This is a genomic window from Spirosoma soli (assembly GCF_042684525.1).
Lineage (GTDB): Bacteria > Bacteroidota > Bacteroidia > Cytophagales > Spirosomataceae > Spirosoma > Spirosoma soli.
The window spans coordinates 115,343-230,685 of sequence record NZ_JBHULN010000010.1 but is presented as its reverse complement, the minus strand read 5'-3'; the positions used below and the strand labels follow the sequence as shown (position 1 = coordinate 230,685).

At 47.4% G+C, this 115,343-nt stretch carries 103 protein-coding genes and 1 tRNA gene (2 of these 104 running past the window's edge); 68 read left to right on the top strand and 36 right to left on the bottom strand.

What is annotated here, in order from left to right; translation table 11 throughout:
- A protein-coding gene (gene prmA, locus ACFSUS_RS17590; protein ID WP_381524854.1) for a 50S ribosomal protein L11 methyltransferase crosses the window boundary here: on the bottom strand, nucleotides 1-139 show its beginning. The gene continues 731 nt to the left of window position 1, outside the view; the window shows 139 of its 870 coding nt (coding positions 1-139); its start codon is at nucleotides 137-139; the stop codon falls past the left edge of the window.
- Between the two features lie 185 nt (nucleotides 140-324).
- Between prmA and ACFSUS_RS17585 the strand changes: the two genes are divergently transcribed.
- The 6 genes from ACFSUS_RS17585 to ACFSUS_RS17560 are packed head-to-tail and all read left to right on the top strand — an operon-like array spanning nucleotide 325 to nucleotide 5,266.
- A complete protein-coding gene (locus ACFSUS_RS17585; RefSeq protein ID WP_381524852.1) occupies nucleotides 325-870 on the top strand; it encodes an RNA polymerase sigma factor in 546 nt (181 codons plus the stop codon).
- A complete protein-coding gene (locus ACFSUS_RS17580) occupies nucleotides 867-1,502 on the top strand; it encodes a hypothetical protein (protein WP_381524850.1) in 636 nt (211 codons plus the stop codon). The genes ACFSUS_RS17585 and ACFSUS_RS17580 overlap by 4 nt, the downstream gene beginning before the upstream one ends.
- A gap of 56 nt (nucleotides 1,503-1,558) precedes the next feature.
- Complete coding sequence (locus tag ACFSUS_RS17575) at nucleotides 1,559-2,452, top strand: DUF4097 family beta strand repeat-containing protein (protein WP_381524848.1); 894 nt, start codon at nucleotides 1,559-1,561, stop codon at nucleotides 2,450-2,452.
- Between the two features lie 13 nt (nucleotides 2,453-2,465).
- Nucleotides 2,466-3,764, top strand: a complete 1,299-nt coding sequence (locus ACFSUS_RS17570) for a hypothetical protein (protein ID WP_381524846.1) — start codon at nucleotides 2,466-2,468, stop codon at nucleotides 3,762-3,764.
- Between the two features lie 12 nt (nucleotides 3,765-3,776).
- A complete protein-coding gene (locus ACFSUS_RS17565; RefSeq protein ID WP_381524843.1) occupies nucleotides 3,777-4,946 on the top strand; it encodes a porin family protein in 1,170 nt (389 codons plus the stop codon).
- Between the two features lie 20 nt (nucleotides 4,947-4,966).
- Nucleotides 4,967-5,266: a hypothetical protein gene (locus ACFSUS_RS17560; protein ID WP_381524841.1), complete on the top strand. Its 300-nt coding sequence runs from the start codon at nucleotides 4,967-4,969 to the stop codon at nucleotides 5,264-5,266.
- A gap of 448 nt (nucleotides 5,267-5,714) precedes the next feature.
- On the opposite strand, the gene ACFSUS_RS17555 is transcribed toward ACFSUS_RS17560, so the two are convergent.
- Complete coding sequence (locus tag ACFSUS_RS17555; protein ID WP_381524838.1) at nucleotides 5,715-7,352, bottom strand: cryptochrome/deoxyribodipyrimidine photo-lyase family protein; 1,638 nt, start codon at nucleotides 7,350-7,352, stop codon at nucleotides 5,715-5,717.
- Between the two features lie 113 nt (nucleotides 7,353-7,465).
- Between ACFSUS_RS17555 and ACFSUS_RS17550 the strand changes: the two genes are divergently transcribed.
- Both ACFSUS_RS17550 and ACFSUS_RS17545 read left to right on the top strand, forming a co-directional pair.
- Complete coding sequence (locus ACFSUS_RS17550; protein WP_381524835.1) at nucleotides 7,466-8,251, top strand: cysteine hydrolase family protein; 786 nt, start codon at nucleotides 7,466-7,468, stop codon at nucleotides 8,249-8,251.
- Nucleotides 8,252-8,273: 22 nt separating this feature from the next.
- Nucleotides 8,274-8,903 carry an LON peptidase substrate-binding domain-containing protein gene (locus ACFSUS_RS17545; protein WP_381524833.1) on the top strand — a complete coding sequence of 210 codons (630 nt, stop codon included), beginning with the start codon at nucleotides 8,274-8,276 and terminating at the stop codon, nucleotides 8,901-8,903.
- 35 nt (nucleotides 8,904-8,938) lie between these two features.
- Here the strand turns inward: ACFSUS_RS17545 and ACFSUS_RS17540 are convergent, their stop codons facing one another.
- Nucleotides 8,939-10,090, bottom strand: a complete 1,152-nt coding sequence (locus tag ACFSUS_RS17540) for an AI-2E family transporter (RefSeq protein ID WP_381524831.1) — start codon at nucleotides 10,088-10,090, stop codon at nucleotides 8,939-8,941.
- Nucleotides 10,091-10,398: 308 nt separating this feature from the next.
- On the opposite strand from ACFSUS_RS17540, the gene ACFSUS_RS17535 reads away from it, so the two are divergent.
- Complete coding sequence (locus ACFSUS_RS17535; protein WP_381524828.1) at nucleotides 10,399-11,106, top strand: response regulator; 708 nt, start codon at nucleotides 10,399-10,401, stop codon at nucleotides 11,104-11,106.
- A gap of 89 nt (nucleotides 11,107-11,195) precedes the next feature.
- The gene (locus ACFSUS_RS17530) at nucleotides 11,196-12,230 is read left to right on the top strand and encodes a sensor histidine kinase (protein WP_381524826.1); all 1,035 of its coding nucleotides are present in this window, start codon (nucleotides 11,196-11,198) and stop codon (nucleotides 12,228-12,230) included.
- Nucleotides 12,231-12,250: 20 nt separating this feature from the next.
- Here the strand turns inward: ACFSUS_RS17530 and ACFSUS_RS17525 are convergent, their stop codons facing one another.
- A complete protein-coding gene (locus tag ACFSUS_RS17525) occupies nucleotides 12,251-13,513 on the bottom strand; it encodes an aspartyl protease family protein (RefSeq protein WP_381524824.1) in 1,263 nt (420 codons plus the stop codon).
- A gap of 237 nt (nucleotides 13,514-13,750) precedes the next feature.
- On the opposite strand from ACFSUS_RS17525, the gene tpiA reads away from it, so the two are divergent.
- Entirely contained in the window at nucleotides 13,751-14,515 is a 765-nt protein-coding gene (gene tpiA / locus ACFSUS_RS17520) for a triose-phosphate isomerase (RefSeq protein ID WP_381524821.1), read from the top strand.
- A gap of 79 nt (nucleotides 14,516-14,594) precedes the next feature.
- Complete coding sequence (locus tag ACFSUS_RS17515; RefSeq protein WP_381524819.1) at nucleotides 14,595-15,104, top strand: cupin domain-containing protein; 510 nt, start codon at nucleotides 14,595-14,597, stop codon at nucleotides 15,102-15,104.
- Here the strand turns inward: ACFSUS_RS17515 and ACFSUS_RS17510 are convergent.
- The 3 genes from ACFSUS_RS17510 to ACFSUS_RS17500 are packed head-to-tail and all read right to left on the bottom strand — an operon-like array spanning nucleotide 15,097 to nucleotide 17,374.
- Nucleotides 15,097-16,152 (bottom strand): hypothetical protein, encoded by a 1,056-nt coding sequence (locus tag ACFSUS_RS17510; RefSeq protein WP_381524817.1) that lies wholly within the window; start codon nucleotides 16,150-16,152, stop codon nucleotides 15,097-15,099. The genes ACFSUS_RS17515 and ACFSUS_RS17510 overlap by 8 nt on opposite strands.
- Nucleotides 16,136-16,741 carry a hypothetical protein gene (locus ACFSUS_RS17505; RefSeq protein WP_381524816.1) on the bottom strand — a complete coding sequence of 202 codons (606 nt, stop codon included), beginning with the start codon at nucleotides 16,739-16,741 and terminating at the stop codon, nucleotides 16,136-16,138. Before ACFSUS_RS17505 ends, ACFSUS_RS17510 begins: the two co-directional genes overlap by 17 nt.
- Before the next feature lie 12 nt (nucleotides 16,742-16,753).
- On the bottom strand, nucleotides 16,754-17,374 hold the full coding sequence (locus ACFSUS_RS17500) for an RNA polymerase sigma factor (RefSeq protein WP_381524815.1): 621 nt from the start codon (nucleotides 17,372-17,374) through the stop codon (nucleotides 16,754-16,756).
- Between the two features lie 180 nt (nucleotides 17,375-17,554).
- Between ACFSUS_RS17500 and ACFSUS_RS17495 the strand changes: the two genes are divergently transcribed.
- Nucleotides 17,555-17,995, top strand: coding sequence for a hypothetical protein (locus ACFSUS_RS17495; RefSeq protein WP_381524814.1), 441 nt, complete (start codon nucleotides 17,555-17,557; stop codon nucleotides 17,993-17,995).
- A 5-nt stretch (nucleotides 17,996-18,000) separates the two neighbouring features.
- On the opposite strand, the gene ACFSUS_RS17490 is transcribed toward ACFSUS_RS17495, so the two are convergent.
- On the bottom strand, nucleotides 18,001-18,567 hold the full coding sequence (locus tag ACFSUS_RS17490; RefSeq protein WP_381524812.1) for a Uma2 family endonuclease: 567 nt from the start codon (nucleotides 18,565-18,567) through the stop codon (nucleotides 18,001-18,003).
- 104 nt (nucleotides 18,568-18,671) lie between these two features.
- Between ACFSUS_RS17490 and ACFSUS_RS17485 the strand changes: the two genes are divergently transcribed.
- Together ACFSUS_RS17485 and ACFSUS_RS17480 are read left to right on the top strand one after the other, a co-directional pair.
- A complete protein-coding gene (locus ACFSUS_RS17485; protein WP_381524810.1) occupies nucleotides 18,672-20,966 on the top strand; it encodes an ATP-dependent helicase in 2,295 nt (764 codons plus the stop codon).
- 88 nt (nucleotides 20,967-21,054) lie between these two features.
- The gene (locus ACFSUS_RS17480) at nucleotides 21,055-22,668 is read left to right on the top strand and encodes an OmpA family protein (RefSeq protein ID WP_381524808.1); all 1,614 of its coding nucleotides are present in this window, start codon (nucleotides 21,055-21,057) and stop codon (nucleotides 22,666-22,668) included.
- A gap of 134 nt (nucleotides 22,669-22,802) precedes the next feature.
- Here the strand turns inward: ACFSUS_RS17480 and ACFSUS_RS17475 are convergent, their stop codons facing one another.
- Nucleotides 22,803-23,561 carry a hypothetical protein gene (locus ACFSUS_RS17475; protein ID WP_381524807.1) on the bottom strand — a complete coding sequence of 253 codons (759 nt, stop codon included), beginning with the start codon at nucleotides 23,559-23,561 and terminating at the stop codon, nucleotides 22,803-22,805.
- Between the two features lie 251 nt (nucleotides 23,562-23,812).
- On the opposite strand from ACFSUS_RS17475, the gene ACFSUS_RS17470 reads away from it, so the two are divergent.
- The 4 genes from ACFSUS_RS17470 to ACFSUS_RS17455 are packed head-to-tail and all read left to right on the top strand — an operon-like array spanning nucleotide 23,813 to nucleotide 27,004.
- Nucleotides 23,813-24,199 carry a DUF3887 domain-containing protein gene (locus ACFSUS_RS17470; RefSeq protein ID WP_381524805.1) on the top strand — a complete coding sequence of 129 codons (387 nt, stop codon included), beginning with the start codon at nucleotides 23,813-23,815 and terminating at the stop codon, nucleotides 24,197-24,199.
- Between the two features lie 13 nt (nucleotides 24,200-24,212).
- Nucleotides 24,213-25,643, top strand: a complete 1,431-nt coding sequence (locus ACFSUS_RS17465; protein WP_381524804.1) for a serine hydrolase — start codon at nucleotides 24,213-24,215, stop codon at nucleotides 25,641-25,643.
- A 52-nt stretch (nucleotides 25,644-25,695) separates the two neighbouring features.
- Nucleotides 25,696-26,550, top strand: coding sequence for a transglutaminase domain-containing protein (locus tag ACFSUS_RS17460; RefSeq protein ID WP_381524802.1), 855 nt, complete (start codon nucleotides 25,696-25,698; stop codon nucleotides 26,548-26,550).
- Nucleotides 26,551-26,563: 13 nt separating this feature from the next.
- Complete coding sequence (locus ACFSUS_RS17455) at nucleotides 26,564-27,004, top strand: hypothetical protein (RefSeq protein WP_381524801.1); 441 nt, start codon at nucleotides 26,564-26,566, stop codon at nucleotides 27,002-27,004.
- Between the two features lie 106 nt (nucleotides 27,005-27,110).
- Here the strand turns inward: ACFSUS_RS17455 and ACFSUS_RS17450 are convergent, their stop codons facing one another.
- Entirely contained in the window at nucleotides 27,111-28,055 is a 945-nt protein-coding gene (locus ACFSUS_RS17450; protein WP_381524799.1) for a hypothetical protein, read from the bottom strand.
- A gap of 384 nt (nucleotides 28,056-28,439) precedes the next feature.
- Between ACFSUS_RS17450 and ACFSUS_RS17445 the strand changes: the two genes are divergently transcribed.
- On the top strand, nucleotides 28,440-29,258 hold the full coding sequence (locus tag ACFSUS_RS17445; RefSeq protein WP_381524797.1) for an Fpg/Nei family DNA glycosylase: 819 nt from the start codon (nucleotides 28,440-28,442) through the stop codon (nucleotides 29,256-29,258).
- On the opposite strand, the gene ACFSUS_RS17440 is transcribed toward ACFSUS_RS17445, so the two are convergent.
- Nucleotides 29,253-30,518, bottom strand: coding sequence for a DNA polymerase Y family protein (locus ACFSUS_RS17440; protein WP_381524795.1), 1,266 nt, complete (start codon nucleotides 30,516-30,518; stop codon nucleotides 29,253-29,255). The genes ACFSUS_RS17445 and ACFSUS_RS17440 overlap by 6 nt on opposite strands.
- Before the next feature lie 121 nt (nucleotides 30,519-30,639).
- On the opposite strand from ACFSUS_RS17440, the gene ACFSUS_RS17435 reads away from it, so the two are divergent.
- Complete coding sequence (locus ACFSUS_RS17435; protein ID WP_381524793.1) at nucleotides 30,640-31,353, top strand: LexA family transcriptional regulator; 714 nt, start codon at nucleotides 30,640-30,642, stop codon at nucleotides 31,351-31,353.
- Between the two features lie 102 nt (nucleotides 31,354-31,455).
- Here the strand turns inward: ACFSUS_RS17435 and ACFSUS_RS17430 are convergent, their stop codons facing one another.
- Nucleotides 31,456-33,246, bottom strand: a complete 1,791-nt coding sequence (locus tag ACFSUS_RS17430; protein WP_381524791.1) for an ABC transporter ATP-binding protein — start codon at nucleotides 33,244-33,246, stop codon at nucleotides 31,456-31,458.
- A 383-nt stretch (nucleotides 33,247-33,629) separates the two neighbouring features.
- On the opposite strand from ACFSUS_RS17430, the gene fusA reads away from it, so the two are divergent.
- From fusA to ACFSUS_RS17395, 7 genes are all read left to right on the top strand, one after another.
- Complete coding sequence (gene fusA / locus ACFSUS_RS17425; RefSeq protein ID WP_381524790.1) at nucleotides 33,630-35,747, top strand: elongation factor G; 2,118 nt, start codon at nucleotides 33,630-33,632, stop codon at nucleotides 35,745-35,747.
- Nucleotides 35,748-35,860: 113 nt separating this feature from the next.
- The gene (gene rpsJ / locus ACFSUS_RS17420) at nucleotides 35,861-36,166 is read left to right on the top strand and encodes a 30S ribosomal protein S10 (RefSeq protein ID WP_381524787.1); all 306 of its coding nucleotides are present in this window, start codon (nucleotides 35,861-35,863) and stop codon (nucleotides 36,164-36,166) included.
- Between the two features lie 217 nt (nucleotides 36,167-36,383).
- Entirely contained in the window at nucleotides 36,384-38,414 is a 2,031-nt protein-coding gene (mutL, locus tag ACFSUS_RS17415; protein WP_381524880.1) for a DNA mismatch repair endonuclease MutL, read from the top strand.
- Nucleotides 38,415-38,449: 35 nt separating this feature from the next.
- Entirely contained in the window at nucleotides 38,450-39,229 is a 780-nt protein-coding gene (locus tag ACFSUS_RS17410; protein ID WP_381524784.1) for a rhomboid family intramembrane serine protease, read from the top strand.
- A 2-nt stretch (nucleotides 39,230-39,231) separates the two neighbouring features.
- Nucleotides 39,232-40,155: a rhomboid family intramembrane serine protease gene (locus ACFSUS_RS17405; RefSeq protein WP_381524782.1), complete on the top strand. Its 924-nt coding sequence runs from the start codon at nucleotides 39,232-39,234 to the stop codon at nucleotides 40,153-40,155.
- 225 nt (nucleotides 40,156-40,380) lie between these two features.
- Nucleotides 40,381-42,315: a 1-deoxy-D-xylulose-5-phosphate synthase gene (dxs, locus tag ACFSUS_RS17400; protein ID WP_381524780.1), complete on the top strand. Its 1,935-nt coding sequence runs from the start codon at nucleotides 40,381-40,383 to the stop codon at nucleotides 42,313-42,315.
- Between the two features lie 142 nt (nucleotides 42,316-42,457).
- On the top strand, nucleotides 42,458-43,699 hold the full coding sequence (locus ACFSUS_RS17395; protein WP_381524778.1) for an aspartate kinase: 1,242 nt from the start codon (nucleotides 42,458-42,460) through the stop codon (nucleotides 43,697-43,699).
- A gap of 62 nt (nucleotides 43,700-43,761) precedes the next feature.
- On the opposite strand, the gene ACFSUS_RS17390 is transcribed toward ACFSUS_RS17395, so the two are convergent.
- On the bottom strand, nucleotides 43,762-44,790 hold the full coding sequence (locus tag ACFSUS_RS17390; protein WP_381524776.1) for a PorP/SprF family type IX secretion system membrane protein: 1,029 nt from the start codon (nucleotides 44,788-44,790) through the stop codon (nucleotides 43,762-43,764).
- Nucleotides 44,791-44,957: 167 nt separating this feature from the next.
- Here ACFSUS_RS17390 and ACFSUS_RS17385 point away from each other — a divergent pair, with 167 nt between their 5' ends.
- Complete coding sequence (locus tag ACFSUS_RS17385) at nucleotides 44,958-48,233, top strand: PKD domain-containing protein (RefSeq protein ID WP_381524774.1); 3,276 nt, start codon at nucleotides 44,958-44,960, stop codon at nucleotides 48,231-48,233.
- Nucleotides 48,234-48,332: 99 nt separating this feature from the next.
- Nucleotides 48,333-49,361, top strand: a complete 1,029-nt coding sequence (gene ruvB, locus ACFSUS_RS17380; RefSeq protein WP_381524772.1) for a Holliday junction branch migration DNA helicase RuvB — start codon at nucleotides 48,333-48,335, stop codon at nucleotides 49,359-49,361.
- A gap of 84 nt (nucleotides 49,362-49,445) precedes the next feature.
- Here the strand turns inward: ruvB and ACFSUS_RS17375 are convergent, their stop codons facing one another.
- From ACFSUS_RS17375 to era, 4 genes are all read right to left on the bottom strand, one after another.
- Nucleotides 49,446-49,754 (bottom strand): ArsR/SmtB family transcription factor, encoded by a 309-nt coding sequence (locus ACFSUS_RS17375; protein WP_381524770.1) that lies wholly within the window; start codon nucleotides 49,752-49,754, stop codon nucleotides 49,446-49,448.
- 211 nt (nucleotides 49,755-49,965) lie between these two features.
- Complete coding sequence (locus ACFSUS_RS17370; protein WP_381524767.1) at nucleotides 49,966-50,898, bottom strand: DMT family transporter; 933 nt, start codon at nucleotides 50,896-50,898, stop codon at nucleotides 49,966-49,968.
- A gap of 80 nt (nucleotides 50,899-50,978) precedes the next feature.
- Nucleotides 50,979-52,286, bottom strand: coding sequence for a ribosome biogenesis GTPase Der (gene der / locus ACFSUS_RS17365; protein WP_381524765.1), 1,308 nt, complete (start codon nucleotides 52,284-52,286; stop codon nucleotides 50,979-50,981).
- A gap of 97 nt (nucleotides 52,287-52,383) precedes the next feature.
- Nucleotides 52,384-53,304, bottom strand: a complete 921-nt coding sequence (gene era, locus ACFSUS_RS17360; protein ID WP_381524762.1) for a GTPase Era — start codon at nucleotides 53,302-53,304, stop codon at nucleotides 52,384-52,386.
- Nucleotides 53,305-53,450: 146 nt separating this feature from the next.
- Here era and ACFSUS_RS17355 point away from each other — a divergent pair.
- A tRNA-Met gene (locus tag ACFSUS_RS17355) sits at nucleotides 53,451-53,523 on the top strand.
- A gap of 518 nt (nucleotides 53,524-54,041) precedes the next feature.
- On the opposite strand, the gene ACFSUS_RS17350 is transcribed toward ACFSUS_RS17355, so the two are convergent.
- From ACFSUS_RS17350 to ACFSUS_RS17340, 3 genes are all read right to left on the bottom strand, one after another.
- On the bottom strand, nucleotides 54,042-54,692 hold the full coding sequence (locus ACFSUS_RS17350; protein ID WP_381524760.1) for an HD domain-containing protein: 651 nt from the start codon (nucleotides 54,690-54,692) through the stop codon (nucleotides 54,042-54,044).
- Nucleotides 54,693-54,741: 49 nt separating this feature from the next.
- Nucleotides 54,742-55,230 (bottom strand): carboxymuconolactone decarboxylase family protein, encoded by a 489-nt coding sequence (locus tag ACFSUS_RS17345; RefSeq protein WP_381524758.1) that lies wholly within the window; start codon nucleotides 55,228-55,230, stop codon nucleotides 54,742-54,744.
- Between the two features lie 66 nt (nucleotides 55,231-55,296).
- Nucleotides 55,297-55,872 (bottom strand): Crp/Fnr family transcriptional regulator, encoded by a 576-nt coding sequence (locus ACFSUS_RS17340; RefSeq protein WP_381524756.1) that lies wholly within the window; start codon nucleotides 55,870-55,872, stop codon nucleotides 55,297-55,299.
- Nucleotides 55,873-56,491: 619 nt separating this feature from the next.
- On the opposite strand from ACFSUS_RS17340, the gene ACFSUS_RS17335 reads away from it, so the two are divergent.
- From ACFSUS_RS17335 to ACFSUS_RS17290, 10 genes are all read left to right on the top strand, one after another.
- Entirely contained in the window at nucleotides 56,492-56,809 is a 318-nt protein-coding gene (locus ACFSUS_RS17335; protein WP_381524754.1) for a hypothetical protein, read from the top strand.
- A gap of 155 nt (nucleotides 56,810-56,964) precedes the next feature.
- The gene (locus tag ACFSUS_RS17330) at nucleotides 56,965-57,705 is read left to right on the top strand and encodes a hypothetical protein (protein ID WP_381524751.1); all 741 of its coding nucleotides are present in this window, start codon (nucleotides 56,965-56,967) and stop codon (nucleotides 57,703-57,705) included.
- Complete coding sequence (locus ACFSUS_RS17325) at nucleotides 57,702-58,967, top strand: glycerophosphodiester phosphodiesterase (RefSeq protein WP_381524749.1); 1,266 nt, start codon at nucleotides 57,702-57,704, stop codon at nucleotides 58,965-58,967. The genes ACFSUS_RS17330 and ACFSUS_RS17325 overlap by 4 nt, the downstream gene beginning before the upstream one ends.
- Before the next feature lie 4 nt (nucleotides 58,968-58,971).
- Nucleotides 58,972-59,619, top strand: a complete 648-nt coding sequence (locus ACFSUS_RS17320; RefSeq protein WP_381524747.1) for a hypothetical protein — start codon at nucleotides 58,972-58,974, stop codon at nucleotides 59,617-59,619.
- Between the two features lie 101 nt (nucleotides 59,620-59,720).
- Nucleotides 59,721-60,596, top strand: a complete 876-nt coding sequence (locus ACFSUS_RS17315) for a metallophosphoesterase family protein (protein ID WP_381524744.1) — start codon at nucleotides 59,721-59,723, stop codon at nucleotides 60,594-60,596.
- Nucleotides 60,597-60,834: 238 nt separating this feature from the next.
- Nucleotides 60,835-61,167 (top strand): winged helix-turn-helix transcriptional regulator, encoded by a 333-nt coding sequence (locus ACFSUS_RS17310; RefSeq protein WP_381524742.1) that lies wholly within the window; start codon nucleotides 60,835-60,837, stop codon nucleotides 61,165-61,167.
- A 27-nt stretch (nucleotides 61,168-61,194) separates the two neighbouring features.
- On the top strand, nucleotides 61,195-62,340 hold the full coding sequence (locus ACFSUS_RS17305; RefSeq protein ID WP_381524738.1) for a fatty acid desaturase family protein: 1,146 nt from the start codon (nucleotides 61,195-61,197) through the stop codon (nucleotides 62,338-62,340).
- 35 nt (nucleotides 62,341-62,375) lie between these two features.
- Entirely contained in the window at nucleotides 62,376-63,278 is a 903-nt protein-coding gene (locus tag ACFSUS_RS17300; RefSeq protein ID WP_381524735.1) for a class I SAM-dependent methyltransferase, read from the top strand.
- Between the two features lie 30 nt (nucleotides 63,279-63,308).
- Complete coding sequence (locus ACFSUS_RS17295) at nucleotides 63,309-63,509, top strand: hypothetical protein (protein WP_381524734.1); 201 nt, start codon at nucleotides 63,309-63,311, stop codon at nucleotides 63,507-63,509.
- Entirely contained in the window at nucleotides 63,506-64,000 is a 495-nt protein-coding gene (locus ACFSUS_RS17290) for a hypothetical protein (protein ID WP_381524732.1), read from the top strand. Before ACFSUS_RS17295 ends, ACFSUS_RS17290 begins: the two co-directional genes overlap by 4 nt.
- A 17-nt stretch (nucleotides 64,001-64,017) precedes the next feature.
- Here the strand turns inward: ACFSUS_RS17290 and ACFSUS_RS17285 are convergent, their stop codons facing one another.
- Both ACFSUS_RS17285 and ACFSUS_RS17280 read right to left on the bottom strand, forming a co-directional pair.
- On the bottom strand, nucleotides 64,018-64,815 hold the full coding sequence (locus tag ACFSUS_RS17285) for a hypothetical protein (protein WP_381524730.1): 798 nt from the start codon (nucleotides 64,813-64,815) through the stop codon (nucleotides 64,018-64,020).
- A 56-nt stretch (nucleotides 64,816-64,871) separates the two neighbouring features.
- A complete protein-coding gene (locus ACFSUS_RS17280) occupies nucleotides 64,872-65,822 on the bottom strand; it encodes a hypothetical protein (RefSeq protein ID WP_381524728.1) in 951 nt (316 codons plus the stop codon).
- A gap of 170 nt (nucleotides 65,823-65,992) precedes the next feature.
- Between ACFSUS_RS17280 and ACFSUS_RS17275 the strand changes: the two genes are divergently transcribed.
- Nucleotides 65,993-67,612 carry an amidohydrolase family protein gene (locus ACFSUS_RS17275; RefSeq protein ID WP_381524726.1) on the top strand — a complete coding sequence of 540 codons (1,620 nt, stop codon included), beginning with the start codon at nucleotides 65,993-65,995 and terminating at the stop codon, nucleotides 67,610-67,612.
- 81 nt (nucleotides 67,613-67,693) lie between these two features.
- On the opposite strand, the gene ACFSUS_RS17270 is transcribed toward ACFSUS_RS17275, so the two are convergent.
- The 4 genes from ACFSUS_RS17270 to ACFSUS_RS17255 form a co-directional block, all read right to left on the bottom strand.
- Complete coding sequence (locus ACFSUS_RS17270) at nucleotides 67,694-71,059, bottom strand: UTP--glucose-1-phosphate uridylyltransferase (RefSeq protein ID WP_381524724.1); 3,366 nt, start codon at nucleotides 71,057-71,059, stop codon at nucleotides 67,694-67,696.
- 99 nt (nucleotides 71,060-71,158) lie between these two features.
- A complete protein-coding gene (locus ACFSUS_RS17265; protein ID WP_381524721.1) occupies nucleotides 71,159-72,118 on the bottom strand; it encodes a UTP--glucose-1-phosphate uridylyltransferase in 960 nt (319 codons plus the stop codon).
- 195 nt (nucleotides 72,119-72,313) lie between these two features.
- A complete protein-coding gene (locus tag ACFSUS_RS17260; RefSeq protein ID WP_381524719.1) occupies nucleotides 72,314-73,891 on the bottom strand; it encodes a M28 family peptidase in 1,578 nt (525 codons plus the stop codon).
- 121 nt (nucleotides 73,892-74,012) lie between these two features.
- Nucleotides 74,013-75,038, bottom strand: a complete 1,026-nt coding sequence (locus ACFSUS_RS17255) for a lysylphosphatidylglycerol synthase transmembrane domain-containing protein (protein WP_381524716.1) — start codon at nucleotides 75,036-75,038, stop codon at nucleotides 74,013-74,015.
- 132 nt (nucleotides 75,039-75,170) lie between these two features.
- Between ACFSUS_RS17255 and ACFSUS_RS17250 the strand changes: the two genes are divergently transcribed.
- From ACFSUS_RS17250 to ACFSUS_RS17235, 4 genes are all read left to right on the top strand, one after another.
- Entirely contained in the window at nucleotides 75,171-75,893 is a 723-nt protein-coding gene (locus ACFSUS_RS17250) for a glycosyltransferase family 2 protein (RefSeq protein ID WP_381524714.1), read from the top strand.
- Nucleotides 75,894-75,897: 4 nt separating this feature from the next.
- Nucleotides 75,898-76,299 (top strand): DUF2304 domain-containing protein, encoded by a 402-nt coding sequence (locus ACFSUS_RS17245; RefSeq protein WP_381524713.1) that lies wholly within the window; start codon nucleotides 75,898-75,900, stop codon nucleotides 76,297-76,299.
- Between the two features lie 85 nt (nucleotides 76,300-76,384).
- Complete coding sequence (locus ACFSUS_RS17240) at nucleotides 76,385-78,475, top strand: DUF7657 domain-containing protein (protein ID WP_381524711.1); 2,091 nt, start codon at nucleotides 76,385-76,387, stop codon at nucleotides 78,473-78,475.
- Between the two features lie 217 nt (nucleotides 78,476-78,692).
- Nucleotides 78,693-79,733 carry a glycosyltransferase family 2 protein gene (locus ACFSUS_RS17235; RefSeq protein WP_381524710.1) on the top strand — a complete coding sequence of 347 codons (1,041 nt, stop codon included), beginning with the start codon at nucleotides 78,693-78,695 and terminating at the stop codon, nucleotides 79,731-79,733.
- On the opposite strand, the gene ACFSUS_RS17230 is transcribed toward ACFSUS_RS17235, so the two are convergent.
- From ACFSUS_RS17230 to ACFSUS_RS17220, 3 genes are read right to left on the bottom strand one after another with little or no spacing between them, the layout of a single operon-like run.
- Nucleotides 79,734-80,438 (bottom strand): class I SAM-dependent methyltransferase, encoded by a 705-nt coding sequence (locus tag ACFSUS_RS17230; protein ID WP_381524708.1) that lies wholly within the window; start codon nucleotides 80,436-80,438, stop codon nucleotides 79,734-79,736.
- Nucleotides 80,435-81,190 (bottom strand): methyltransferase domain-containing protein, encoded by a 756-nt coding sequence (locus ACFSUS_RS17225; RefSeq protein ID WP_381524706.1) that lies wholly within the window; start codon nucleotides 81,188-81,190, stop codon nucleotides 80,435-80,437. Before ACFSUS_RS17225 ends, ACFSUS_RS17230 begins: the two co-directional genes overlap by 4 nt.
- 19 nt (nucleotides 81,191-81,209) lie before the next feature.
- Nucleotides 81,210-82,043: a glycosyltransferase family 2 protein gene (locus tag ACFSUS_RS17220; RefSeq protein ID WP_381524704.1), complete on the bottom strand. Its 834-nt coding sequence runs from the start codon at nucleotides 82,041-82,043 to the stop codon at nucleotides 81,210-81,212.
- A gap of 112 nt (nucleotides 82,044-82,155) precedes the next feature.
- Here ACFSUS_RS17220 and gcvP point away from each other — a divergent pair, with 112 nt between their 5' ends.
- The 3 genes from gcvP to ACFSUS_RS17205 all read left to right on the top strand — a co-directional run bounded on the left by gcvP (nucleotide 82,156) and on the right by ACFSUS_RS17205 (nucleotide 88,142).
- Complete coding sequence (gcvP, locus tag ACFSUS_RS17215; protein ID WP_381524702.1) at nucleotides 82,156-85,044, top strand: aminomethyl-transferring glycine dehydrogenase; 2,889 nt, start codon at nucleotides 82,156-82,158, stop codon at nucleotides 85,042-85,044.
- 196 nt (nucleotides 85,045-85,240) lie between these two features.
- Nucleotides 85,241-87,229, top strand: coding sequence for an OmpA family protein (locus tag ACFSUS_RS17210; RefSeq protein WP_381524700.1), 1,989 nt, complete (start codon nucleotides 85,241-85,243; stop codon nucleotides 87,227-87,229).
- Nucleotides 87,230-87,332: 103 nt separating this feature from the next.
- Complete coding sequence (locus tag ACFSUS_RS17205) at nucleotides 87,333-88,142, top strand: TspO/MBR family protein (RefSeq protein ID WP_381524697.1); 810 nt, start codon at nucleotides 87,333-87,335, stop codon at nucleotides 88,140-88,142.
- A gap of 55 nt (nucleotides 88,143-88,197) precedes the next feature.
- Here the strand turns inward: ACFSUS_RS17205 and ACFSUS_RS17200 are convergent, their stop codons facing one another.
- The gene (locus ACFSUS_RS17200; protein WP_381524695.1) at nucleotides 88,198-88,635 is read right to left on the bottom strand and encodes a peptidylprolyl isomerase; all 438 of its coding nucleotides are present in this window, start codon (nucleotides 88,633-88,635) and stop codon (nucleotides 88,198-88,200) included.
- 157 nt (nucleotides 88,636-88,792) lie between these two features.
- Here ACFSUS_RS17200 and ACFSUS_RS17195 point away from each other — a divergent pair, with 157 nt between their 5' ends.
- The 7 genes from ACFSUS_RS17195 to ACFSUS_RS17165 all read left to right on the top strand — a co-directional run bounded on the left by ACFSUS_RS17195 (nucleotide 88,793) and on the right by ACFSUS_RS17165 (nucleotide 97,923).
- On the top strand, nucleotides 88,793-89,743 hold the full coding sequence (locus tag ACFSUS_RS17195; RefSeq protein ID WP_381524693.1) for a helix-turn-helix domain-containing protein: 951 nt from the start codon (nucleotides 88,793-88,795) through the stop codon (nucleotides 89,741-89,743).
- 183 nt (nucleotides 89,744-89,926) lie between these two features.
- Nucleotides 89,927-93,136 (top strand): efflux RND transporter permease subunit, encoded by a 3,210-nt coding sequence (locus ACFSUS_RS17190; RefSeq protein ID WP_381524690.1) that lies wholly within the window; start codon nucleotides 89,927-89,929, stop codon nucleotides 93,134-93,136.
- 2 nt (nucleotides 93,137-93,138) lie between these two features.
- Entirely contained in the window at nucleotides 93,139-93,462 is a 324-nt protein-coding gene (locus ACFSUS_RS17185; RefSeq protein ID WP_381524688.1) for a DUF952 domain-containing protein, read from the top strand.
- 14 nt (nucleotides 93,463-93,476) lie between these two features.
- Entirely contained in the window at nucleotides 93,477-94,577 is a 1,101-nt protein-coding gene (locus tag ACFSUS_RS17180) for an efflux RND transporter periplasmic adaptor subunit (RefSeq protein ID WP_381524686.1), read from the top strand.
- Nucleotides 94,574-96,067 carry an efflux transporter outer membrane subunit gene (locus ACFSUS_RS17175; protein ID WP_381524684.1) on the top strand — a complete coding sequence of 498 codons (1,494 nt, stop codon included), beginning with the start codon at nucleotides 94,574-94,576 and terminating at the stop codon, nucleotides 96,065-96,067. Before ACFSUS_RS17180 ends, ACFSUS_RS17175 begins: the two co-directional genes overlap by 4 nt.
- Nucleotides 96,068-96,245: 178 nt before the next feature.
- Nucleotides 96,246-97,316, top strand: coding sequence for a mannose-1-phosphate guanylyltransferase (locus ACFSUS_RS17170; protein ID WP_381524682.1), 1,071 nt, complete (start codon nucleotides 96,246-96,248; stop codon nucleotides 97,314-97,316).
- Between the two features lie 109 nt (nucleotides 97,317-97,425).
- Nucleotides 97,426-97,923, top strand: coding sequence for a hypothetical protein (locus ACFSUS_RS17165; RefSeq protein ID WP_381524680.1), 498 nt, complete (start codon nucleotides 97,426-97,428; stop codon nucleotides 97,921-97,923).
- An 18-nt stretch (nucleotides 97,924-97,941) separates the two neighbouring features.
- On the opposite strand, the gene ACFSUS_RS17160 is transcribed toward ACFSUS_RS17165, so the two are convergent.
- From ACFSUS_RS17160 to ACFSUS_RS17150, 3 genes are all read right to left on the bottom strand, one after another.
- Nucleotides 97,942-98,430, bottom strand: coding sequence for a GtrA family protein (locus ACFSUS_RS17160; protein ID WP_381524677.1), 489 nt, complete (start codon nucleotides 98,428-98,430; stop codon nucleotides 97,942-97,944).
- Between the two features lie 96 nt (nucleotides 98,431-98,526).
- The gene (gene thiL, locus ACFSUS_RS17155) at nucleotides 98,527-99,558 is read right to left on the bottom strand and encodes a thiamine-phosphate kinase (protein ID WP_381524675.1); all 1,032 of its coding nucleotides are present in this window, start codon (nucleotides 99,556-99,558) and stop codon (nucleotides 98,527-98,529) included.
- 134 nt (nucleotides 99,559-99,692) lie between these two features.
- Nucleotides 99,693-100,139: a hypothetical protein gene (locus tag ACFSUS_RS17150; RefSeq protein WP_381524673.1), complete on the bottom strand. Its 447-nt coding sequence runs from the start codon at nucleotides 100,137-100,139 to the stop codon at nucleotides 99,693-99,695.
- Between the two features lie 104 nt (nucleotides 100,140-100,243).
- Between ACFSUS_RS17150 and ACFSUS_RS17145 the strand changes: the two genes are divergently transcribed.
- From ACFSUS_RS17145 to ACFSUS_RS17135, 3 genes are all read left to right on the top strand, one after another.
- The gene (locus tag ACFSUS_RS17145) at nucleotides 100,244-100,495 is read left to right on the top strand and encodes a cytochrome b5 domain-containing protein (protein WP_381524671.1); all 252 of its coding nucleotides are present in this window, start codon (nucleotides 100,244-100,246) and stop codon (nucleotides 100,493-100,495) included.
- Nucleotides 100,496-100,560: 65 nt separating this feature from the next.
- On the top strand, nucleotides 100,561-101,406 hold the full coding sequence (locus tag ACFSUS_RS17140) for an N-acetylglucosamine kinase (protein ID WP_381524670.1): 846 nt from the start codon (nucleotides 100,561-100,563) through the stop codon (nucleotides 101,404-101,406).
- Nucleotides 101,407-101,536: 130 nt separating this feature from the next.
- On the top strand, nucleotides 101,537-102,607 hold the full coding sequence (locus ACFSUS_RS17135; RefSeq protein ID WP_381524668.1) for a 2Fe-2S iron-sulfur cluster-binding protein: 1,071 nt from the start codon (nucleotides 101,537-101,539) through the stop codon (nucleotides 102,605-102,607).
- Between the two features lie 68 nt (nucleotides 102,608-102,675).
- Here the strand turns inward: ACFSUS_RS17135 and ACFSUS_RS17130 are convergent, their stop codons facing one another.
- Together ACFSUS_RS17130 and ACFSUS_RS17125 are read right to left on the bottom strand one after the other, a co-directional pair.
- The gene (locus ACFSUS_RS17130; protein WP_381524666.1) at nucleotides 102,676-104,919 is read right to left on the bottom strand and encodes a M56 family metallopeptidase; all 2,244 of its coding nucleotides are present in this window, start codon (nucleotides 104,917-104,919) and stop codon (nucleotides 102,676-102,678) included.
- The gene (locus ACFSUS_RS17125) at nucleotides 104,894-105,283 is read right to left on the bottom strand and encodes a BlaI/MecI/CopY family transcriptional regulator (RefSeq protein ID WP_381524663.1); all 390 of its coding nucleotides are present in this window, start codon (nucleotides 105,281-105,283) and stop codon (nucleotides 104,894-104,896) included. The genes ACFSUS_RS17130 and ACFSUS_RS17125 overlap by 26 nt, the downstream gene beginning before the upstream one ends.
- Nucleotides 105,284-105,461: 178 nt before the next feature.
- Here ACFSUS_RS17125 and ACFSUS_RS17120 point away from each other — a divergent pair, with 178 nt between their 5' ends.
- The 8 genes from ACFSUS_RS17120 (at nucleotide 105,462) to ACFSUS_RS17085 (ending at nucleotide 114,472) form a co-directional block, all read left to right on the top strand.
- Entirely contained in the window at nucleotides 105,462-107,213 is a 1,752-nt protein-coding gene (locus tag ACFSUS_RS17120; protein ID WP_381524878.1) for a M3 family oligoendopeptidase, read from the top strand.
- A 77-nt stretch (nucleotides 107,214-107,290) separates the two neighbouring features.
- Nucleotides 107,291-107,569 carry a hypothetical protein gene (locus tag ACFSUS_RS17115; protein WP_381524660.1) on the top strand — a complete coding sequence of 93 codons (279 nt, stop codon included), beginning with the start codon at nucleotides 107,291-107,293 and terminating at the stop codon, nucleotides 107,567-107,569.
- Nucleotides 107,570-107,759: 190 nt separating this feature from the next.
- Nucleotides 107,760-108,833, top strand: a complete 1,074-nt coding sequence (locus tag ACFSUS_RS17110; protein ID WP_381524657.1) for an NAD-dependent epimerase/dehydratase family protein — start codon at nucleotides 107,760-107,762, stop codon at nucleotides 108,831-108,833.
- Between the two features lie 74 nt (nucleotides 108,834-108,907).
- A complete protein-coding gene (locus tag ACFSUS_RS17105) occupies nucleotides 108,908-110,614 on the top strand; it encodes a hypothetical protein (protein WP_381524655.1) in 1,707 nt (568 codons plus the stop codon).
- A gap of 12 nt (nucleotides 110,615-110,626) precedes the next feature.
- Entirely contained in the window at nucleotides 110,627-111,580 is a 954-nt protein-coding gene (locus ACFSUS_RS17100; RefSeq protein WP_381524653.1) for a glycoside hydrolase family protein, read from the top strand.
- 145 nt (nucleotides 111,581-111,725) lie between these two features.
- On the top strand, nucleotides 111,726-112,550 hold the full coding sequence (locus tag ACFSUS_RS17095) for a hypothetical protein (protein WP_381524650.1): 825 nt from the start codon (nucleotides 111,726-111,728) through the stop codon (nucleotides 112,548-112,550).
- 115 nt (nucleotides 112,551-112,665) lie between these two features.
- Entirely contained in the window at nucleotides 112,666-113,622 is a 957-nt protein-coding gene (locus ACFSUS_RS17090; RefSeq protein WP_381524649.1) for a glycosyltransferase family 2 protein, read from the top strand.
- Nucleotides 113,623-113,701: 79 nt separating this feature from the next.
- Nucleotides 113,702-114,472 (top strand): glycosyltransferase family 2 protein, encoded by a 771-nt coding sequence (locus tag ACFSUS_RS17085; protein ID WP_381524646.1) that lies wholly within the window; start codon nucleotides 113,702-113,704, stop codon nucleotides 114,470-114,472.
- A gap of 15 nt (nucleotides 114,473-114,487) precedes the next feature.
- Here ACFSUS_RS17085 and ACFSUS_RS17080 read toward each other — a convergent pair whose 3' ends face one another.
- Complete coding sequence (locus tag ACFSUS_RS17080) at nucleotides 114,488-114,934, bottom strand: hypothetical protein (RefSeq protein WP_381524645.1); 447 nt, start codon at nucleotides 114,932-114,934, stop codon at nucleotides 114,488-114,490.
- A gap of 53 nt (nucleotides 114,935-114,987) precedes the next feature.
- Between ACFSUS_RS17080 and ACFSUS_RS17075 the strand changes: the two genes are divergently transcribed.
- On the top strand, nucleotides 114,988-115,343 hold the 5' end (the start) of the coding sequence (locus ACFSUS_RS17075) for a YheT family hydrolase (RefSeq protein ID WP_381524643.1). The gene runs 610 nt beyond the window's last position; the window shows 356 of its 966 coding nt (coding positions 1-356); the start codon lies at nucleotides 114,988-114,990; its stop codon lies off the right edge, out of view.

The window sequence follows — 115,343 nt, the reverse complement described above, 5'->3', positions numbered from 1 at the left end:
TGAAATCGGGTTCGGTGATATACGCGTTTAAGCCCTCGTCGGTCTCTATAAATGATTCATATCCAAGCTCGCCTAATTCGGCGGTAAGGATGTCGGTATAGTCGGGCGATAAGCGCAGTTGCAGTTCAATGTAATTCATACCTCAAAGTAACGAAAAACAGCAGGGCTATGCTCTTTTTAACAGGTGCTAACTGTCTTGAATTACCTGATTAATTCTAAACCCGCCCATTAAGGGAACGAAGTAAAACTTCTGTATTATTTTTCACTTCGTTCCAACCTTTGGGTTTGCTCGTTGCCCTTTAGTCCGAAGCATTAGCAAACCTCATGTTCCGCTTGGCAACACCACCCGACATATCCGAACGCGACCTGGTCGAACGCTGTCAGCAAAACGACCAACCAGCGCTCAAGCGGCAATCGCAGCGGTTGTTATATGAGCGCTATAAACGGGCCATGTTTTCGACTGCGTTTCGGATTCTCAATGATTACGACAACGCTAACGATGCCCTGCAGGATGCCTTTGTAGAAGTATTCCGACATCTGGATCAGTTTGCCTTTCGATCTACGCTCGGCGCCTGGATCAAAACAATTGTGGTTCGACAGGCAGTGCGTAAACAACAATTGGAAGGACGCTTCCAGACGCTCGATGAGGCTGTGCACGATCAACCCGCGCCGTTACGCGATACGGTAACTGGAGCTGAACTGGATGCTGCCATTCGCACACTGCCCGACGGCGCCCGAACCATTTTTCTGCTGGTTGAAGTGGAAGGGTATATGCACAGAGAGGTTGCCGAGATGCTTGGTATCTCCGAGGGTACCTCAAAGTCACAGGTGAGCTATGCCAAAAAATTACTAAGACAGCGACTATCATGACTCCTCTTTTTTCGAAACTACCCGAGTATGACCCTCACCCGGACCTTTGGAACCGGATTGAAGCCGATTTGGACGCTGATGAGCATATCGGCCGGGTGGTTGGTGACCTCCCTCAGCATGAACCTAAAGCTGATTTATGGACCTTCATCGAGGCTGAGTTAAATAACCTGGCTGGTAATCTGAAACAGGGGGAAGAACCCACCATTGTTCGGCCGCTCTGGTCACAACCAGCAGTGCGCCGAATGTGGGCAGGAGTAGCCGCGGCTGCCATTGTCGTGCTAGTCGCCACTTGGTTGATGTTGAAACCGACAGCTACGGAACAGGTACGGGTGGAATATGCCGTTGAAACAGCACCAATTGATAAGCAAAAAACAAGTGCGGGCTCGTCAACCGCTGACCAACGTGCTGAAGATTTCATTATTCGTCAGTGCGCCGAACAGCAACTGGCTTGCCAGCGCCCCGAAGTGCACGAACTACGTAATCAATTAACCGAACTGAACCTTGAAAAAGCTCGCATCGAACAAGAGCTTAACACCTTCGGTAACGATCCAAATCTGGTGCGGGCGCAGGTGAAGGTTGAAAACCAGCGCGCCGATATAACGAAAGAACTTATTACGCTGCTGCGGTCATGAAACGCAATACTTTACAACCGGAGCAACATAGGAGAGTTAGACTTTCTTGGTCCATTTTGTGGACAGCTCTACTGATTCTGTGTTCAAACGTCTTCTCGCTGGCTCAAACGCCCCTGCAAGTTGTTACGAAAGTTGTCGAAAAAGACCTTACTTATACGGATGGTCAGCCTATTCGGATAAATGCCCAAAAAGCAGACGTAACGCTCAGGGGCTGGAGTCGATCTACCGTTGCCGTTACACTTCGGCTCATCGCCAAACACCCAGATCGTGTGGTTGCCGAACGCGAAGTGGGGTATCACCAATACGTATTGCAAGCCAACGGGGGCCAACTTGACTTATCGAATCGGTTTGTGATTCCGCAACGAGCGGGGAAACTGCAAAGTCAACTGAAGGCGATCTATGAAGTAAATGTGCCAGCGAAAGCGCTAATAAACCTTACTAATTCATTCGGCGACGTTCGGCTCAGCGGTTTATCGGGCGACGTAACACTTAAGTTTGAGTTTGGGAAGCTGTCACTCGATGACATCAGCGGTAAACTAGCCATCACGTCTGACTACGGCGATATCGACGGGCGTAATATCGATGCTACGCTCACCTGCAAGGCCGAGAAAGCCGATATCATGCTGCGCGACCTGGGGGGAAAGGTAAATCTGCAAAGCCGCTACGGTAAACTAACCTTATTACCCTCTTCAACGCTCGACGGCTTGAAAGTAGAAGCTGCTCGCACCGAAATCGTGGTAGCGACCAAACGTCTTTCTGATTTCAGCTTTGATGTCATCGCGTCGTTCGCCGAGATCCGTGTGCCCGATGCGGTCGCCAGCCAGTTGGGGCGATACGGCAGTAAACAAACCTTTACGTATCAGTCTGCTGCCCGTAAGCCCGAAATATCCATCCAAAACAGCTACAGCAACATCATCATCCAGGGCGAAAAGCCGCTGGTTGATCGGTAAAGACTCTAATTCCATGAAAAATCTATCTAAGAGTAACCTGCTTGCATGTTGCATCCTCATTATGGCTAGCTACGCTCAAGCACAGGAATGGTCGTTCGGGCCAAAAGCGTACTTAGGGTTGAGTGCCCGTCGCGGCCTGGCCGAAACCAGTATTGGAGCTGTTAACGTATTCAGTTCTGTAATGGGTGACGTTAGCGGTGGAGGTATAGGTGCCTTCGCACGTTACGACCGCCCACGTTGGTATGGACAGATCGAAGTCGCACAGGGTAAGTACAACCTGGGGGGCGCTTCTGTGAGTACAACAGGACAAGCTAGTAGCCTCTTTATTAACCGGCGCCGATATGACCTTCGATTAATTGGAGGATATAAACCCTTACCCTGGCTTCGGCTTCATGGTGGTTTAGTAGGGGTAGCTAATACTAGTTTGCCAGTAAGTGGTTATGAAAGCACAATTGCTTTTTTAAAAGAGCGCGTTGCGAATGAAACTAACCCCGATTTTTTAAATCGATACCAACAGGACCTAGCGTTTAATCAGGTTAGTCAGGCTGTAACCCAAGCCTACGAGAAGTACAATCTGGAAGGCCAACTCGGTTTAGGTGTTGACATTGGTGGGCTAACGGTGGATCTGGTGTTTTCGCAAAGCCTGACGCCTAATGTGAATGGGATTCAGTTAGACGGCATAACCTATCCTTTTCGACAAAGCTACAGCTACACAGCGCTGAACCTTGGCTATAAGTTGTTCCCCTTAAAGAGTTATCTACTGGCTCTAGGTAAGAATAATCGGGCTTATCAGCGTATCAAACAGGATATCCCGTTTTACCGTAATGAAGTACAGGTAGCCGCGGGGCTCTTAACCGAAGACATTGGTAGCGCATCTGTTTACGAAAATAGGTATACCCGCTACGTCAGTCGGCGGGTTGGTTTAACCGCTAGCGTTGGTCTGATGCGGTCCTTTCAAGGCCCTGGTCGTTACTTACCTGAAGCTACTAACATAATTATGGCTTCAGCTTCCTTTCGGCTGCTGGCTCTGTACAGCCGACGCCACACGATTGGCTTATCGCCCGGCTTAAATTTTATGTCTTATCAGGGCTTTCGGACCAATAGCGGCCGGGTCGATGGGCAAAACGTTACTTCTGTCAGCATCAACCCGCAAAATTACCGTAACGAAAATGGGGTTGGCTGGCAGGTGACGGGTGACTATACCTTCGCCCTTACCGATCGTATTCCGATTGGCGTCTGGTTACGTATCGCCGATAATTCGGCCCATGGTTCATTTGGGCAAGCTGGCTTACAGCTTGGGTACCGCTTTTAATTGCTACGCATCATGAAAAGTCATCTCTTTTATATCGCTTTAATTGTAGCGGGTAGTTCCTGCACACTACACGCACAAACACCCGAATCAAGGCGTTTCGAGGTTGAAACAGGCGCCTATACGCTTCGGCTCCCCTCACCAGACAACAATGGTTGGACCATTCGCCAGCAGGTTACGGGGTACCTTGGCCCTCGCTTGGGTATTGCTTTTGGGTTAGCCTGGGGAGCATCAGCCAATGCTGACCCGCTTAAGTCTGGTCAGAATCCTTCTTACTTTGCCGACCCCAATCGATTAACAGAATTTTACCGCCGTAATCAGCAGATGGTTGATTTGTCGTTGGTTGCGCTGCCGATTCTGAGCCGTAGGCATCAACTAAAGGTGCAAGCCGGACTATCCATCTTTCGGCGTCGTGAAATTGGGATCGATAGCCTTGTTGAATACGCGCCCGGTAATATTTATGCTGTACTTCGTTACACAGATACACGGCGTGTTGTTCCGATGGCGGGTGCAGGCTATGACTTCCGGCTGTCTCCTCGTTGGGCCGTGGGCGTTAACGGAACAGCCTACTTCTCCGACGAGGGCAAGCCCACAACAACGCTGGGCGTCCGGGCGACGTATCGGTTTGGCCTGTCGGCTGATTCACTCGGTATGAAGCCAATTCCCTGGGACGACTTACGCGTAGGTGTCCGACTTGGTGCTAATGTGATCGGTAGAAATGGTCGTGGGCCGGGTGATCGCTATCGGACAAAGCTTGTTGGGGGCTTGTGGGCCGAAATGCCTCTTTCACTCACATGGGCCGTACGGGGTGAGATAAACTACGCCCAGCGTGGTTACCGTATTGACGAAGTCAAACAAGGGAATACCCGTTACTTGGCGGCCTCGGCTAATCTAAACTATTTGGAAACACCTTTATTATTCCGGCACGAAGTTGCTTATCGCTGGTATTTATACGGTGGGCCGTACCTGGCGTTTTTCCTTAACGGAAGCTCCGAAACAGAAGGAAAGCCTAACCCCGCTGTGCAGCCTCACACAACCAGTGGACTTATGCTAGGGGCTAGTTACAACCTAACCAGTAAACTAGTTGCCGATATACGGTACCAGCGAGATCTGATCCAGATTTCAACTACGCCTTATGGCGGCTTTCACTCATTTCAAGCGACCCTGGGATGGGCGTTTCGTTAGGTCTTAACTTTTCTACTCCCATGAAATCAATTCACTTTTACCTGTTCCTTGGTTATCTTTCTATTAGCCTCATTAATGCAGAGGCTCAGACAGATTCTGTCAGGACCGAATACAGAACCGAAGACGAGAAAGTATCAAAAGAGGAAATCAAACGGCTAATACGCTATATCACCCGTGCCAATGTTGAGGAGAAAACGCTTATTAAATTTGGTGGAATACTTACTTCGGCTACGTTTTCGCGAATAGGCGGAAAATTCTCGGCAGGTCTTAATACAGAGTTAACTATTGAGCGAAAATTGAGTCCATCAACTAGGACTTGATAATCAAACGGATATCTTGTTACTTGATCCCCAGACGGTACCAAGTAGTGGCCCGTCAGCCTCTACATTCTGGGGCGTAGAACGTAGTTTGATTTTATCAACGTCCGCTAAGGCTGCGGTTCGTTATTACTACGCTATGTCTCGCCGAATTAAAAACGGTAAATCAGCTAATAATTTTTCTGGGTCTTACGTAGCTATACAAGCCCGCCGTTCTGTATATTATTACATCCGCAATAAAGAATACAACTTATCAACACTGGATACCCGGTATACTACTCAGACCTCTAAGCTAGGTCTTCTTAATACACCTTCGTTAGCCATCCAATGGGGAGTCCAGCAACGCTTAGGTCGAAGGGGATATATAGATATCAATGGAGGACCAGAAGCGACATTATATGACAGGAGCAATGTATACAGCTATTATTATAGTTCGAGGTTAGATTTATCACTACGGATTAGCGTGATCATTGGTCTGGGATGGTGAAGCCACCTTTTGCTTTTTGTTAGACGCACTATGCGGAATTGCGTGTTTCTTCAAAATACGTTCCTGCTCTTTCTTGCCTGTTTCGGTTTGGCGGGGCTGGTGGAGCTTAATCCGGGCTTCCCGCGCCGTTAACGTAATGTCAACAATAGGGGTGGGGTAGTCAGTGCCGACGTGGAAGTTCAACATGTCCTGTTCCAACGGTGGCATTGTCCAGGGTTCATGAATGTAAGCTGTCGGGCAGTTGACTAGTTCGGGAACCCATTGTCTAATAAAAACGCCCTCTGGGTCGTGGTCCTGCGATTGCTTCACAGGATTATAAATACGTACGGTATTGGTGCCGGTCATACCGGATTGCATTTGAATTTGAGCGTAGTGAATGCCCGGTTCAAAATCAGTATATATGCGAGCCATGTGCAATGCGCCCTCTTTCCAGTGCTGGAGCAAATGATGACTCAAAAACGACATAAGCATTGCCCGCATTCGAAAGTTGATGTAGCCTGTAGCCGTTAAGCAGCGCATGCAGGCATCGACCATCGGGTAACCCGTGTTTCCATCGCGCCAGGCGACGTATTGGGCATTGTTAATGTTCTTTTGCAGCTCGTCGAAAGCACGGTTGATATTCTCAAATTCCATCCGGTCTTCATTCTCAAACTTCTGAATGAAATGGCAGTGCCAACGCAGCCGCGATGCAAACGCACTAAACTGCTGCCCTAAGCCAGGTAAGGGTGGGTGCTTGGCCGCCTGCATCTGCGCCTGATACACCTGGCGTATGCTTAAGCAGCCCCACGCTATATACGGTGATAAGCGACTGCAGCCACGTCGACTTTCGAGCGGTTTAGAGATTGATTTGGCATAGAGTGCAATGCGCTCAGTCAGAAAGCTGTGCATGTACCGGTGGGCGTTATGCTCACCACCTGGCTGAAATTGAGGATTCGGAGTTGACCATTCAATGGGCAATGCTTCGCCTTTGTGGTGTTTATACCAGTCAGTATCGAGAGCAGCCGGTTGCCAGCGGGCCAGATCGGGGTGTTCCTGCGAAGCCCGCATCGTACGTTGCCAATCGTCGGGCCAGGTGTCCCGGTTCTTTAATCGTCGAATCACGCCATTTGTCTGAAACTCCTGCCACTTAATGCTGTTTTTCTGACAGAAAGCGGTAACGGCTTTGTCGCGGTCATACGTAACGCGCAGGCCCGTTTCTTCGTACGAGAAAATGGTATCGATAGCAAAATACTCATGCAAGGCGCTAAATATATCAATAACTTCTCGATGGAATACCCAAACCGCTGGCTGGCCGCCAGAATCGAGTAGTGCAGGTTCGTCATCAAAAGTAAATGGAAGCCACTCATAGATAAAAGAATTTGGCTGAACTACTTTAGCTTGTTCTTTAAAAGCTGGTAATTGCTGGTTTAGGTCGGCCAGGCATTCGGTTACAAACCGCCAGTGGCGTAGGTCGTAGTTTGGATCAGCTAAAACAGATGGTTCAAAGCAATACAGTAACAATAGTGGCTTGCCTGAGTCAATGGCGGCTCGTAAGGGCGCATGATCGCGAAGGCGCAGGTCCCGCTTAAACCAAAGAATGTTGATGGCCGTTCGCGATTTCATCTATGAATTATTAAGACTGGATAAGAGAAAGCCCTTGTGCCTTACATTTGTTTTTTAATTTTCAACCCGCTATTTCTAGTGCCGTTGACCGTCTATTTAAGAACGAACAACTCGTGAAAAACGCTTTTCTGATCATTGACACCCAATACGATTTTTGCGATCCCGATGGTGCCCTGTTTGTGCCGGGTGCTGAGCAGGACGTCGAACGAATGGCTGGTCTGATCCGTCATCATGCCGATCAGATTGATCATATTGTCGTGACGCTCGATACGCACCATATGCTCGATATAGCTCATCCGTTATTCTGGCAGGATGCCGATGGCGACCACCCGGCTCCCTTCACCCAAATTACGGCCGAAGACGTAACCACTGGCCGCTGGACAGCCCGCTTTGAGACTGAAAAAGCACAGCAATACGTTCGTGATCTGGAAGCCGATGGGCAATTTCAGCATTTCATTTGGCCCGAGCACTGCCTGATCGGCTCGCGGGGGGCGGCTCTGCACGATACCTTGCTTGATGCGCTCAAAGACTGGTCGCGGCAGCGCGAACTGGATTATGTAGCTGTGCCTAAAGGCTTGCACCCCTTGTCGGAGCACTTCGGTATCTTTCGGGCACAGGTGGCAGACCCAGATGTATCGGAGACGCAACTTAATACCTCACTAATTGCTGACTTAGAGCGCTTCGATACCGTTTATCTGATGGGCGAAGCTAAGTCGCATTGCGTGGCAAACAGTTTAAAACAGATCCTGGACTTTGCACCCGGGTTGGTGCCCAAGGTAGTTGTCGTAACGGATTGTACGTCGGATGTAACGGGCCTAGGTCATCTCGCAGACTCAATTTATGCCGAAGCACGAGCGAAAAATGTGCGTTTCATGGAATCAAAGGCGGTTTTCAGCTAAAAAGCTGTACCTTTTCAGCCGTATGGAAAAGACGCTACCCCTATTCCCGCTAAACCTTATAGTCTATCCTGGCGAGGATCTGAACCTACATATTTTTGAACCCCGATATCGTCAGCTCATTAGTGAATGCATCGAAGAGGAAAGAACCTTTGGCATCCCGGCGTTCATCAATAACAAACTGCCCGGCTACGGTACCGAAATGCACGTAACAACGCTGCATAAACGCTACGACGACGGGCGAATGGACATTAAATCGAAAGGGCTGACTGTTTTTAGGCTGGTTAATTTCGAGAATCCGGTGCCGGGTAAGCTCTATGCGGGTGGCGAGGTCGAGCTGGTCGAACCAGGTGATAGCTTTAGCGCACACGCAGCCGCACTGGTTGAACGACTGGAGCGGCTTTACGATCTGCTGCAAATTGAAACCGATTATGAACCATCGGCCGAGAATTTTTCATATCGAGTGGCGCACAAAGTTGGCTTATCGGTCGAGCAGGAGTACGAACTACTGACACTAGATACTGAAGCGGAACGACAGCTTTTCCTAATTCAACATCTTAACAACGTACTGCCGGTTGTGTCGGACATGGAGCGCACGAAGCAACGCATTCGAATGAATGGTCACTTCAAAAACCTTGACCCGCTAAATTTCTAACCACAAAGAAGGCTGTTCAATTAACAGCACGCCTTCTAACTTTTTTCGTCTACATCACCGATCTTCTTAGCCCGTTTTGGCAACTGTTCGGCTAGCTCATGCAGATTTTTAATTGGTGGGCGGGGCTTTTCGGCTTCACCAAGCAGAAAGCCGTAAGGTTTTAACGAGTCTACCGAGTCAAAAATCACCTTAATAATAGCCGTCATAGGTAGTGCCAGTACTAGCCCGGCCAGCCCCCATACGTTTTCCCATAGAATTAAGACAATGATAGCCGCAAGCGGGTTAATACTAACTTTTGATCCGACAATGTAGGGGGTAATGAAATTGCCTTCCAGAGTTTGCACAAACAGAAAAACCCCAATTACGCCCAGCGCTTTGAGTGGGTTGTCTTCGGTAACAAGCGCATAAGCGGCTGGCAATAACGATCCCATTGAGATACCGAAGTACGGAATCAGAACCAGGCACGCGCCAAAAAAACCAAAGAATACGGCGTAATCAATGCCTAGAATAAGCAGGCCAACCGTCATCAGAGTGCCAATGATCAGAATGACCAGAAACAATCCTGCCAGGTAATCCTTCACCACCATATAAATACCCTGTAGGACGGTATCTATTTTAGATCGACGCGTATCGTTGAAAACTCGGTAGAAGAAAGACCGGAAAAAATCGCGGTAGAGTAAAAAAAAGAAGATAAATAATAAGACCAGAAAAACGTCAGTTAATGTGCTGGTTGTGGCTAATAAGGTAGATGTAAGAATGGCCCCGCCTTCCGATAAAGCCTGATTAAGGTACTTTCGGACCTCCGCTACTTGCCTTTTCCGATCGATGTTTAAGTGCTCATCGGCATAAGTTTGTATTTGGTTGAGATAATCATTGCCCCGCTCAACTAATTGAGGAAGTACCTGAGCGAAGCTGCTGATCTGCATGGAAACGGCATAGAGAATTCCAACAATAACCGTTAGGGTTAGAATCAGACAAATGATGATGGCTAGAATGCGGGGTACATGCCACTTTTCGAGCCGACTGGCTAGTGGGAAGAGCAATACAGCAAACAAAATAGCAAAAACAAGTGGAATAAGTAATCCCTGAAGTGTATGTAAGCCATACACGATTATTACTATAGAAAGCAGTATGCAAACAAGCTTAGCGTAGGGGGGGAGTTGAATCTCCGGTGAGCGAGTGTCCATGATACGTGGTAAACATCATTAATGACCATATCGTTATCTGAGTGAACGGTCAAAGCAAATGTACCCTAGATGCACCGGATGTTTGTCGCCCAGCTAATCATTTTTTAATAGACCCTAATTAAACAGAGAATAGGCAACATTACAATGTCAAATGACTTGTAATGAGTACCAAAGCAGCGAACAAAATAGCCCCGTTGCTGTTAAATTTTTGTTAAGGATGCAATACTTTATCGTAACGTTGCGGATAAGCCGCGTAACTTCGGGCAACCTGTCGAAATGGCAGACTGTTCTCACCAATCTTGCTTCGTATGAGTGCTGCCAAAGCCGCTCAACCTCTGCACCGCATCTTAGTCGTGGATGACGACGCTGACATCGTCGAGATGCTCGAATACAATCTCACTAAAGAAGGCTACGACGTTCGTACGGCCACCGACGGTCGTAAAGCGATTGAAGTAGCTCGAACGTATCTGCCCGAGCTGGTCGTGCTGGATATCATGATGCCGCATCTGGACGGCATTGAGGCCGGCCGACAGCTGCGCGATATTCCTGAGCTGCGCCAGACGTATATCTTATACCTGACTGCTCGTTCGGAAGAATACTCTGAAGTAGCCGCCTTTGACGTTGGGGCTGACGATTACATCACTAAGCCAATTAAGCCCCGTGCGTTGATGAGCCGGATTAATGCACTGTTTCGTCGTGAAGCGCAAAAAGCTGATCCCGGCGAACAGATCACGATTGCCGATCTTAGCATAAACCGTAAAAACTACTCCGTAAGTCAGGGCGACAAGTCGGTAATTTTACCCAAAAAAGAATTTGAACTGCTGTTCTTCCTCGCTCAGCATCCCAACAAAGTGTTTAGTCGCGAAGAGTTGCTTCAGAAAATTTGGGGAGCCGACATCTACGTTCTCGAACGAACGGTTGACGTCCACATTCGTAAACTGCGCGAAAAAATTGGCGATACCCACATCCGTACGCTGAAAGGCGTCGGCTATATGTTTACTGATCAGCCGGAATAAGTAGAAGAGCGAAAGAGTGAAAGAGCGAAAGTAGCCCAAGTGGTAAAACTTTCGCTCTTTCACTCTTTCGCTCTTTTTATCTTTGTCTTATGTCCTTAAGTCCCCGCTTCATTGCGCTGTTGCTGGCCTGTCTGATCTCAGCCCTGACACTGGCGTTTTTAACGTTTGTGGATGGTGTCACGAACAATATGTTGTTCGTGGTGGGTGTTTCGTCGTTTGTCATCTCATTTTTCCTGGTCTTGTACGCTATCGAACTGCTCGTATTTCGGGAAGTCAATAAAATGTACAAGACTATTCATAAGCTTAAGATTCGTGATTTCACGATCTCCCGTAAGTCGATCATCAAGAATACCAATCCGTTTAAAAAGCTCAATGATGAGATATTCGTGTATGTCGCCAAGAAGCAAAAGGAAATCGACGAATTGAAGCGGCTGGAACAGTTTCGGAGGGAGTTTCTGGCCGACGTATCGCATGAATTGAAAACGCCCATCTTTGCGGCTCAGGGCTTTATTCATACCCTCATTGATGGGGCAATTGACGACGAACACGTGCGGGACAAATTCTTGTCTAAAGCGGCTAAAAGCTTGGATGGTCTCGATGCACTCGTAAAAGACCTGGTGGCGCTTTCGCAACTGGAAACGGGCGAAGTCAAAATGAATTTTGGTCGCGTTGATCTAGCCCAGGTAACGCACGAGATTTTTGAGCAACTAGAAAAAATTACCCATGCCAAACACACCTCGCTCCGAATGAAAACACCACACCCAGGTCCAGTCTGGGTAAAGGCAGATCCTCAGCGCATTATGCAGGTGATGACTAACCTGATTGAGAACGCCGTGAAATATGGCAATGAGAACGGCCGGGTACTTGTCAGTTTGGAGGAAGAAAAGAAGCACATCTTGGTGTCAGTTAAGGACGATGGTCCCGGAATTCCTCCTGAACACTTAAGCCGTATTTTCGAGCGGTTTTACCGAATCGAAAAAAGCCGCTCTAAAGATCGGGGGGGGACTGGCCTAGGACTCGCCATTGTGAAGCACATTCTGAAGTCTCATAACACCAAGATTACTGTGATGAGTAAGCTTGAAAAAGGCACCACTTTTCGCTTTAAGCTCGATAAGATGGACTAAGTGTAGCCTGATTAGCTACATTAGATGAGTCGCTTCAGCACAAAGGCGGTTATGATGATCTGGCCGTTCCGCCGAACTAGTACCGAAACTTCTTTGCCTTCACCTTTCTGCAGGATTTTATAGATATCACTGATACTTAGTTCGTTGGTAGAACTATTATTTACAAACAAGACTTCGTCGCCCTCTTGCAGGCCTGCCATGTCGGCTGGAGAGCCCTCCACGATCTTATCTACGTAATAATTACGGAAGCGTTCCCCTCGGGCTTTGAGCTCTAATCCGCTCATATCGTGCTCAAACGTTTCGCGCATGAGCCGTTTAATCGGCTTCAGGACGACATACCGATCGGGATAGTTGAACGTAACGTTAAACCGACGTAGTAATTCGCAGCCAACATTACCCTGCCGCTCAGGCATGTCTATTAACTTCATGCCAAATGCCATACTATCAGGAAAAGAAGCCAGGATGTTATCCAACTCGTACCGGCCGAACCGTATCTTTTGAATCCGTCCCATACTGCCGTGAATAATGCCATTCAGCCCTCGGCCCAGCTGCGCCCGAATGCTTTTTTCGGGAAGTGGCATAGTGGCCGTACTTCGCGATCGGTCAAGTAGTAGCGCATGTCCGGCACCAGTATCTAACACTACGCGTAATGGCAGCGACTTTTCACCGTCGAACACCGATAGGGCGTCGGTGTAGGCTTTCGTATCCTGAATGGTAATGGGGTAGCGATCGCCTTTCCGCTTGCGATAATGATACTTTTTCGGCTGCATCAAGGTAATCTCGCGACGCTGAAAGTCGACATTCACAACGAAATTGGCAAAGATCTCATAGCCGAAAATGCCGTGTACTGGAGTGCCAACGTATTCAGAGAGGTGTAAAATATCTTCGTCCAGAATAACAAGGTTGTGGTGCGATGCCCGCAGCCCCCCCATGGTTAAATGATTGTCGATGGCAACCGAGGCCGTTAAACTTCCGCCCTCACCGGCACCCGTGAGCTTAACTTTGCGAGTCAAGGTTAAGGGGCGCTTTTTAAAAGCACTAGGGTCGGTAATGATGGTATTGCTAACACCCGTATCGAGAATGAAGTGTAACGTGTCGGAATCGTTAACCTTTACCGGCACAATGATAAGATTGGAGTGAAGCTGAAATGGAATGCGGGTCCATGTACGGTTGCCAGCAATGAAAAAGCCATAGCGATCCTTGTCAGGCGTACGCTTGTGGTCGTCCCCTCGCGCAGCCAAACAGATGCCTATCAGCCCAATTACCAACACCAGCGTTTTCATGTAGAGTGTTTATGACATTGAAATTACGTATTTTTTACTAGAATAACACAAAAATTAAACAATCGGTTTAGCCCATAAATAAACGGTTTCTCGAACTGATCATCAGCCAGTTAAAATTTAGCATTACGTCGGTTAAGCTGTTCAGCCGAAAAGCTCTAATTTCGCCCGTGATTGACCAACAAGTAGTTCGCTTGTTTGATTCAAAGAAACTGGTTCTGAACACATTATTAATTTATTATGCGTAAAAAAATCGTTGCCGGAAACTGGAAAATGAATAAAACTGCCGAAGAAGCAAAAGCGTTGCTGTCTGAAGTGGTAAATATGATTAAGGATGAGATCACCGGAGAGGTTGAGGTTGTACTCTGCCCACCGGCTCTGTACCTGACTACGTTCCGGCAGTATGTGCCAACGGGAGGCAAGATTTCGCTTGGTGCTCAGAACTGCCATGAGAAAGCATCGGGTGCGTATACGGGCGAGATTTCAGCTCCGATGCTCCAGTCCATTGGCGTCGAGTATGTTATTCTGGGCCATAGCGAACGGCGCCAATATTTCGGCGAAACCAACGCGCAACTGGCTGAGAAAGTCAATATCGTTTTAGAACATGGACTTAAGCCGATCTTTTGCTGCGGAGAGTCGCGTGATCTCCGCGAAAACGGCGATTACCTGGGCTTTGTAAAAGACCAAATTACGGAGAGCTTATTTCATTTATCGGCCGAGCAGTTTGCCAACGTCGTGATTGCTTACGAACCTATCTGGGCAATCGGTACAGGGCTGACGGCTACCTCAGGTCAGGCGCAGGACATGCACTTTGAGCTACGGCAGCACATTGCGGGTCAATACGGTGATACGGTGGCGCAGGATACTACCATCCTCTACGGCGGGAGCGCTAATGAGAAGAACGCAGCTGAACTCTTTGCGCAACCCGACGTTGACGGTGGATTGATCGGTGGCGCTTCACTAAAGTCGCGGGAGTTTACGAACGTAGTAAAAGCCCGTCAGTAAAGACATATTGTAATTGAGTGAATACGTGATGGAGAAACTCTGATTAATCCACTCCATCACGTATTCACTCAGCCAGGCCATGAAAGATGCCGCTTATTATGTAAAGACCCTCAACATGCAGCCTCATCCGGAGGGAGGGTATTTTGCCGAGATGTACCGGTCCGCCGAAATGATACCTGCTGAGGCCCTACCTGACCGTTTTACTGGAGACCGCTCGTTTGGAACGGCCATCTATTTTTTGCTCGAAAGCCATCACATCTCAGCCTTACACCGTATCCAATCCGACGAGGTCTGGCATTTTTACGCTGGCAAACCACTGGATGTGTTTGTAATCAAGCCTGACGCGACACTATCAGTAATCCGATTAGGCAATAATCTTGATCGGGGCGAGGTATTTCAGGCTGTTGTTCCGGCGGGCTGTTGGTTTGGATCTAAGCCCGCCGAAGTTACTGACGGGCCGGCCTTTGCGCTCGTTGGTTGTACGGTTGCCCCTGGGTTCGACTTTGCTGATTTCGAGTTGGCCGATCGAACCACACTACTCCCTGAATTTCCTCAACATCAGGCAGTGATAGAACTATTGACTACCTAAAATTCACACTGCCAAAAGATGATACAACCCGAATTTTGGGTCCAGTGCCGTCGCCAAACTTACCCGAATACTGTTTTTTGGTACGTACCTTAACTGGGTCGTTATTGTTGTCGGGTTGCGATCTAAACTGGAGCGTATTTGACCGCGGATAGTTGAATCCGCCGTAACTGACCGTTACGTTAAAGTCGCAGTCACTCGCTTCAGCGATCGGCAAAGCTACTGACGAATAGGAAGCGATAATATCTACCGCATCGGCGGTCTTGGCTAGCTGATCAATACGAAACCCGCCTGAAAAGTCGAGGTTTACCCGTGCTGATTCTCGTAGGGTGCCAATTTTGGCACCTGAGTAGTTGATGTCGGCATTAAGCTTACCAACATCGCCGATGTTCATTTTACCAAATTTATTGCTCAGTGTGAGCATATTCGCCTTTTCTAGCTCAAGGGTGGCATAGGCAATGTCCAGCTTTCCCTGGTTGAGGCTGCGGATGGTAGCTTTGCCATAGGCAACATCAATATCGTTTTGTGCGCCCGTCAGCTCATCGGCGTTGAAGTTTCCATAGCGGTTGTGAACCGTTAAGGCAGCATGAAACGTAGGAATGCTGATGTTACCAAGTTTATTCCGCACACTCAAGGCGTTTTGCTTGGGCATTGTGACCTCATAATTGATTTTGACGAAGTTACGCTCACTGTCATTCTTCCAGCTGTTGACGTTCCAGTTTGATGAGGTGCTCTGGCTAAAGTGTGTACGGATAAGAATTTGATTGCCGGTACGCTTCTCTTCGATCGAAACGGCGTCTAAAAACCGTTGTACCCGCTCATCAGAATCAGAATTGGCCGCAATCGTTATTTTAACACGTATTTCGTTTTTATCCCACAAGTTTACTAGTACTTGCCCAAACTGATTATCCACGACCAGATTGTCTTTAGCGTCTACGTCGAACATCTTGATAATCGTCTTCTTTCGTTCAATCATGCCGAATTCAGTCGGCTCCTCTGCCCATGCGAACATAGGCAACAGGCAGAGCAAAAAGCTACACAGGGTTTTCATTAGTTTGTTGTTTAATGCGCTGAATAACGCGCAACTGTTCATTGAGCAGGTTAATCTGAATTTGCAGATTTTGAATCATAGCTTGAATCAACATCTCCTGATTCGGATTTTTAGGCAGGTCAGCTTTCAAGGATTGATAAGAGCGCTCAAGTCGATTTAAGTCCGTCGCAAACTCCTGATAGAGCTCTGGGTTGTCTTCAGTCATTTGCTTCAACTCGGCCCGCTTATCGTCAATGAGCCGGGTGTACTGCACGACCTCCTTAGCATAGCTCGGACTTGCTGCCACAACTTCGGGCTGACGCGTGACGCCATATTGGTAGTTCGTATACAGAAAGCCTCCGGCTAGCAGTAGTACAGCAATGGAAGCGGCTACTCGCCAGTCGAGTGCTGGCCAGCCAATTTGCCTACTGCGTTGAGAAGGATTTTTATAAACTTGCTTAAACGGCGATGCTTTGTCCAGTCCATTCTGGTCAGGCTGCTGTTTATCAAGTCCGGCTTCTATTCTCTGCCACAAGTTGCCGGGTGGCTCTTTGTCGTCAAAGTCTTCGCGATTGTCTCGTACGAAGCGTTCTAAATTATCTTTTCTCATTGGTTTTGTTGTTTATTTAAGTAATTCCATCAATCGTTTCTTTCCCCTCAAATACTGCGTCCTTGATGTGGTTTCACTAATATTTAAAACGTTACCAATTTCTTCATGATCATATCCTTCAAACAAATACAGCGATAGCACTACCCGATAGCCTTCTGGTAACTGCTGCATCGCTTGTCGGACCCGCGCTACTTCCAGCTGAACACTTTCTTCGTCGTAAGGCTCGGGATCGGCAAAGTCGGGGCCGTCGTCTTCCCCCAAGCGGTGCGAGTCTATATCGACCAGCTCCAGCCGTCGACTACGCAGGTGATTGATGGCTCGGTTAACAACAATCTGCTTCAACCACGCACCAAACGTGCTTTGCCCCCGGAACGAGTTGATGTGATTGAAGGCGTCCATAAAAGCCTCTTGCAATACGTCTTCAGCTTCGGCCTCGTGATTTAAAATCCGTAGGCAGACGTTATACATGGCTTTCACGTACTGCTGATAAAGTTCATACTGCGCCCGTCGCTCGCCCTGTTGGCAGCGTTTGACCAATTCAGCATGACGGTCTGGATAAGGCGGTCCGACCGGCCGGAAGGACGTACCCTCGCCGTCCTGTCCCGGACGGGTGCTATTTCGGTTCGAGTCCAACAGGTTCAGCGGTCCAGTGGTTTAGGTTGTAATCAGGAGAAAGACAGACCCCAAATAAGAACGTTGCATTAACAACGAAAAAAATCTGTTTTATTCGGCTCACATTTATACAAGTGTATGAAATAAATTCGTTGTCAATGGTTTAGACACTATCTTAGGGTGTAATGATAGGGCTTTATCATGTATGATTTGAGCTATAATGCGCCGTTTCAGGTGCAGGACGATGGTACGAACTCACCTTTTGATCATCAACGTGTGATTAGTAAGCTCACTATGGAGCTAGGAATATTATACTATCGTGAAAAATCAATAACGGTAGAGCCGCTCCCTGAAACCCCATTAAACGAAGGGCCTGGTCATGCTGTGCCGGACTTATTATTATACGATAAAATAGCTGAGGAAACGAAGATTATTATTGAGATATGCCAGACAAACGGGCAACGAAATGATCTGAGAAAAGCAATCTATCTTATTGAAGAGAATGACTACGGCATCCTCGAAGGCTTCGTCTATAATTACAAAACCCGCGAGTGGCTGCGTTACCGGAAAGGCGATGGGGGCGTAGCAACAGCCTCGTCGTTTTCGGAGGTGATGGGCGTTGATATGGGGCTGATGCTGTAATGCAATTATGCAAACAAATTACCCACGGTAAACTGGAAATCCGGTACGACCGGCGCGGCTGAAATAACGTCGGTTCCTTTATAAGCTTTCGACTCGTCGGGTGAGGTATACACGTAAATCTTTTTGCTTTCTGGAATTACATACCAAACCAGCTCGGCTCCTCCGTCGAAGTAGTCCTGAACTTTATCAATTACATCTTGATACGACTCAGAGTCGGACAGGATTTCAATAGCAAAGCGGGTTCTCTGGCGAATACCTTTGCCTGTCTCCTGAATTTGAGACAACGAAAAGTAAGCTAAATCGGGTCGGCGTTTTCGTGTCTCATCCACGTAAGAGTCCATTTCTGGTGTTAATTCATCCCCTCTTTCATAAGCAGCTGTCTTAGCAAATAAGCGTGTCAGGAACTTTAAAATCAGATATTCAGCTTGCTTCATTTCCTTCTTCTCGATGATTCGCCCCCTAACAAACTCGTAGCTACCCTCATGGATGTGCTGCCGCTGCCACTGCTCAAATTCATCCACATTCTGCAGATTAGCCGGTAACGGTAAGGACGGTGTTGATGTGGCAATCATAGAGTTAAACAGACTGGTTTCTGTTCAAAGATACCCTTTTTTAGGACGACCCCGACCAAATTTTTTCGTAGTTTTGGTTGTTATAGAGGGATAGAAGCGAGCTAATGGTTGATTACATTTCTGGATTGAATGAACCCCAGCGGGAGGCCGTTATGCACGGCGATGGACCGCTGATGATTATAGCGGGAGCCGGTTCGGGCAAAACCCGTGTGCTGACCTACCGCATTGCCTACTTGATCGAAAACGGCGTTGATCCTTTCCGGATTCTGTCGCTGACGTTTACCAATAAGGCCGCCGGTGAAATGCGCCACCGGATCGAAAAAGTTGTGGGTACTGAGGCCCGTAATATCTGGATGGGTACCTTCCACTCGGTATTTGCGAAGATTTTGCGTATTGAAGCGAAAGCGATTGGCTACACAAGTAACTTCTCGATTTACGACACTGACGATTCAAAGTCACTGCTCCGAAGCATCATTAAGGAGATGGGACTGGACGATAAAGTGTACCGCGCTAACAACGTGTTCGGTCGGATTTCGGGGGCAAAGAACCGGCTTATCGGCCCGGATGATTACATTAATAATTCGGTTATTCAGGCCGATGATGATGCCGCCCGAATGCCCCACATTGGCCGGATTTATAAGCAGTACGCGTTACGGTGCTTCGCGGCCAACGCCATGGACTTCGACGATCTGCTATTCAATACCAACGTGTTATTCCGCGATCATCTGGACATCTTACACAAATACCAGCATAAGTTTCAGCATGTTATGGTCGATGAGTTTCAGGATACCAACGTATCACAGTACCTCATCACCCGCAAATTGGCCGCAGTTCATCAGAATATTTGCGTCGTGGGCGACGATGCGCAGAGTATTTACGCCTTCCGTGGCGCTGACATCACCAACATTCTGAATTTTCAGCGTGACTACGGCAAAGAGAACGTTAAGATTGTGAAGCTGGAGCAGAACTACCGCTCCACTGATACCATCGTACAGGCAGCTAACTCGATTATTGCTCGTAACAAGAACCAACTTGAGAAGCACGTCTTTACGGCCAACGAAGCAGGCCCGTTGATTGACGTAATCAAAGCGTCATCCGATAATGAAGAGGGCCGTTTGGTTGCTTCAGCCATCTTTGAAACGAAGATGAACGAGTCGCTGACAAACAACGACTTTGCGATTCTTTATCGGACTAACGCGCAGTCGCGGGCCTTTGAAGAAGCCCTGCGTAAGATGAGCATCAAATACCGTATCATTGGCGGTTTATCATTCTATCAGCGAAAAGAAATCAAAGACCTGATTGCGTACCTGCGCTTTACGGTCAACCAGCAGGATGAAGAAGCGTTCAAACGGATCATCAACCTGCCTAAGCGTGGTATTGGTGATACTACGGTAGCTAAAATCAGTGTCATTGCGGCCGAGAAAGAGGATTCTGTTTGGGAGATAGTTGCTGAAATTAGCAAGCACGTAGCTGGACGGGCGGCCATTGCTATTGAGGGTTTTGCTGACCTGATTAAAAGCTTTAAACTACTGCTCGATCAGAAAGACGCTTTTGAAGTGGCTTCGCACATTGCCAAAGCATCGGGTTTGTTAAAGGAACTCTACGACGATAAAACCGTTGAAGGCCTTGCCCGCTACGAGAACGTACAGGAATTGCTCAACGCTATTAAGGAGTACGTCGATAACCCTGATAACGAAGACAAAAGTCTTGGCTCATTCCTGCAATCGGTATCGCTGCTGACTACGGCCGACGAAAAGGAGGACGATGGAGATAACGACAAGGTAACCCTAATGACTATCCACGCGGCAAAAGGGCTGGAGTTTAAGAATGTTCATATTGTTGGCTTGGAAGAAGACTTATTTCCAAGTCAGATGATGCTCGAAAGCCGGAATGACCTGGAAGAAGAGCGCCGTCTGTTCTATGTGGCCATCACCCGCGCCGAGAAACGCCTGACTATGTCGTATGCTGAGACGCGCTATCATTACGGCCGTCTGAAAATGTGCGAGCCAAGCCGGTTTTTGATGGAAATTGATCAGCGCTACCTGAAAATGTCGAAGCTACGCTCTGCTCCAAGCCGAATGGATTTCGATCGACCCGAGCGCGACCGTAGCGAAACAACATCAACTGGGTCAATGGCCTTTGTACGATCGTTGGCACAGAAAACGGCACAACGGCAGGCACCTCAACCGACCGTTACGCATACGCCCTCGGCAGATTTTGCACCAACCAGCACTGCCGACTTAGCTGCTGGTCAGCGCGTTGAGCACGCTAAGTTTGGCTTTGGAACGGTTAAAAGTGTAGATGTGAACGGCACCGAGCGCAAAGCAACGATTCAGTTCGAGAAAGCAGGAGAGAAGGTGTTGTTGCTGAGTTTTGCGAAGCTGCGGGTGGTTACTTAATGAGATCACGAAGGCATAAACCTTATACAAAACTCGCTGTATCTGTCGTTTAGACACCGAGTACCCCACTATCCCTTTGCCTAACATCATGAATGCTAACGGTACCATTACCGCCAGCTTGCTCTTTCTACTATTGTCTGTCTGCAGCTACGGCCAGACAGGTAAGGATTCGTCTAGAGTCGAGAATCTAGGGAATCAGGTCAATTCGGAATACAACGAAATCAATCCGATGATTACGCCCGATGGCCGAACGCTTTACTTTGCCCGCATTAGTCATCCTAATAACACGCACGGCGCCAAGGGAAGCCAGGACATCTGGTACTCCGAACTCGATGCCGCCAGCGGTAAATGGGGCCCGGCCCGACGGATGGGCTTTCCGCTGAATAAAGATGAGTACAACTGCGCCTACAGCATTACGCCTGACGGCAATACGATGCTCGTGAAAGGGTCGTATACAAACGGCAATTATGAAACACGTGGCTTTTCGATCAGCAAACGGACGGCAAACGGCTGGTCCCCCCCGCAAAAAATGGACATTCCCGGCTATGTAAACATGAGTAAAGGGCAGTTCGACTGCGGGTTTATGTCGGCGGATGGAAAGGTGCTGTTGATGGCGTTCAGCGAGAAGAAAAATAGCAAGGAGGATGATATTTATGTGAGCTTCCGTCAGAAAGATGGCTCCTGGTCAAAACCAATGGATTTAGGACCGGAAGTAAACACGAAGTTCACGGAGACAACTCCATTTCTAGCTCCCGATGGCGCTACACTCTACTTCTCCAGTGACCGGGATGGCGGCCTGGGCAATAATGATATCTATGTTTGCAAGCGTGTTGACAAAACCTGGAAGCACTGGTCAAAACCAGTAAATCTTGGGCCGAACGTAAATACTGATGGGTATGACGCCTATTACACCCTCGCAGCTTCGGGCGATTACGCATACCTGACAACGTTCAAGAATACCCTCGGTAAAGGGGATATTGTGCGTGTTAAGCTCACGGACGACCGGCCCGGTAATCAACCTGGTAAAGTGGGTGGTGGAGGTGATTTGGCGAGCGCTCCGAGTACTCGTCCAGATCCTGTTGCTTTGATAAGCGGGAAAGTGATTGACCAAACCACCGGTAAACCTGTTGAGGCTCGCATCGTTTACCAGACCTTGTCAGACGGCGCTGAAGTAGGCGAGGCAACATCCGATCCAATTACGGGTGAATACAAAATTGTGCTTCCTTACGGTCAAAAATACAGCATGCGCGCTATTGCTAAAGATTTTATTGCAGAAGGTGATAACGTAGACCTAACCCAAGCAAAAGGCTTTCAGGAGATTAAAGGCAAAGAATTAAAGATGGTGCCGATTAAAGAAGGGGGCGTAGTACGCTTAAACAATATTTTCTTTGACACGGGTAAATCGGAGCTACGTCCGGAATCGGGCCCTGAACTCGACCGGTTAGTGACGACGCTAAATGAAGCGCCAAAAATGGTTATCGAAGTACGTGGTCATACGGATAACACGGGCTCCAACGAAATCAATGCCAAGCTTTCGCAGGACCGTGCCGATGCCGTTCGCGAGTATTTTATCAGCAAAGGCATCGAACCCGATCGAGTGGGCAGTAAAGGGTTTGGCGAATCAAAACCGGTCGCTACAAATGATACCGACGAAGGACGCCAGCAAAACCGGCGTGTAGAATTCGTTATTGTGAAGAAGTAGTTTCGGTTTACGCTTTACAGTATTCGGCTTACGGCAGTCCGTCGCTATAGTGATCCACAGACAAACTTAGATGTACGCGTCAGCCACCATAGCGACAGACCGACGAAACCGAATATCATAAAGCACAAACCGAATTAATCTAATCCCGGCCGTTGGAAGGCTCGGGCTTCTGGAAATAACGCTTCAAGCTCACGACGAAGGCGACTCAGTAAGGATAGCATGTCGAGGAGGTCATCTGTTTTCTCTGGGTAATGCTGTATCATCGTTTGCCAGGCCATAAACGAGCGGTCTATGCTTACAAGTACCAGCTTGGCTTTGCCAAGGTGATAATTCATCAGATGGACATCAGCGCTGGGCTCCGACAACGCGCGTAAGGCTGACTGCGTCTTAACGGGGATCAGCGTCCGGTACCATCGAATCATTTCCCAGGCATCTTTCAACGCGTTGAGCAACGGCATTGCTTCTTCCTGAGTTTTCAGGCCAAGCTCAACTTCACGAAGTTGCTGTTGGCCCGCTTGCTCGAGCAGGCCTTTCTCTTCTTTCGACCAGATGCCGCTCAGGCGCATGTATTCGTTCGCTAGCTCCGAGATCAGGTGCCGTCGAGCCGACTCTCGCCGAATGGCTTTTTCTTCGAGCGCCTGGGTTTGCTGCTCGGTTAATTCATTAAGTCCGGAATTTTCCTGAGACCGAGTTAAGTTCTCAATGTATTGCTTGGTGAGATTTAACGCTTCGGTCAACTGCTGAACTAAATTTCCTTCTGTATCCAGCGCTTTAGTTAAACCCGTTTCAGACTGAATCTGAAAGCTACGGCAGCGGCTGGTAAACAGACAACGCTCACACCAGGTGTCACAATAATTATAAATGCCAGTAATCAAGTCAGGTTGTGTATTCATTGCCTTAATAGGCTTAACTTATGTAGTATGTTCTGTAAATATAAATAAAAACAAAATAAAATGTAGGTAAGTGCCTCGTATGTTGTTAGTGTAAATGTTAAAATGTAAATGGTTACAATAACGGGCCTAGTTAAAACCATTTATCTGGCTGATAAGCCGCTAAAAAAGATATATAGCAAGCCTTCCTATTTAAATGCTAGGTTAAAGCAAAGAATTTACCTTTGGCTGAACCAACCTCATACCAAAATTATATGAAACGCCTTACGCTTGTTGTTACCTGTGTTCTGGTTTCGCTACTGGCTTCAGCACAGACAACATCTGATTCTAGCTCTGTAAATACTGCCAAGCTGGATTCGTTGGCTAAGCTGGCTCAACGCTTTATCAATAACAATCAGCCTGATTCACTATACGCCTTAATGGGCACTGCCTTTAAAGAACAGATTTCGTTGGACAAGACCAAGGAAATAACGGGGCAGTTTGCTGGTCAGCTTGGCAAATGGGTATCTATCGAATCGCGCGGCATTAAAGAGGGGGTAGCTCGCTACAAAGCTACGTTTGCGCTATCAGCATTGGACTTTTATATAAGTCAGGATAAGCAAGGTAAGATTGAAACATTTTTGTTTAAGCCGCTTGAATAACCCTGACAATATTATGGTACGTTTATTAGCGGTGATGTGCTGGTTGGTTTCATGTGCCACCTTAGCACAGAAGCCGCCCATAGATCGGTCGTTAGATTCGACCGAAACGCTTGTTCGGAACGCTTACAACGCCAACCAGCCCGAGACGCTGTATGCTTTGACGAATGACCTGTTTCAAAAACAGATTTCAGAAGCTCAGTTCCGGTCGTTTATTTCAGGAGCAGTCGCCAGTTTAGGCAAATGGAAATCGTCTGACAGACCTGTGCTGATTGGGGGTACGTTTCATTTTAAAGCGTTGTTTGAGAAGGCGACCATGGACTTTTTGTTAAACCTGGATCAGCAAAAGAAGATCGCTTTGTTTGCCCTTCAGCCATTTCGCGAAACAGCCGTTGCTCGGTCAGCGAAGGTGTTAACGAACAACCCGCTTAAGACCAGCCTCGACCGTCAAGTTGACGAAGCCCTACAGAATTACGTAACCAATGCTACCACCGTTGGAATAAGTGTGGGTATTCTACGAAATGATAGCTTGTTCACGTACGGTTACGGGGAAACAGCTAAGGGAACCGGACGTATTCCGGATAGAACAACGGTATTTGAGATTGGCTCAGTTAGTAAAACCTTTACGGCGACTTTATTAGCTGATGCCGTCCGACGCGGCCTTGTAAAGCTTGAGGATCCGGTTAGTAAGTACTTACCTGATTCTATTCCGCTTCTAAAACATGAAGGCGTTGTTGTTACGTTGAAAATGCTGGCTAATCATACGTCGGGTTTGCCACGAATGGCAGGAAACTGGAGCGCAGGAAACGGATTTGATAGCCAAAATCCATATGCTGTTTATACTGAGCCACTTCTGTTCACCTACCTACAAAAGCCCAAATTCAACTATCGTCCTGGCACAACTTACGAGTATTCGAACTTAGCCATGGGCGTGTTAGGGACCATTATAGCCCGCAAATCTGGTCAGTCGTATGAGCAGTTGTTGAATCAAGTGATCAATAAGCCACTTGGCTTACAACAAACGAATATTACGCTAGCCCCGGACGATACCACTAACTTAGCTACGGGCTATAACGAAAGTGGTTTAGTAGCCCCTAGTTGGGCATTCCAGGCTTTAGCGGGTGCGGGGGCCATTCGGTCAACAACCGCTGATTTGCTACGCTACCTTCAGGCTAACTTAGGAGCAGCACCACCTGAGCTGGCAAAAGATTTTGAATTTACGCACCGGCAGACGTTCAGCGGTGCCAACCCGGTCGAGACAGTCGGGTTAGGATGGCATATCATCAACCGAACGGGCTGGCTGTGGCATAACGGTGGAACAGGCGGTTTCCGCAGCTTCGTAGGGTTCAACCCTGCTCATAAGACAGGAATAGTCATATTAGTTAATTCTGTATCAGCACCATTAGACGGTCTGGATTGGAAGATAATTAAAGCGGCTTCACTTTGAACAAAATAGAACAGCCAAGCATTAAGTAGAAAAACCATTCGCCACATACACCATGCAACTCAACGCTGGCTGCGAACTCTCGTTTGACGCCCAGGAACCAACACCATTAGTACTAATGCTACGCCCTCGTTCGGGAGCGGGGCAGTGGATCATTCGCGAAGAATACCAGATTACGCCGGCAGTCAATGTCACTGAATTTACCGACATGTATGGTAATCTCTGCCAGCGGCTTGTGGCGCCTGAAGGGCCATTTTCTATTCACTTTTCGGCAACGGTTCAAACTGCCGATGAAAGTGACGTAGCGCCGGGGGCTCCCTACACACCCGTTGAGGAGCTACCAGATAGCGTATTGCATTACACACTACCCAGCCGCTATTGCCAGTCAGACCAGCTGGGCGACCTGGCTACTCAAATTACCGATGGCGTAGAACCTGGCTATGACCAGGCAGAAGCTATTCGTCAGTGGATTCATAAAAACGTTACGTATCAATATGGCACAAGTGATGCCAGTACATCGGCAGTTGATACGGCTGATAAACGCATCGGTGTATGCCGCGATTTCACGCACTTAGGCATTTCGCTGTGCCGGGCTCTTAACATTCCAGCTCGCATGGTTGTAGGTTATCTCTATCAACTGGATCCGATGGATCTCCACGCCTGGTTTGAAGCGTATGTAGATGGTCGTTGGTTTACATTCGACGCTACCCAGGAGCAACCACGTGGTAATCGCATTACGGTTGCCTATGGCCGTGATGCGGCTGATGTGGCCTTCACGACGCAGTTTGGGCCAATGACGCTGAATGACATGAAGGTATGGGTAGACGCGGATGAGCCGACGGCCGACGTTAATGAAAAAAAATCTGAATCGATTCCAACCTTTTCTACATCAATTGGATCTTCTACTTAATTGGCAACAGACGATGAATAAACGACTGCTTTTCTGCGCTTTGTTAGGCTCGTTAACCGCCTGTCAGCAGGACAATGACGTCCAGCCTAATTCGTCGTCATTAGCGGCTGAAGTGGCCGGTAAGTATCAAACTAATTTTTTTCTTGATCCTTCCTGCGTTGCTGTTCCTGCCGACAAAATGCCCTTTGCTGAATTGAGAACTGAGTCAGACAGTACTGTAACACTGGTTTATACCCGGTTGTATCCGAATAAAGATATTCGGCAGATTCCAAATGTTGTACTGAGTCGCCAGACGGAGGCCATTCAATTGAGGGTTGCTGATTCGAGCATCGGTACATTACAGGCGGACCGGATCTTTACCGATAGTGGTATGGAAAAGCAGGGTAAACTGCTCAGGATTTCTGTGCAATCGAATAATCCTCAAAACACTTTGTATTTCTCAGGATACAAATAGTAGGAGTTTAGTTACGCTCTTTTCAAATGGTTAGTATAAATGCGTTAAGTAAAAAGCGCGGCACCGTTGGGAGCCGCGCTTTTTTGTAATATAGTAAGACTGTTGATTACCGGACTGCGAACTCACCAGCTCCGATACGGAAACCTTCAGAATACAACTCAACGGTGTATTTACCTGGTTTGTAAGGAATGCCACGAGTATAAAGCAACTCTACATTCTGACCGTTGCTAGTGTAGTTAACGGTTTGCTTAGTGGTATAGATCGTCTCATTGCCGTCGACCTGGAACGTTCCGGATCCGTTAGCCATATCTGACACAACAGCTCCGGTAGGATCAAGCACGCGGACATAAACGTCCTTAGGCTCTTCCTTCGTTAGCGGGTTATCCAGCAATGTGTAAACCAGCTTAATCTTATCGAGACGCTTTGCTTTGTAAGCATCATCTTCTTTCACCTTGCCTTTGGCATTAACCGCAAACACTTTCACGTTCTGTGCTTTTAAGGCGGCAGCCCGCGTTACTTTTGTACTGAGTTCCTGGTTCTGGGCCACTACGTTCGTAACTGAGTCTGTAAGCCGTTGCTTTTCAGTTTTGAGCCCCGTATTTTCCTCGTCCAACACTTTGACGTTGGTAGCCAGAGTAACATTTTCGCGCTGAAGATTAGCAATAAGCGTGTCCTTTTCTACCAGGAATGCTTCATACTGCTTAATCTTTCCTTCGTATTTGGCTAGTGAAATGGCCGAGACCCGATTGCCACGACGCAGGGCCGCTTTGTCTTGCTCTAATTGGGTTCTTACTTTTTCTAACTCTGTAATATCACCCCCTAGTTTTTGTACTTCGGCAATCTTAGCGTCCAACGCCGTTGAGATAGAATCTAACTTAACGCGGGTTGTTGACAGTTCTTCTACGCGTTCAGAGATTGTCACCTCCTGATTTTCCGATACTTTCTTCTGATCGAAGTACAAATAACTCGATACCCCAGCCAAGCCTGTCATGATAATAAGGGCTGCCAGCAGGGCACCGTTGGTCCTAGGTTTTTGCGGGTTGTTCTCCATAGCAATTTTCAGTTTAACAGTTGAACATGCACATACTTGAAAAAGCCGCTCTCGCGGTTATGTAAAAGTTGTTACATCTGCCTATGTAGTAATGGTAAAAAAAGTAAAGTTTTGCTATGGGGCTTCTCAATTAAAAAAGTGAAAACATATTGACGGAACGTTGCTTTATACCAACGTATTGTGGACGTTAACCGATTGCCGTCTAAAAAAGTTTTCGGTCAAGTGGCTGAATCATAGTGAAGTACGTACTGATAAACAAGGAGATAAGCCGAATAATAAATACATTATCTTGATATAATGATGTGGTTTGTTCACCCGCAAGATCATTGTTGGGTTTTGTAACGATCTAACATCATGAACAATTGTCTGCTAAATCTATAAATAATGCCTGAGTTACCCGAAGTTGAAATCCGACGCCAATACCTGGAAACATCGGCGCTCTACCAGCCTATCAGCCATATTGAAGTAGAGGATAAAAAATTACTAACGACTGATTATAGCTTGTTAATGAATACACTGGCTGGGCGGTCGTTTACGGCAACCCGACGAGTGGGTAAAAATTTATTTGTATTAACTGACGTCCCTGGTGCAATTGTTCATATGCACTTCGGAATGACCGGCGATTTAGAGTACTACCACGCGTCTCTCGATCGACCAAGGTTTGCTCGCATTGTGTTTGAATTCAGCAGCGGGTTTAACCTTGGTTTTCTTTGCCCCCGTAAGTTTGAGCGGGTCGGCCTTATTAATAACATTGATGAGTTTTTACAGCGTAAGAAGATTGGAAAAGATGGCTTAGACATCTCTCTGTCTGAGCTCGCCGAGCGTATTCGTCGCAAAAAAGCCTTAATCAAACCCGTCTTGCTCGATCAGAGCGTAGTGGCTGGATTGGGCAACTGGATTGTCGACGAAGTGCTTTTTCAGGCGTTTATTCATCCCGAACAACGTGCCGATACGCTGACTGACGCACAAATGGCTCAGCTCCACAATGCTATTCGACTAGTTCTTGAAACCGCTATCCGATACGAGGCTACCTACCGAGATTTCCCGAACAGCTTTCTTATCCACGTGCGGGAGTGGGACGATTCACCCTACGATGATGTTGAGGCCCATAAATTTTGCCCGCGTTGTGCCACGCGCATTGAGCGTTCGGTCGTTGGCGGGCGCACTACGTTCTTCTGTCCTAAGGATCAAGTAAAGCTATAGGTCCTTTATGTTGCCAAACCCGATCACATCCCGGTACACAGGATTGTCTCGGAGCTCGGTGGCCCGCATAAGTTTATCAGTGCCAAACTTGGCTTTAATATCGTACAGAGTCTGCCTGAGCTTGTCTTTACGTACATTTTTGTCAAACAAACTCAGGGGTACAACGTCGGTAGGAATGAACCGAAAGATGGTTACCGACATGCTACGTAAATGTTCATTTAATACCGGCTCGCAGCGGTGTGCTTGCTGAAATTTTTCTAAACGCTGGCAAATGATTTGGTATAATTCAGGTCCGTCTTGCTTTGGATCGGAAAAGCGTACTTCGTAATTGTAGGTCTTACCGTTGTGGTATCGGCACGAGAAAGACATTTCCTGGCAGAACACACCCTGACGTACCATCCGCCGTTCGAGTGTTAAGCAAAGCGATTGCAGGAGTTCGTCAAGCTGTTCATACGAACTTCGCTGATCGGCAGAGATCGTACGCATAGCCGACATACTTTTATACTCAGTATTGGCGGCTAAATCGACCTCGCCCCCGAAGTTGAGCCGCAAGTGCCAATGCCAGCCGACGATACTTTTGCAAACGGCCTGTAAGTGCTGGGGCGAAGCATACCGTAGATCCAAAGGCGTAAGAATACCCTGTTCCTGCAGGCGAGCTGCCATACGGCGGCCAATACCCGGCAAATCAAGCAAGGTTAGTGAGCTTAGGACATCATCAATCGTTTCGGGAGTAATGACAACCAGTCCGTCTGGCTTCTGAACATCCGATGCTAGTTTGGCCAGGAATACATTGGGAGCGATACCAATTGAACATCGCAGCCATTCGCCCACGTTTTTACGAATAGCCGCTTTGATGTCATGAGCTACCTGCCGCATGTCTTTATAAGCCAGTTGATAATTCGTCAGATCAACTACAGCTTCATCAATACTCTTTGGTACGACGTCGTCCGAAAACTGCCGTAGCACGTTAACGACGTCGGTATGAAACTTACGATAACGATCCGGGTGCGTTTCGATTGGTACCAAATCTGGGCACAATACGATGGCTTCGTCTAGCCGCATCCCTGTCTTGATTCCGCGCTGCTTAGCTTCTATAGAAGGCGAAATTATGCAACTATGCTTGCTCGTATACACGCATACACCTACTGGTCGGCCTCGAAGCCAGTAGTTGGCCTGTTGCTCGCAGGAGGCAAAGAAGCTATTCATATCGATAAATAGCACCGTAGGTAACGTATGCGTGGAAAGTCGGTTCCGGTTCATTAATTTTCCGATAATAAAGTTGCAGACAGTGCTATCATACGTCTGTATTTGTAGTATGTTTGTTGTAATACAAGCGCAATATATTTTACTTGTATTATAGTAGCAATATATCCATACTACAATGGGTGAAAAATGTTCAGAAAAAATTAACGATACAGTGAGCATACAAGATCGTCTGAAGCAGGTTTTCGATGCATTAGGCATTACTATCTACCAGATAGCTAAAGAGTTGGGAGAGAACCCATCTAAATTTTATAACATCCTAAATGGCCGGGCCAAACCGTCGTATGATACAATCATGAGCCTGTTAGCCTGTTACCCACAAATCAGTGCCGATTTTCTGATTCGTGGGCATCTTCCGATTCTAAATGCCCCCGAAACGAATGCTACGTTAATCCCTGCTTCCGATGATACGGTAGAGGTGCCGTTTGTGCCTGTTCGGTTTTACGCCAGTTTTGTAGAAAGTTTTGCCGACGGGTCTAACGCTACTGAAGCGGAGACGTTTTTGGTTCGGGCCTCCGTCACAAAAGGTCACAAGCGTGCCGTGGTCATTGAGATTTCGGGGAATAGCATGAGCCCTCAACTGGCCCATGGCGCAAAAGTATTGGCAGTACCTATTAGCGAAAGCGACTGGGAATATCAGTCAGGAGGAGTGTACGCCGTTATGTACCGCGACTATTTCGTGGTTAAACGGATTCGAGACAACGAGCTCTTAACCCGCAAGTACCTTACCCTACATTCAGATAATCCGAACGGTGGCAACGTAACGGTTCCGCTACAGGACATTCGGGGGCTGTGGAAGATCGTAACGATCGTTGAAGCTCCGGTTGAGTAAGTTAAAAGAATTGTTAAGCAGGTGGTCAGCAGTGGTCAGGTATTGTCAAAAGTTGTGGGAAGTAAGACTATTGGCAATACCTGACCACTGCTGACTACTTATTTAGGCTGCCACTCGCTCCTCGGTTTGCATGGCTTCTTTCTGATGAGCCCACATTTCCTGAAAAACAGCGCTGTTTTGTCGGAGGTCTACAAAGCTACCTTCATCCACAATTCGACCGCTGCGTAAGATGTATATATAGTCGAACATTGGGAGTAGATGCAACCGGTGCAGCGTTGACACGACAGCCTTGTCCGAAAACTGATGCAGCATTTTGTGGTAGATCTCAAACTCCGCTTTAGGATCTACGCTACTGGTTGGCTCATCCAGAAGAATGATGTCGCTGGTACGTGCGGCCAACACACCTCGTGCTAACGCTAACCGTTGCCGCTGACCACCCGACAGGTTTAGTCCCTTCTCCTGAATGCTCGTTTCTAACCCATTAGGTAAGTGCTTTACGATCTCGGCGAAATGCGCGGTCTGGCAAACATCCATCACTTCGGCATCATCAAAGGGCAGGCCAAGCGTAATATTATAGCCAATGGTGTTTTCAAAAATTTCAGGCTCCTGCGGAAACAAAGTCACCGTGTTTGCCAATATCTTCATATCAGAATAGCCTTGACCATCAACCTGTATCGACAAGCCCGGCTCCGTCGAGTAAAGGCCCCGCAGTAAGGTGAGTAAGGTACTCTTACCCGAACCGCTTTCACCGATAAACGCCACCCGCTTGCCTCGGCTGAGTTGAATGCTTACATCGCGCAATGCAGGTACATCACGCTTGGTAGCCCCGAAACTACTGTGCGAAAAATTCAGATTGGATAACGTAATAGTTTGCCACTGTTGGGGTAACGATGCTTGAGGATCTAATCGCTCATGTTCAGCATAGGCTTCACCAATCCCCCGTGCCGTCTGCACATCCGTATTATATTGCACGATCTGCGTATACTGATACGCTACGTCATTAAAAACGCTCGTAAACTGGTTAACATAACCCAGCAGCGTTACCAGGCCTCCGATATAAAATACCTGTCCCGGAATGTAATGCTGGTAGACATAGCCTGATGCAATAACAACATAAATCAATGCCACCAGCATACTGGCTACAAACCACTTCCATTCGTTAATTTTTACCTGACGCATAAACGGCGGAAAGATGGCTGCAATCTTGCCGTTGAAGCTTTCTTCAATGCGTTTCTCTAGTCGAAGTGTGATAACCGTAACAATATTTGATAAGCTATCAAACAAGGTTGATGACGCAACGTGTTCGCGCTCGTTGGTCTCATCGAGGGCCTTGATAAATGGCCGGTCGAAGCGAAGGATAACGTACACCGTCAAGGCTCCTAATGCCACGCCAATCAGGCCGAAGGCGGGGGAGAAGTACAGCATAGCTCCAAACGAGAACAAAAACTTAGAGAGGGCATGCAGATACATAAAGCCATTTTGAAAGAACGATTTCAAGGCATCATAAGCTTTCCGGATACGGTTGATGGTTGAGCCACTATGGTGATCTTTATGCCAGCTAACAGGCAAGTGCAATGTCTGATGATAGAGCTCATCGAGGAAGTTACGGCTAAGGTTAAAAGCCAGCCGACGTTCGAGCACACGGGCTGGGCCATGAAACGCCCATTCTACTACTTTTAAGGTCATGAAACCGATAGCATATAGGTAGACGATGTTCATAACATCAGTGCCTTTACGCTGAACAGATTCAACAAACCAACCAAAGAGAAGGGGATGTAAAGCGGCTACAATGTTAGCTAGCACGAACAAAACGTATATAAGTATATACTGCTTTTTTTCCTGCCGTGCATACTGCCAGGCCGTGCGGAGTAAGGCCAGGTAGGGGTTTTGCATGATCTTAAGTTACGGTAATGATTCCAGCCCGGAATCGTGTTACAAATTTGTACAAAAACCTAGAAAGTAAGGTTCTTCTATCGACTAAATTTTTATTCTACATTGACGGATTTAACATTTCTTTAATGAGCTACCCAGGGTGTGTTCATTTAGTGATGCCCTGTGCATTCATATAAGCATGCCAAGCGGAGATATTGCGCCCGTGTCTTCTCTTAAGCGGCTGTGTATACTAGCAAGTAAGCCTTCATATTTCATGATCTTCCTTTTGTTTTCTAGTTGGCTTTCAGTAATTTTGCGACCTGATTCGTAAAAGGTGCCGTTGGACGAACTGATTGGCCCCTTCCCGCTGTTTAGAATTAAATAACTCTCAGTATAACAAGCTAATGGCTCGCGATTTAAATTTCACGAGAAACATCGGTATCGCTGCCCACATTGATGCGGGTAAGACGACCACAACCGAACGCATTCTCTATTACGCCGGGGTAAGCCACAAGATCGGTGAGGTTCACGACGGTGCCGCCACGATGGACTGGATGGAACAAGAGCAGGAGCGGGGGATTACGATCACCTCAGCTGCTACGACTGTTGACTGGACCTATCGGGACAAAAAATACCACATCAACATCATTGATACACCGGGTCACGTTGATTTTACCGTTGAAGTTAACCGCTCTTTGCGCGTACTCGATGGTCTGGTGTTCCTGTTCAGTGCTGTTGATGGTGTTGAGCCTCAGTCAGAAACCAACTGGCGTCTGGCTAACAATTACAACGTGGCTCGTTTGGGCTTCGTAAACAAAATGGACCGGTCTGGTGCCGACTTCCTGAACGTGTGTAAGCAGGTGAAGGAAATGTTGGGCAGCTATGCTGTTCCCCTTCAGTTGCCAATTGGCGAAGAAGACAACTTTAAAGGAGTTGTTGACCTCGTTAACTTCCGGGGTATCGTGTGGAACGAATCTGACAAAGGCATGACCTTTGAGGTTGTCCCCATCCCGGACGATATGATTGACGAAGCCACCGAATGGCGCGAAAAACTGCTCGAGGCAGTAGCCGAATTCGATGACTCGTTAATGGAAAAATATTTCGAAGACCCTGAGTCGATCTCGGAGGATGAAATCCTGGCTGCTTTGCGTAAAGCAACGATCGCCATGAAAATCGTGCCGATGCTTTGCGGATCGTCGTTCAAGAACAAGGGCGTTCAAACCATGCTCGACTACGTAATGGCTCTATTGCCATCGCCGTTGGACAAGGAGAGCATTAAAGGAACCAACCCGAACACAGGCGAAGAAATTTCTCGGAAACCATCTTCAACTGAGCCGTTCTCGGCACTGGCGTTCAAGATTGCTACTGACCCTTACGTAGGTCGTTTGTGCTTCGTTCGTTCGTATTCAGGTGTGCTGGAGTCGGGTTCTTATATCCTGAACAACCGTTCGGGCAATAAGGAGCGGATCTCTCGTATCTTCCAGATGCACGCTAATAAGCAGAACCAGATCGAGCGTCTGGAAGCTGGTGATATCGGCGCTGTGGTTGGATTTAAAGATATCAAAACGGGTGATACGTTATCGGATGAAAAGAACCCAATCGTTCTTGAGTCGATGGTATTCCCGGATCCCGTTATTGGTTACGCGATCGAGCCGAAGAAATCAGCTGACCAGGATAACTTTTCGAAAGCTATTGGTAAACTGATCGAAGAAGACCCAACCCTTAAAGTTGAGTCGAACGAAGAAACCGGCCAAACCATCATTCGTGGTATGGGTGAGCTTCACCTCGAAATCATCATCGACCGTATGCGTCGTGAATTTAAGGTAGAAGTGAATCAGGGAGCTCCACAGGTGGCTTATAAAGAGAAGCTGACTAAGAACGTTGAACACCGTGAAGTGTACAAGAAGCAAACGGGTGGCCGTGGTAAATTTGCCGATATCGTGTTTGAACTTGGACCTCGTGGCGAAGACGAAACGGGTGTAGTGCAGCCAGGCTTGGAGTTTGTAAACGGTATTGTAGGTGGTGTGATTCCTCGCGAATTCATTCCTGCCGTACAGAAAGGCTTCGACGAATCGCTGAAAAACGGTCCGTTGGCTGGCTTCCCGCTCGAAAGCATGAAGGTTCGACTATTCCATGGTTCATACCATGACGTTGACTCCGACTCGCTCTCGTTCGAAATGGCAGCTCGTCTGGGCTTCCGTGAAGCGGCTCGCCAGGCCGGTCCAAAACTGCTCGAACCGATTATGGCGGTTGAAGTTTTGACACCGGAAGAATATACCGGTCCAATCACTGGTGACCTTAACCGTCGTCGGGGTGTGATGAAAGGTATGGACACTAAGGCTGGTTCACAAGTGATCAAAGCCGATGTGCCTCTATCGGAGCTGTTCGGTTACGTAACAGACCTGCGCACGATGTCTTCAGGACGTGCTACCGCTAACCTGACGTTTTCGCACTATGAAGTTGTGCCACAGAACATCTCAGATACGGTTGTTGCTAAAGAAAAAGGAACGGTGAAGGCGTAAGCCTTTTAGATATTGGGCAGTGATTTATACGAGTCATTGCCCATTTTTTGTGCTGTCGGAGTAAATGGTTCTTTCGGCGGTACTCATTTTAACACATAACGAACCACAACACAATGAGCCAAAAAATTCGTATTAAGCTGAAGTCATTCGACCACATGCTGGTTGACAAGTCAGCTGAGAAGATCGTAAAGGCCGTGAAGTCGACAGGTGCTGTCGTGAGCGGGCCGATTCCGTTACCAACGGATAAGGAAATTTACACCGTATTACGGTCGCCACACGTCAACAAAAAGGCGCGGGAGCAGTTTCAACTCTGCACCTATAAGCGGCTAGTCGATATTTATAGCACCAGTGCTAAAACTGTAGACGCGCTGATGAAGCTCGAATTACCAAGTGGGGTTGATGTAGAGATCAAAGTCTAACAATTTACACATGTAACGGCTTAAAGCATGCCGCAAGTGCGAGACAACAGCGTTTCGAGCTTGCGGCATTGCTGCTTTCACCGCTTGTTTGCTTGTACGTTTATGGTTGGAAAGGTTAAAAAAGGATATGTTTTATTTGAATTATAAGACTCCTTACCTAGTTTCTTGTTATATTGTACATCACGGCAAATAGCCGCGTTAATGAGAGTTCATGGCCATGTTAAATGTAATTCAGCTACTACCCGACTCAATTGCTAACCAGATTGCGGCTGGAGAGGTAGTGCAACGGCCAGCGTCAGTCGTGAAAGAGTTGCTCGAAAATTCAGTAGACGCTAAGGCTAAATCAGTACAAGTTATTATTCGTGAAGCAGGAAGGAATTTAATTCAGATAGTAGACGACGGCGTAGGTATGACCGAGACGGACGCCCGTATGAGCTTCGAACGGCACGCTACCTCCAAAATCCGTTCGTCTGACGATCTGTTTCGTATTCGCACCATGGGTTTTCGCGGGGAAGCGCTGGCCTCAATTGCTGCTGTGGCGCAGATCGAGATGCGCACACGTCGGGCCGAAGATGAACTTGGGACGCTCATCCGGATTGAAGGCTCTGACATTAAAGCACAGGAGTCAATTTCGTGTTTACCAGGTACGAACCTGTTGATCAAAAATCTGTTCTTCAACGTTCCGGCCAGACGCAACTTCTTGAAGTCTAACTCAGTCGAGATGCGGCATATTATCGACGAGTTCCAACGTATAGCGCTTGCCAACCCTGAAGTGGGCTTTTCGCTCTTTCACAACGATCAGGAAATTTATAATCTCCCCGCTGGCAAGCTCAGCCGTCGCATTATCGATATGTTTGGAAAGAGCTATCGGGAGCAACTGAATTTTTGCGAAGAGCAAACGCCTTACGTAACAGTACGCGGTTACATTGGTAAGCCTGAGTCGGCCAAAAAAGCCCGGAATGAGCAATTTTTCTTTGTCAACAACCGATACGTTAAGCATAACTACTTGCACCATGCCGTAGTGGGGGCTTATGAAGGCACCCTGCCCGAAGGAAGTCATCCGTTCTATGTGCTGTTTATTGATATTGACCCGTCGCACATTGATATTAACATTCACCCTACCAAAACAGAAATAAAATTCGACGATGAGCGGTCTGTGTATGCCATTATGATGGCGGCCGTTCGGAAGGCAGTGGGTGTGTATAATTTAGCACCCTCGCTGGACTTCGAATCCGACGTTAATTTTTTGTCTGGGGGGCGTTCTGGAGGAGTTGTTAAGCCTGCTTCTACAGAAGCAAAATCAGATACGCCAAAGCCTATAACTACCTCATGGTCTGTAAGTACGCCAAGTGAGGACAACGGCACCAATTCAACTTCTAAAGCGGTGTCTGAGCGTAGCTCATCTCGGAATAGCTCGTTAGATAAAGCAGCGGGCAGCAGTTTCGATATGCCTGGCAGGCCTAATCCTCGTCCGTCAGTCAATAACTGGCAAGCGTTGTATGAAGGGGTGGTGGGAGTCGAGAATCCAGACCGCTCTACTGTAGAGCCCGGTGATTGGTTAGGACCGGCTAAGCAAGAGCCTTCGGAGAAAGAGTCCAACGAAAGTGAACATGTCACGCTCGGCAGCCGGGCTAATCAATTACAGGTTATCGAGACAAGGCAAGAAGAAACGCTACCAGCGGTTGATGATGAAAACATTGTTCAGTTGCAGAATCGCTATTTATTAGCACCTGTTAAATCAGGAATGCTGCTAATCGATCAGCGTCGCGCTTACGAACGAATTTTATACGATCAATTTCATGCCGCTTTAACTAAGCGAACCGGCTCTTCTCAGCAACTCTTGTTCCCTAAAACAGTTACCTTAACACCCGTAGATTTTCAGTTAGCGCTCGAACTACGCGAAGATCTCATAAATTTGGGTTTCGAATTTGATGAGCTCGGGCAAAATACGTTTGTTATTCGTGGTGTACCAGCCCTGACAACCGGTGAAAATGAAGAAGAACTCTTCGCAAATCTGTTGGCTCAACTGCGGGCTGATACCGGGCGACTGAAGTTAGATCGAGCTGAATCGCTGGCCCGGTCATTAGCCCGGCGTTCGGCAGCGAAGCATGTTACGCGTTTAGGGCCGGCTGAATGCAAGGCTTTGGTAAATCAGCTATTTGCTTCCGATAACCCAAGCTACACACCAAATGGCGAGCCTGTGACGGTGATGTTAACGTTAGATAAGATTGCGGGACTTTTTCGCTGACATTTGGGTTATTCAGGGTAAATTGTCAAAATAAGATGTTTGCTCTTACCCCCGTAGTCCGTGCGTTATTGGTTATAAACGTACTGGTTTTTTTTGTTACGAACGAAAATATCATTCAGCAGTTTGGCCTACACTCGTTTCTTTCCGACGAGTTTAATCCCATCCAGCTATTAACACACATGTTTCTGCATGGTGGTTTGAGCCACATTTTTAGTAACATGATTGGCTTGGCTGTATTTGGCCCAATGTTAGAGCGCTACTGGGGACCTAAGCGGTTTACGTTCTTTTATTTCTTTTGTGGCTTTGGAGCTGCGCTACTCTTTTCAGGAGTAAACTATTTTGAAATACGTGACGTATATGAAGCGGTTCGTGATTATCGGGCCAACCCAACGCCGGATGCTTTTTTGGCATTTATCGACAACCAGGCACCGTCGTTGTATGATCGGATTATCACTTTAGTTGAACAATTTCAGCGAAACCCTGGCGACCCTACCACGCAGGAATACACGCTAAAATTAGTCAATCGAATTTACGCTGATCAGGTTAACGAGCCCATGGTTGGCGCATCAGGTGCGATTTTTGGCGTGATAATGGGTTTTGGCCTGCTGTTTCCAAACACTGAATTATTTTTATTGTTTCTACCTATACCGATCAAAGCTAAGTATCTCGTTATTTTCTACGGAGCTTATGAGGTTTATTCGGGCGTTTATCGTGCACAAGCTGACAACGTAGCTCATTTTGCCCATATTGGCGGCATGTTGTTTGCATTTATATTGATAAAATACTGGGGTTCACAACGGAAAACGTTTTATTAGTAATGAGCGGGTTGTTAGATGATTTTCGAAGCGAATTCAATAAGCCCAACAATACGTTGGTGCAATTGATCTTAATTAATACTGTTGTGTTTTTGGTGCTGTTGCTGACTAAGATAAGTCTGACAATGGCTAGAGAAGACGGCGTTTACTGGTTAATCCGGGAACAAATCATGATTCCTGGTACCATCGGTGCCTTCTTGCATAAACCGTGGACTCTATTTACGTACTTTTTTGCACACGACGAGATCTTTCATATTCTTTACAATATGTTGTTTTTGTACTGGTTTGGTCGCCTGATTGACGAGTATCTGGGTAATCGTCGGCTGATCGGTCTGTACATTATGGGGGGCTTAGCAGGCGGCTTATTGTACTTGTTTATGTACAATCTGGTCCCATACTTCCAGGACCAGGCTGATACCGCCCGCATGTTGGGCGCGTCGGCGGCTGCCTTTTCGGTAGCGGTTGGAGCGGCTACATTGCTGCCAAACTACACTTTTCATCTGTTGTTCTTTGGACCAGTACGTATTAAATACATTGTTTTCTTCTTCATTGTCCTGTCGATTGCCCAATCGGCTGGTATGAACGCTGGAGGGAACCTGGCTCACTTAGGAGGAGCGCTGATGGGCTTTGCTTATGTTAAGTTGTTGCAGAATGGTACAGACTTAGGTCGTCCAATTTATTGGGTGGCTGATGGTTGGAGCAATCTGCTCAAGCCTAAGCCAGCCGTGAAAGTATCGTATCGCCAGCGGAGCAACGCGAATACGCAGGCTAGTTCATACGTACCAGCGGGCGGGGCATCATCATCGATCTCAACGCCCGATCAAGACGAAGTCGATACTATTTTGGACAAGATTTCTCGTTCTGGCTATGAAAGTCTCACCCGCGAGGAGAAACAAAAACTATTTCGAGCCAGCCAACGTAATTAAGTTACGAATTGCGCTTTACGATGTACGATTTGCTATCACAAAGCCCTTCGATCGAAGGGCTTTGTTCGTTTGATACATCTGACGGCCTTGCATTAGGTTAAATGTTAGCGGTAAATCGTAAATCAATTCGTACTTTCGCTGCTTAAATTTATGGGACAACCACCGAAGGAAACATTGTATTCTGTACGTTTGTTGTTGTAAGACAGACGCTTTTCTGCTACCACCATGCTGATTACCCCCGGCAGTCTTCTGGCCACTATCAACACGCCCGACGAACTTCGTAAACTCGATAAATCTCTTTTGCCTCAGGTTGCCGACGAACTTCGCCAGTTCATTATTGACGATGTCTCGGTTTACGGTGGCCATTTCGGCGCTAGCCTTGGCGTTGTTGAATTAACGGTTGCTCTGCATTACGTATTCAACACGCCCGACGATCAACTTATATGGGACGTAGGCCATCAGGCTTATGGACACAAAATTCTGACGGGCCGACGTGACCGGTTTCACACACAGCGCTTTTATAAGGGACTGTCGGGATTTCCGAAACGAAAAGAGAGCGTTTATGACTCGTTTGGCGTAGGGCATTCCTCTACGTCGATCTCAGCGGCTCTGGGAATGGCTGTAGCCTCGCAGCTCCAGGGAAATACCCAGCGTAATCATATCGCTGTTATTGGCGACGGCGCCCTGACCGCTGGTGAGGCCTTTGAGGGGATGAATCACGCCGGTGCTACAGACAGTAATCTGCTGATTGTTCTGAATGACAACTGCATGAGCATCGACCCCAATGTTGGTGCGCTACGCGAGTATTTAACGGATATCACAACTTCACACACCTATAACAAGGTAAAAGATGAGGTCTGGAATTTATTAGGCAAAATGAATAAACTGGGCAAAACAGCCCAGGAGTTAGTTTCTCAGGTGCAGTCGGGTATAAAATCATCGCTGCTTGAACAAAGCAATTTGTTCGAGTCGTTGCACTTACGATATTTTGGCCCAATTGATGGTCATGATATCGACCATCTGGTGAGCGTTCTCGACGATCTAAAAAACATACCGGGTCCTAAGCTGCTTCATGTTCTTACCGTGAAAGGGAAGGGATATGCGCCCGCCGAGAAAGATCAGACCAAATGGCACGCGCCAGGGCTGTTCGATAAAGTGACTGGCGTTATCAAGAAAAAAGTTTACGACTCCCCACAACCTCCGAAATATCAAGACGTATTCGGTAATACGTTAGTTGAATTGGCTGAACAAAATGCCCGGATTGTGGGCGTTACACCAGCGATGCCGTCAGGGTCTTCAATGAACATAATGATGAAGGCTATGCCAACCCGGGCTTTCGATGTAGGAATTGCTGAGCAGCATGCTGTTACCTTCTCAGCGGGTATGGCCACGCAGGGCGAAGTCGTATTCTGTAATATCTACTCAACTTTCATGCAGCGGGCCTATGACCAGGTCATTCACGATGTGTGTATCCAGGAACTGCCCGTTATATTCTGTCTTGACCGAGCTGGCTTTGCTGGCGCTGACGGCCCAACGCACCACGGCGCTTATGATTTGGCGTACATGCGTTGTGTTCCTAATATGATTGTGGCGGCCCCTATGAACGAGCAGGAGCTGCGTAACATGATGTTCACAGCGCAATACGATGAGGTGCAGCAAGGCAAGCGGGCTTTTACAATTCGTTATCCTAGAGGAGAAGGTGTTATGCCAAACTGGCGTACTCCTTTTGAAAAGCAAGTAATTGGTAAAGGCCGGATGATTGCGGATGGGAAAGACGTAGCCATATTAACTATTGGTCATATTGGTAATTACGCTGTTGAGGCTGCACAAATGTTGGCCAAAGAAGGTATCGAGCCAGCCCATTTCGATATGCGTTACGTAAAGCCGCTGGATGAAGAGCTTCTGCACCAGATTTTTAGCCGCTTTAACCGTGTAGTTACTGTTGAAGATGGCTGCGTTATGGGTGGCTTTGGCAGTGCCATATTGGAGTTCATGGCAAACCATGGTTATATGGCACGAGTAAAGCGGTTAGGTATTCCAGATGCCGTAATTGAGCACGGTGAGCAACTCGAATTGCATCACGAGTGCGGCTTTGATCCGCAAGGCATTGCAGAAGCGGTTCGAGAGCTACTTTTTGCGGGTCAGCCGGTAGCAGTTTAACACTAACATAGAACCGCGCTGTCGGCCCGGACGGACCACACGGATTATACAGATCGACACGGTAACCTTGAAATAAGACCAGTGTTGATCCGTATAATCTGCGTGGTCCATCCGGGCCGACAGTGCGGTTCTATTATTTTCTATGAAAGTTTTCAAATTTGGAGGAGCTTCGGTAAAAGATGCGGCTGGTGTTCGTAACCTGGCTAATATTGTTCAGACACAAGGCCAGAATACCGTTGTAGTTGTTTCAGCAATGGGAAAAACGACAAATGCGCTAGAAGCATTGGTTCGTGCCTATGTAAGTCAGCAGAGAAATTTGATTGATACCCATTTGCAGGATATACAGACATATCATACCAATATCATTAGCGAGCTGTCTGGTGATTTCTCCAAAGTTGATACAACTTTTGCAGGTTTAGAAACTTACCTACGTAAGCCACCGATTGGCTCTTATGATGAGATTTACGATCAGATTGTTTCGTTAGGCGAAGTAATATCTACTCAGATCGTAGCGGCTTACCTGACAGAGACTGGCTTGTCCGCCCGTTGGGCGGATGCTCGACAGCTCATCTGCACTGATGCCACCTTTCGTGAAGGACGTGTCGATTGGGAAACAACCAATCAGCGAATTAAGCAAGCTGTAAGTCAAAACAACACTACCATAACGCAAGGATTCATCGGGCAGACTTCTGATGGACGCACAACTACCCTTGGGCGAGAGGGCTCAGACTACACAGCCGCCATTTTCGCGTATTGCCTGGATGCCGAGAGCGTTACTATCTGGAAAGACGTACCAGGTGTGTTAAACGCTGATCCAAAGTGGTTTGATGAAACGGTTCTGTTAGAAAAAATAACGTATCAGGATGCTATTGAACTGGCTTATTATGGCGCTACTGTAATTCATCCTAAAACCATTAAGCCGCTGCAGAACAAGAGTATCCCCTTGTTTGTCCGGTCGTTTATGGAGCCAGAAAAGCCGGGGACGGTCATTGGTGCTTTCGAACAACACTTATCAATTCCGTCGTTTATTTTTAAAGTGAATCAAGTATTGATATCACTGCACCCTAACGACTTCTCGTTTATTGCCGAAGACAACCTAAGCCGAATATTCGGGCAGTTTGCCGATGCCGGAGTGAAAATCAATCTGATGCAGAATACGGCCATCAGCTTCTCAGTAGTTGTCGATAACAATCCAGACCGGGTACCTAATCTGTTAGCCCAGCTAAAGCAAAATTTTAGAGTAACCTACAATGACGGTTTGGAGCTTATCACAATCCGTTATTATGACCAAAGCACGATTGATCGCGTCTTGGTTAATAAGAAGCTTCTCCTAGAGCAAAAAAGCCGTTACACCGTGCAGTTAGTGGTACGAGATTTGGGATAGTAGCTCATATAGCTCAGGTAAACCGTTTTTGCCGTTGTGGTGTTGGGGCTACTTGAATCGTATCAGAATTTGGGGCAGGGCAGCTTCTTGTCTCGTTTGCGAACACCAGACCGGCGCCCTTCTGGCTTCTCGAAGATGTATGAGAGTGATAGTTCATGCGAACCTCCACTGTTGCCCAGCGTTGATACCGTAACGTCGTAGCTGTACCCAATCGAGAACTTGTCCATACGATAACCAGCCAGCAGAGCAACAGCGTCGTGGTTATTGATCGTCTGATTATACTTTTTGAACGGAATACCGCGGTAATACGCTCCAACGGTCAGCGGAGCGTACGTTAAGTAAGCGCCCAAATCTAACTGGTCATATTTCCCCTGGAATTTGTACAGGATCACTGGCGAAAAGCTGATTTCACGATCCATTTCATCGACTAAGCCGGTAAACCCTCCCAACGGAATGCGTAAACCTGCCTGAAAGCTACCTTTGATGGGTAACCTGTTCTGATTATTGACAAAGAAATCCTGGTTCGGGCGATTGATGTGATGCGCTGCTGCCCCGATCCAGAACCAATCGGAGTAAAACAAGCCACCCGTGGAGAAGTCGAGGTACTGGTTTTTGGGCGACGAATTAAAGATCGGGTCGCCCGATACGCTGCCCGTTATAAAGCCCCGGTCGGTAAACTGATCGCCGGTTGTTAAACCAAAGTAGTTAATATTTCGGTTTACATATGACCCCTGTAGCCCTAGTCGTATAAACGACGTTTCACTCACCTGAAATTGGTAGGAGTATTGCAACCCTATCTCCGTTGATTGAATCCTTCCTTGACCTTGGTTGTCATTTTGAATCAACAACCCAACCCCACTATTGACTTTGTCGAAATAGTGGTCGAGGCCAACCATCGTTGTAACGTAGTTCGTGATGGCCGGCCATTGGTTACGATAGTTAGCCGTAATGCGCGGAGCCAGCGCCGACCCTGCAAAAGCCGGGTTTAAGTAGAGGGGAGCCGCGTAGAATTGCGTAAACTGAGGGTCTTGCGCGAAGACCATTCGACTCAGCGTTAGCGTTAAAATCGTCAGTACATATTTCTTAATCATATGGGGTAATCGTGGCAAAGACTGGGCCAATTTCAATGTTGCAACGTTTTGAAATCAAACGAAGTATTTAGGAGCACAACAGTCTATAAAATTAGGTGAATTTTAAGCGCTTTCCTGATTGTCAGAGGATAAAATTTTAACAGAACAGCTTCGTTTATACTAACGTAATGCCCCCGTTGTTGTTATGTCGAGGGAGGAATTTGAGTGGCGGGCTTATTCAGCGTTTTTCCATGTTAACTTCTAGTAATCGAACACTACACTTACTTGGCCTTTGGGTGGTGCTTCTCCTGCTGGCAGGATTAGGCACAGCTCAGGCACAGACTGGATTTAAGTTCAAGAAACTTTGCGCGCCTGATCAAGAATGCAAGGCTGATTCAGCAACATTTACTGATAGCGTGCGAGCTGGTGTTACAACACGTATTTGGGATTTTGGTGATGGTAGCAGTCCTGTTACCGTACAAAGCGATTCTGTAGTTAGACACGTATTTCAGACTGCTGGTCAATACTCCGTTCGACTAACTCGGACGATCAACGGTGTTCCGCAGACTATTACAAGAACTGTCCAAGTATATAATCGCCCTCAACCTTTCGCTAACTGGCGAACAGACACTACAATCTGTAAAGGTGAAACAATCACGTTGGATCCGTACGCTAGTGGACCTCCTCCTTCAGGCTATAAGTTCCTCTGGTACCCCAAAGGCGATACCACCCAAAGCATTCAAGTTGATAGTTCAGGTTGTTACTCGGTTGAAGCAATTGATCCTAATACTGGCTGCTCTTATCAAGATCGGATCAATGTTGACGTTTGTGGTGAACAGAAAGAATCACAGGGAGTAAAATGGTATTTTGGGCAAAACGCAGGTCTTGACTTTAGCGGTGGCGGAACGCCTAAGCCGATTGACGATGGGAAGCTGAGTACAATCGAAGGGTCTTCCTCTATTGCTAATACAAAAGGTATTTTGCTGTTTTATACCGACGGGATTACGATTTTCGATAAGGATGGGAAGCCGCTGAAATCGCTTGATCCGCGCGATTCAGCAGCAACGGCAACCCCTATACCATTGGGGGGAAATCAAAAATCAACGCAGTCGGCCTTGATTGTCCCGAAGCCAACGTGCCGAGGGTGCGAATACCTCTACTACGTTTACACCACATCCGAAATTCGGGGGCAGAAGACCCTAACGTACAGTATCGTTGATATGCGGCAGAACGGTGGTAAAGGAGCCATTGTCGAAAAAAACATTCCTGTTACAAACCGGGGTACCGAGCAGTCGGCATCAGTACAAAACGAACGGGATTCAACCTATTGGGTGATTACCCGTATTTATGGCACCAATCAATTTGAAGTTCGCCACTTAACCCGAAGTGAAGATACCAGCCCTAAAACGTACACAGGTGGTCAGGTGATCGACTCGTTGACCAATGCCGAAGGCTATATAAAAATTGGCCCTGCCGACACAACTGGTGGTAAAGAAGGAAATCGCCCAATGGCGGTTGTTATTCCGGGACCGCCCAAAAACTCCGTTGATTTGTATACGTTCAACGATTCGACGGGTGTGCTCACCTTTAATCGAACGCTTGACTTAGGGCCAGCGCCCCCCAAAGCGTACGGGGTCGAGTTTTCGCCCGACGGCAAAAATTTGTACGTAACAATGCTGGCTGATACCAATGCGGATGGTAGTCAGAAGGGCTCGTCGTATCTTCTTAAGTATGATTTAAATCAAAAAGACACCTTGCTTGCGCTATCCCGAACGGTCGTGGATAGTAGTACCACCCGACAATACGGCTCCGTTCAGATTGGACCGGATGGGCGAATTTACGTAGCTATCAAAGGCAGTAACTCGCTCGGTACGATTGAAAACCCTAATGGTGGTTTATTAGACAGTTTGCAATTCAATCCGGGTGGGCAGTCGTTGGGGGGTAAGACCAGTCAGTTGGGTTTACCTAACCTGGTGGCTAACTTCAATGATAACTCCAGCGGTCCTGGCATAACGTATAGCGATACGTGTACCAATGCACCAACCGTGTTTCAGATTGGTCCCAACTGCCCTAAGCTAAAAGAAACGTATACTCTGGATTTTGGCGATGGCAGCCGACCTGTTTCAACGACCGCTACTAACCCAATCACACACCCATATCAGAATCCTGGGCAATACCCCATCAGCCTACGAATAGTTACCAGGACTAGCGCCGGTGGTATATGTAAAGACACGTTGATCAAGGATACGCTAACCATCTTACAAACTCCTCCGGATGTCAACTTAGGACCTGATACGGCCATTTGTAATAGAAGAGGTATTACGCTTGATCTTAAGATTCAGACTGAACGGTACGTCTGGGTGGTCAACGGAGTGGTGGCCAGTAGGCAAAAAACAATAACATTAACAAGACCAGGGTATTACATTGTGGTCGGGTATGCTTCCAATGGTGAGTGTTTTAAAAATGACACTATTGAAGTGCAGATTAAGCCAGCACCATCACTTGCTTTAGGGCCTGATACCGTTGTTTGTTATCGCTCATCTGTTAAGCTGACCGTGCCCCAACAAGTCTGGCGGGAGTTTCAGTGGAGCAATGGCGGAACAACGCGGGATATAACAGTTTCGCAACCCGGCAACTACTCGGTTACGGGGCGGTTCACTGACGCCGACGGGGCCGTTTGCGAGAACTCCGATACAATCAGAGTTACTGAATTGCCCAGAATAAATCTACGAGCGGCCATCACCGATCCAAGATCGTGTACATCAGCGGATGGGGCAATCGCGTTAACGCCAACCCCGGTTAGTAGATATGCGTATGTATGGAGTAACAGTACGGGAGGGTTGCTTGGCGATGCTAACGTACAGACGGCTATTCCACCCGGATCTTATTCTGTTACGGTCACCGATTCGGTGTACTTCTGCAAGGTTGATACGTCGTTTACCCTCAGGCAGCCTAATGCTCCTGTCTTTAACGTAACCAAAGACGCGTATATATGCGTTGGTGATGCTGGCAAGACCCAACTTGTGGCTAGCGGAGGAAATAGTCTAAGCTTCTTCTGGCCAGCGTTGAACGAAAATACGGGTGCTGTTACTGTCGGGCAGGTAGGAGAATACATTGTTAATGCTACAGACCCGCAGGGATGTACGGCTACCGCTACGGCCCGTGTTGTCAATCTGTGTGAGCCCAGGGTAAATGTTCCCGATGCCTTTACGCCCAATAACGACGGCCAAAATGATCTGCTGCAAGTCTTTGCTGCTTACATCACTGATTATGAACTCAAGATATATAATCGGTGGGGCGAAGTGATTTTTGTGAGCAATAATCCTGAGCAGAAATGGGACGGGACATACCGAGGTGCTACTTATCCACCTATGTTGTACCCGTATGTAGTTAGCTACAAAAGTGATTCATTTCCCGAGCGTGAAAGGGTCGTTAAACGGGGCTCAGTATTACTGGTTAGGTAGCGGATTTGTGCTGTTTTTTTTGTAAATTTGATGGAAACGACCTGGTTAAAATAACCGATTTTTAGTAGTTTTTCGGCCAGGTCTGTACCAATCAAAACCATGCGAAACGACTTTCTGAAGGGATCGAACGAAGGAATGACCGCCACCGATAAAGAGATCGAACGGGCGCTCCGACCGCTGTCGTTTGAAGACTTTACGGGACAGGCAAAAGTACTTGAAAACCTCGAAGTATTCGTGCGGGCAGCTATGCAACGGGGCGAAGCGCTCGACCACGTGCTGCTTCACGGACCTCCAGGCTTAGGAAAAACAACGCTGTCGCACATCATTGCTAACGAGCTCAATGCTAACATCAAAATGACCTCCGGTCCGGTGTTGGATAAGCCCAGCGATTTGGCAGGATTGCTGACGAATCTTCAGCCGAACGATGTCTTATTCATTGACGAGATCCATCGGCTTAACCCGATCGTTGAGGAATATCTGTACTCGGCAATGGAAGATTACAAGATTGACATCATGCTCGACTCGGGTCCGAATGCCCGAACGGTGCAGATCAAGCTTAATCCGTTTACACTCATTGGGGCCACAACGCGGGCTGGTATGCTAACGTCGCCGTTACGGGCACGCTTTGGCATCAGTTGCCGCCTTGAATACTATGACGCTCAACTGTTGACTACTATTGTACAGCGGTCGGCCGCTATCCTGGGAACGCCTATCGACGAAACTGGGGCCTATGAGATTGCTCGCCGAAGTCGGGGTACACCTCGTATTGCCAATAACCTGTTACGTCGGACCCGTGATTTTGCCCAGGTAAAGGGCAATGGCTACATCAACGTCGATATTGCAGAGATTGCTCTCAGTGCTCTCGAGGTTGATCAAAACGGCTTAGACGATATGGACAACCGGATTTTGATGACAATCATCGATAAGTTTAAGGGAGGACCGGTTGGCCTTACAACAATCGCCACCGCTTGCGGTGAGGAAGCCGAAACGATTGAGGAAGTATATGAGCCGTTTTTGATACAAGAAGGTTTTTTAAAGCGAACCTCGCGTGGCCGGGAAGCCACCGAAAAAGCCTACATGCATTTAGGTATTGTGCCGCATTATAAAACCGGCGAGCTATTCGGATAACAAAAAAGCCTTCTGATAGCAGAAGGCTTTTTTGTAAATGACTCCGGTCGGCCACACCAATCAGGTGTGGCTGATTTTGTTTTATTAATTCAAAATTTTGCTTTTGTATATACAGTCTATTACCTCTGCCACGGCTGTATCAACCAGAAAGTAATAAATATTTTTACCACTGCGTCGAATATCCAAAATACCCTTGTCACGCATATTGATCAGGTGATGAGATATGAGCGACTGTTCGGCGTTAAGGTTCTTGTAAATTGTGGAAACGTTCAGTTCCTTGTTATCATTCAACATCTGAATGATTTTTATGCGCAAAGGGTGTGCGACAGCCTTAAGTACATAAGCTGCTTTGTCGATGCGTTTTTCGTCGTCCATTACCTGTTCAGTAGCCATAATCATACTAGTAGCGTACGGGTGTATTTGGTGAAAGTTAGCTCAAAATTTCACATATATTTATTACTAACCAGCTGAACGTGAGCTTTTTTATTTAAAGGTTGTTTTTCCAATCCTATTATGAGATGTATACGTGTCAATTAGTAAAATGTAAGTTTATCTGTAGAGTAAAATAAACAGACAATAGGCGCCATCGAGCAAATAATAGGTATTAACTAGTTACAGACTTAGCCTGGCGGTTGCCTTTCCAGCCAATAAAAAATACACCGGTCAATACTAAAAGTGTTCCAATAATCTGGCCTGTACTAATGGTCTCATGCAGGACAACTGTTGATAACACAATGGTGAAAATCGGCCCGACGCTACCAATAATTGATGCATTTCCTGAACCAACTCGTTTGATACCTTCCGCAATCATGAACGTCGGGATGACAGTTACGAAAATTCCCATGCTCAAGCCGAGAATATAAACCGGCGTTGGGAAGCCGCCTAAATGCAGACCATTTTGTAACGCGCAGTGCAAAACAGTTGGAACGGTAGCCGCCATCATGGCATAACAGGTGAAACGTTGCGATCCGATGCGGCTGATCATACTATCACCACCCACTAAGTAAATGGCGTAAACAAATCCGCTCAATATTACCCAGAATGCTCCCAGCACTACGTCTTTTTGAGTCGAGCTTTCAATGTTGCCGATAAAGGCAATCAAGATACCGGCGTAGGTCAATAACAGAGCTATAACCTGGAGCAGGGTAACTCGCCTACCAAAGCCGAAGGCGTTCATTAGCAGTACGAAAGTTGGATAAGTGAAAAGCAGAATTCGCTCCAGGCTTGCCGTGATGTAAACTAATCCCAAAAAATTAAAGAAGCTAGCTAGGTAGTAACCAGTGATGCCAAGCATGGCTAAGGTAAGCCACTGCCGAAGAGTTAATTGTACAGGAGGAGATTTACGGGCTATGCTTAAAGCAATACCAACGTAGAATGGTAAAGCAAACAGCATCCTCAGGGTTAATAATGAAATCGAGTCGACTGGATACTGATACGCCAGTTTAATCAAAATGCCTTTAGTGGCAAAGCAAAAAGCGGCCAGAAATACCAGAAAGGCACCAATCCAGTAGCGAGTGGGGGAGGCTGATGGAGTCATTAATAGTCAATCAGTGGCCATCGGTAGCCATCCATCGAATTTTACGACAAATGACGATGAATGACCACTGATGACAAGGATTATTTCTGCCGGAAAAACACAGTAATTGGAACGCCCTCGAAATCGAAGTGCGCCCGTAGTTTGTTTTCTAAGAACCGCTGGTACGATTCCTGCACGTATTGGGGCAGGTTACAGAAAAACACAAACGTTGGCGAAGGTGTAGGCACCTGCAACATGTACTTGATTTTAACGTGCTTGCCCTTGAGTGACGGGGGGGGATATTTTTCTATCTCAGGCTGCATAAGCTCATTCAGCTTCGAGGTAGCGATCCGTTTGCTCTTGTTCTCATACACCTCCATCGCTTTCTCCATCACCTGGAAAATACGCTGTTTCTCATGCACCGACGCAAAGATGATCGGAAGGTAATCAATTGGCATCATGCGCTGAATCATCTCCTTGCGCAGTACGTCGGCCGTACGATGGTCTTTTTCGACAGCATCCCATTTATTAACCATGATAACCGCGCCTTTCTTGGCTTTAACCGCTTGACCAATAATGTTGAGGTCCTGAGCTTCAAGTCCACGGGTAGCGTCGAGCATAATAATACAAACGTCCGAGTCTTCCATAGCTTTGATGGACCGGAGAACCGAATAAAACTCAACATTGGAATCAATACGGGCTTTACGTCGGATACCGGCGGTATCAGTTAAAATAAAATCCTTACCGTAAGCTCTATAACGGGTGTCGATGGCGTCGCGGGTTGTACCGGCTATATCAGTAACAATACTACGTTCCTGCCCAGTAAGAACGTTCAGGAACGACGACTTTCCAACGTTAGGCCGCCCTAGAATCGCAATGCGCGGAATGCCAGCATCAGGATTTTCGACGCCTTCAGTTTGAAAATGCTTAATAACTTCGTCGAGTAAGTCCCCTGTACCCGTACCCGTTTGCGAGGAAATTGGGTAAGGGTCGCCTAGCCCTAAAGCGTAAAACTCGGCTGCACTTTGCGAGCGCTCGGCCGTTTCGGCTTTGTTGGCTACTACATAAACCGGCTTGCGGGTTCGGCGGAGAACATCGGCGAAATCCTGATCCAAACCAGTAATTCCGGTTTGGGTGTCGACCACAAACAGTAATACCGTCGATTCCTGAATGGCAATCTCAACCTGCTCCCGGATTGACTCTTCAAACACATCTTCGGAGCCAACCACGTAGCCCCCCGTGTCAATGACTGTAAAATATTTGTCGTTCCACTCGGCCGTGCCATAATGCCGGTCGCGTGTAACGCCACTTTGGTTATCCATAATGGCCTGCCGCTGCTCCGTCAATCGGTTAAACAGCGTGGATTTGCCCACATTGGGGCGGCCAACAATTGCAACAATATTTGCCATGATTATTTTTAGTGGTTACTGATGAGTGCTAAACCGCTATTACGGATAGCACCGGGCAAAAACGACTTTGTTTCTACCTTCGATTAATTACCAGCCACTATTCGTCGTATCCCAGGCGCTTAAGCATGCGATCCTTTTGGCGCCAATCGGGCTCTACTTTGACGAATTGTTCCAGATATACTTTCTTACCAAAGAAGCGTTCGAGCTCCTCACGGGCCATGATGCCCGTCTTTTTTATCATTTTACCCCCTTCGCCGAGCAGAATAGCGCGCTGGGTAGCCCGCTCCACCAGAATCTCAGCCTGGATAACAATGATGTCTTCCTTTTCTTTAAACCCAATGACAACCACTTCACTGCTATACGGCACCTCCTTTTTGTAATTCAGAAAAATCTTCTCCCGAATGATTTCTGACGCGAAGAATCGTTCCGGCTTATCGGTTAATTCATCCTTGGGAAAGTAAGGCGGGTGCTGGGGCAATCGACTGATGATACCTTCGAAAACACGGTCAATATTGAAACCGTTAAGGGCAGAAATCGGAATAATTTCCTGCGCCTTAAAATGTTCCTGCCAATACACAATCTTCTCCTCGACCTGTGCCTGCGTAGCCTGATCGATTTTATTTATGAGCAGAATGATCGGAACATCTGACTTCTGAAGGCGCTCAATAACGTCGTTTTCGTCGTGCTGCTCAAAGATGTCCGTCACAAACAACACTACGTCAGCATCTTCCAAAGAACCACGGACAAAGCTCATCATAGACTCGTGAAGCTTATACTGCGGCTTGATAATACCGGGTGTATCGGAATAAACGAGTTGAAACTGCTGACCGTTATGGGTTCCGTTAAGAATGCCCATAATGCGATGACGAGTAGTCTGAGCCTTGGAGGTGATGATCGATAGGCGCTCGCCAACGAGCTGATTCATCAACGTGGATTTGCCCACATTGGGCTTTCCAACAATACTTACAAAACCGGCTTTATGGTCAGCCGGAAAATTTTCAATAACTTCTGTATTCATACGTAGGTGATCCCGCTAACTGATTACCAGCGGCTTTTGAAAACAACCCCTGCATCGAAGAAAACGTTTCCGACCAGAGCTAAAACTTTTTTTGACAAAGGTAGTTGTTATTGTAGAAAGTATTCGTACTTTTGCACTCCCAACATCGCGGGATGGAGCAGTTGGTAGCTCGTTGGGCTCATAACCCAAAGGTCGCTGGTTCGAGTCCAGCTCCCGCTACTAAGAAACCCCTGATTAACTACAAAGAAGTTAATCAGGGGTTTTCCGTTATGGGTCAGTGTTTACCTTAGATAACACAGTTATAAATACACCGTCTTTTTATCATCAATTTATAATAACCAAAAAGCCTGACCGCAACGCAGTCAGGCTTTCCTCTTCTATCCACACCATATAGGGCGAGAGCCCTATTGATACTCAAAGATACTTATATTCATACGAACACACCCGTCAATGACAAAAAACTAGCGTAAGGGCGGTAACCCCTCCGCTCTGCACCACCGCTTACTACGTTGACAGTCAGTATAATCAAATAGCATATTGTTCAGGTAAAATGTTTACGACAAGTATTCATTTTAATTGTCATTTAGATTAAATAATTGTGACAATTCGCCAAGAATCAATATGGGAGATGAAAGCTGACATGAATTAGCGCACTACTGAACACGCCCCTTTTGACCAATAATGGCTACCCTTTGCTTAGGAGCTCTCGCAGTAGTTTCCACGCGCCGACGGTTTGGCTACTCGTCCCAAGGAGAATGCAAAATAGAGTCACAAAAATTCTTTCTTTGAAAGTTAGGAGTCATACAAGCACATATATCGGCATTGATCGTGCCATAGGTGGTATCAGGTTTATGTTTAAACCCTTCGAAAAACGTCGGAATAATCGTTTTCTTAAAATCAGTCCGCGGAAACTGTTGGATAATGGCTTGACGGTGCTTTTCCGATAAGTGATCATAGCCTCTGCCGACTACATCCAGAGCTACTCCGTAGTTGAGCAACGCTACTTCTGCTTCTTTATACTCGGCGATGCCGGTTGTGGTGTGGAAGGCGACGGTATCCCAAACCAACTGCAACGCTGACTGTGGAAGTCCATGGCTTTTCAGAAAATCACGGGCCGCATTGGCACCATCTACTTCAAACCGTTTATCTGGACTGCGGTACTGGGGCGTGAGGCCCAGGTCGTGAAAAACTGAACTAACATACAAGAGTTCGACGTCGTAAGGAATGGCTTGTCGCTTCGCGTGTAAAGAAGCAAATAAAAACGCCCGTAGAGAATGATTGTAAAGGAATTCGCTACCGTGTTCGAGTATTAATTCCGTGGCCTGATTGGCAATAGTGCTGTCGGGGATTAAAATGTCGGCAACGACATTAGGTTGGTTTCTTATCATGGTTCCAAGGTTTTTAATTGATTACAACACGACCAGGCACTCAGCCTAACTAGCCTAATTCAACCCGGCCGTTGGGCGTTGCTGGTGAGGGCGCGCGTTGTATGCTAAATCCCATAGTAGTACTGATCGCTATTCGATTCCAGGCATTAATCGTGGCGACGGCCATGATTAGTTGGGCGATATAGTTTTGATCAAACGCTTGTTCTGCCTTCTGGTAGGTTTCTTCCGACAACCCCTGATAATGGATAAAAGTGACTTCTTCGGTTATGGCCAAAACCACCTTTTCGTCGTCGGTAAACAAGTCTGTTTCTCGCCAGGCATCCAGTAAAAAAATACGTTGCGTGGTTTCCCCATTCTTAAGGGCATCTTTGGTATGCAGATCAATACAAAAGGCGCATCGATTGAGTTGAGACGCTCGGATTTTTACCAAATCTTTGTGTGTTTTACTCAACTGGGTGGCGGCTAAATACCCTTCCAGCGCATACATCGCTTTATAGGCTTGCGGTTCTGTCTGCTGAATGTTTACTCTGGTTTCCATGTTGACTACGTTGTTTTGTGATGGTACAAAGGTCAACCAGGAAAAAGGAGTAAAACTTAAACCAGTTTAAGAACGCCTTTTTTTTCTGATTTCACTCAGGTACTCTGGAGTGAAGCCTAAAAAAGAAGCGATTAACTGTTGTGGAACCCGCTGGACAAATTCCGGGAAATGGGAAGTGAGATGCTGATAGATCTCTTCTTTGGAAAAGTCATACAAATATTTTATCCGCATCTGAGAAGCGGCATACGCCCGCTGATACACGAACCGGAAATAGCGTTCCATTTTCGGGAAGGCAAGCAGCAATTTTTCCTGTGAAGCCTGGTCGATCCGTAAAACGTCGGACGGTTCCACCGCTTGAATGTAAAACTCGGTGGGTAGTCGACGTTCGTAAGCCATAAGATCGGTCATCCACCAATTTTCAATGGCAAAATCCGTAGTTTGCTCCATCCCTTTTTCGGTAACGAAATATTTTCTCAAACAACCACTTAACACAAAATAATGGTATTTACATACCTCCCCTTCGTTGAGTAAGTTGGCTTTCTTAGGCACGGCTTGTCGCTGAAAGAAAGCGGCAACATCGGAAAACTCTTCCTCGGTGATGGGGGTGAATCTTTCGATATGGTTCTTGAATAGTTCAGTCATGAATGTTGTCAGTATCGGTTCAAAAAATGCTGTTAACGGATTGCATTTCCTGGCAAACAGTGCTATTGAGCGCAGGCACTGTGCTAAGGACGAATTGGCGTTTTCAGCGACTTTATGTTTCTATCGAAAAAATAGTGCATTTTTCTACCTTTCGGAAAGGTAAGGCCACTCTGTTTTAGTGTAGGAATCGACAGGTTCAAAAGGAACAATGTTGAGACAACAGCAAATCTCTTTCAGGAAATGATCAATGAGTGTTTGCTTCATAAAACCATCTATAACCTATTAATGCTTTGCCTATTGGGTTAAAAGTTCCTGGGAAACTCCTTCGAGTTAGCAGATAAACAAGCTTCGTTGAGCCGCGCTGAAAATTCTCATGTAAGCATGGTATGTAGCGAGATAGACTGTATTCGTATGTTTTGTTTAGTAGTCTGGTAAATTAGTATCAATGAGGTATCTGCCTGCCTGTATGAGCAGGTTTCACCATTTAGATTTAGCTATCAAGGCACGGCAGAGAGTAACCTGTCGTGCTTTTTCTTTCTAGAGAAATAAATTCCGGGTTATTTACTAACCTTTGTCCTATAAAGTCATTGGTTGTGAGTGCAGCCGTAAATGTAGTAGCATGAGCCGCGAAAAACTGAAAGTTATCTTTTATGAACCCGCCACCGAAGGCAAAAAGAGTGTAGTTGTTGCCGATAGCTATTTCAGCTTTGCGCCAACGTTTAAAGAAGGCGACGCTATCAATATTACACTATCCAGGCGAAAGGATAGCAATGCCGTTGTTCAAAACCCGATTGGACACAAAACACACCGAATCTTGTCAACCGATTGGGTTGTGATGATCGATGACGTTTCTAAAGAAGCATTGGCTACCCTGATTGTGTCCGTTGTTAAGATAGAGTCGGTAGTTTCGGATTCGGCTACGGTCTCAAATGGGTAAGCATTCTGCCGACGCGTTATATTGTCTGGATAACATGTGTGAAAAATACGGGTAACAACGTTTACTCATCCTACTAAATGGAGCTGCCTACTTACAGCTTACAACATAAATCATCACACTACAGTTACTTCATCTAACTCCATCATTCAGGTTAGGTGAATACATCTATTATTAATGCGTTTAGGCTAGTCCTACTCGGTGTCTTGCTCCCAGCAGCAAGGTCAGTTGCTGTTGCCCAAACGAAAGACATAGCTGAGCAGCCAGGCATCTATTTTCCGCAGGCTCCTCGGCCGGGAGAATGGCGCCGATCGCTGGGAGTGGTCTTTACCTCAACCCCCCCCGAACTGACAGAGGAAGTTAGAATTAGCGTACCGGCCATTGATTTCGACTTACAACGGGGCTTGTCGAAGCACCTGTTTTTAAACGCGCGGGTTCAGTCGCAGTTTGTACAGAATAATCTCTCGTTAGGATTTCGCTGGGCAACGCCCTTAACAGAACGACTGTTTGTATCGGCGGGCTACGATGTGAGCGGGTGGCTGGGAGCTTTGCAGATTAAAGATGTCTTCAATAGCCAGGCCTATGGAATTCAACATTTCCCAAACGTATCAGCGGGTTACCGGCTAACTAAAGACCTCCAGCTAACGACACGGTTCGAGACTATTCTCGATTCATACTACCACTCCAATGTGGGTAGCCTGGCTATTGACGATAAGCAGTTGGCGCTGAATGGCTACGCCATTTCATTTATATTAGAGCAACCCTTCTTTAAGCAACAGCATGTATTGATCGGCTTCCGGGCTGCTTATTCTAACTTCAACTGGCAATTTTGGTCGCTTTACGATACGTTTGATCGGAACCTGCTTTATCCACAACTATTATTCGGATTTATCTGGTGAAAACGAGGTACTACATACTAGCTGGTCTGCTGAGTTTACTTTTTTTCGGTTGTCGGAAAGATTACGAAGCGCCAGTGCCTTATAAATTTATGAACACGCCTGGTGCTGGTCGATTTATAACATCTGTTCGGCAAACCATGGAAGGGGTGTATTCAGTCTCGGATGGGGCTGATCGTTTCGGCTCGCAGGTAGCTCTGAAATGGACTTATATACTCAGCGGGGCTGATACCACTCATTATCTATCAATCTTTACAGGTGTAGATGCTGGCTTTTTTAACCTTGAAGGAAAATTGCAGGTAGATAGCTTAGTCGTGACCGGGTTCTGGCGAAAACTAGTAAATACACAGACAGGTCTCACTGAGCTGGCTGTTCGGGTGAAACGGCAGGGGCTACTTCAACGCTTTGACGGTAGATTAGCGGATAACGATACGCTTGTTTTAGATGGGTTCTATGGTGAGAATGCCAACACGCCCTCTCGAAAACTAACGCTTACTTATCTCCGGCCACTCAACCCGAGACCATTCGCTATACTGGCGCACCGGAGTGGCGGGCGGACGTCCGATTTACTGCCTGCCTCCGAAAACTCCGTGGAGATTATTAAGCTGGCATCCCGCCTAGGCGCAACCGGCATTGAAATCGATGTTCGTTACACCAAAGATGGTATACCTATCCTGTATCACGACAATACGTTAAATCTGCGGTTGATCCAGAAAAATGGCCTTACGGGTTCAGTTGAAGATTACACGTACCAGCAGTTGAACGCGTTCGTTCGGCTGATAAATGGAGAAAAAATTCCGACGTTGGAAGAAGCGCTGGAAACGGTTGTCAATAATACATCCCTGAGCTTTGTCTGGCTTGATACTAAATACATTGGCCCAATGGATAAAGTACAGGCGCTTCAGCAAAAGTACCGGCAAAAAGCCATTGCAGCTGGACGGAATGTGCGGATCGTGATCGGCTTACCCACGACGGAAGCCGTCGACGCTTACCGGGCCTTAGCCGATAAGGCCAACACGCCCATTCTTTGTGAGCTTGATACGGCCATTACGCGCAGTCTGGATGCACGCATCTGGGCACCACGCTGGACCCTTGGCCCCCAAACGGACGAAGTCAAGACGATGCAAGCTGAAGGCCGCGCGGTGTTCGTCTGGACGCTCGATGAGCCCAAGTTCATTGAAGAGTTCATAAACCAGACTGAGTTCGACGGCATACTATCCAATTACTCGCCTGTTGTTGCTTACTATCACTACGTTAAACAGTAATCCGATGAGAACTTTTATACGTAGTGTAGGTTGGATGGGCGTTTTTCTAGGAGTGAGCTTTTTGGCTAAAGCACAGCTACAAGCTGATTCAGCAGCTGTTCGTAAACGAGACCCATATACCTTAGTAATAACCACTGGGGGCGGGCTATCGTATTACGCAACTCAGCTGGGCGTACCGGCTTCATTGGAACAGGCAAGGGCAATCCGGTTCGGCCTGCCAGGGTCGTTGCGCGTTATGTGGCATCCTGACCATCGGCTACGCGTTGGGCTAGAAACCGGCTGGACAACCTTGTATAGTTATCGGGGCCGAGTGGCTGGCGAACGAGCACAGGTGTATGTATCGGCGGTGCCGATACTGCTGGAATTTTCGATGCCATTAGCCTGGGTGAGTGGCACTGAGCGCAGTTTAGCCAGGCGCTTATCGCTAACGGCCGGAGCGGGTGTTTACTTAATCAATTCCCGGTTGAACTTTGCGGGCCGGGTTGACGATGGTACGGCGAGCACAGGTTGGATGGCCGCCGGAACATACACCTACCCTGTTGGTCGCCGTTTCAGGATAGCCGGTGAAGTAAAGTGGTTCGATGCTGTAGCTTCCGGCGACGCTGTTTTCATTGCCCAGCTCCAGCTTGTGTGGCGGGCTTTTTCGTGGTAAACAGATAAATGACTGCCATTGAGTGTTCATTCGTTGTTATATAGTTGATACGTATTGTAGTAGGCTCCGGTTAGTGAACCCTAATGATTAGTCATAGTCTAATGAGTCAAGTGGATAACCAATCTGATATTCTGTTTTTGAGTGATACGCAAGCGCCGATGTGGGTCGAGCGGCTCGTGTTACGTACCCATCAAAACACTAAAGCAACCACCACTATTTTTGCCGAAATCCTGCGGTTGAAGCCGCCCGTGCTCTACTGGTTAGGCGATATCGTATCGTTGGGGTTCCGGAATAACAAGTGGCCTATTATCGATAAATTTCTGGATGCTTGTCGACAAAGCGGTACGGCTGTGTACGCCATCATGGGCAACCACGATGTGATGGGCCGTCCTCGCAAAGGAGCCAGAAATTTTCAGCAGCGCTTTCCAGAACATAGCCATACAGGCTACGTGAAAACGACCAATGCAACCGCCGTGGTTATGCTGAATTCTAATTTCAGTACACTCTCGGCTGCCGATTTGGTGAAACAGCAAATCTGGTATGAACAAACCCTGCAGGAGCTAGACGCTGACCCTGCGGTAGAAGTTGTGATTGTTACCTGCCACCATGCGCCTTATTCGAACAGTAAACTGGTTGGCTCGTCGAAACTGGTGCAGCAACGGTTTGTACCACCCTATGTGAAGTCTCAAAAAGCCCGGCTGTTCATTACGGGACATTCGCACGCGTTTGAGCGGTACCAATTTGAGGGTAAAGAGTTTTTGGTTATTGGAGGAGGTGGGGGATTACGCCAACCGTTGAATACGTCCCCAAGCCGATTGCCTGATTTGGCAACTAGCTATAAACCGCTGTTTCATTATCTGGCTGTTCGGCGAGAGGGCAACGGTTTGCAGTTAACTTCTTACTGCCTGAAGAAAGACTTTTCAGGATTTGATGTAGGGTACGCCTATGAGATTGCGGCTGTAGAAACGAATGCATGATATAGCCACAGGCAAAGCTTATCCATACCTATCATAATTAAAAATGCATGGACATAGGTGGGTTCAATAATATCTGATTATATAAAACATTATTCATTTTGCTACGTTCTACTATAGTAAGTATCTTACGCTGCAGTAAGTATTGAGTCTACACTAGCCTTCGGGCCCCCGCCTATTTTACACTCACCGCCGACCGATTCGAGCGCTACTGCTTCGGTTTGTTTCACCAACATTTATTGTGGCAACAAACAAACCAGAAGCTATCGTCATTAATCCGGAGCAGCCATCTATTGATAAAGCTCTGGAAATAGTAAAAGGCAAATGGCGCTTATCCATCATTTTGTTGCTCGATCGTAATACGCTACGTTACGGCGAGCTTAGAGCTAAACTTCCCACCGTCAGCGAAAAAGTATTGTCAAGCGAGCTTAAAGCCCTGTTACTACTGGGCGTGCTGAATCGAAAGGTTTACGCAGAAGTACCGCCCCGAGTTGAGTACACTCTGAGCGAACGAGGACTGCTGGCCTTACCAGCGTTAATCCAACTAAAAGAGGTCGGAAGGATATTTCTTTAACCATCCGCCGGCATTGATAACCAGCTTATGAATTCAACCGTAAAATTCACAAATAAAGACCGCTCACAGTTTTTTTCGACTGTCCGAAAGCGGGTTGATGCCTACTTCGTAGATAATAACATTTCGGCCAATGCCAATGGAGCTATGTGGCGAAAAGCCATCTTCTTTCTTCTGGGTTATAGCCTGCTATACGGCTTAATCATATCGAATCAGTTCGGAGTATGGACCATGCTGGGTATGGCGTTGCTGCTTGGGTCATTTGCCGCTTTTATTGGCTTTAACGTATCACATGATGCTATGCATGGTGCATTTTCCAGCCAGAGTTGGGTAAACCGGTGGCTTGGTAATAGTTTTTATCTGCTGGGAGCCAGTCCTTATGTGTGGAAAATAACACATAACGTCGTTCACCATACGTACACAAATATTCCGGGCCACGACGAAGATATTGACGTTGCCCCTGGACTAATTCGCCTGGACCCAGCCGAAGAAAGTCATCCCTGGCAGCGGTATCAGCAGTTCTATGCGTTTCCGCTTTATGGCCTGGCGTCGCTGTCGTGGGTGTTGCGAAAGGATTACGTAAAGATTTTTAAGGAAAAGATTGGCCAGCATGACAATTCTACCCATGCAAAGCGCGAATACATTACCCTTTTTGCCACGAAACTGGCGTATTATGTCTTGTTTCTGGTAGTGCCTATGCTGGTGCTTGATCTGGCCTGGTGGCAGGTTCTGGTGGGATTTGTAGCGATGCATCTTATAGAAGGACTGATATTGGGGTTGGTTTTTCAGTTAGCCCACGTGGTAGAAGGGACGTCGTTTCCGGTGCCGGGTGACAACGGGACTATTGAAGAAGCCTGGGCCATTCACCAGATGCGGACGACGGCCAATTTTGCACCACGCAGTGCCATTGCTGCTTTCTTTTGTGGAGGACTAAATCGGCAGATTGAGCACCATCTGTTCCCCAAGGTTTGTCATATTCACTACCCAGCTATTACGTCTATCGTAAAACGCACGGCTGAGGAACATGGCTTGCCGTATCTTGAAAACGCTACTTTTTTCTCTGCGCTTCAGTCACATTACCGAATCCTGAAACAACTGGGAACAGCACCTGTGGCTTCTTCGCTATTAAAAAATCTTGTCCATCACCCAGTTGTCGAGGAGCCTACCCTTAACTAATATGTTTACTCATTATCCTTAAACCTTCCTCTCCTATGGCCTCCCAGAAAGATCTTGATTTCACGTATTCGACTATCGATAAAATTTTTCGGTTAAGCATGGGCGAGACCGGAGATTATAGTGGGGCGATGTATAATGGGGATTTTTCGATGACCCTGGAAGAAGCGCAGCGGCAAAAACACAAATTCATCGCCGATAGTCTGTTTATTGGTCCTGGATCAAAGGTACTTGATATGGGTTGCGGCTGGGGACCTTTTCTGACCTATGTAAAAAGCCGGGGAGCCGAAGGGCGGGGCGTTACGTTGTCGCAAGGACAAGCTGTTGCCTGCCGGAAAAACGGATTAGTCGTAGATGTAAAGGATTGCCGCACTGTTGTACCAGCAGACTATGGCATGTTCGATGCCATCAGTTGCATCGGTGGACTTGAACATTTCTGTTCAATTGAGCAATGGCAGGCGGGTCAGCAAGATGCTGTTTATGCCAACTTCTTTAAGACCTTGTCCGATCTGTTGCCAACAGGCGGTCGGTTTTATATGCAGACGATGGTGTTCAGTAAAAACATGCCGCCGTTCGAGGCAATTCGGCTGGACGCCGATCCCAGGTCGGATGCGTATTTCATGGCCCTGATGATTGCCCAGTTTCCGGGCTCCTGGTTACCCTATGGTGCAGAGCAGGTGATTCGGAATGCTGAACCACATTTTAAGCTCGTATCAAAAAGTAGCGGACGACTTGATTATATTGAAACGATTGGTCAATGGCGCAAGCGATTCCGGGCTTTCAATCTGGAGAAATATGCCACTTACGCATCGCTGTTACCCAAACTACTCACCAATCCGTCGTTTAGAGGCTTGATTGCTACGTTTCGCAAGAGCCCAAACCGGGTCTGTTTTCAACGGGAATTAATGGATCATTATCGGCTAGTTTTTGAAAAACAGTAGACTACATAATTAATTGACTATCTTACGCCAATGAAGACAATCAGAGAGTTAATCAGTTCGCTTGTATTTCGGGCGACGAACATTGGCGCCTATTTTGCTCCGCTGTTTCGCCCCATGGTAACGGAGGATAGTCGGCTACGGCCTATCCGTGTTAGACCCGATGTTAGTGAGGCCGACAAGCGGCAAATAGTGATCAGCCGTTCGTCATATAAAGGGCCTACAAGCTTATGAGTATGCCCCTGGATACACAACGCCAACCCCGGCTAAACCGCTTACACCAAATACTCGAGTCGGACGTATTTAGTCCCAACCGTTCCAGCCACGCCACGCCTAGTTACGAGCAGGCTTTTGCGGAAGTGATACAACTACTCGATGACGTACTTCGGCAGTCAGACGAGTCGGGCCATCGTATTGATTTTATCAACGAAGTGGGTGTACGCGGTAAAATTATGGATGTTACCTCGCTGGTAGGCAGTATGCGCCGGGCGATTCGGTTGCAAACGGGCGCTGTTGCTTCTTTTGAAGCTAATCAGTTCAATTGCTACTTCAATGCTGGAACTGGCTACTTCGCCAATGGTTCCTTCTTTGACGCCGACCACGACGATGAAGTTACGTTTTTTGTAAACGACGAGCGTATTTATCTAAATCGTCACATCAAACGAGCCCTGCAGGAAGCCGAGCTGGCCATAGTAAAAAGTTCGGCCCCTTCTACTAACCTATAAGTAGTAAGCACCACCGCCTACTGTTCTTCTACCGTTCCTACTCCTAATTCTGAAAACAAGGTTTGCCAGTATTGGGTAACAGCTGGATTATTCTCTTTAACCGACGCGTTGGGCTCAAAAGGTAAAATCAACGTAATCTCCGGGCTTCCCAGCGTATAACGTTTAAGCGGTTCGGCATCAGTTTTTGCCCATTCTTCAGCTTGAGCGTTATCTTTAGGCGGTTTCACCTGGAAGTCCCGGCGACCGGCGCCTTTTACGCTTTCGATCATGTCGCTCAGGTAATAAACTTTCACCGTTGCCCCCGACTCGTTGGCTTTGGCAATAACGGGTAAGCTGGCCCAGATGTCTGTTTCTTGGTTCGATGCTCCGGAATTTTGAGCAACCAACTGTTGCAATACGCGTTGCCGTATTTGGGCTTTCTCGCGACCGAGTGCCAGGCTAAACTCGGTTTCGGCGGCTTCGCGGTCGGTAGGGCTGGCTGCACTGACGTCTTCCATCTCTGTACGAGCCGTAACGTTTAAGGCGCGAGCTTTTGACGTGTTCTCATGAATGAAATAAACGTCCAGCCTATCGCCTTTCTGACGAATGTTCTGATCAACGATGTCCGCTATAGCCTGCTGGTATTTTTGGCCGACGAAGGCTTTGTTTACATTAACACTGCGGGTTTTGTCGATAAAGATGAGCGTGTAAGTTGGCTCGTCAGTTTGCGCAGGCTTCTCTTTTTCCGAGGAGCAGGAAAACAGATTATAACATAAACATGCGCAGAGGAGAACAAGGATAAAGGGAGCCCTGGCTCGTCGACTTCGCTCCTGCATGTTTCTCCGTGTATCTTTGTTTATCTCCTTGTATCTCTGTGGTATAATATACTTTATCATTGCTTCATCAGCTCTGTCCGTAACGTACTGTCGGCGGGAGCGTTATGGTTCCAGTAATCAGATTGAATGGTTTTCTTTAAAACGGCACGCGAGGTCAGAAGGTTATCGTTACTGTTATAGGTTTCTTCCCAACCAACAATTTTGTGAGGAAATTGACCCTCAAAGACGATAATTAAGGTCCGGTCATCGGTAGGGTATTGAACCGTGTACGACTTGAGGAATTTACCGGGATAGAGAACACCTTCGTAGTCGTCTAATTTTGTCTTAGCCAGGAGCGGTTCCAGGCGCTTATGTCGTAGCCGAGCCGCCATTGTACCCGGAATCATTTGGACATCGCCAACGGGTAGTTGAGCTGGATTAAGCCGAATTCGGTTCCAAAGCTCATCTTCCAGCATGGCTTTTCCAACCGTATATTCTTCCTCCGCTTCGTTTTCAAAGTAAGACTTGCCATCAATCTGGTAGCCATTATTGCGGTAGTTCAATTGCAGATAGCTATGCCCGCACCATTCTTGCCCCGACGTACTAACCTTCAGGGTGTTCGGAAACACCATATTGTTGATGGGTGTGAACACCGACGTAAATAGCGAGTAGTCGTAAACCCCTGTCACGAATTTCTTCGAGATATTTGTTTTCAAGATTGGTATCGACTTGTCGCGGCTGGCGGGTGTTTCCGACTTTACCTGTTTATCGGTCCGAAAATCTTCGGTGACGAAAACCAACACAGCCTCGCCGGGGTTAAGCGCGCCGTATTGAGCCTGTTCGAGTCGGTAACTATTTAATTCTGCTTTACCACTGAACCAGTAGCTGGCAAACTCAGGTGGAGTCGTGGCGGATGGCACAGGGGTAGCCGTAGGATTCTGAAAGACGGTTGCTTTCATGGCAAAGGCAAACACAACGGCGAGCGCTAAGACAATAAGCAAAAAGTTTTTAGTGATCGTCTGTTTCATGTCAGTAAGTTGGCCGAGTTAGCGCACTGTTGGTGTATCAGCTGTTACGTTGGGTGAGCTGTGAGGCTTGCTAAGCGGCTTGACGGACGTGTAGTTGTCTGGTCTAACGATGCAAAAGTCTGCTAGTTTCCCTTATCTTACAACTATTTACCAAACCGATGTTCCTACTCATGCCTGTACGATTACTTTACCTTTGTTTATTATTCACAGCGTATTGTCAATTCACAGCGGCTCAGGTCGAAAAGGCGCCCGCTCGCCACGAAGGAGATGGACCGTTTGGGCGGCTGATCATTCGAGGGGTTACACTCGTGAATAGCACGGGGGCACCGCCGGTCGGCCCTGTTGACATTGTAGTTGAGAGAAACCGAATTGCTCAAATTAAGCAAGTGGGCTATCCAGGTGTTCCTGTTGACCCGAAAAGCCGACCGCAGGCAAGACCTGGCGATAAAGAACTGAATTGTGAAGGCATGTACCTGATGCCTGGGTTTGTAGATATGCACGGGCACATTGGCGGGAAAGCCCAGGGCGCTAATGCTGAATACGTTTTTAAGCTTTGGTTAGGCCATGGTATAACAACCATCCGCGACCCATCGTGTAGTAATGGTTTGGATTGGGTGCTCGAACATCGGGCGAAAAGCGATCGGAACGAGATTACGGCTCCGCGTATCAAAGCGTATACCGTGTTTGGGCAGGGAGCCAAAGAGCCAATCAATACGCCCGAACAGGCCCGTGTTTGGGTGCAGCAAAATGCCAAGCGTGGTGCCGACGGTATTAAATTTTTCGGAGCTGAGCCGGCCGTTTTTCGGGCGGCTTTGGATGAGAATAAAAAGCTAGGATTGCGCTCAGCCTGCCACCATGCCCAGTTGGAGGTGGCAAGGATGAATGCACTGGCTACTGCTAAAGCCGGACTAACGAGCATGGAGCATTGGTATGGTTTACCCGAGAGCTTGTTTGAGGATAAAACAATACAGAACTATCCCGCTGATTACAATTACAACAACGAGCAGAACCGCTTTGAGGAAGCGGGGAACCTCTGGCAGCAGGCCGCAAAGCCAGGGACAGACCGCTGGAATAAAGTCATCGACGAACTCATCGCACTCGATTTCACTCTTGACCCAACCTTTAATATTTACGAGGCTAACCGCGAGTTGATGCTTGCCCGCCGGGCCGAATGGCATGATGATTATACTATGCCTAGTCTATGGCGTTTTTATGGCCCGAGCCGCATTTCGCACGGCTCGTACTGGCATTCGTGGGGAACCGAGCAGGAGGTCGCCTGGAAGAAAAACTATCAGCTTTGGATGGCTTTCGTTAATGAGTATAAAAACCGGGGTGGGCGCGTCACGACTGGCTCTGATTCGGGGTTTATCTATCAGCTGTACGGGTTCGCTTACATCCGTGAATTGGAGCTTCTGCGCGAGGCCGGTTTCCACCCGCTCGAAGTCATTCGTGCTGCTACGCTGAAAGGAGCCGAGGCCCTCGGAATGGCCGACCAGATTGGCTCGGTTGAGGTGGGTAAACTAGCCGACTTTGTCATTATAGATCAAAACCCGCTGGCCAACTTAAAGGTGCTGTATGGCACCGGAGCTATCCATCTAAATGATAAGAACGAGGTAGAGCGTGTTGGGGGTGTTACTTATACGGTGAAAGACGGTGTTGTTTACGACGCTAAAAAGCTACTCGCCGACGTCCGGAAGATGGTTGCTGATGCTAAGCAGAAAGAAAATTACGAGATTACTCAACCCGGCGTTGCCCCAAAGACAGGTAAGGTGTCAGGAGGAAAGCAATAATTTTTTATACGATTTACCCCCAACTCCTCTCTTTAACTGGAGGAGATTGGGGGTAAAAAACGTAAATACAAATCTGTATTTCTATATCGCTATTACCGGATCAGGGCTAACAGCAGTAAATGTGCATAAAGAAGCTACGTACTCTTTGCTACCGTCGGTAACCCACGAGTCCAGCTGAGCCGGGTCTTTCAGCTGCTGCCCTCTGAATCGAGGCACCTCTATATAGCCGCACTTAACATCAGATAGCGCCGACATGTCGCTCCACAGCTTCTCAATTTGGGCAACCGGATAAATATCTTCCTGGCCGTGACCCCAGCGGTATTTTACATCTTTGATGGTCACGTAGGTCGGAATTCTATGCGCAACGCTACGTACTGCTTTCGCCAGTTGGGCCTCATCGCCGGTTTGTAAATCGGCGCGAGTTAGTCCGAACAGTTGGAGTAATGGGTCAATCTGAATCCAGGTTGTGTTTGAGTTGTAGTAACTCAGATTTAGCTCGTCTTCTTCGCGGGGTTGCGCCAATCCTTCCAGTAAACGAATCGTACCATTTACCCGGGCCAATCCACCCCCTCTATCTTCGATGCGACGGGCCACGACTTCAAACGTGAGCACGTTTCCCGATTCAAGATGATGACCCAGGGCAACCGGATCGACATCGGCACCGAGCGTGTCGATGTTGTGGAGCATGATCGTTTCTATCTGCGGGTACTCAGCCAGTAGTTGAGCCAACGTGCCATTACGTAATAGGTTAGATACTTCGTACCAGTGACCCAGGGGCGAAAACCGTTGGGCGGCAATGTTGTCGACGTAGTCAGTGCCTTCACCTTTTGACTTAGCCCAGGCAATCATCGACTGACGGACCGCATCCCGAACTTTTTGTTTGTTTTCGTCGAGCGTTTCCTGCGGCATTTCTTCCCACATGAACCGTAAATCTCGTTCCATGGGAACAAACCGCTGTCCAATAGAGCGGCCCGGTGACAGAAGGGCTGGTCCTTGATAGCCAAAATTGTTTGTCTGCGCCAGCTTTTTTCGGATAGGCTCGTGGGTTAGGTAACTAGTTGCAACCAAGTGCGGAATGGCAGTGCCATAGGTCTCGGCTACTTTCCGGGTTTTGGCCAGATGAATTTCGAGGAAACTCCGGTGTACACCTTCTATTTCCACAAATGGATTAATAGCTTTAATGACACCGGCCCCTTTAGTCCAACGGCTCCCTACGCCCGCAGCCAGACTCATCACAGCAACTTTGCCCGTCCGAATCGCTTCCTCTCCAATCTCCGCCGAAGCAGTTAACGTTTCGAGTTGAGTAATCTCGTTTGGCTGAACGTCTTCGATGGTTGTTTCGGCTGGCAGTCGATTCCGCGACAATCCGATGCGCCCTTTCTGGATCTCCTCGCGAATCTCTTCGTGCTGGATGTAGTCGAACCCGTTTTCTTTTTTGATTCGGTCGGCCTTTTCGTTTTCGGCGCTTCGGTTGCCTTGTGAGGTTGGGTCCGATACCTTGAACAGATTACTGACTATGGTTCGCAGCAGCGGGTAGGCCAGGTTGTTCTGCTCACAATACGTAGTGAAGTAGTCAATTTCAGCCCGACGCACATACGGAATCGAGTTAGGGTCTTTTCGTACCAGCTCCGAAACGTGGATGCCGTAATACTGCTCTGGCATCAGTGCTTGGTTGCCTTCGTGCAGAGTTGCCCAGGTGCCTCTGGGGTTAATGCTCCAGTTGTACACGACCGGCTCCATAGCAAATGGTAACGAGTCGGATAGCTCCTTTTTGGTTTTGCCAAGGATATCCAGCACCTGCATTTTATAATCTTCGTAATGCGCTGGATTCACAAACATACCCATACCCCCGCCTGACATACCGCCAAGCATCAGGAAACCGTAGTAGTCGTCGCCGAACTGCTTTTTGGCTTTGGCAATGATTTGTTCAGTGAAATATGTAGAGGCCCAGGGAATGATCGTTTTGATTGGTCCTTCCCAGTTCCGGGCCGTATTGGCACCCAGTTGTTTGATATCGCCTTCTTTAATCGCGCCCAGGATATTGTCGAAGATCTGATTCGTTTGCTGGCGGGCGGCCCATTCCTTTTCGCCCCGGAGCAGGTACTTCTCCGTAACCATTTCCAGAATCGGACCCACGTTGGAGGCCATACCGCCGTGCATAAGCACCAGCGAGTTCATGATTTTCTCCTGAATATTGGGGTGAACCTCCTCTCCCTGCAAAACCCGATGCCGGGGTAAGAGGGTACCCCGGCTGATGCCGGATTCGGGATCGCCTTCCTGAGCAAACGTACCCTGAATCGCTTTAATACCTGGCCAGACGCCACCCGAGTCCTGCCAGCCACCGCCCGAACCGCCGATCCACTCGCCCAAGATGGCCCGCGAGGCCACTAGTCGCCGTTCGCTTTCGTTCAGGCCACCTTCTAAATTCTTGGTTTGGCCGGTCGCCCGCATGAGCAAACTGATGATGGAGCCTAGCAGGTTGGTGGAAACCGCAAACCGGGAGCCTTTGGGAATGTCGTTTACTTTGGTGACCAACTCAATCCCCATGCCGGGAGCCACAATACGGGCTAGAATCTCGGCTAAAGATTGATTTGTGCCTTCAAACGAGGGAGGAATCAGGCCAGAAGCAATGACCCCAGCCTTAACCAGACTCAGGTAATCATTACCAAAGTTAAACAGGTCGGCCAGGTCATGAACGTCTTTGGTGGTGTTGAGGTCAACACTGGTCAATCGTAACACCGGTTCCGAAATAACCCGTACGTAAGCCTGCAAAGGCGGCCGAATATCTTTGTCGCGACCGAAAACGCCGAGGTCAATAGAGATGTTAATGACCCGTGCTCCTTCTGGATAATCCATCCCCAGGAAAAAGATGTCCGACCAACCACTGTGGGTCAAGTCCATTCGCACCGACGTTTGCTCGTGCAGAATGGGGTAAAAAAGCGAGTTGTCTGACCGTTGCAACAACTTAGGATGAATGCGAATAGGGTGTTCAGACTGATGCCCAACGCGGAACATCCACTGATTGCCTTTGCTGGAACGAACACTCTTGCGAACCTGATCGGCCAGAATCTGGAAGGATAAATGGTGATAACTATCGGCTAAAGCGCTGAACAAAGTAGCGTTAGGCCCGTGTTTGTCCAGATCGTGTAAGAACGTGGCAATAGCTTGCTCAAACCGTCTGGCCAGTAAATCCTCAAAACCCGCGTAAGGAATTTTACCAATGGCTGGTATATCCTTGGCCTCCATCAGGAAAAAGCGGAACCCAGCGTATAAGAACAGAATTGCCCTAACTTTATCGTATAAATTCGGCGTGGACTTTCTAAACTCATCTAGTTCACGCAGTGACTTTAAAAGATTGTGGGTTGAGAGATTTCGGCTCAGCTCAAAAAAGGATCGGTTACGCGCAGCGGGATCAGCAGAAGTGATGGTTTCTATAAATACGTTCATAGTGTTCGGGGCTGTCTGGACTAAGCTGAAGCTCGGTCCGCCTATATTCGGTTAACGGCCAAGCTGGAACGGTCCGCCGTAGCGGCTTGGCTCAGACATTTACTGAACCAGCTGAGATTGCCGCGTATTCGCTTCGGCCAGGAGTTCAACCATTGATGTCAACGTTTCGTCGTGTGCTACACCGGCCAGACCCAGAGCCATTTGCGCCCGTAAGAGACCATGCCGGCCGCTTAAGTCATAGCGGTTTCCTTTTACTTCCAGCGCGAGGTATTTTTCAGTGTTGGCCAACCCCTGTAACGTAGGCGTCAGTGGCGTGTTGTTGCTTCCCTGAGCCAGGTGTTTCTGAAGGATTTCAAACACAGTAGGCGTTAATACGTGCATACCGAAAAAGCACAGGTAGTAGCCGACCCGCAGACCAGGTGTTTGTAGCTCAAGCTCGGCGACGCTTAACGATGGCTTTTCAATCAGCTTCTCGATTTGATACACCCCAGCCATATTGGGTACGTGTTTGCCGGTCAGGGTACCATATCGACCGATCTGATGCTCGATGGTGGGGTTAACGGCCGATACTGAACAGTTCTCCTGCGTAGCTAGCTCGATTAATTGAGAAGCACACCGTTTGCTGGTGAGGTTCGATACGTACAGGTAATCACCTAACAGCAGCAAGAAAGGCTCATTGTTTACAAAGTCTTTGGCGCAGTAAACGGCGTGGCCGTAGCCTAGTGGCTCTTTTTGTTCGGTAAACTGTACCCGACTAATGAGGTGGTCAATTTTTTCGGCTTCCTCTCGGGCCCAGTCAACGCTTTTGTAAGATTTAATCAGGTTATCGCGTAAAGACGTAAACGCATTAATGTACCGTTCACCGTCGCCGGGCGCACAAACAACGCAGATTTCCTCAATGCCACTCAGAAAAGCCTCTTCGGCGATGGCCTGAATGACGGGTTTGTGCAAGCCATCGATGTCAATAACCGGAAGCATAGCTTTCTGGATCGTGTCAGCTACCGGGTATAATCGTTCTCCGCGTGCGGCTGCGGTAATTACTGCTTTTCTTATTTTCATTTTTTCAGGGAGATTCAATTGCCGAAGATAACGGAGCATAATTGGTTTAACCAAACCGTTGAATCGTATGCGGCCAGATTACAGCGTTACGTTGATGATCTACTCTTTATCTTTTACTAGTCTATTCTGGATGAGTGCAGTTAATCTATCCATATAAAAAGTCCGGCCTAAGTAAGGGGCCGGACTTTCTAATGATTACTGTTTATTACTGTCGACTATTAGTCGCTGATCGCGGTTTGCAACCTCCCAGGCAGTGTAAAATACCAGTCGGGCGCTACGTTCGGCTAGTTTGAAATCTATCTTCTCAACGTCATCAGTCGGCTTATGGTAGTCGGCATGGAGGCCGTTGAAATAGAACACAATGGGAATTTTGTGCTTAGCGAAGTTGTAGTGGTCAGAGCGGTAATAAATCTTTTGCGGGTCCTGCGGATCATTGTACTTATAATCCAGATCCATCTTAATATACTTCTGGTTGGCATCTTCGCTGATTTTATGCAATTCTGACGAAAGCTTGTCCGAGCCAATCACATAGATGTAATTATCTGACTTGCCCTGATGCAAATCATCGACCCGGCCAACCATGTCAACGTTTAAGTCACAAACCGTATTGGCGAGCGGAAGCACAGGATCAATGTCAGCATAATATTCAGAACCTAACAAGCCTTTCTCTTCGCCGGTTACGGTCAGAAACAAAATTGACCGGCGTGGTCCCTGACCGGCCGCCTTAGCTCGGGCAAACGCCTGAGCAATCTCCAGTACAGATACTGTTCCCGATCCATCGTCGTTGGCGCCGTTGTTGATCTGACCATCGGGGCTAACGCCAATGTGGTCGTAGTGGGCCGAGATAATCATCACCTCGTCTTTTTTGTCGGTACCTTCAATAAAGCCTAATACGTTAGAGGACTCGGTTTTTTCGTCGATGCGCTCGGCTTTCACGCTTACCTTACCCGACAGAGTAGACGACGCAGGTTTGGGGGCTTCTGCCAGTTGACTTGCGATTTGCTTGATCTTGTCAGCGGTTGTGTTCAGCAACGTGGCCCCCGTTTCAGATGAAATCATGAAGACGCCTACTGAACCGATGTTCTCTGCTCCTGGCTTCAAGCCAAGCCGGTTGAACCGGGTCTGCAACGCTCCCCGTTCGGTCAGCAGCTGCCGAAACGCGTCGGCAGATTCCGCCGAGATAATGAAGACCTGAGCCGCTCCTTTTTCTTTGGCTAGCAATGATTTCGCCCGCCAGCCATTAGGGCCGCTCCACTTCGACGATCCGCCCGAGCTGCTGATGGCTTTCGGTTCGCCTTCCAGCATAACAACTGCTTTACCTTTCACGTCAACATTGGCGTAATCATCGTAGCTAGTATCACCGATGCCATAACCCACAAAAACGGTTTCGTAAGCGGTTTCTGTTGGAACACTTAGCAGTCCGTTGGTAATAAAATCTTTGAGGTACGTAAAGCGTTTACCGCCGGCGCTAACATAAAACTCACCCCAAGTTTTTTTATAGAGCGTAAATGGCTGTTGAAAACTGGTTTTACCATCAGCGGTTTTGACAATGGGCTTTAAACCATTAGCTGCGAATTGACTAACAATGTATTCAGCCGCTTTACGCTGACCAGGCGTACCGGTCTCGCGGCCCTGCATATCGTCAGCGGCTAAAATGCGGAGGTGTTTTTCGAGGTCGGCGGCTGTAATTGTTTCGGCAAACTTCTGTTGCGCGTGGCTCAGGAGTGGTAGGCTAATCAGGCTGGCCAGGCTGATTATTTTTGATACTCTCATTCAGTTTGTTTGTTGGGTATTTACTATGCGTTTTCAATAAACTTGTACGTTGGCTTAAAGATAAGATCGTGCCTATACAATAACGATAAAGACGTATTATTTCGTGAAATGCCGTATTGGATTAGGGCGATAAAGTGGGTACTTTATCTCGTTTCTTTCTGGCTGCAACAAGCAAAGGAACCGTAATGAAACTGAGGCTACTCAATAACAAGGCAAAACCGGTTTGAACGGCATGTAAAAATGTAGCAATTACTACGCCTTCAACCTCATTCATGCCGTAGAGCATAAGTACCCGACTTACCAAAAAATGATAGGTTCCTAAGCCTCCCTGTGTAGGTACAGCCAATCCTCCCAGTGAGCTAACGGTTAAGATAGTTAAAGCAGCAGTCGGTGGAAGCGATACGGTTTGAGACGATGCAAAAAACAAAATGTAGGTAGTCAGAAACGATAAAAGATAACTTCCCAACGTTAAAGCGACAAACAATACAGGGCGTTTAAGCTGGCGGATGCTGAGAAACCCCTCGCCGATGTTACGTCCAACAGTTGTAGCTCTCACAATCCACCGGTGTTGGCGGAAGGCTTCTTGTCTTAACAACCAGTACAGAAGACCTATAGCTCCACCGATTATTAACAGGGCGCATGCTAAAAGAAAAAGGCCATTACCATTAGGTGCGATTCGGCTTGCCAGGGGCTTAAGAAGGCTCGCAATGTATTGGCCAACGCGCTTGAATTCGAGCAGGAAGGTTAGAGCGACCAGCACGCCTAACATCAGCAGATCAATGACTCGTTCTGCAACAACGGAGCCGAGGCTTTTGGACAAGGGAATGCTGTCTGTACGTTGCAAGGTGCCGCATCGAGTCAGTTCACCGGCTCCCGGCACAATCATACTCGCCATTGACCCGGCTAATAGGGCAATAGTCGTACGAAAGAGTGAAGGCTGATAATGAAGCGCTTGTAGGGTTAGCTGCCAGCGTGCTGCCCGAGCTATGTAATACAGACCTATGATGCAACCGACAACAAACAGCCATAGGTAATTAGCCTGACGAAACTGTTTCCCAACATCATTAATCGACGTATCCTTTAACGCGTATAACAGAAGAGCTACTGCCAGTCCAACAGGAAGAACGCGTCTTAAAAGTCGCTTCATAAGTCAAGAAACCAAATTGATGCAAGATAAATAAAGCAGACGAGAGATTATGGTATAGAATTTGGAGCAAAGTTGCCGTAGCCTTAAATTTGATAACTAAGATTCAGCACTGGTTGCTTTGTTACTTAATGTATGAACGCTGCTCCGAGTATATTAGTCGTTGTGCCTTGCTTCAATGAAGAAGAAGCCATTGCGGGCGTGGTCTCGGACATCCATCGTGTACGTGGTCAATACGGTCTAAATCTCGATGTGTTGATTGTAAATGACTGTTCCACCGATGGTACGCTGTCGGTCATTAAAAGGTTAAACTGTTCTTATTTGGATTTGCCAGTTAATCTGGGAATTGGTGGTGCCATGCAAGCTGGGTATCGCTACGCATTTCGGAAAAAGTACGATATAGCTGTGCAAATGGATGGTGATGGGCAGCATCCCGCTGTTGAGTTGCCCAAAGTCATACACCCAATTGCCGAAGGTCAGGCGGATGTTGTGATTGGTTCACGCTTTTTGGAGCGAATGGGGTTTCAATCTTCATTTAGTCGACGCATTGGCATTAAGTACTTTCGTTGGTTAAACCAATTACTTATTGGCAAAACTATACATGATAGTACATCTGGCTTTCGTGCTTTTAATCATAAAACCATTGCAATCGTTAATCAATACTATCCTGATGAGTACCCTGAGCCAGAAGCTATTGTTCAATTCGGACTTAATAAGCTACGAATTCTGGAGGTGCCAGTAGTCATGCGTGAGCGGCAAGGAGGAACTTCATCTATTACGTTTATCCGGTCTTTGTACTACATGTTTAAAGTAACCATGGGTACGTTATTTGTCTATATCCGCCTGAATAAACAATGACACTATGGAATCCTTGCCAATAACTATTCAGCTCTTGAGCCTGGTCGGGGCATTAATTTTCATGGCGTTCATTGCCCGGCTTATTGTTAAAGGGCGATTACGGGAAGAGTATTCTTTTGTGTGGATTGCCTGTACTACTGTCCTAATTGTCTTTTCGGTATGGCGAAACGGTTTAACCGAGATATCGCTACTACTTGGTGTATATTATCCTCCCTCCCTTATTTTTTTGGTAGGTCTTTTTGCTGTTATCAGCTTTCTAGTTCACCTCTCGGTCGTTGTTTCTAAGATGCAAAAGTCTATCAAAGATTTAACTCATGAGGTGGCGTTTCTGAAAAAAGAGCTAGACGAAGCAAATCAAAAGAAGGAATACATAATGAGCCCGAATCCTGAACATCTGACTTCTTAGCAGTAGCGCATCATAGCAACACGTTAGGGAAAATTATTTACTGTCTCTCCACGATTCTCGTTCTTTTACAACTATTACCCTTCCCATGTCTAAAAAGAAAAAAGCTGGAGTTGTTAACCAATCGGCTCCTGCCCAAGTGGCTGCAGCACAACCCCGACCTTCTGCCACCAGTAAGATACCCGTATCTAAAACCAGTTCTCCGCCTGCTACGGTTGTTGCAGAAAGCGAACGAGGCTTTGAGTTGATTCGCTTTGATAGACGGGTAAAGTGGTTTGTTGGTATTTGTATAGGCTTATTTGTGATACTGACGGTACTGAAAATTAATTATTCCTCTGTTGCCATGTGGAACACAGTAATTCCAGATGGTTCAGATGCTCGGCGTGGTATCATAGCAGGAACGCCTAAATCAATACGGATGGATGAATGGGCAGTCTCTACTCCAGCCATTCTATCACAGTACTATAACGATTTTCCGTTGGAGAACCCGGCAATAGGTGGGCAAAAACCTGCCCTTGTTGGTTATCTCCCAGTACACCACTTCATAAGCGTATTTCGACCTGACTATTGGGGGTTCTTTCTATTAAGTTTAGAAATGGGCTTCGCTTGGTGGTGGCAGTTTAAGGTGATTGGCTCCGTAGTAGCTCTTACACTGTTATTTCTGTTACTTACTCAAAACAACTTTTGGTTATCGGTTTTCGGAGCTGTTTGGCTAGTTTTCTCCCCTGGTATCGCCTGGTGGTCTTATTATTTATTACCGACGCTATTTCCAGGGGTAATACTACTGATCGCATCAATTTATATATTTTATGCTCGCAGCTTACGTACTCTATTAATTGCCGGGCCTCTATTTGTCTGGTCGATGGTTAGTTTTGCATTAGCTTTATATCCTCCTTATCAAGTTCCGTTAGGGTATTTATTAATTGCTTTATTAATTGGCTTCTTGGCCAGAGAATTTCACAAAGAATGGCTGTTTGACAAGATTTGGATGAAGGCGGCTACCTTTGCTATCGCCTTTGGAGTGTTAGGTACTATATTATACTTATACTACTCAGATGCTAAATCAACCATCGACGCAATGTCCAGCACGGTTTATCCTGGAAAGCGTAGTGAGGTTGGAGGTACAGGATTCATTGCCAACTGGTTTTCTGAATACTATAGCTGGTTAGTAAGTAACACAAGCTTTCCTAAAGAGTGGCTAAATATCTGCGAGCTTTCTCACTTCATTACATTCGCTCCCATAATAATTCCATCACTGTTGCTAATTTTTGTTTATACAAAAAAGATTGATCCATTATTAGTCAGTATTTCCATATTTGTGCTTGTGTTATTGGCTTGGATTCAGATTGGCTTTCCTGATTGGCTAGCTAAGATTTCCTTATTGAACGTTAGTCCAACACGTCGTACGCAGATTCCATTCGGTGTTGGAAACGTATTTTTAACCGTTCTTTATGTAGATTACTTAAAGAGACGGTCTGTTAAAGTTAGTGGACTTGTTACAGCGTTAAGTATTGTGGCCGTAATCGCTTTTATGGTTTATGCAGCTGTAGTAAACTTGGATGACTCAAATGGATTTTTTAAAGTACATCAAATATTTCTTCCTACTTTACTCTTCATCGCTTTAGCTATACTATTATTACCCTTTGTTCAGATTCAATATAGGAATCTTGTTTTCTGTATTGGTGTCCTATTTTTTTTGCTACCAGGATTAAAGGCGAATCCTATAGCAGTCGGATTGTCTCCAATTACCGATAATGCGTTATACAAGACTGTTCGGGAGCTACACTTACAGGACCCTAAAGCTCGCTGGGTCGTGATGGGGAGTCAATACATCACCTATCTTGTGACCGCAACAGGAGTTAATCAGTTAAGTGGAGTTAAAAACCAACCAGATTTTAAAACTATGCGCGTACTTGATCCTACGGCAAAACGAGATTCTGCTTACAACAGGTACGCTCATACGGTTTATAACTCGTTCATTGATGGTAAGGACTCGGTATTCATACAAAATAACTTCGAGGATGCTTATACTGTGGGTGTAGACCCATGTTCACCTAAGTTGAAGAAGCTCAATGTCAAATACTTTATATTTGATCGACACCCTCAAGCGGTCGAGACTCGTTGCCTTCGTCAAGTGCGAACATTAGGTAGCCTTGAGATTTATCGGGTTAATGAATGATTGTTTCTTCATCTTGATCAATGGCATCAATAGATATGCTACACTACATAAAGCTATGAGGTGTTTTTATGTTGTGTAGTATTAAGGAAACCTTTATAATAAGTAAAGCAAGGTATGTCTATTTGCCAAGCATCTGTTAAGTCAATCCGAGTTAGCTAAAACTACTAGTTGAAATGATATTTTAAAGTACTTGCCTATTTACTTTTGGCCTTTACGAATGCTACATACGCAACTCATAATAGTTACTTACAATCATATTCATTACCTGCCATCTTTGTTTGATTCACTCCAGCAAATTCAACATGATAATTATCGTGTACTGGTTATTGATAATGGGTCAAGTGATGGAACTCAAGATTACTTATTAACGCAAACTAACTTTGCTGAGATAATCTTAAATCAAGAGAATACGGGATTTTGTGGGGCCAACAATCAGGGAATGGAGCGAGCCTTTAACAATGGGGCCGATGTATGCGTATTACTTAATCCCGATACTGTGGTAACGTCTTACTTCCTAAAATATTTAGAAGAGAGTTACCTAAGTCAGCGCAATTCTGGAGTAAAAATAGGCCTCCTTCAGCCAGTTATTTTGTTAAAGCAGCAGCCAAATCGTATAAATACAGATGGCAACGCAATTCATTATTTAGGCTTTGGCTGGTGTAAAAATAACCGGGTTCTTAAGCCAGACTATAAAAATGACTTCACAATTACTGGGGTAAGTGGCGCTTGTCTTTATGTTTCCAAACCTTATTATAAAGCTATTGGAGCATTTAATGAATCGTTTTTTGCGTATTCGGAAGATCAGGACTTAAGTTGGAGAGGCCTGCTGCAAAACTATAAACACGTTTGTAGCCATGAAGCTATAATTTACCATGATTATAGCTTTTCTAAAAGCAACACAAAGTGGTATCATGTAGAAAAAAATCGGTTAATATTACTATTTCAGAATTATAGTGTTCGAACACTGTTACTTCTTTCCTTGCCATTAATCAGCTTGGAATTGGCTATATTAGCATATGCTGTACTCAAAGGTTTTTTCTTAGAGAAGTGGAAAGGTTATCAGTTTATTTGGAAAAATTGGACCGTAATCAAAACAAACCGTAAACACATTGAAGTGACAAGGCTTGTAACTGATCGAGACCTGTGGCCGCAATTAGATAAAGCATTTAATTTCTCTGAAATTCAGCACCCGTTATTGACTTGGCTTATAAATCCTCTACTTCGGTTATATGCAGGGTTAATATATCGGGTATTATAATTATCGTTTTAGAAAAATGCACTCATAATTCATTGTAAACTCTCGTTTATTATCTAAAAAGTCAAGTAAGAAAAACAACAGTGCAGTTAAAAAATTTAGCGGATAAAATAAAGTTACTCCAATCAAAAAACCGATCTTTCCAAACCTGTTACGTAACAGCGTTGGGATGCTCCAGGCCAAGAAAAAACCTATAACTAAAAAGCGACCACCTTGCGGCTTAATTTCAACGACTTCAAATTGATAGTCTTCCGCATAGGCCCGTAAAGCAAATTTTGTAAAACGGTGATAATCGTAAGGTTGCTCATGCTCTTCCCAGCTTTGTGGCACTGTCAGGAACAGCATGCCGCCTGGTTTTAGGATGCGGGAGATTTCATTAATAACGGCTTCTGGCTTTCGGACGTGCTCAAGTACTTGCGTGCAAAGCGCAAAATCAAAACTTTGATTCTCAAAAGGAAGGTTATCTGCTGGGCAGATATAGTCGATACCAGCCGAATACTGGTGATGGTCTAAGGTACCGCACCAATCTGTACTGACATAAGCCGCCTTGTCAAAAAATGGTTTGTACTGACATTCGCCGGCTCCAATGTCCACAATTGACTTCCCGGTGGTTACCATTGCAGAAGTTCGCCGGATATAACGCCGGAGCGACCACACTGCATAATTCATAATTGGGTTAAAAAAGGCAATACGGATGGCAGGATTCATGATCGGACTAGTACTCGTTTGACTGTAGGAGCTATCTTATGATAGAACGAGTGAAAGTTGTTATAAATGAATTGTTCTGTAGCGAAAAAAGCACGGTGCGAAAGGCTAGCGTATGTCTTATAGACAAGTTCGTGCATAACATAAAATTCTGGCGAAAAAAGAGGGAAAGCTTGAAATGACTGCTCATAAACCTCTTTACGGATTGCCAGAAACGTGTTTTGCCGATACCACCACGATACCTCGTTAAACGGCATCAGATGCCATCGTAGGCCATCAGCAAAGACAAATCCCTGCGCTTCAAATTTCTGGGCCCAGTAAGAAGGCCATTGTTCGTTAATATGCTGGAACCCACCTTGGTTGGGAATGGCTGCACTAAATACAATGATATCCGCTAACTGAGTCAGCGTTTGGATTATATTGTTATCAGAACCCGGATTTAAGTGTTCTGCTACTTCTAAACAAGTTACTAAGTCGAACCGGTCTTTGCTAACATAAAGCTGATTTAAGTCATATTCTTGAAAGCATTTTTGAGGAATTAATAACCGATTTTTATCCTGATGGCCGCCGTCAACTCCCCAGATTGTATTAACGCCCTGCCTTTGCCATTCGGATAGCCAAGTCCCTCGCCCACAACCAATGTCGGCTACTGACTTAGGGTTAAATAACCGAATAAGCATTTTAATGACTGTTTCTGCTGACCTCCGAGCACTCTCTTCGATTTCGGAATGATATGTTTGATTATATGTCGACATGGGGATGTCTCGTAATAGGTTAAACTGTCTTTTTAAAAATTGGATGAAAACGCAAAACCAACTTCTCAGGTAAGTAAGTGATACCAATAAATTGAGCGAGTACAACTAAACGCTGCATCAGCGACGGACGGGTTGGGCCATACTGAGCAACCTCTTTCCGAATCTGAAAATACTCATTAACTTTCTTTTTAATACCTGTTTGGGTTGAACTATCCCCTGAAACTCGATATGAAAGTAATACTTCAGGTACATTAGCAAGCTTTTTCCCTTCTTTAATCAGCTTAAGTTGTGTATAATAGTCATTATACCAAGTGTATTTTGTCTCGTAGAAAGGTTTTTGTCTTACTATGTTTCTGAAAAAAAAAGTTGGATGAATAATTGAGTTCTTAAGGTATAAGTTGCTAACAATCTGAGTATGTTCAGTGTCCGGTTTCCAATCTAAGAACACAGACCCATTTCCATCTATATACTCTGCCCAGGCTCCACAAAGAAAAATATCGGGATGCGTATTCAAAAAATCTAATTGACGTTCTAACCGCTGAGGCTTCGAGATGTCATCTGCATCCATGATGGCTATAAATTGTCCTTTTGCATGCTGTATGCCTAACTCTTTAGCCAAATCCCCAGCCTTACCCATAGGTTTAGGATTAGTTAGTACATGTATTCGACCATCGGCGGTGGCAAACTGATCTAAAATAGTAGCTGTGTTATCAGTTGAACCATCATTAATGATTATTAACTCGAAATAAGAATACGTTTGATTAAGAATACTGTTCACAGCTTCAGTAATGTAGCGTTCGCCATTATACACGGGCATTATAACCGATACTAACGGAGTATTCTTCTGATCCATCGAGTCAGCCTTGGCAAATACTGTACCACAATATCCGCAACTTTTACTCAAAATCGCACCTTCTGCCGTAAATTTGAGTTTTCATAGAAACGAAAACGTGGGCCACCCCGGCATGAAACTGAATCTTCTCCCAACAGACTTGTTTGAAGACCGTCACCACGGTCAGACTGAAGCGGCTCAGGCCGACATGCTCCATACTATTGGAGTAAACACCGTTGATGAACTGATTAAGCAGACCGTGCCGGACGCCATTCGGCTCGACCATCCGCTCAATCTCCCGGCTCCAAGGTCAGAAATGGAGTTTCTAGCGGAGTTTAAAAAATTAGCCAGTCAGAATAAAGTATTTAAATCATACATCGGTGCGGGGTATTACGATACCTTCACCCCGAATGTTATTCTTCGTAACATTCTCGAAAATCCGGCCTGGTACACGGCTTATACCCCCTATCAAGCCGAAATTGCACAAGGACGTCTCGAAGCGTTATTGAACTTCCAGACAGTTGTGTCAGACCTGACCGGTATGGATCTGGCGAATGCGTCGCTGCTCGATGAGGCTACTGCCGCTGCTGAGGCTATGAGCATGCTGTATGCAACTCGTCCGGCCGCTAAAAAGGGCGCTAGTACGTTCTTTGTGTCGGAGCGGTGCCACCCCCAAACGATTGACGTTTTGTTGACCCGTGCCACCCCGATTGGGGTTGAGTTGCTAATAGGTGATCACCGGACAGTTGATCTGACCGATGGCAGTATATTTGGGATGATTCTTCAATACCCAGCTTCTGACGGCGAGGTATTCGATTATACAGACTTGATTGCCACGGCTCATGAGCTGAACATTACAGTTGCTGTGGCCGCTGACTTGTTGGCGTTAACATTGCTAACCTCTCCTGGTGAAATGGGAGCTGACGTAGTTGTTGGTTCGGCGCAGCGCTTTGGCGTACCCATGGGCTACGGTGGTCCGCACGCGGCTTTCTTTGCTACCCGTGACGCGTTTAAACGGCAGATTCCTGGTCGGATCATCGGGGTGTCGGTTGATTCAGAAGGAAAGCCAGCCCTGCGTATGGCGCTCCAGACCCGCGAACAGCACATCCGTCGTGAAAAAGCGACGTCTAATATTTGTACCGCACAGGTTTTGCTAGCCGTTATGGCTGGTAGCTACGCCGTTTATCACGGTCCCGAGCGGCTGCGGGCCATCAGTGAGCGGGTTCACGGTCTTACTAAAGTATTTGCTACGGCCCTGCGTCGGTGTGCCTTCGGGGTTAACACCGAAAATTACTTTGATACGGTTACTGTTAAGGTAGATGATGTTGAATCGTTAAAGAAATCGGCGCGGGCGGCCCAGGTTAACCTTCGTTACCTGCCCGATGGCGAACACGTGGGTGTTTCGTTCGATGAGACGAAAACGCTTCATGACGTAACGGAACTGTTGACCGTCTTTGGGGTAAAAACGGACATTGATACTATTCTTGACGAATTGGAGATTACCTGGCCAGAGCGGCTTGTACGTCAGTCTGAGTATCTGACGCACCCGGTTTTCAACACGCACCATACTGAACATGAGATGCTGCGCTACCTGAAATCATTGGAAGAGAAGGACCTTTCCCTGGTTCATTCTATGATTTCGCTCGGTAGCTGCACGATGAAACTGAACGCTACGGCCGAAATGATTCCAGTAACATGGCCAGAGTTCGGTAGAATTCATCCATTTGCCCCAAAAGACCAGACAGTGGGTTACCAGCAATTATTCAGCGATCTGAATGATTGGCTTTGTGAGATTACCGGCTTCGCAGCTATGTCGCTGCAACCTAACTCGGGAGCACAGGGTGAATACGCTGGTTTGATGGTTATCCGGGCCTATCACGAAAGCCGCAGTGAACTGCACCGTAACATCGCCCTGATTCCCCAGTCTGCACACGGTACTAATCCAGCTAGTGCCGTTATGGCCGGTATGAAAGTCGTTATTGTTAAGTGCGACGAACGCGGCAACATCGACGTGGCTGATCTGAAAGCGAAAGCTGAGCAATACAGCAACGACCTGTCGTGCCTGATGGTTACGTATCCCTCAACGCACGGCGTGTTTGAAGAAAGTATTAAAGAAATTTGTGCCATCATCCATCAGCACGGTGGTCAGGTGTACATGGACGGCGCGAACATGAATGCGCAGGTTGGTTTGACTAGCCCAGCTTCAATTGGTGCTGATGTTTGCCACCTGAATCTGCACAAAACGTTCTGCATTCCGCACGGTGGCGGAGGACCTGGCATGGGACCAATCGGTGTGGCTTCTCAACTGGTGCCTTTCTTGCCTGGCCACGTTGACCTTGGCAATAAAGGCGCGGTGTCGGCTGCCCCTTACGGTTCTGCTAGCATTCTGACTATTTCTTATGCTTACATTGCCATGATGGGTGGTGAGGGATTAACCAATGCCACTAAGCAGGCCATCCTGAATGCTAACTATATAAAGGCTCGTTTAGATGGTCATTACGATACGCTCTATACCGGAACTAATGGACGTTGTGCGCACGAGATGATTATTGATTGCCGTCCGTTCAAGCAAACTGTTGGCGTTGAGGTAGAAGATATTGCTAAGCGGTTGATGGATTACGGCTTCCACGCGCCAACGGTTTCCTTCCCGGTGGCCGGTACGATGATGATTGAACCAACTGAATCAGAGTCGAAAGCTGAGCTCGACCGTTTTTGCGACGCTATGATTGCCATTCGCAACGAAATTCGTGAGATCGAAAACGGCGAAGCTGACCGCGTGAACAACGTCTTAAAATTCGCTCCGCACACGGCAGCTATTGCCCTGGCCGACGATTGGAACCGGCCTTATAGCCGCGAGAAAGCCGTTTATCCGTTGCCCCAAGTCCGTGCCCGTAAGTTCTGGCCGAGCGTAAGCCGAATCGACTCTGCTTATGGCGACCGCAACCTGGTTTGCTCCTGCGTACCAACGGATGCCTACGCCACCGAAGTTGCCGAAGAAGCAGGTCTGGAGCAGCAGGTATAACGAGAATTAAATTTTAAGTAAAGCGGGTGGAAAACCGCACTTTGTCCAGGCTGACTGAACAGTTACAAAGTGCGGGTTCCCACCCGCTTTACATTGAAACAATCTTCAATAAAATCGGATTGTAATCGTTACTTGTAAGACCCGCCCAGAATCTTTTTATCTTGGCGGCTATGACGGTTTTTGCTCACTAATTTTTATGAAAATCAATACGTCCTCTGCGCTTTTGGTGGTGTTGAGCTTGGCCCTGGTAGTATCAGGTTGCAACTCGGCCATGCAGGCGTACAAAAAAGGTGTTCGGCATTTCGACGCTGGGGAATATAATCTAGCCCTAAATCAGTTCCAGAAAGCTGCTAAGGGAGATATTGATCCTGCACGCTTAAACTATTATCAAGCTGAATCATATCGCTTGTCGAACCGGTTTGGAGAAGCTGCCCCTTTTTACCAAAAGGCCATTGAAGCAAATACGAAAGAGGTAGACGCTCATTTCAATTACGCCTACGCGTTGAAATCACAGGGTAACTATCCCGCAGCGCTGGAGCAGTTACAGACCTACGTCGCAAATGCGCCTAAAACTACGCCTAAGCAAGTGCTTGACAAAGCTAAACGCGAAATCGAAACGCTTAAAGCTATTGACATCATTGCCAGAAACAAAGCGCTTATTAACCTGAAAAACATGGGCAACCTCAACTCGCCAGGAACTGAGTTTGCCCCTGTAATTCGTGGAGAGGAATTGATTTTCACAGCCTCGCGCAAAGATCAGGTATATAAGAACAACGGCCTGCCGATGTTGGGCTTGTATAAAACCAAACTCAATCAAACGCCCGACGAAACTGGAAATGCTGGAACGCCGGAGCCGTTCAGCACAAACGTTTTTCAGGGTGATGTAAACGAAGGTACCCCCGCTTTCTCGAAAGATGGCAAAACGATGGTGTTTGCCCGCGGCAACAATGGTAAGCGTAAAGGTGGACTGGACGTTGACTTGTACATCAGTCGTTTAGGTGAAGGCAATGCGTGGAGCCAGCCACAACGGTTACCCATTAGCGACTCAACCGCCTGGGATGGTTCGCCGGCCTTTTCGGGTGATGGCAAAACCTTATACTTCGCTTCAAACCGGGCGGGTGGCGCAGGCGGTATCGATCTGTACCGCACCAGCATTGACGCATCGGGTCGGTTTAGCCGTCCGGTGAACATGGGCCGCGACATCAATACACCCGGCGACGAAATGTTTCCCTATGTAGGGCCGAACGCTAAACTTTACTTTGCATCCGACGGGCATCCGGGGTTGGGTAAGCTGGACGTATTTGTAGCGACCCGCTCAGGTGGCGTAACACGGGTGGAGAACATGGGCCAGCCCATCAACTCACCCGCCGATGATTTCGGGTTGATTTATACTAAACCGACTGAAGGATACATGGCGTCTAATCGTTCCGGTGGTAAGGGCGACGACGATATCTACTTCTTTAACGAAGGTCCTGCCCCCGATACAACAACCATTGCTCAAAAAACGGATGCTCCTAAAACGGTACGTTACTTCCTGGCCGGTACTGTTTCGGCCAATGAGACGCCTGTTGCTCCGCTTGACTCAGCTCGAGTGCGCATTTTGGACGATGCCACGGGTCAGCCTATTGCCGAAGTCGTAACCGGTCAGCCAGGAACGTTTGGAAAATACCCGCTTCAAGAAGGTAAAGACTACACAATTCTGGCCGAGCGAAAAGGGTACTTAACTCGTCGGGAACAGTTTACCATGCAAGGAAAAAGCATTCCGCAAATGTTCCTGACGAAACCCCAGACGGATACAACCTTCAACGTAGCCATTCTGCTCGACAAAGCGACGCTTAATAAGACGTTCGTTCTGGAGAATATTTACTACGATCTGAACAAGTATAATATTCGTCCTGATGCCGCTGAGGAGCTCGATAAGTTGGTAACGATTCTCAAGGATAACCCAACGCTGAAAATTGAGCTTAGCTCCCATACCGATGCCCGTGACACTGATTCGTATAACCAGCGCTTGTCGCAAAACAGAGCCAAGTCGGCGGTGGAATATATTGTATCGAAAGGCATTGATGCCAGTCGATTGACGGCTAAAGGATATGGCGAAACGCAGTTAATCGTGAAAAACGCCAAAACTGAGGAAGAACACCAGCGTAACCGTCGGACTGAGTTTAAGATTCTGGAGTTGTAAATGATTAGAACATGGATTTAACAGATCAAACTGTTTTACGCCAATGATTATAACAAAATCGGTGTAGATCAGTATAATCCGTTAAATCCATGTTCTAATTACTATGCAAAACGACAAACTTCGGCAGTTCCTCGTTGTCTTCAGCATTGTCTCGCTGATCGTGATGAACTACCTGTCTAATACGGGAGTCTTTGGCGGGCAAACAAATGGTGATGTCTCGAATAAATACCACACCCTCATTACACCCGCTGGATACGCTTTCTCGATCTGGGGAATTATCTTCTTAGGTCTACTCGCTTTTGCCATTTATCAGGCGCTGCCTGCTTACCGGACGCACCCGAGGTTTAGAGCTGTAGGCTGGTGGGTTGTTTTGAACGCCTTTTGCAACGCGATTTGGAGCCCGCTCTTCAATAACGAGCGTATCGGATTGGCCTTGCTGGTCATTTTGGTGATGTTATTCACCGTAGTCATTATTGAGCAGCGGTTGTTAGCTCGGCCGCACGTGCCGGTGGTTGCCCCTGATCTGGATGCTACCCTGCCCGAATCGGCAGCAACGCCAACTCAAACCTGGCTGGCCCGAATCCCTTTTTCAATTTATTTCGGCTGGTTAACCGTTGCCACCATACTGAACGTAGCGGTTTACCTGAAAGCAACTGAATTTAGCTTATTGAATTTGAGCGAACAAACCTGGGCGTCGGCGGTGCTAATTGTTGGCTTGCTGGTAGGCACCTTTGTGTTTAACCGATACCGTAGTGTTGCCTACATACTAGTGTTTGCGTGGGCTTATATTGCCATCGCCGTGGAGCAGAAGGGATACTCGCAAGTACAGATTATGGCCGGAGCTTGTGCTATTGGAGCCGTACTGTTGGCTATTTCCGGTATCATTTCGCGGAAAACTCCGGCTTATTCGTAGCCTGTAACTTGGCCGGGCTGGCGGACCAGCCCGGCCAAGTTACAGGCTACATCAATTAATCTTCCAGCACGGTGATGCTGTTGATTTTGTCGCCTTGCCGAATTTGATCAATCACGTCCAAGCCTTCTACCACTTTGCCGAACACAGTGTGGTTCCGGTCGAGGTGTTGGGTGTTCTCCCGGTTGTGGCAAATGAAGAATTGAGAGCCACCCGTGTTACGACCCCGGTGTGCCATAGACAAAACGCCCCGGTCGTGGTATTGGTTGTCGCCAGTTAATTCGCAGTCGATGGTGTACCCCGGCCCGCCCGCACCCGTACCGGTCGGATCTCCTCCCTGAATCATGAAATTCGGGATAACCCGGTGAAACGTGATACCGTCGTAAAAGCCTTTCTTTGCGAGTGTAATAAAGTTATTGACCGCTTTAGGAGCATCTTTGTCGAAAAATTCGATGAGCATCGTGCCCTTGTCGGTGTTCATTTGTGCTTTTGGCATGACCAAACTGAGTTTTATTGTATCGGCAAAATTACAACCTTTTCCGAGCAATGTTTCAAGCGCCGTTAAGTCAAGCAATAAGCTTCCATAAGACTACTGCTGTATCTAGGCATCGAATTCTTTGGTGTTTTTCGCTGTTGACCACTTATCTCCCTAATTGCTAGACATCGCTGCCGTGGAAAATCAGTCGATTCCCTACTACGATAATTTACCCGACTTCCTAAAAGCGGTTAAATCCATTGATACGACCAATCGGTGCTTTGGCATTTTTCCGTTCGAGCAATTTGGTGGTCCGGGCGAAACGATTCCTCCTTTTCGCAGTAGCACCTACGTAGCTGCGCTAGTGACCGAAGGCAGTGGAACGATCCACCTGGATGGAGTGCCTTATCAAGTACAGCCAGGCACGCTGTACTTCTTACGTCCCTGGACAGTTCGCGCTTTGCACAAGCAGGACCAGTGGCACGGTTATGTGTTGATGTTTACGGCCGAATACGTAACAAAGCGGTCCGTATTGTCGGACCCCATGCGCGAGTATCCGTTTTATCGCAAAGGAGCGCAACCGTTAATTCATATTACGCCCGAGGAAACGGCTGAGTTACAAAATCAGTTTGAGCTTGTGGCTACCGAGTCTGCCCATCCGACACGTGCTAAAGCGGACCGTTTAGAACTTACTTACCACTTGTTGCAAGCTTTGTTAATTAAGAGTCGCCACATTTATCGACAGACGTTAACGGCCATTGAGTATTCGCAACCGGTATCACTAGTCGAGCGGTTTCAAAGCTTACTGCAAACGTATTATCTACCTACTGCCCACCAAGAGACTACCGTGCTTTTGACGGTTCATGAGGCCGCAGACCGGCTTCGTATTCATCCCCATTATCTGAGTGATATCTTAAAGAAGTACACTGGTAAAACGGCGCTCCAGCACATTCGCGAACGTACTGCTATGGAAGCGCAGAACCTGTTGCGTAATACTGAACTGACGGTGGCCGAAATAGGCTATCAGCTTCATTTTGAAGACCCTTCAAATTTTACCAAGTTTTTTAAAAGTATGACTGGTTTGACACCCCGCTCATATCGGGAACAACAATACGCGCTGGCGGCATAAATATTCTATTTGTCAAAAAGAACTGGTAATTTTTACATACTTGTTTCTTTAATCTGCATTTTTTACCAGTGAATCTCTAAAACCTACCTGTTATAGGGCCAAACGACCTATTAATTTTGACACGTTGACCAACAGTCTGTCAACGCCTAATTCTGTAGTTATTAACTACTTACCAGGCCTGTCATGTGGATCGTTCGCCTAGCGTTAGAGAAGAAGTATACCATCGCCGTGATGGCATTGTTGATTATGATTATGGGTGGCTTATCCGTCACTCAAATGCCGACCGATATCTTCCCGAGAATTAACATTCCGGTTGTCTCTGTATTATGGGGCTATACGGGCCTGTCGACGAATGAAATGGAGAAGATGATCACGAACTTCTCGGAAACGTCGATCATTAATAACGTTGGCGATATTCAGCGGCTCGAATCGCAAACGTACAACGGCACGGCTGTGCTGAAGATTTATTTCCAGCCAACGGTCAAGATTGAAGAGGCTATTGCGCAGGTGACGGCCATCTCGCAAACGATTCTGACCCGAATGCCACCTGGCACCCAACCGCCCCTGATTGTCCGCTATAACGCTACTGACGTACCAGTGTTACAATTAGGGTTATCGTCTGATAGTCTGACCGAGCCCCAAATTACAGACTATGCCCAGACCCGCGTACGTCCGCAGATTTCGACCGTTCCTGGCAGCCGACTTTCGCAGGCATTTGGGGGAAAAACTCGCCAGATTATGGTTGATCTGGAGCCCGAGCAATTGATTGCCTATAATGTTACGCCCGAAGAGGTGCTTAACGCTGTTTCGGCTCAGAACTTGACCCTGCCCAGTGGTTCGCTACGCTTAGCCGAACGGGAATACAATGTTCGCTTAAACTCAAAACCGGACGTGATCACTACGCTGAACGATGTGCCCATCAAGGTTGTCGCTGGCACGACCGTTCACATGCGCGACGTAGCCAACGTGCATGATGGCGCAGCTGTACAGGCTAATATTGTTAAGCAAGATGGTAGTAAAGGCGTTCTGATGAGCATCGTAAAGACTGGTAATGCCTCAACAACGCAGATTGTCGACAAGATCCGGAATCAGATTCTGCCAACGGTGCGAGCGGCTGCCCCGTCTAATCTCCGCATTCAGGAACTGTTCGATCAGTCGGTGTTCGTTCGGGCGTCGATAAAGGGCGTATTGGTCGAAGGACTTATTGCGGCCCTGCTGACAGCCGCCATGATCTTGTTATTTTTGGGAAGCTGGCGCAGTACGCTCATTGTTGCAATTTCGATACCCTTGTCCATCCTGTCATCGCTCATCATGCTGTATCTGCTGGGCGAGACATTGAACATTCAGACGTTAGGTGGTTTAGCGCTGGCTATTGGTATTCTGGTTGATGATGCCACGGTAACCATCGAAAATATTCACCGCAACGAAGGGTTAGGAATGCCGTTGCGGCAGGCCATTTTGGAAGGAGCGCAACAGATTGCCACCCCGACACTGGTGTCAACGCTGACCATTTGTATCGTGTTTACGTCGGTATTGTTCTTAGAAGGGCCAGCACGGTTCCTGTTCGGGCCTTTAGCCGAAGCGGTGGTCTTTGCCATGCTGGCATCTTATATTTTATCGCGGACGCTCGTGCCGACACTAGCCGATTTAATGTTACGTAGCGAAGGGCACGGGGCACAGGGCGAAGGGAATGATAGTAGTGCAGGCCAACCCCACACCCCAACCCTTTCGCCTTTCGCCAGAATTTACAACCGCTTCAACGCTGGTTTCGACCGTTTTCAGGCGAGTTACATCCGAGCGTTGGGATGGGTACTTGACAATCGACGAATCGTACTGGCAGTGTTTGTGGGCGTTGTTGCTTTTACGGCCGTATTGGTACCATTCGTCGGTCGCGATTTCTTTCCGCGCGTTGATGCTGGGCAAATCAAACTCCACCTTAGGGCACCCGCTGGTACTCGACTCGAAGCAACGGAACAGGTAGCCGCCAAAACAGCTGAAATCGTTCGGGAGGTTATTCCAGAAGAGGAGGTAGGATCAATTATCAGCAACATTGGCCTGACGTCTGAGCGGTACAATTTCATTTTTACGGATAACTCATCGGTGGGTGCTTCGGACGCTGAGCTTTTGATCTCGCTCAACGAAGAGCGTTCACACGCTACTGACGACTATGTACGCGAACTACGAGCACGGCTACGCGAAGAAATGCCCGATGTTACGTACTTCTTTCTACCCGCCGATATTGTTAGTCAGATTCTGAACTTTGGCTTAACCTCGGCCATCGACGTGCAGATTCAGGGCTTCGACCGGGCGAATAATCTGAAAGTGGCCCGTGAACTTCGCGATAAGATTGCCCAGATACCTGGTACCGTAGACGTTCACCTCCATCAGGTTCTGGATGCTCCAGAATTGTTTCTGGACATTGATCGTGAGCGCGCCGGCCAGTTTAGTTTGACTGAGCAGCGTGTGGCCACCAACATGAACATTTCGCTCAGCGGAACCGGCCAGACTCGCCCTAATTTCTGGCCTGATCCGGCAACCGGATTTCCTTACCTGATTGCCGTGCAGACTCCCCCTTACAAACTCGATTCATACGAAAAACTGCTTCGCACACCTATCGTGCCAGGGCAGGGGGGCTCTCAAAGTACTCCTCAGCTATTAAGCAACGTAACAACAGTGAAGCGTACCACGGCCCCTGTCATCATCAACCGGGTAAATACGCAACCAACCTACGATGTGTATGCGTCTGTCGAAAAAACGGATCTGGGTTCAGTAGCTAAGGCGCTCCAAGAACTGGCGGCCGAGTACAAAACCCAGCTTAAACCTGGTAACGTTGTCACAATTCGGGGGCAGGTTGAAAGCATGGAAAGTGCGTTCAGTCGGTTAGGTTTAGGGATTGTCTTTGCGGCACTATTGGTTTATTTATTAATGGTGGTCAATTTTCAGTCGTTTCGCTACCCATTCATTATTATCACGGCCCTTCCAGGTGCGTTGTGCGGTATGGTCTGGATGCTGTTTTTAACCGGTACAACTTTTAGCATCCCCTCATTAATGGGGGCTATCATGAGCGTCGGCGTGGCGACGGCGAACAGCATTCTGTTGGTTAGCTTTGCCAAAGATCATTTGCCCGAAGTAAGTGGCGATGCTTACAAAGCGGCTTTGGAAGCCGGACGGACACGTCTGCGCCCGATTCTGATGACGGCCATCGCCATGATCATTGGTATGCTGCCAATGTCGCTCGGATTGGGTGAAGGCGGGGAGCAAAATGCACCACTTGGGCGAGCCGTCATCGGCGGTTTGCTGCTGGCAACATTCACCACATTGTTGTTTGTACCAGTTGTATTTAGCTATCTGGCCAGGGAGACAAAAGGTGCGATTAATTCAACAGAGGCATAACCATGAATCTCATCTATCATGTTGTTCCGGCCGCTGACTGGTCCAGATACGAAGGACAAGCGAACTATGAAGCGAGCAGTTTGCTGACGGAGGGCTTTATCCATTTGTCGACGAAAGAGCAGGTTGATGGCGTACTAAGCCGGTATTATCAGAACATACCCAATCTGCTACTACTGCATGTGGATGCCGATAAACTGACGCACGAACTGAAATACGAGGTGGCAACAAACAACGACCGTTTCCCCCACCTCTATGGACCGCTTAACAAAGACGCGATTGTACAAGTCGAACCCATTAACGCTAAGAATACGGAGTCTCAACAGTAGTCTATCACCAACCTATGAAATCGTTACGAGTTATTATTCCGCTAGTGCTGCTGATTGCGCTGTTTGTCTTCTTCGGCGTACTGCCGCGGATTAAGAATGCACAAGAGTTAAAGGCAGCCGCTGATCTTGAGAAGAATCGTGCGCCAATCGTCAACGTGGTGCCGTTGAAGCACTCGTCGGATACGACCGGCTTGACCCTGCCAGGGCAAATACAACCTTACCGGCAGACACCCCTGTACGCCCGGACCCAGGGGTTTCTGCGCCGGTGGTACGTTGATATTGGTGCGCAGGTCAAGCAAGGACAGCTGCTGGCCACGATTGACGCCCCCGAACTTGACCAGGACATAGCGCGTGCTAAAGCCGATCAGCAGCTTGCTCAAACCAATCTCGACCGCTTACAAAGTGTTCAGTTGCCGGGTGCCGTTGCCAGGCAGGATATTGACACGCGACGGTCGGCTGTAACGGTTGCACAGGCTAATCTAGGGCGTTTAGAAGCCCTGAAAGCATTACAGCAAATTCGGGCACCATTTACTGGAGTGATTACCAGCCGGACAGCTGAAAACGGTACGTTGGTATCGCCAGGGTCAGGACAGCCGTTGTTCACCATTTCTGAACTCGGGATGTTACGGGTGTTTGTCGACGTACCCCAAACGTATTTCCGGTACATTAAGGTAGGTATGCCGGCCACGGTTGTCATTCCGGAATTGAAAAACCGAGCGTTTACCGGTAAAGTTGTGCGGACGTCAGGTACCTTGCGGAGCGATTCGCGGACGTTGCTCACTGAAGTGGCCATTCCGAACCCTAAACAGGAACTTCCTTCTGGTTTATACAGCCAGGTAAAATTCGATATGATCGCTGCCAATGCCCCCGTATTGATTCCGGCTAATGCTCTACAAATGACACCCGAGGGACCACGTGTTGTTGTGCTTGACCCGGATCAGCGCGTGCGGTTTGTGCCCATCACCCTTGGTCGTGACTATGGCGTTACCCTTGAAGCGTCGAGCGGTCTGACGGGACAGGAGCGCGTAGTAACTAATCCGAACGACCGCCTACGCGACGGTCAAAAAGTACGGCTTCGGAAACCAGAAACCGAAAAAACCGTAGCTCAACGATGAACAAGTTTTTCTATAACGTAGTAGCATTAAGCGTTTTCGCCTTCCCGGCACAGGCGCAGACCACCCCACTCAACGCGCCCGGCGGTGGGGTTACGGTTCAACCCAGCGCTGGGCCAACGGGCACAACTGGTACCGTTCAGCCACAAGCGCCAAGCGCCAATACGGCTAGGCCGGCACCCTCGTCTGGCGGGTTGCCAACTGGAAATGGGTCAGCCCCTGCCTTGACCATCAGTGGCTTTAAGCGATTCAGTGACCCTACATTAGAGTCGCTGATCCAACTCGGTTTAGATAACAGTCCTAATATAAAGTTAGCCTTAAGCCGCCTGGAGGAAGCTCGTATTCGGGTTCGGGTGGCGGAGTCGTTTCTGTCGCCATCGCTACGTAGCTCGGCTCTTATCACGACGCAAAGTTTGTCAGAGCGTCGACCGCTGTCTGTACCAAATCAAGCCGACTTACTGCCTCGTTTTCAGCTAAATACGTTTCAATTGCTACCAATCGACGCCAGCTATGAGCTGGATCTGTTTAAACGGATTCGAAGCAGTATTACCATTGCCGATTTACAGGCACAAGCCAGCGATGCCGATTACCAATCATTCCGGTTGACGCTGGCCTCTGACATTGCCCGAACGTATCTACTCATTCGGGGAAACGACGCTGAGCAGGCCGTTTTTCGCCGGAATATTCAATCCCGCGACACGACTCTATCTATTCTGCGCGAACGTTTTCGGGTGGGGCTCATCAATCAGATTGATGTACAACGGGCCGAGACCGATTATGCTAGTTTGCAGGTGACGCTGAGAGGTCTGCAACGTGCCCGCACCGAACTCGTGAATGGATTAGCCCAGCTTTGCGCTCAGGACCCTAATCAGTTTTCGGTTCCATCGGGTGCGTTACCGTCGGCCGTTCCCAATTACCCCTATGCTACTGTGTCGGTAGAGCAGTTGCAGCGTCGTCCTGATCTGTTACAATTTGTTCTGCAAAACGAGATTGCCGCTGCGCAAATTACCTTACAACAGGCTAGTACACAGCCTCGGGTGACATTAGTTGGCTCGGGCGGGGTGTTGTCGGGCCGAATTGGTCCCTGGTTTACCCCGAGTAGTGCAACCTATATTGTTGGCGTGAATGCGTCAGTTCCGTTGTACGAAGGGCACCGGGCTCGTCAGAACATTGCCTTGTCAAAGCAGCAGGCGCAGACCAGCCAGCAAACCTATCAGCAGGCGCTGCAAGTCGCCCAGCGCGACGCCGAAACCGCCCTGGATAACCTGACGCTGCTGAGGCAGCAAATAGAACTGCAAGGACAAACGTTATCTCTGGCTCGCCGGACAGAACAATACAATCGGGAGCTTTATGTGCGCGGTTTAGCTACCTATCTGGAGGTACTTGATGCCCAACGGACTACCCTTACAACTGAGCAGCAACTGGTACAACTACGTAGTCAGGAGGCTCAATATGCAGTGGCGTTACTGCGGGCCATAGGGGGCGATTTTTAAGGCTCACAGTATAAGGTTAACCACGATAACGCCACCCGGAAAAGAGCTGTAGGAGAGGTATTTGTATGTTCATACGTTCAAATCCATAAATAAGTACCATTGCAAAACTTTTCTGGCTCAAATGAGTAAGATTGTGGCAACTTTGTTGCAGCATGACCATTCTTACAGTTTAATGCCAATGAATCATACGTATGTCATTATAATGGCAGGGGGGGTTGGAACGCGGTTCTGGCCTTTCAGCCGAACAAGTTATCCTAAGCAGTTTCACGATGTACTCGGCACGGGCCGGACGTTGCTACAACAAACCGCCGACCGCTTTGACGGGGTTTGTCCGCCCGAGAATATCTTCATCGTTACGAGTTCGCTCTACAAAGATCTTTGCCAGCAACAACTGCCGCAGTTGACTGATGATCAGGTGTTATGTGAGCCGATTGCCCGCAACACCGCTCCTTGTATCGCCTACGCCTGTTATAAAATCGCGCAGCGCGATCCTGAAGCCAACGTCGTCGTCGCTCCGGCCGATCACATCATTCTGAAGGAAGAGGAGTTTAAGCGGACAATCAGAACGGCGCTTGAAGCTACTAAAGATCAGGACATTTTAGTAACGCTCGGGATTCAGCCGAGCCGCCCCGATACCGGCTACGGTTATATCCAATACATTCCGGATGAAAAGGATGGCATCAAGAAAGTAAAGACATTCACCGAGAAGCCTCATCTTGAACTGGCGCAACAGTTTCTGGAGAGTGGAGAGTTTGTCTGGAATGCCGGTATCTTTGTCTGGAACGCCCAGGCTATCATCAAAGCATTCGAGGCCTACCTACCCGAAGTCGCTGAAATCTTTGAAGAAGGCAAAGACGCTTACTATACAGATCAGGAAGAGCCTTTCATTGATAAAGCCTATTCGCTTTGCCGGAGCATATCGATTGATAACGGCATCATGGAAAAAGCCCATAACGTCTATGTCGTTTTAAGCGATTTTGGCTGGTCAGATCTCGGTACGTGGAAATCACTATATGAAGTCTCCAGCAAAAACGACGACCAAAACGTAGTTGATGGTCACGTAATGCTGTATGACACCAGGAACTGCATTATCAAAACACCTAAAGATCGGCTGGTAGCTATTAATGGTCTCGACGGCTTCATTGTTGCTGAATACGATAACGTATTGATGATCTGCCGTAAGGAAGACGAGCAGAAAGTGAAAGCGTTTGTGGCTGATGCGAAAGAGCAGGGCACACAATTTGTGTAGTATAACAGAGCTGACCTGGTTACGAACTGGGTCAGCCTGTTAAAAACAGCCCTACCTACGCAATTCATAAGCGCGTAACTTCGTTGGCTGTATTGTTACTGCATCACCTGTGAAGAAACATCTCGCGCATTACATCGGCTTTCTCTCGTTGATTGGTCTGGTAATCAATTGTAAAGATAGCCGTCCCGAATTTTCGCCCGGTGCGGGTGATCGGCGCATTGTTGGTACATGGCAACTTGTTGAGCGCCGTTTCATTAAAGATTCGAGCTACTCGATAACGGTTGATACCATAAAAACGACGCGGGATACCAGTTTCTATTCACTCAAACGGTACTCGCCCGCGCAGCCGCAAACGCTGAGTTTCGGGGCAGATGGCAATCTTGTCGCTGCGGGTACCGAAATGACTTATTACAACTCAATTAGGCACTTCCGCGTCGATTCGAGCTTCTACGGCTTGTCGCTAAGCTTATACATTAGCACGAATGGAGCTAATGTACCGTTTCGGCAAGGTGTAGCGTTCAGGCAGGATACGCTGGTGCTCTTACCGCAATGTTATCAGGACTCGTGCAATCAAGGGTATTATCTTAAACTGGTGCGGGCACGTTAAAGCAAGACACCTGATCGTCTACAAGTTCAGCAACCGTTTCAGTTTCTCGTAGAAGCCCGTATTCCTGAAGGTGAAGGTTTTGTGTAATACGTAATTGCTAATAAAACTTAAGCCCATTCCTGTAGTGTGAGAGGCTAGTTTGTTCACGTTTACTACTTTCACCGAAAAAGGAATTACAACCGTAAACAACCGAATTTCACTAATTGAATAGTTGTACAGAATTGATGAGCCATACACGGTTATCAGGCCAGAGATTACGGACACCATTGTAAACTTTGCGGCTTCACGCCGGGTTTTGGCGGAATTTTTAGCGTTAAAAGCAAAGATCTTGGTCAGAAAGAAACCGACAAAAAAGGCGACTACATAACCGACCAGCAGCGCTGATTCATAGCTGACGTGAAACCACTCCTGAAGTAAACTACCTACTACTAATTGCAGAGAAGCGCCAATGGCGGCAACAATGAAATAAGCAAAGACGTCTCTGCGGTTGAAAAGTTTATCGTTCATAGTTTACCCGTCACACGATGATAATTTCTGGTCATCATGAGATTCATCTCCAGTAAATAGGATAGACATTGATCTGGCAAAGGTACAACGCAATCCCTAACGATTTTCGGCATCACTCCAACCCTGTGCTCGAATTGGTGTTTGCTGGCCTGCTTTCGTAGCCAGCACAATCTGGGTGGGATCGGCCGTTAGATAGCCAATGGCGGTGATACGGGCGCTGTTTGCCAGCTTCTCAAACGCCTGAGGGCGAACGGTAAACAGGAGTTCGTAGTCCTCGCCACCGTTCAAAGCAGCCGTAATTGGGCTTATTTTAAACTCATCGGCGGCTAAATGCGTCTGGTTATCAATAGGAAGGTTTTCATCGAAGATTACAGCGCCGGTGCCTGACTGGCGGCACAGGTGAAGGAGTTCAGAGGCTAGTCCATCAGAAATGTCGATCATAGCCGTTGGGCGAACACCGAGATCACGGAGTTCATGAACAATGTCGGTGCGAGCGTCAGGACGGAGTTGGCGTTGCACCAGGTAAGCCCGCTCTTCCGACAGATTGGGCTGCATGTTGGGGTCTGCCAGAAATACTTGTTTTTCGCGTTCGAGCAATTGTAAGCCGAGGTAAGCTCCGCCGACGTCACCCGTCACACAAAGGACATCATTAGCTTGAGCGCCCGTCCGATACGTAATCAAATCTTTAGGTACTTTGCCCAGTACTGACACAGAAATTAACAGGCCCGATCGTGAAGCCGTTGTGTCGCCCCCAACCAGGTCAACATGATAGGCTTCGCAGGCCGCGCGAATGCCTTCGTATAGTTCATCAATGGCTTCAACCGGAAACCGGCTGCTCAGCCCAATGCTAACGGTTAGTTGCACAGGCAGTCCGTTCATGGCCGCAATATCAGAAACCCCAAACGTAACAGCTTTATAACCGAGGTGTTTTAACGGTACATACGTTAAATCGAAGTGAATGCCCTCAACGAGCATATCAGTAGCTAGTAGGCCATAGTCCTCGCCCCAGTCGAAAACCGCAGCATCGTCGCCAATGCCACGTACCGTTTCGGGATGGACTGGCGAAGGAGTTGCCTGCCGGATGCGCTCGATTAAACCAATTTCACCGAGGGTATTAAGATCAGTCATAAAAGTTGATAGATGATGAACGTCGGCGGCTGAACAAGGCCAACCGTCTAGTACCGATTGCCGATATAACCCATGAAAAAGCCGTTCTGTGTATTACACGGAACGGCTTAGACTGTTAATTGGTTTACTCACTCCTACGGATTCGACAGGGTGTATGAGTTAATTGTATTGCCGGTTTTAACACTGGCTGTCGTACGGGTAATCTTTAATTCGTTATCGCTGATACCATCAATCTTGAATTCAATTGTGCCGTTATCACCAGTCGGAGAAGGGTTTAGGTTAGTCAGTATAAGGCGTGTGTCTCCCTGAACCGAGTATTGACCAACAAACTTATTGTTGTCTAACTCAGTGTATTCAACGGTTGGTGGCTTGCTTAAATCAAGTTTGTAGTTCGCGTAGTTCTGAACGTTGCTTGTAGCGCCCCGTGTGTAAACTGTATTAGTGCCATAGTTTACAACCCGAGCGGTCCAGACTTTTGCAATGCGTTCAGAAAGCGGAGGAGTTTTGCTACCACCGCAGCCAGTGAGCAAACCTAAAAAAGACAGTGCTAAAAGGAAAGCAGTGAAATAATTCTTTCTCATTGTCAATAATGGCCTGATAATCATAAGTCGTTAAAGATACGCTAATTTTGTGGTTACTGTCAAAAACAATGCCTAATAATTCGTGTGATTGACTTAACGGCTATATGGTGCCCGAAACCCCTAATTTATTGACACCTTATACCCGTTCACAACTAGCGTTACGTAACGGGCAGGATCGTGACGAAATCTGGTGTGCCTATGCTGGTGTAATCTATGATGTCTCAGCATCAAGGCTTTGGCGTAATGGCAAGCATTACGAGCATTGGGCTGGTCAGGATCTCACGGCTGAGCTTATCAATGCTCCTCATGCCGACTGGGTGTTTGCCCGGTTTCCGGTGGTGGGTAAGTTAATTTAAGCGTTCATGTAAATCACATTAGCCTGCATTAGACGTAAATCGTACACGAATATCTGTAACTCATTATGCTTCTGATCGCCGATAGCGGCTCTACAAAAACTGATTGGCGATTATGTGCCTCTGATGGTTCGGTCCGTGCGGTTCATACCGATGGGTTTAATCCATATTATCAAACGACCGATCGGGTCGTTCAGGCCCTCCAGACACAATTAATACCTCAGCTAGCTGATGAGGCTGTAACCGACGTCTTTTTCTACGGGGCCGGGTGCAGCGGACCGACCGTTAACTACATCATTGAAGATGCCTTACGGGCAGTGTTTCCAAACCTACGTACTGCCGACGTGAACAGCGATATGTTAGGAGCGGCCAGGGCCGCAGCCAGCGACCAGCCCGGTATTGTTTGTATTCTGGGAACGGGTTCGAATGCCTGTTGCTACGACGGATTGCAGATTACGCACGGTATACAAACCCTCGGTTTCTGGCTGGGCGATGAAGGAAGCGGTGGTTATTTAGGTAAGACGCTTGTTCGTTTGTACTTCCAGGAGCGGCTACCTGCCGATCTTCGTCAGGCTTTCCTGGATCGTTATGGACTCGACCGCCCGACTCTATTGGAAAATGCGTATCAAAAGCCTTTTCCTAATCGCTATTTTGCAGCGTTTACCCCCTTTTTGTCTGAGCACATTACGCACCCTTATGTGCACCAAATGGTAACTGATGCCTTCAGTCTTTTCTTGACTACCTATATCACTAGCTTTCGGGAGTCGAGCCAATGGCCCGTACATTTCGTGGGGTCTATCGCCTATTATTTTGAGGAAGCGTTACGTAAAGCTGTGCTGCAATCAACGTTGCAGATGGGTCGTATTCTGAAAGCCCCTGTTGAACAATTGATTGAATTTCACCAAAAACATTGAGTTTATACACTGGGTTGACAATCAAGCGGCTGGCGTGCCGTACCTTTGCAAAAGAATTCTGCCAGGCTGAGGAGGGCCGTTTGTTGTAAAGAAAAAGGCAGAAACAGAGAATGAAGCAACTTGACAAGTAATGGCTAATCGGTATTTTTTGAAAGTAAAAGACGTCGTTCGTGAGACGGCCGACGCAGTAACGTTAACATTTTGGCATCCCATCAACGAAGAAATTCGGTACCAACCGGGCCAGTTTCTAACGTTTTTACTCAATATAAATGGTCAGAAGGTGCGCCGGTCTTATTCGATGGCGTCGTCGCCCCATGTCGACGTATCGCTGGCGGTATCCGTAAAACGCGTGCCAGGCGGCTTGGTCTCTAACTACCTCTGCGACCGTATTAAGCCGGGTGACATTCTTGAATCGTTGGAGCCGATGGGAACGTTTACGCCCAAGCTTGATCCGCAGAGCCGCCGGACGATTGTGTTAATTGGCGCTGGTAGTGGTATTACGCCTTTATTCTCGATGGCCAAGTCGGCATTACATGTAGAGCCTAACAGCCGCATCTGGCTGATTTATGGTAATCGAAACGAAGAGTCGATTATCTACAAAGCACACCTCGATGCCATGGAGCAAGCCTACGGCCGGTCGCGCTTTCAGGTTAATCATGTCTTAAGCCAGCCGAGTCGAAACTGGACGGGTTCAGAAGGTCGGCTGAACCAGCATACCCTGGCCAGGTTGCTCGAACAAATGTCGACTGCTGACCGGCAAAACGCGAGTTTTTACCTGTGTGGCCCCGACGGAATGATGGCCGAAGCTCGATCGGCGCTGTCGCTGGTAGGTGTTTCCGCGGAGCGTGTTTATAAGGAAAGTTACGCTACTGCGCCCGTTGCCGCTGGTGATGTGGTTGAGGAGCCGATGACGGCCGGTGACGAAGGATCGCCCGAAGTGACGGTGCTCTACGAAGGGAGCGAATACAAATTTGCGGTTGCTCCGCACCAAACCATTCTGGAAGCAGCGTTGGATCTAGACATCGACTTGCCTTACTCTTGCCAGGCAGGTATGTGTACAGCTTGTATGGGACGTTGTACGTCGGGCAAAGTAAAATTAGATGAGGAGGATGGTCTTTCAGAGTCAGAGCTAAAAGCAGGCTACGTGTTAACCTGCGTCGCCCACCCCGTCGGTCGCGATGTGGTTATCGAAATTGAGTAAAAGCACTCCCGTAGCTCTGGCAAGAGCGCCGGAGCTACGGGAATCTATTTAGTATTTACTGCCTAAACTTATTTATCCGGTTTTGGAACCGGAGCTACTTTGGGAGTGGGAGCCGGGCGTGGAGTCAGCGGACGCACAGGTACGCTAGGGGTAGCTGGAGCAATGGCCGCAGGTGCAGGTGGAAGCGATGGCGCTGCCGGTGCTGGTTGAATAGATGGGGTTGGGGCAATGGCAGGACTAGGTGGTAGTGGCACATCTGCACTAGCAGGAGCAGCGGGTCGAGCTAGTTTAACCTTTCCCTTTAATGGCTTAGGAGGACGTGGGGCTTCTGGCAATGGAGGCACTATAGGCACAATAGGTTTTATATCCTCTACCCTAGTTATACCTATCTCCTTAGACAACTCAATAATTTTTTCTTCTGTAGCACGAATAGAATCTTTAACGAATCTTAGTTGTGGAAATATATTTTCTAAAGAACCTATATAGGGACGAATCTTGCTCCGATTAATGTCTTCAATGCGATGACCCAGTTCCCGAATTTTTATCTCTGTTATATGTACTTCATTCGAGAGCACACTCTTGACGGGAGCAAGCGCTGGGTTTTTAAGTTGATTACGCATAAAAAACACCTGTTTTTTTAGGTTTTCTTGCTCTTCCTCTAAACCTCTACGCTCCCGTTGCGGTTCTTTCATTTCAGCAATTGAGTTTTCTAATGTTTGTTCTAACTGCTTGATGTGACTTTTAAGCCTCATGTCCTCGGTCCACAGTTCTGATAGCCTAGTTACAATTGGCTCTCCCTTGGGAAGGCTATCCAACTCAGAAATAGACAAATCCTGATTGGCAACGGGATGACCGAGTGAGGGCGATGCATCGCTCATAGTATTTAATGCAATTTTAGCTAGGCCTTCAACACGTTCATTAAACTTCGACGGATCTATACCCAAAGCTGATACGGCAATATTCTTATCATTGATATGCCCTGATCCCTTCTTTAAACCGTCCATCCCTTCACCGAATGAGTGGTTGGTTTCAATGATAGTCAGCAGAATATCGCGGTCAGCCTGCGGAACCTGGTCGAGCGACAGTTGCCCTGCCATTACCTGGTCTAACTGACGTTGTAAGCGGTTAACGCGAGTAGTTGATAGTCTTTTGCCTTTCCAGATGACATTTTCCACCTTATGGTTGTCAACTATTATGAACTCTGTGCCATTGCCTGCTTTATGGCGTCGGCTCGATTGAGTTTTAGTAACTTTTGGCTTCGGCGAGTCCTGCTTTTGTATAGCATATACCGATACGCTAATCAATAACAAGGTTGCCAGCGTCAGCCCTGCCAGTCGGGCATTTGACGTAACGGGGCGAGTTGAAACGCCCAATATACGTCGGACGCGATGCAGCAGTTGTGGTCGTTTTGTAGCAAACGCCATGGCTAGAATTGGCGTTTGGTACACTTGCGCTAGCCGCAACTCCTCTACATGAGCTAGTGCCTGAGCTAAAATGCGACCATCACCTCCACATGCCTGCACGGCTAGGTCATCGCAGCAGTGTTCGCGCTCTTCTCGTACTCGGGCCGATAACCACCACAAGGCCGGATGAAAAAAATAGAGTACTTCAACGACCGATTGCAGCAGATTGACCGCGTAATCATGGCGCTTAATATGGGCTAGTTCGTGGGCGAGTATCACTTCAATCTCGCGAATTGATAAGCTGGTTGCTAGTCCTAAGGGAAGTAGCAGAACGGGCTGTACTACACCAACAACCATAGGTACGGCAATGCGTGCTGACTCCCGTAAGCGAATTACTTTTTGAATAGCCAATGAAGAACGTAAGACCTCTGTTACGTCAGACCACATTTTAGTAGCTGGTTCAGTGGCTGTCCGGCTAATACGTTGCAGATACAGCCAGCCACCAACCAGCCGTAATCCAAACAGTGCTACGCCGATTAAGTAGGCTAACACAAAATGACCAATGTGGCTTTCTAAAAATTGCTCTGTTTGTGCAGACCAGGATAGGGTTTGCGATAAAGCCCGCCATTGTACAGCTAGCGCAGGCTGAATGAACGTGGCTGCAGGCGTAGGGTTAACTGGCGTAGTAGTCGTGCTGTAATACCAGATAAACGTACCGACTGAGACGATCACCTGCGTCAGTAAGGTCAAAACGCCAATGTGATACCGTAATTCGCTCGACTGACTACGTAACACTTGAAACACAAGAGCTGTAGGCAGTACTAGCAAGAAACCCTGCCAAACGGCATGCAGCAAGGTCCAGCCCAGGGCGTAGGCAACCGGGCTATTGAGAAAATCCATTAGGTTCATCAGCTGGATTGATTTGGTTTAGTAATTTTTTAATCTCGTCTAGTTCCTCGCGCGATGCCTTATGCTGGCCTAATACTTGCATGACTAATTTTGACGCTGACCCACGAAAGGCTGTTTCGACAAAGCGGTCCACCAAATTGCGTTGCGTATCTTCTTCGTTTACCGCTGCCGAGTAAGTGTGTGATCGGCTTTCTTCGTCTCGGGTCAGCAGGCCTTTTTCGTGCATAATCTGCATCAATTTAAGCGCCGTTGTGTAACCAATGTCGCGGTGTTGGCTCAACTGCTCATGTACCTGTCGCACCGTGCTTGGCCCGTTTGACCACAGCACATGTAATATCTCTAGCTCAGCATCCGTTGGTTTCATTGTTGGTCTACGAATAATTTCGTAGCAAACATATACGAAGGTTGTCGTACTTGCAAGTGATGAACAAAAAACTTTTACATTGGCTTACATTAAAGCGGCTACAAAGCCACTTACATTAGCAAGTAGAAATTATATCCGAGACGACTAGCCGACGGCTGTGAAGCTGTATAACGATCAGATGACCTCAAATCAAACGCTGCAAATTCCTACTCGCCCCGCACGGCATTTCATCGGTGAAAACCTGGAGCTGACTGGCTGGGATGATGTTAAGCCACTATATGGCGATTTACTGAACCGGTCAATCAATGACGCTGAAGATTTGCGTACATGGTTGATTGACCGGAGTGAACTAGAATCGTATCTATCCGAAAACTTTGCCTGGCGCTACATTCGCATGACCTGCAATACGGCTGATGAAGAATTGGTTAATCAACTAAATTTCTTTATTGCCGAAATTCAACCCCCCATGACTGCCTACGGCAACGACCTTGACCTGAAAGCGGTGAACAGTCCATTTTTGAGCCAACTAACTGATGCTGGTTATGAGGTTATGGTGCGGGGTATGAAGAAAGCCATCGAAATCTTCCGGGAGGAGAATATTCCGCTTCAGACAGAAATCCAAACTGAAGAGCGTAAATACGGAGCTATTGCCGGGGCTATGACCGTAACCATCAACGGCCGGGAAATGACGTTGCCCGAAGCTAATGATCTTCTGCAATCGACTGACCGGGCAGTTCGGGAAGAGGCCTGGCGTAAGATTTGGGAACGGCGCTACAAGGACCATGATGTGCTCGATCAATTATTTGATCGGCTACGGAATCTACGCCATCAGGTAGCCGTCAATGCCGGGTTCGATAACTTCCGTGATTACTCGTTTGCTGCGCTCGGACGCTTTGATTACACCCCGCAGGATTGTTTCAATTTTCACGAATCGGTCGCTGATGCCGTAGTACCACTATTAAACGAATTAGCCGAAGAACGGAAGCAAAAGCTCAAAAGAGCCGATGCTTCGGTAGATACATTACGTCCCTGGGATACCAAGGTAGATGTAGAAGGGCGTCCACCGCTTAAGCCGTTTGCTAGCGGCACCGAATTGGTGGAAAAGACGATTACCTGCTTCGACCGATTAGATACGGAACTGGGGGATGACCTACGTATCATGCGGGCTATGGGCCACCTTGACCTGGAGTCACGGAAAGGTAAAGCACCGGGTGGTTATAACTATCCATTAGAAGAGATTGGCGTGCCATTTATTTTCATGAATGCCACGTCGAGCCTGCGCGATTTAGTTACTATGGTACACGAGGGGGGGCACGCGGTTCACTCGTTTCTGACGCGCAGTCTGCCGTTGAAAGCGTTCCGTAACCCGCCAATGGAAGTGGCCGAGCTTGCTTCGATGAGCATGGAATTGCTCTCGATGGATCACTGGGATGTCTTTTTTGAAGATTCTGAAGAGTTACGCCGTGCCAAACTTCAGCATCTCGAATCGATCATCGAAACGCTACCATGGGTCGCCACCATTGATAAGTTTCAGCATTGGGTGTATGAGCATCCAGCCCATACCGTTGCCGAACGTCGAGAAAACTGGTTACGAATTTATGATCAGTTTGCTGATACTATCACTGATTGGAGTGGCTTTGCTTATTACAAAGAATACATCTGGCAGCGCCAGCTACATTTATATGAAGTACCATTCTATTATATCGAGTACGGTATCGCGCAATTGGGGGCTATTGGTGTTTGGCGAAACTACCGTCGCGACGCGCAACAGGGATTGCAAGGCTATAAGGCCGCTTTGAGTTTAGGCTATAAAGCGCCTATTCGTGACATCTACGCAGCGGCTAACGTACCGTTTGACTTCTCGAGCCAACACATTCGGGAACTGATGAGTTTTGTATGGGAGGAGATTATAAAATTGCGTAAATCATAAGTGTATAAAGCTGTATGGTTTTGGAAACCTTACAGCTCTGCTGTAATTTTGTCGAATCAAGTTGTAATCAAGTAACTATGAAACGCGTATTCAGTGCAGGTTTGTTGGTCGTGGCCGTGTTGTCGCTGGCGTCCTGCGACTATCAGAAATACAATACGATTCGTCAGAAAGACGTCCGGGCTAATGATTTCCGGGCTGATTATCGGGCGGGCGATCCAGAAGTATACGGAACAGGCAAGGATTCTGCAGCTGTACAGTCAAAATATAAATATACCCCGAATCCAGCGTTGGAAGGCCGTACGCAGAAAATTCGAGAAAAGCTGTTTGGCGCAGGTACTATCGGCGAGGGTGCGTAACGAATCTTAATTCGCTAACATCAAGGCGGTCAGTCAACAGGTGTGTTGAGTGGCCGCCTTTTTGCCTTATATAACCATAGCATAAATCGTTACATGTCAGTTGTAAATTTTTGTGTTACTTTGCTTGATAAAACATAGTAGGTAATAGTATTTTTTTGCTATTCAAATTCATTTAAGCAATAATAACGCTATGGAAATTGCATTGGTTACAGGTTCGGCGGGCTTAATAGGTAGCGAAGCCGTTGCTTTTTTCGCTGACAAATTTGATCTCGTTGTTGGCATTGATAACAACATGCGGCAGTATTTCTTCGGGGCCGATGGCTCGACAGAATGGAACCGTAACCGGTTATCAGAAACGTACTCAAACTACGCTCACCGGGCCGCTGATATTCGGGAGGTCTCGCAGTTAGAAACGATTTTCAAGGAGTTTGGTACTGATATCAAACTTGTACTACACACAGCTGCTCAGCCTAGCCACGACTGGGCCGCCCGGGAGCCCTTTACAGATTTCGGCGTTAATGCGGTAGGTACGCTCAATATGCTTGAGATGACTCGGCTCCATTGCCCAGAGGCTGTATTTGTGTTCACGTCTACTAACAAGGTGTACGGCGACAATCCTAACTTCTTGCCGCTTGTCGAGACTGAGACACGTTGGGAAATTGACCAGAACCACCCTTATTTCGAGAACGGTATCGATGAGCATATGAGCCTCGACCATACCAAGCACTCAGTATTTGGAGCTTCAAAAGTGGCTGCTGACATCATGGTGCAGGAATACGGTCGGTATTTTGGTATGAACACAGGTGTGTTCCGGGGTGGTTGCTTAACGGGCCCAAACCACTCAGGCGCTCAGTTACACGGCTTCCTGTCTTATCTGATGAAGTGTGCTATCACCGGCAATCAATACACAATCTTTGGTTATAAAGGCAAGCAGGTTCGGGACAACATTCATAGCTGGGATTTGGTGAATATGTTCTGGCATTTCTACCAGAATCCACGTCCGGGCGAAGTGTACAATGCGGGTGGTGGCCGCTACGCTAACTGCTCAATGCTCGAAGCTATCGCTCTCTGCGAAGAAATTTCAGGCAACAAAATGAACTACCAGTACTCGGAAACCAACCGGAGTGGTGACCATATCTGGTATATTTCCGATCTGACCAAGTTCAAGCAGCACTATCCAGACTGGAACTGGACGTACGATTTAAAAGAAACCATGACGCAAATCCACGACAGCATGGTTGCCCGGCTGGCTGTGGTAAAATAGTAGGAAATAGCCCGGACGTGGGCGTCCGAATAACGAATTGGTTAACACCCGGACGCCCACGTCCGGGCTATTTTATGCCCCGTTTTGACTCATATCCGGTAATTTATTGGCTGCTTGTTTACGGTCTTTGCTGGGGAGTGCTCTGGTTAACAAGTTGGGTGCGGGTTAGCCGTCGGGTATTTCTGATTGCAGCAATAGGTCTGCTGTTTTTATTACGTTTACCCAGCATCGTTTACAATTACGAAATCAATCCTGACGAGAGTCAGATGATTACGCAGGCTCTAACGCTGCGTCATGATCCTGTTTATTTCCAATCCGTCGATGGCACTACAGGAGGGCCGCTGGATAGTTATTTTCTGATCCTTCCTTCCCTTATTGGCCTTCCGTTCGACTACATTACCGCTCACTTAACAGCTTTCTGCTTATTGGCCATAAGTTTATGGCTACTTTACGGTACCGCAAGCCTGTGGTTCGGCGAAGACTCGGCTCGTCTGGCCCTGCTACCGCTCGTTTTTGTGTTAGGATTAACTCAAAACGGCGACTTTTTGCATTATAATAGTGAGCTGGTACCTCTTCTTTTGCTTAGTTCGAGCTGTTATCTATACGCAACGTTGACTTTCCAGAACCGGCCGCAAACGTGGCGAATTGCCTTGATTGGTTGCCTACTCGGCATGGTTCCATTTGGTAAGCTACAGGCGGTTCCTATGGTGGGAGTTATTGGTTTATTTGTTGCCTTACTCGTCGTTATGAGTAGAGGACTAACGGTAAGCGCAAAGGTGAGCCGTCTGGCCGCGCTAATCGTTGGTGGAGTATCATTTCCTCTGTTGTTTGTCGGTCTGTGCTGGATCAACGGGGTGTACGACGACTTTGTAACTTTTTATCTAATAGGCAACTTACGATATGGCAGTGATACCAATCAGTTATTAAGCATACTGAGGTTGCCTGCCTTTTTTCGCAAAGGCGATTCGTTCGATTGGTTTATAAAGCTAGCAGTGTTTATTGGTGTGGTAGGAGCAATATTGGCATGGCGTCGCAGTAAGCGTGTAGGCACTGACCTATGGAAGCAGATTGGATTTGCCGTCACTTTGTTGCTTGCTACGCTTTTTGCCATTACACGTACCGGATCAGAGTATGTGCACTATTTATTTTTCTTGGCCGGTCCGCTACTGTTCATATCGGCCTATGGATGGCAGCATATCCGACAAAATTTTTCCAACAACCGTTGGGTTCCTATCGGTATAATGGGCCTTTTTCTGGTTCTATTTGGCGCACAAGCCGCGTACAAACGCTTGAACGCTATCCCTTTGAACCTGTATTCATCGGAGCAGCAGGAAGGCTGGACTATTCAACAATCAGCCGTATCAAAAGAAATTGCTAAATATGCTCAACCAGGAGAAAAATTAGCGGTATGGGGTTGGCGGTGTGATTACTACGTGCAGGCCCAAATGCCGCAGGGCGTAGCCGAAAACCACACCATCCGTAGCGGGTTCGGCCATCCTATGCAACCAATTTACCAGAAGCGTTACGTATCAGATTTCATGCGGTCGTCTCCGCCCGTATTTATTGACGCAGTGGGAAGTCATAACTTGTGGATGAATGACCGGAAAACGCAGGGACACGAACTAATTAAACCATTGGGTCAATATGTTGCCACTCATTACCGCTATGTTGGTCTGGTAGACGACACCAGAATTTATGTGCGAAATGACCGGGCGAAAGCTGGCTTGAGGTATCCAGAAAAGCCGCTTTCTAAGGATATTTCTCTTCTTACCGAGAATTGATTTTTTAAACTTATGTGGACAAAACAAGGACTGATTTATAAACCTGACGGTTCGCAGCCGTTTAGTCGTACGCACGCTCAGGTTCCGTTTGGTTTTCCGATGCAGAATAAGCTGCGTGTTTACTTTGCTACTCGTGATGAAAACAGTTCCTCGTCTACGTCATTCGTCGAGCTTGATCCCAAAAATCTTTCAAACGTTACCTACGTACACGATAAGCCTTGTCTGACTAAGGGAGCTGTCGGGATGTTTGACGAAACAGGAGCCATGCCATCGTGGTTTTTGCCAGTTCAGGCCGCTGACGGGACGGATGAAATCTGGCTGTATTACACGGGATGGAACAAGAGCGAGACCGCCAGCTATCGGTTGGGCATTGGCCTGGCTATCAGCCGCGACGGGGGACTTACCTTTGAACGCAAATACACGGGACCGTTACTCGACCGCTCGATTTATGACCAAGTATGGGTAGCTCAGCCCTGCGTCATGCAGGAAAAAGATCAGAACGGCGAAGCCTTGTGGCGGATGTGGTATCTATCGTGCACAAAGATTGAAGTAATCAGCGGGCATCCTGAGCCATTCTATGACGTTAAATACGCTGAGTCGAAGGACGGTATTACCTGGGAACGTACTGGTCAAGTGTGCGTCGGGTACGATGAGTTTACTGATGCGATCGGTCGGCCGACAGTGTATAAAGATGGAAACCTATACAAAATGTATTTTTCGTACCGTAATGCAACCGACTACCGTACCGATGTTCAGCGGAGTTACCGAATTGGCTATGCTGAATCGATTGACGGAATCACTTGGGAACGTAAAGACGAGTTAGCCGGTATCGAACGTTCCGCCGAGGGATGGGACTCGCTGATGATGGACTATTGCCACATCTTCGATTATCAGGGGCAGCGTATTATGTTTTACAATGGTAACGGCTTTGGTGCATCGGGCTTTGGCTATGCTACAGAAAGCTAACTAAACTGATGAATTTGTAAGAAGGCTGTGATTAACGTAAATCAGTTGTTGATCCTGCAATAATCATAACAACAGCGCCTTACAATAGATTACGTTTGTATTATTCACGGGCAGCGTCCTATTTTGTGTAAAACAGTAAGCCAAAATGAAAGAGTTATCGAAATACTTGATACGGGTCGATGCCGAGTTCAAAGACGGCCAGATTGTACCTGAGATTCCATACGAAGAGGTAATGCGGCTGGTGAACGAGCCAAATATTGTTATCATCAGAACCGGTATACCACAAGATACACTGCGTAGTATTATTCAGGCTACTCGCGACTGGGCTGCAAAGACTCCGTTGGCGGAAGGGCCTGATACGTTCGACAACAATCAGCATAAGCAGCGATTGCACATTGCTAAGATTCAGCAGGCTCCTCAACTGTTCCATGACCATACCTTCGATGCTATTCTGGACTTGGAAGAGCCAATGAAGCAAACGTTATTGAGTGTCTTTAATCCGATGCGTCAGTTCTGGAATAACCTGACGGGTAATAACGAAGAGTATGGCATCCGGAAGGGTGAACCGTATTTCCACCCACAGGTTACTCATTACCCACTGGGTGGTAGCTTCTTCGGACGGCATTGGCATCCGCTCAACCCACAGAAAGTAGGTACTATACTGGCCCTTAATCAGTATGGAAAAGATTACACATCGGGCGGAACTGGCTACGTCATCAACGACCATATTGTTGAAACGGAAGGTTTCCAGGATATGGGCGATATGATTTTGTTCCGTTACGACCTGCCGCACTGGGTAAGCCCATCCAGCTTTGCTGACCGGTTTAGCTGGGATGATCCGGCCGGCCGTTGGGTCGCAATCTTGCCGTTCTACAATCCATGGGGAACCCCGGCTGATAAAGAGGAGCCCCAGGGTTGGAAAACTCAGATTCAGTCGGCTAAGAATGCGACTTCCGAAGCGACCGTTTAATCAGGAGGATAGGCATTCCCTGATGTAACACGTTCTATTCATATCTTTGTTGCCCACAAAGACCCGGTCTTTAGCACCTGATAGGTTATGCTCGGACCGGGTTATTTTTCATAGTATGGTCAAAGTAAGCGTTCTGATTATTACCTACAATCAGCATAAATTCATTCGTAAGGCCATCGATAGTGCCCTGGCGCAACAAACGACATTCCCAATCGAAATTTTGGTTGGTGATGATTTTTCGTCGGATGGCACGCGTGAGATTATACAGGAGTATGAACGCCAGCATCCCGGCCTTGTTATTGGTGTATTGCACCCACGTAATATGGGTAAGAACGGTGGAATCAATTTCCTCGAAACGCTTAAACTGGCTAAAGGTGAGTATTATGCGCTGATGGATGGCGATGATTACTGGACGGATGCGCTCAAGCTTCAGAAACAAGCGGACTTACTTGATGCTCATCCCGATTATTCAACAGTGTTTCATAACGCCCTGATTACGTACGAAGATGGAACACCGTCGCATGTTTTGAACGGGCCGGATATGAAGCCATTCTATACAGTTGATGATTTAATCGGTGAAGACGAAATCTGGTTCATGGCGACATCGAGCACTATGTATCGGAACAACATTAAAGAGTACCCAACCTGGTTTAGAGAATCATCGAGTGGTGACATTCCGCGCTTGATTTTGAAAGCCAAGTTGGGCAATATTGGATACATTCCTGATGTAATGTCGGTGTATCGTAAGAATCGCGGGGGGGCCAGCTTTGCAGATAACTATTACGACGAAACGTTTCTGCGCAATCGCATTCAAATGTACCGCGACATTAATCGCGAATTAGATTATAAATACGACCGTGTACTACGCCGTAACATCGCCAGGTACTACCGGATGTTGCTTGACTCGAAGCAGTACAAGAATCGTTATTTCCGTCGTGCGTTCTACGCGCTGAAATACTTGCATCTGGGCCGGCCCGGCTGGAAGAAAACTAAGTTTGTTCTCCGGGATTATGTATTACCCGAACCTGTTAGTAAATTGTACAGTACCATACGGCTGTTGCCGCACCGTTAACATGTAACTAGAAATTGCTAAAGTTAATCTGAATTCTAGTCAATTATTCCAAACACGTTAACATCTAATCAATACAGCCATGAAATTAAGCGTTGTTATTCCTGCATACAATGAAGAGGAATCGTTGCCGCCTACGCTGCGGGCCTTATACCAAACGCTGGCTAAGCACGGTATTCCGCACGAAATCTGCGTGACCAACGATAATTCAAAGGATGGTACGTTGCAGGTATTGCAACAGCTAGCGGCTACCGAAATTCCAACTTTAGTCTATTACACAAATCATGGTCCTAATGGATTTGGCTATGCCGTGCGCTACGGTTTAGAGCGCTTTTCAGGGGACTGTGTTGCTGTATTCATGGCTGATTTATCCGACGATCCGGAAGATTTAGTCAAGTACTATTATAAAATGCTTGAAACGAACGTAGATGCCGTGTTTGGATCGCGCTGGGTTAAAGGAGGCAAGGTGATTGATTACCCACCCCTCAAGAAGTTCATTAACCGCATTGCCAATTTCATCGTCAAAATGGTTATGGGCATTAATTACAACGATACGACAAATGCCTTTAAGCTTTACAAACGCGAAACTATTGAGGGTGTAAAGCCTTTTCTAGCTCCTCATTTTAACCTGACTGTTGAGTTGCCACTCAAGGCTATTGTTCGCGGGTATAGCTATGCAGTGGTGCCTAATAGCTGGACGAACCGGAAGTATGGGGAGTCGAAGCTGAAAATTAAAGAGATGGGGAGTCGTTACTTCTTTATTCTAATGTATTGCCTTATTGAAAAGTATTTCTCACGCGGTGATTTCCGTAAAAAATCAGCAACTGTTACTCCCCAAACAGTAAGTCGATAGGTGCTTTAAATTGTTTTACCGCTGGAAAAACTGCTGTAAGCCCGGAACTTGATAAAGCGCAATGGTCTGAACTACTGCCCAGAAAATGCCACTGATGAGCATATAGAGTAGTAGTTGGCCCCGTCCGACGCGGAAAGATACGGCAAGCGCTGTACCACCGATGGGGGTCAAAATTAGCGGAGTTAGTAAGGCAATGCCGATCAATCCAGATCGCTTCCAGATGCGGATGGCCATTCGAGTCCTGCGCGTAAAGCGCTTTGGAGTTTGTGGCCTGTAGCGTTGAAGCAGTGTTTGCAGCGCTGCTCCTGCGTAGGTAACGGCCACTACACTCAACATCATTCCTAGCGTTGTGCAAACCGCCGTTTCAATCCAGCTCAGGCCTAAGGCAATACCAGATAAGGGCCCACCAACGAACTTGATCGTGCTGGCAACAATGACAGAAAGGTATTTGGCAAGCTGCATGACTCTGCTTTGTGTTGAAACAACGTTTCAAAAGTAGCCGTTGTTTACTTTATATGCCTCTTGTTCGCTCCACATATCCTGGCCCGCCCGCTTATCAGTACAATGGGCACTTACAAACGATCTTTCCTAGTCTAACTCGTAAGGTAGCAAACGTATATTATGAGCGTGAGCGTCTGATACTGTCAGATGGCGACTTTCTTGACTTAGATTGGATTGACAAAGGGCGTAAGCGATTGGTAGTACTAACGCACGGTTTAGAAGGCGACAGCAACCGTCAGTACATTCGGGGGACGGCTCGGCTGTTCGCTCAACATGGCTACGACGTACTGGCCTGGAACTGCCGGTCGTGCAGTGGCGAAATGAATCGGGCCTTCCGGCTGTACAATCACGGTGAAATTGGCGACCTTGG

Excerpts from the sequence above, each read along its gene's own strand:
- ACFSUS_RS17585 (WP_381524852.1), top strand. The coding sequence starts at position 325 with ATGTTCCGCTTGGCAACACCACCCGACATATCCGAACGCGACCTGGTC.
- ACFSUS_RS17580 (WP_381524850.1), top strand. The coding sequence starts at position 867 with ATGACTCCTCTTTTTTCGAAACTACCCGAGTATGACCCTCACCCGGAC.
- ACFSUS_RS17570 (WP_381524846.1), top strand. The coding sequence starts at position 2,466 with ATGAAAAATCTATCTAAGAGTAACCTGCTTGCATGTTGCATCCTCATT.
- ACFSUS_RS17565 (WP_381524843.1), top strand. The coding sequence starts at position 3,777 with ATGAAAAGTCATCTCTTTTATATCGCTTTAATTGTAGCGGGTAGTTCC.
- ACFSUS_RS17560 (WP_381524841.1), top strand. The coding sequence starts at position 4,967 with ATGAAATCAATTCACTTTTACCTGTTCCTTGGTTATCTTTCTATTAGC.
- ACFSUS_RS17555 (WP_381524838.1), bottom strand. The coding sequence starts at position 7,352 with ATGAAATCGCGAACGGCCATCAACATTCTTTGGTTTAAGCGGGACCTG.
- ACFSUS_RS17545 (WP_381524833.1), top strand. The coding sequence starts at position 8,274 with ATGGAAAAGACGCTACCCCTATTCCCGCTAAACCTTATAGTCTATCCT.
- ACFSUS_RS17540 (WP_381524831.1), bottom strand. The coding sequence starts at position 10,090 with ATGGACACTCGCTCACCGGAGATTCAACTCCCCCCCTACGCTAAGCTT.
- ACFSUS_RS17535 (WP_381524828.1), top strand. The coding sequence starts at position 10,399 with ATGAGTGCTGCCAAAGCCGCTCAACCTCTGCACCGCATCTTAGTCGTG.
- ACFSUS_RS17530 (WP_381524826.1), top strand. The coding sequence starts at position 11,196 with ATGTCCTTAAGTCCCCGCTTCATTGCGCTGTTGCTGGCCTGTCTGATC.
- ACFSUS_RS17525 (WP_381524824.1), bottom strand. The coding sequence starts at position 13,513 with ATGAAAACGCTGGTGTTGGTAATTGGGCTGATAGGCATCTGTTTGGCT.
- tpiA (WP_381524821.1), top strand. The coding sequence starts at position 13,751 with ATGCGTAAAAAAATCGTTGCCGGAAACTGGAAAATGAATAAAACTGCC.
- ACFSUS_RS17515 (WP_381524819.1), top strand. The coding sequence starts at position 14,595 with ATGAAAGATGCCGCTTATTATGTAAAGACCCTCAACATGCAGCCTCAT.
- ACFSUS_RS17510 (WP_381524817.1), bottom strand. The coding sequence starts at position 16,152 with ATGAAAACCCTGTGTAGCTTTTTGCTCTGCCTGTTGCCTATGTTCGCA.
- ACFSUS_RS17505 (WP_381524816.1), bottom strand. The coding sequence starts at position 16,741 with ATGAGAAAAGATAATTTAGAACGCTTCGTACGAGACAATCGCGAAGAC.
- ACFSUS_RS17495 (WP_381524814.1), top strand. The coding sequence starts at position 17,555 with ATGTATGATTTGAGCTATAATGCGCCGTTTCAGGTGCAGGACGATGGT.
- ACFSUS_RS17490 (WP_381524812.1), bottom strand. The coding sequence starts at position 18,567 with ATGATTGCCACATCAACACCGTCCTTACCGTTACCGGCTAATCTGCAG.
- ACFSUS_RS17485 (WP_381524810.1), top strand. The coding sequence starts at position 18,672 with ATGGTTGATTACATTTCTGGATTGAATGAACCCCAGCGGGAGGCCGTT.
- ACFSUS_RS17480 (WP_381524808.1), top strand. The coding sequence starts at position 21,055 with ATGAATGCTAACGGTACCATTACCGCCAGCTTGCTCTTTCTACTATTG.
- ACFSUS_RS17475 (WP_381524807.1), bottom strand. The coding sequence starts at position 23,561 with ATGAATACACAACCTGACTTGATTACTGGCATTTATAATTATTGTGAC.
- ACFSUS_RS17470 (WP_381524805.1), top strand. The coding sequence starts at position 23,813 with ATGAAACGCCTTACGCTTGTTGTTACCTGTGTTCTGGTTTCGCTACTG.
- ACFSUS_RS17465 (WP_381524804.1), top strand. The coding sequence starts at position 24,213 with ATGGTACGTTTATTAGCGGTGATGTGCTGGTTGGTTTCATGTGCCACC.
- ACFSUS_RS17460 (WP_381524802.1), top strand. The coding sequence starts at position 25,696 with ATGCAACTCAACGCTGGCTGCGAACTCTCGTTTGACGCCCAGGAACCA.
- ACFSUS_RS17455 (WP_381524801.1), top strand. The coding sequence starts at position 26,564 with ATGAATAAACGACTGCTTTTCTGCGCTTTGTTAGGCTCGTTAACCGCC.
- ACFSUS_RS17450 (WP_381524799.1), bottom strand. The coding sequence starts at position 28,055 with ATGGAGAACAACCCGCAAAAACCTAGGACCAACGGTGCCCTGCTGGCA.
- ACFSUS_RS17445 (WP_381524797.1), top strand. The coding sequence starts at position 28,440 with ATGCCTGAGTTACCCGAAGTTGAAATCCGACGCCAATACCTGGAAACA.
- ACFSUS_RS17440 (WP_381524795.1), bottom strand. The coding sequence starts at position 30,518 with ATGAACCGGAACCGACTTTCCACGCATACGTTACCTACGGTGCTATTT.
- ACFSUS_RS17435 (WP_381524793.1), top strand. The coding sequence starts at position 30,640 with ATGGGTGAAAAATGTTCAGAAAAAATTAACGATACAGTGAGCATACAA.
- ACFSUS_RS17430 (WP_381524791.1), bottom strand. The coding sequence starts at position 33,246 with ATGCAAAACCCCTACCTGGCCTTACTCCGCACGGCCTGGCAGTATGCA.
- fusA (WP_381524790.1), top strand. The coding sequence starts at position 33,630 with ATGGCTCGCGATTTAAATTTCACGAGAAACATCGGTATCGCTGCCCAC.
- rpsJ (WP_381524787.1), top strand. The coding sequence starts at position 35,861 with ATGAGCCAAAAAATTCGTATTAAGCTGAAGTCATTCGACCACATGCTG.
- mutL (WP_381524880.1), top strand. The coding sequence starts at position 36,384 with ATGTTAAATGTAATTCAGCTACTACCCGACTCAATTGCTAACCAGATT.
- ACFSUS_RS17410 (WP_381524784.1), top strand. The coding sequence starts at position 38,450 with ATGTTTGCTCTTACCCCCGTAGTCCGTGCGTTATTGGTTATAAACGTA.
- ACFSUS_RS17405 (WP_381524782.1), top strand. The coding sequence starts at position 39,232 with ATGAGCGGGTTGTTAGATGATTTTCGAAGCGAATTCAATAAGCCCAAC.
- dxs (WP_381524780.1), top strand. The coding sequence starts at position 40,381 with ATGCTGATTACCCCCGGCAGTCTTCTGGCCACTATCAACACGCCCGAC.
- ACFSUS_RS17395 (WP_381524778.1), top strand. The coding sequence starts at position 42,458 with ATGAAAGTTTTCAAATTTGGAGGAGCTTCGGTAAAAGATGCGGCTGGT.
- ACFSUS_RS17390 (WP_381524776.1), bottom strand. The coding sequence starts at position 44,790 with ATGATTAAGAAATATGTACTGACGATTTTAACGCTAACGCTGAGTCGA.
- ACFSUS_RS17385 (WP_381524774.1), top strand. The coding sequence starts at position 44,958 with ATGCCCCCGTTGTTGTTATGTCGAGGGAGGAATTTGAGTGGCGGGCTT.
- ruvB (WP_381524772.1), top strand. The coding sequence starts at position 48,333 with ATGCGAAACGACTTTCTGAAGGGATCGAACGAAGGAATGACCGCCACC.
- ACFSUS_RS17375 (WP_381524770.1), bottom strand. The coding sequence starts at position 49,754 with ATGGCTACTGAACAGGTAATGGACGACGAAAAACGCATCGACAAAGCA.
- ACFSUS_RS17370 (WP_381524767.1), bottom strand. The coding sequence starts at position 50,898 with ATGACTCCATCAGCCTCCCCCACTCGCTACTGGATTGGTGCCTTTCTG.
- der (WP_381524765.1), bottom strand. The coding sequence starts at position 52,286 with ATGGCAAATATTGTTGCAATTGTTGGCCGCCCCAATGTGGGCAAATCC.
- era (WP_381524762.1), bottom strand. The coding sequence starts at position 53,304 with ATGAATACAGAAGTTATTGAAAATTTTCCGGCTGACCATAAAGCCGGT.
- ACFSUS_RS17350 (WP_381524760.1), bottom strand. The coding sequence starts at position 54,692 with ATGATAAGAAACCAACCTAATGTCGTTGCCGACATTTTAATCCCCGAC.
- ACFSUS_RS17345 (WP_381524758.1), bottom strand. The coding sequence starts at position 55,230 with ATGGAAACCAGAGTAAACATTCAGCAGACAGAACCGCAAGCCTATAAA.
- ACFSUS_RS17340 (WP_381524756.1), bottom strand. The coding sequence starts at position 55,872 with ATGACTGAACTATTCAAGAACCATATCGAAAGATTCACCCCCATCACC.
- ACFSUS_RS17335 (WP_381524754.1), top strand. The coding sequence starts at position 56,492 with ATGAGCCGCGAAAAACTGAAAGTTATCTTTTATGAACCCGCCACCGAA.
- ACFSUS_RS17320 (WP_381524747.1), top strand. The coding sequence starts at position 58,972 with ATGAGAACTTTTATACGTAGTGTAGGTTGGATGGGCGTTTTTCTAGGA.
- ACFSUS_RS17315 (WP_381524744.1), top strand. The coding sequence starts at position 59,721 with ATGAGTCAAGTGGATAACCAATCTGATATTCTGTTTTTGAGTGATACG.
- ACFSUS_RS17305 (WP_381524738.1), top strand. The coding sequence starts at position 61,195 with ATGAATTCAACCGTAAAATTCACAAATAAAGACCGCTCACAGTTTTTT.
- ACFSUS_RS17300 (WP_381524735.1), top strand. The coding sequence starts at position 62,376 with ATGGCCTCCCAGAAAGATCTTGATTTCACGTATTCGACTATCGATAAA.
- ACFSUS_RS17295 (WP_381524734.1), top strand. The coding sequence starts at position 63,309 with ATGAAGACAATCAGAGAGTTAATCAGTTCGCTTGTATTTCGGGCGACG.
- ACFSUS_RS17290 (WP_381524732.1), top strand. The coding sequence starts at position 63,506 with ATGAGTATGCCCCTGGATACACAACGCCAACCCCGGCTAAACCGCTTA.
- ACFSUS_RS17285 (WP_381524730.1), bottom strand. The coding sequence starts at position 64,815 with ATGCAGGAGCGAAGTCGACGAGCCAGGGCTCCCTTTATCCTTGTTCTC.
- ACFSUS_RS17280 (WP_381524728.1), bottom strand. The coding sequence starts at position 65,822 with ATGAAACAGACGATCACTAAAAACTTTTTGCTTATTGTCTTAGCGCTC.
- ACFSUS_RS17275 (WP_381524726.1), top strand. The coding sequence starts at position 65,993 with ATGCCTGTACGATTACTTTACCTTTGTTTATTATTCACAGCGTATTGT.
- ACFSUS_RS17270 (WP_381524724.1), bottom strand. The coding sequence starts at position 71,059 with ATGAACGTATTTATAGAAACCATCACTTCTGCTGATCCCGCTGCGCGT.
- ACFSUS_RS17265 (WP_381524721.1), bottom strand. The coding sequence starts at position 72,118 with ATGAAAATAAGAAAAGCAGTAATTACCGCAGCCGCACGCGGAGAACGA.
- ACFSUS_RS17260 (WP_381524719.1), bottom strand. The coding sequence starts at position 73,891 with ATGAGAGTATCAAAAATAATCAGCCTGGCCAGCCTGATTAGCCTACCA.
- ACFSUS_RS17255 (WP_381524716.1), bottom strand. The coding sequence starts at position 75,038 with ATGAAGCGACTTTTAAGACGCGTTCTTCCTGTTGGACTGGCAGTAGCT.
- ACFSUS_RS17250 (WP_381524714.1), top strand. The coding sequence starts at position 75,171 with ATGAACGCTGCTCCGAGTATATTAGTCGTTGTGCCTTGCTTCAATGAA.
- ACFSUS_RS17245 (WP_381524713.1), top strand. The coding sequence starts at position 75,898 with ATGGAATCCTTGCCAATAACTATTCAGCTCTTGAGCCTGGTCGGGGCA.
- ACFSUS_RS17240 (WP_381524711.1), top strand. The coding sequence starts at position 76,385 with ATGTCTAAAAAGAAAAAAGCTGGAGTTGTTAACCAATCGGCTCCTGCC.
- ACFSUS_RS17235 (WP_381524710.1), top strand. The coding sequence starts at position 78,693 with ATGCTACATACGCAACTCATAATAGTTACTTACAATCATATTCATTAC.
- ACFSUS_RS17230 (WP_381524708.1), bottom strand. The coding sequence starts at position 80,438 with ATGAATCCTGCCATCCGTATTGCCTTTTTTAACCCAATTATGAATTAT.
- ACFSUS_RS17225 (WP_381524706.1), bottom strand. The coding sequence starts at position 81,190 with ATGTCGACATATAATCAAACATATCATTCCGAAATCGAAGAGAGTGCT.
- ACFSUS_RS17220 (WP_381524704.1), bottom strand. The coding sequence starts at position 82,043 with ATGGATCAGAAGAATACTCCGTTAGTATCGGTTATAATGCCCGTGTAT.
- gcvP (WP_381524702.1), top strand. The coding sequence starts at position 82,156 with ATGAAACTGAATCTTCTCCCAACAGACTTGTTTGAAGACCGTCACCAC.
- ACFSUS_RS17210 (WP_381524700.1), top strand. The coding sequence starts at position 85,241 with ATGAAAATCAATACGTCCTCTGCGCTTTTGGTGGTGTTGAGCTTGGCC.
- ACFSUS_RS17205 (WP_381524697.1), top strand. The coding sequence starts at position 87,333 with ATGCAAAACGACAAACTTCGGCAGTTCCTCGTTGTCTTCAGCATTGTC.
- ACFSUS_RS17200 (WP_381524695.1), bottom strand. The coding sequence starts at position 88,635 with ATGCCAAAAGCACAAATGAACACCGACAAGGGCACGATGCTCATCGAA.
- ACFSUS_RS17190 (WP_381524690.1), top strand. The coding sequence starts at position 89,927 with ATGTGGATCGTTCGCCTAGCGTTAGAGAAGAAGTATACCATCGCCGTG.
- ACFSUS_RS17185 (WP_381524688.1), top strand. The coding sequence starts at position 93,139 with ATGAATCTCATCTATCATGTTGTTCCGGCCGCTGACTGGTCCAGATAC.
- ACFSUS_RS17180 (WP_381524686.1), top strand. The coding sequence starts at position 93,477 with ATGAAATCGTTACGAGTTATTATTCCGCTAGTGCTGCTGATTGCGCTG.
- ACFSUS_RS17175 (WP_381524684.1), top strand. The coding sequence starts at position 94,574 with ATGAACAAGTTTTTCTATAACGTAGTAGCATTAAGCGTTTTCGCCTTC.
- ACFSUS_RS17170 (WP_381524682.1), top strand. The coding sequence starts at position 96,246 with ATGAATCATACGTATGTCATTATAATGGCAGGGGGGGTTGGAACGCGG.
- ACFSUS_RS17160 (WP_381524677.1), bottom strand. The coding sequence starts at position 98,430 with ATGAACGATAAACTTTTCAACCGCAGAGACGTCTTTGCTTATTTCATT.
- thiL (WP_381524675.1), bottom strand. The coding sequence starts at position 99,558 with ATGACTGATCTTAATACCCTCGGTGAAATTGGTTTAATCGAGCGCATC.
- ACFSUS_RS17150 (WP_381524673.1), bottom strand. The coding sequence starts at position 100,139 with ATGAGAAAGAATTATTTCACTGCTTTCCTTTTAGCACTGTCTTTTTTA.
- ACFSUS_RS17145 (WP_381524671.1), top strand. The coding sequence starts at position 100,244 with ATGGTGCCCGAAACCCCTAATTTATTGACACCTTATACCCGTTCACAA.
- ACFSUS_RS17140 (WP_381524670.1), top strand. The coding sequence starts at position 100,561 with ATGCTTCTGATCGCCGATAGCGGCTCTACAAAAACTGATTGGCGATTA.
- ACFSUS_RS17135 (WP_381524668.1), top strand. The coding sequence starts at position 101,537 with ATGGCTAATCGGTATTTTTTGAAAGTAAAAGACGTCGTTCGTGAGACG.
- ACFSUS_RS17130 (WP_381524666.1), bottom strand. The coding sequence starts at position 104,919 with ATGAACCTAATGGATTTTCTCAATAGCCCGGTTGCCTACGCCCTGGGC.
- ACFSUS_RS17125 (WP_381524663.1), bottom strand. The coding sequence starts at position 105,283 with ATGAAACCAACGGATGCTGAGCTAGAGATATTACATGTGCTGTGGTCA.
- ACFSUS_RS17120 (WP_381524878.1), top strand. The coding sequence starts at position 105,462 with ATGACCTCAAATCAAACGCTGCAAATTCCTACTCGCCCCGCACGGCAT.
- ACFSUS_RS17115 (WP_381524660.1), top strand. The coding sequence starts at position 107,291 with ATGAAACGCGTATTCAGTGCAGGTTTGTTGGTCGTGGCCGTGTTGTCG.
- ACFSUS_RS17110 (WP_381524657.1), top strand. The coding sequence starts at position 107,760 with ATGGAAATTGCATTGGTTACAGGTTCGGCGGGCTTAATAGGTAGCGAA.
- ACFSUS_RS17105 (WP_381524655.1), top strand. The coding sequence starts at position 108,908 with ATGCCCCGTTTTGACTCATATCCGGTAATTTATTGGCTGCTTGTTTAC.
- ACFSUS_RS17100 (WP_381524653.1), top strand. The coding sequence starts at position 110,627 with ATGTGGACAAAACAAGGACTGATTTATAAACCTGACGGTTCGCAGCCG.
- ACFSUS_RS17095 (WP_381524650.1), top strand. The coding sequence starts at position 111,726 with ATGAAAGAGTTATCGAAATACTTGATACGGGTCGATGCCGAGTTCAAA.
- ACFSUS_RS17090 (WP_381524649.1), top strand. The coding sequence starts at position 112,666 with ATGGTCAAAGTAAGCGTTCTGATTATTACCTACAATCAGCATAAATTC.
- ACFSUS_RS17085 (WP_381524646.1), top strand. The coding sequence starts at position 113,702 with ATGAAATTAAGCGTTGTTATTCCTGCATACAATGAAGAGGAATCGTTG.
- ACFSUS_RS17080 (WP_381524645.1), bottom strand. The coding sequence starts at position 114,934 with ATGCAGCTTGCCAAATACCTTTCTGTCATTGTTGCCAGCACGATCAAG.